This window comes from Rubrivivax sp. JA1055 (genome assembly GCF_020966565.1).
Taxonomy (GTDB): domain Bacteria; phylum Pseudomonadota; class Gammaproteobacteria; order Burkholderiales; family Burkholderiaceae_C; genus Rubrivivax; species Rubrivivax benzoatilyticus.
In genome coordinates this window covers 393620-505980 of the sequence record NZ_JAJKFP010000006.1, presented here as the reverse complement: position 1 = coordinate 505980, position 112361 = coordinate 393620, and the positions used below count along the sequence as shown (strand labels likewise).

96 protein-coding genes and 1 pseudogene (2 of these 97 running past the window's edge) are annotated in these 112361 nt (G+C 70.5%); 53 read left to right on the top strand and 44 right to left on the bottom strand.

Annotated elements, in window-relative coordinates:
• Together LOC65_RS11720 and LOC65_RS11715 are read right to left on the bottom strand one after the other, a co-directional pair.
• Nucleotides 1–511, bottom strand: the 5' portion of a protein-coding gene (locus LOC65_RS11720) for a hemerythrin domain-containing protein (RefSeq protein ID WP_029718366.1). 14 nt of this gene lie to the left of the window's left edge; only the first 511 of its 525 coding nucleotides appear in the window; it begins with the start codon at nucleotides 509–511; the stop codon falls past the left edge of the window.
• Between the two features lie 78 nt (nucleotides 512–589).
• Nucleotides 590–1546, bottom strand: a complete 957-nt coding sequence (locus tag LOC65_RS11715; protein WP_230247599.1) for an agmatinase — start codon at nucleotides 1544–1546, stop codon at nucleotides 590–592.
• A gap of 62 nt (nucleotides 1547–1608) precedes the next feature.
• On the opposite strand from LOC65_RS11715, the gene LOC65_RS11710 reads away from it, so the two are divergent.
• From LOC65_RS11710 to LOC65_RS11700, 3 genes are all read left to right on the top strand, one after another.
• Entirely contained in the window at nucleotides 1609–2328 is a 720-nt protein-coding gene (locus LOC65_RS11710) for a type 1 glutamine amidotransferase (protein ID WP_230247598.1), read from the top strand.
• Nucleotides 2329–2545: 217 nt separating this feature from the next.
• A complete protein-coding gene (gene aceA / locus LOC65_RS11705) occupies nucleotides 2546–3841 on the top strand; it encodes an isocitrate lyase (RefSeq protein WP_009856930.1) in 1296 nt (431 codons plus the stop codon).
• A 171-nt stretch (nucleotides 3842–4012) separates the two neighbouring features.
• Entirely contained in the window at nucleotides 4013–4924 is a 912-nt protein-coding gene (locus tag LOC65_RS11700; RefSeq protein WP_230247597.1) for a lactate/malate family dehydrogenase, read from the top strand.
• A 1-nt stretch (nucleotide 4925) separates the two neighbouring features.
• On the opposite strand, the gene LOC65_RS11695 is transcribed toward LOC65_RS11700, so the two are convergent.
• On the bottom strand, nucleotides 4926–6074 hold the full coding sequence (locus LOC65_RS11695; protein ID WP_230247596.1) for an iron-containing alcohol dehydrogenase: 1149 nt from the start codon (nucleotides 6072–6074) through the stop codon (nucleotides 4926–4928).
• A 51-nt stretch (nucleotides 6075–6125) separates the two neighbouring features.
• Between LOC65_RS11695 and LOC65_RS11690 the strand changes: the two genes are divergently transcribed.
• Together LOC65_RS11690 and LOC65_RS11685 are read left to right on the top strand one after the other, a co-directional pair.
• Nucleotides 6126–7037 (top strand): alpha/beta hydrolase, encoded by a 912-nt coding sequence (locus LOC65_RS11690; protein ID WP_230247595.1) that lies wholly within the window; start codon nucleotides 6126–6128, stop codon nucleotides 7035–7037.
• Nucleotides 7034–7492, top strand: a complete 459-nt coding sequence (locus LOC65_RS11685) for a GNAT family N-acetyltransferase (protein ID WP_230247594.1) — start codon at nucleotides 7034–7036, stop codon at nucleotides 7490–7492. Before LOC65_RS11690 ends, LOC65_RS11685 begins: the two co-directional genes overlap by 4 nt.
• Nucleotides 7493–7511: 19 nt before the next feature.
• Here LOC65_RS11685 and LOC65_RS11680 read toward each other — a convergent pair whose 3' ends face one another.
• Nucleotides 7512–7787 carry a DUF4936 family protein gene (locus tag LOC65_RS11680; RefSeq protein ID WP_230247593.1) on the bottom strand — a complete coding sequence of 92 codons (276 nt, stop codon included), beginning with the start codon at nucleotides 7785–7787 and terminating at the stop codon, nucleotides 7512–7514.
• Nucleotides 7787–8713 carry a folate-binding protein YgfZ gene (locus tag LOC65_RS11675; RefSeq protein WP_230247592.1) on the bottom strand — a complete coding sequence of 309 codons (927 nt, stop codon included), beginning with the start codon at nucleotides 8711–8713 and terminating at the stop codon, nucleotides 7787–7789. Before LOC65_RS11675 ends, LOC65_RS11680 begins: the two co-directional genes overlap by 1 nt.
• Before the next feature lie 44 nt (nucleotides 8714–8757).
• Here LOC65_RS11675 and mltG point away from each other — a divergent pair, with 44 nt between their 5' ends.
• The 7 genes from mltG to LOC65_RS11640 all read left to right on the top strand — a co-directional run bounded on the left by mltG (nucleotide 8758) and on the right by LOC65_RS11640 (nucleotide 13697).
• Nucleotides 8758–9774, top strand: coding sequence for an endolytic transglycosylase MltG (gene mltG / locus LOC65_RS11670; RefSeq protein ID WP_310731945.1), 1017 nt, complete (start codon nucleotides 8758–8760; stop codon nucleotides 9772–9774).
• Nucleotides 9771–10388 carry a dTMP kinase gene (gene tmk, locus LOC65_RS11665; RefSeq protein WP_230247591.1) on the top strand — a complete coding sequence of 206 codons (618 nt, stop codon included), beginning with the start codon at nucleotides 9771–9773 and terminating at the stop codon, nucleotides 10386–10388. Before mltG ends, tmk begins: the two co-directional genes overlap by 4 nt.
• Nucleotides 10385–11401 (top strand): DNA polymerase III subunit delta', encoded by a 1017-nt coding sequence (locus tag LOC65_RS11660; RefSeq protein ID WP_230247590.1) that lies wholly within the window; start codon nucleotides 10385–10387, stop codon nucleotides 11399–11401. Before tmk ends, LOC65_RS11660 begins: the two co-directional genes overlap by 4 nt.
• Nucleotides 11398–11802: a PilZ domain-containing protein gene (locus tag LOC65_RS11655; RefSeq protein WP_050801748.1), complete on the top strand. Its 405-nt coding sequence runs from the start codon at nucleotides 11398–11400 to the stop codon at nucleotides 11800–11802. Before LOC65_RS11660 ends, LOC65_RS11655 begins: the two co-directional genes overlap by 4 nt.
• Nucleotides 11803–11848: 46 nt before the next feature.
• On the top strand, nucleotides 11849–12643 hold the full coding sequence (locus LOC65_RS11650; RefSeq protein WP_009856919.1) for a TatD family hydrolase: 795 nt from the start codon (nucleotides 11849–11851) through the stop codon (nucleotides 12641–12643).
• A 73-nt stretch (nucleotides 12644–12716) separates the two neighbouring features.
• A complete protein-coding gene (locus LOC65_RS11645; RefSeq protein WP_230247589.1) occupies nucleotides 12717–13373 on the top strand; it encodes an ankyrin repeat domain-containing protein in 657 nt (218 codons plus the stop codon).
• Nucleotides 13374–13490: 117 nt separating this feature from the next.
• Nucleotides 13491–13697 carry a hypothetical protein gene (locus LOC65_RS11640; protein WP_081467607.1) on the top strand — a complete coding sequence of 69 codons (207 nt, stop codon included), beginning with the start codon at nucleotides 13491–13493 and terminating at the stop codon, nucleotides 13695–13697.
• Here LOC65_RS11640 and LOC65_RS11635 read toward each other — a convergent pair.
• The 7 genes from LOC65_RS11635 to LOC65_RS11605 all read right to left on the bottom strand — a co-directional run bounded on the left by LOC65_RS11635 (nucleotide 13636) and on the right by LOC65_RS11605 (nucleotide 26851).
• Nucleotides 13636–14121, bottom strand: a complete 486-nt coding sequence (locus LOC65_RS11635; protein WP_230247588.1) for a hypothetical protein — start codon at nucleotides 14119–14121, stop codon at nucleotides 13636–13638. The genes LOC65_RS11640 and LOC65_RS11635 overlap by 62 nt on opposite strands.
• A gap of 188 nt (nucleotides 14122–14309) precedes the next feature.
• Nucleotides 14310–14792 (bottom strand): hypothetical protein, encoded by a 483-nt coding sequence (locus tag LOC65_RS11630; RefSeq protein ID WP_230247587.1) that lies wholly within the window; start codon nucleotides 14790–14792, stop codon nucleotides 14310–14312.
• 1337 nt (nucleotides 14793–16129) lie between these two features.
• A protein-coding gene (locus LOC65_RS11625) for an IS3 family transposase (RefSeq protein WP_405048248.1) occupies nucleotides 16130–17265 on the bottom strand; the annotation gives its coding sequence in 2 pieces (ribosomal slippage) (nucleotides 16130–17004 and nucleotides 17004–17265; 1137 coding nt in all).
• 397 nt (nucleotides 17266–17662) lie between these two features.
• Nucleotides 17663–19675: a hypothetical protein gene (locus LOC65_RS11620; protein ID WP_230247585.1), complete on the bottom strand. Its 2013-nt coding sequence runs from the start codon at nucleotides 19673–19675 to the stop codon at nucleotides 17663–17665.
• 192 nt (nucleotides 19676–19867) lie between these two features.
• Nucleotides 19868–23998, bottom strand: a complete 4131-nt coding sequence (locus tag LOC65_RS11615; RefSeq protein ID WP_230247584.1) for a hypothetical protein — start codon at nucleotides 23996–23998, stop codon at nucleotides 19868–19870.
• Nucleotides 23998–25611, bottom strand: a complete 1614-nt coding sequence (locus LOC65_RS11610; RefSeq protein ID WP_230247583.1) for a glyoxalase superfamily protein — start codon at nucleotides 25609–25611, stop codon at nucleotides 23998–24000. The genes LOC65_RS11615 and LOC65_RS11610 overlap by 1 nt, the downstream gene beginning before the upstream one ends.
• A gap of 295 nt (nucleotides 25612–25906) precedes the next feature.
• Nucleotides 25907–26851: a hypothetical protein gene (locus tag LOC65_RS11605; RefSeq protein WP_230247582.1), complete on the bottom strand. Its 945-nt coding sequence runs from the start codon at nucleotides 26849–26851 to the stop codon at nucleotides 25907–25909.
• Nucleotides 26852–27057: 206 nt separating this feature from the next.
• Here LOC65_RS11605 and LOC65_RS11600 point away from each other — a divergent pair, with 206 nt between their 5' ends.
• The 4 genes from LOC65_RS11600 (at nucleotide 27058) to LOC65_RS11585 (ending at nucleotide 30229) form a co-directional block, all read left to right on the top strand.
• Complete coding sequence (locus tag LOC65_RS11600; protein ID WP_230247581.1) at nucleotides 27058–27597, top strand: hypothetical protein; 540 nt, start codon at nucleotides 27058–27060, stop codon at nucleotides 27595–27597.
• Complete coding sequence (locus LOC65_RS11595; RefSeq protein ID WP_230247580.1) at nucleotides 27594–27986, top strand: hypothetical protein; 393 nt, start codon at nucleotides 27594–27596, stop codon at nucleotides 27984–27986. The genes LOC65_RS11600 and LOC65_RS11595 overlap by 4 nt, the downstream gene beginning before the upstream one ends.
• Nucleotides 27983–28825: an ImmA/IrrE family metallo-endopeptidase gene (locus tag LOC65_RS11590; protein ID WP_230247579.1), complete on the top strand. Its 843-nt coding sequence runs from the start codon at nucleotides 27983–27985 to the stop codon at nucleotides 28823–28825. Before LOC65_RS11595 ends, LOC65_RS11590 begins: the two co-directional genes overlap by 4 nt.
• A 162-nt stretch (nucleotides 28826–28987) precedes the next feature.
• Nucleotides 28988–30229 carry a phospholipase D-like domain-containing protein gene (locus tag LOC65_RS11585; protein WP_230247578.1) on the top strand — a complete coding sequence of 414 codons (1242 nt, stop codon included), beginning with the start codon at nucleotides 28988–28990 and terminating at the stop codon, nucleotides 30227–30229.
• 64 nt (nucleotides 30230–30293) lie between these two features.
• Here the strand turns inward: LOC65_RS11585 and LOC65_RS11580 are convergent, their stop codons facing one another.
• The 3 genes from LOC65_RS11580 to LOC65_RS19555 form a co-directional block, all read right to left on the bottom strand.
• Nucleotides 30294–31313, bottom strand: a complete 1020-nt coding sequence (locus tag LOC65_RS11580) for a DUF3883 domain-containing protein (RefSeq protein WP_230247577.1) — start codon at nucleotides 31311–31313, stop codon at nucleotides 30294–30296.
• A 70-nt stretch (nucleotides 31314–31383) separates the two neighbouring features.
• Nucleotides 31384–31953 carry an HAD domain-containing protein gene (locus tag LOC65_RS11575; protein ID WP_310736922.1) on the bottom strand — a complete coding sequence of 190 codons (570 nt, stop codon included), beginning with the start codon at nucleotides 31951–31953 and terminating at the stop codon, nucleotides 31384–31386.
• Nucleotides 31954–31999: 46 nt separating this feature from the next.
• The gene (locus LOC65_RS19555) at nucleotides 32000–32212 is read right to left on the bottom strand and encodes a DUF433 domain-containing protein (RefSeq protein WP_405048253.1); all 213 of its coding nucleotides are present in this window, start codon (nucleotides 32210–32212) and stop codon (nucleotides 32000–32002) included.
• Between the two features lie 494 nt (nucleotides 32213–32706).
• Here LOC65_RS19555 and LOC65_RS11570 point away from each other — a divergent pair, with 494 nt between their 5' ends.
• Nucleotides 32707–32907, top strand: coding sequence for a hypothetical protein (locus LOC65_RS11570; RefSeq protein ID WP_230247576.1), 201 nt, complete (start codon nucleotides 32707–32709; stop codon nucleotides 32905–32907).
• A 57-nt stretch (nucleotides 32908–32964) separates the two neighbouring features.
• Here the strand turns inward: LOC65_RS11570 and LOC65_RS11565 are convergent, their stop codons facing one another.
• The 6 genes from LOC65_RS11565 to LOC65_RS11540 all read right to left on the bottom strand — a co-directional run bounded on the left by LOC65_RS11565 (nucleotide 32965) and on the right by LOC65_RS11540 (nucleotide 39482).
• A complete protein-coding gene (locus tag LOC65_RS11565) occupies nucleotides 32965–33753 on the bottom strand; it encodes a hypothetical protein (protein WP_230247575.1) in 789 nt (262 codons plus the stop codon).
• A gap of 1011 nt (nucleotides 33754–34764) precedes the next feature.
• Nucleotides 34765–34977 (bottom strand): hypothetical protein, encoded by a 213-nt coding sequence (locus LOC65_RS11560; RefSeq protein WP_230247574.1) that lies wholly within the window; start codon nucleotides 34975–34977, stop codon nucleotides 34765–34767.
• A 12-nt stretch (nucleotides 34978–34989) separates the two neighbouring features.
• Nucleotides 34990–35652 carry a hypothetical protein gene (locus LOC65_RS11555; protein ID WP_230247573.1) on the bottom strand — a complete coding sequence of 221 codons (663 nt, stop codon included), beginning with the start codon at nucleotides 35650–35652 and terminating at the stop codon, nucleotides 34990–34992.
• A 52-nt stretch (nucleotides 35653–35704) separates the two neighbouring features.
• Nucleotides 35705–36832, bottom strand: coding sequence for a GGDEF domain-containing protein (locus LOC65_RS11550; protein ID WP_029718371.1), 1128 nt, complete (start codon nucleotides 36830–36832; stop codon nucleotides 35705–35707).
• A 364-nt stretch (nucleotides 36833–37196) separates the two neighbouring features.
• Nucleotides 37197–37955 carry a hypothetical protein gene (locus tag LOC65_RS11545; RefSeq protein WP_230247572.1) on the bottom strand — a complete coding sequence of 253 codons (759 nt, stop codon included), beginning with the start codon at nucleotides 37953–37955 and terminating at the stop codon, nucleotides 37197–37199.
• Between the two features lie 102 nt (nucleotides 37956–38057).
• Nucleotides 38058–39482 (bottom strand): PLP-dependent aminotransferase family protein, encoded by a 1425-nt coding sequence (locus LOC65_RS11540; RefSeq protein WP_230247571.1) that lies wholly within the window; start codon nucleotides 39480–39482, stop codon nucleotides 38058–38060.
• A gap of 158 nt (nucleotides 39483–39640) precedes the next feature.
• Here LOC65_RS11540 and ccoG point away from each other — a divergent pair, with 158 nt between their 5' ends.
• Nucleotides 39641–41047 carry a cytochrome c oxidase accessory protein CcoG gene (ccoG, locus tag LOC65_RS11535; RefSeq protein ID WP_230247570.1) on the top strand — a complete coding sequence of 469 codons (1407 nt, stop codon included), beginning with the start codon at nucleotides 39641–39643 and terminating at the stop codon, nucleotides 41045–41047.
• Between the two features lie 4 nt (nucleotides 41048–41051).
• Here ccoG and LOC65_RS11530 read toward each other — a convergent pair whose 3' ends face one another.
• Together LOC65_RS11530 and LOC65_RS11525 are read right to left on the bottom strand one after the other, a co-directional pair.
• Nucleotides 41052–42704 carry an isovaleryl-CoA dehydrogenase gene (locus tag LOC65_RS11530; RefSeq protein WP_230247569.1) on the bottom strand — a complete coding sequence of 551 codons (1653 nt, stop codon included), beginning with the start codon at nucleotides 42702–42704 and terminating at the stop codon, nucleotides 41052–41054.
• Nucleotides 42701–43537 (bottom strand): PaaX family transcriptional regulator C-terminal domain-containing protein, encoded by an 837-nt coding sequence (locus LOC65_RS11525; RefSeq protein WP_230247568.1) that lies wholly within the window; start codon nucleotides 43535–43537, stop codon nucleotides 42701–42703. Before LOC65_RS11525 ends, LOC65_RS11530 begins: the two co-directional genes overlap by 4 nt.
• Nucleotides 43538–43648: 111 nt before the next feature.
• On the opposite strand from LOC65_RS11525, the gene LOC65_RS11520 reads away from it, so the two are divergent.
• Together LOC65_RS11520 and LOC65_RS11515 are read left to right on the top strand one after the other, a co-directional pair.
• Entirely contained in the window at nucleotides 43649–44419 is a 771-nt protein-coding gene (locus LOC65_RS11520; RefSeq protein ID WP_230247567.1) for a DeoR/GlpR family DNA-binding transcription regulator, read from the top strand.
• Nucleotides 44420–44438: 19 nt separating this feature from the next.
• Nucleotides 44439–44822: a VOC family protein gene (locus LOC65_RS11515; RefSeq protein ID WP_230247566.1), complete on the top strand. Its 384-nt coding sequence runs from the start codon at nucleotides 44439–44441 to the stop codon at nucleotides 44820–44822.
• 7 nt (nucleotides 44823–44829) lie between these two features.
• On the opposite strand, the gene LOC65_RS11510 is transcribed toward LOC65_RS11515, so the two are convergent.
• The 3 genes from LOC65_RS11510 to smc all read right to left on the bottom strand — a co-directional run bounded on the left by LOC65_RS11510 (nucleotide 44830) and on the right by smc (nucleotide 50529).
• Nucleotides 44830–45870, bottom strand: coding sequence for a lytic transglycosylase domain-containing protein (locus LOC65_RS11510; protein ID WP_164964214.1), 1041 nt, complete (start codon nucleotides 45868–45870; stop codon nucleotides 44830–44832).
• A gap of 97 nt (nucleotides 45871–45967) precedes the next feature.
• Nucleotides 45968–47017: a cell division protein FtsZ gene (locus tag LOC65_RS11505; protein WP_230247565.1), complete on the bottom strand. Its 1050-nt coding sequence runs from the start codon at nucleotides 47015–47017 to the stop codon at nucleotides 45968–45970.
• Nucleotides 47014–50529, bottom strand: coding sequence for a chromosome segregation protein SMC (gene smc / locus LOC65_RS11500; protein WP_230247564.1), 3516 nt, complete (start codon nucleotides 50527–50529; stop codon nucleotides 47014–47016). The genes LOC65_RS11505 and smc overlap by 4 nt, the downstream gene beginning before the upstream one ends.
• Nucleotides 50530–50667: 138 nt before the next feature.
• On the opposite strand from smc, the gene queF reads away from it, so the two are divergent.
• Together queF and LOC65_RS11490 are read left to right on the top strand one after the other, a co-directional pair.
• Nucleotides 50668–51111, top strand: a complete 444-nt coding sequence (gene queF / locus LOC65_RS11495) for a preQ(1) synthase (RefSeq protein WP_230247563.1) — start codon at nucleotides 50668–50670, stop codon at nucleotides 51109–51111.
• The gene (locus LOC65_RS11490; protein WP_009856901.1) at nucleotides 51108–51548 is read left to right on the top strand and encodes an SET domain-containing protein; all 441 of its coding nucleotides are present in this window, start codon (nucleotides 51108–51110) and stop codon (nucleotides 51546–51548) included. The genes queF and LOC65_RS11490 overlap by 4 nt, the downstream gene beginning before the upstream one ends.
• Nucleotides 51549–51756: 208 nt before the next feature.
• Here LOC65_RS11490 and LOC65_RS11485 read toward each other — a convergent pair whose 3' ends face one another.
• Nucleotides 51757–52944 (bottom strand): acetyl-CoA C-acyltransferase family protein, encoded by a 1188-nt coding sequence (locus LOC65_RS11485; RefSeq protein WP_230247562.1) that lies wholly within the window; start codon nucleotides 52942–52944, stop codon nucleotides 51757–51759.
• 112 nt (nucleotides 52945–53056) lie between these two features.
• On the opposite strand from LOC65_RS11485, the gene dapC reads away from it, so the two are divergent.
• The 8 genes from dapC to LOC65_RS11445 all read left to right on the top strand — a co-directional run bounded on the left by dapC (nucleotide 53057) and on the right by LOC65_RS11445 (nucleotide 61313).
• On the top strand, nucleotides 53057–54253 hold the full coding sequence (gene dapC / locus LOC65_RS11480; RefSeq protein ID WP_230247561.1) for a succinyldiaminopimelate transaminase: 1197 nt from the start codon (nucleotides 53057–53059) through the stop codon (nucleotides 54251–54253).
• Nucleotides 54250–55071 carry a 2,3,4,5-tetrahydropyridine-2,6-dicarboxylate N-succinyltransferase gene (gene dapD / locus LOC65_RS11475; RefSeq protein ID WP_164963876.1) on the top strand — a complete coding sequence of 274 codons (822 nt, stop codon included), beginning with the start codon at nucleotides 54250–54252 and terminating at the stop codon, nucleotides 55069–55071. The genes dapC and dapD overlap by 4 nt, the downstream gene beginning before the upstream one ends.
• Nucleotides 55072–55100: 29 nt before the next feature.
• Nucleotides 55101–56297: a PilT/PilU family type 4a pilus ATPase gene (locus LOC65_RS11470; RefSeq protein ID WP_230247560.1), complete on the top strand. Its 1197-nt coding sequence runs from the start codon at nucleotides 55101–55103 to the stop codon at nucleotides 56295–56297.
• Entirely contained in the window at nucleotides 56294–57439 is a 1146-nt protein-coding gene (gene dapE / locus LOC65_RS11465) for a succinyl-diaminopimelate desuccinylase (protein ID WP_230247559.1), read from the top strand. Before LOC65_RS11470 ends, dapE begins: the two co-directional genes overlap by 4 nt.
• The gene (gene prmB, locus LOC65_RS11460; RefSeq protein WP_230247558.1) at nucleotides 57436–58305 is read left to right on the top strand and encodes a 50S ribosomal protein L3 N(5)-glutamine methyltransferase; all 870 of its coding nucleotides are present in this window, start codon (nucleotides 57436–57438) and stop codon (nucleotides 58303–58305) included. The genes dapE and prmB overlap by 4 nt, the downstream gene beginning before the upstream one ends.
• On the top strand, nucleotides 58302–60284 hold the full coding sequence (locus tag LOC65_RS11455; RefSeq protein ID WP_230247557.1) for an ABC-F family ATP-binding cassette domain-containing protein: 1983 nt from the start codon (nucleotides 58302–58304) through the stop codon (nucleotides 60282–60284). Before prmB ends, LOC65_RS11455 begins: the two co-directional genes overlap by 4 nt.
• Before the next feature lie 95 nt (nucleotides 60285–60379).
• Entirely contained in the window at nucleotides 60380–60841 is a 462-nt protein-coding gene (locus tag LOC65_RS11450) for a MarR family winged helix-turn-helix transcriptional regulator (protein ID WP_230247556.1), read from the top strand.
• A gap of 37 nt (nucleotides 60842–60878) precedes the next feature.
• Entirely contained in the window at nucleotides 60879–61313 is a 435-nt protein-coding gene (locus LOC65_RS11445) for an Ohr family peroxiredoxin (protein WP_009856892.1), read from the top strand.
• A gap of 7 nt (nucleotides 61314–61320) precedes the next feature.
• Here LOC65_RS11445 and LOC65_RS11440 read toward each other — a convergent pair whose 3' ends face one another.
• The gene (locus LOC65_RS11440) at nucleotides 61321–62265 is read right to left on the bottom strand and encodes an asparaginase (RefSeq protein ID WP_230247555.1); all 945 of its coding nucleotides are present in this window, start codon (nucleotides 62263–62265) and stop codon (nucleotides 61321–61323) included.
• Between the two features lie 68 nt (nucleotides 62266–62333).
• Between LOC65_RS11440 and lexA the strand changes: the two genes are divergently transcribed.
• From lexA to LOC65_RS11405, 7 genes are all read left to right on the top strand, one after another.
• Nucleotides 62334–63029, top strand: a complete 696-nt coding sequence (gene lexA, locus LOC65_RS11435) for a transcriptional repressor LexA (protein WP_230247554.1) — start codon at nucleotides 62334–62336, stop codon at nucleotides 63027–63029.
• Nucleotides 63030–63034: 5 nt separating this feature from the next.
• Nucleotides 63035–63412 (top strand): helix-hairpin-helix domain-containing protein, encoded by a 378-nt coding sequence (locus LOC65_RS11430; protein WP_230247553.1) that lies wholly within the window; start codon nucleotides 63035–63037, stop codon nucleotides 63410–63412.
• 275 nt (nucleotides 63413–63687) lie between these two features.
• The gene (locus LOC65_RS11425; protein WP_230247552.1) at nucleotides 63688–64101 is read left to right on the top strand and encodes a hypothetical protein; all 414 of its coding nucleotides are present in this window, start codon (nucleotides 63688–63690) and stop codon (nucleotides 64099–64101) included.
• Nucleotides 64098–64466, top strand: coding sequence for a hypothetical protein (locus tag LOC65_RS11420; RefSeq protein WP_009856887.1), 369 nt, complete (start codon nucleotides 64098–64100; stop codon nucleotides 64464–64466). Before LOC65_RS11425 ends, LOC65_RS11420 begins: the two co-directional genes overlap by 4 nt.
• Before the next feature lie 57 nt (nucleotides 64467–64523).
• Nucleotides 64524–67787, top strand: coding sequence for an AAA family ATPase (locus tag LOC65_RS11415; RefSeq protein ID WP_230247551.1), 3264 nt, complete (start codon nucleotides 64524–64526; stop codon nucleotides 67785–67787).
• A 51-nt stretch (nucleotides 67788–67838) separates the two neighbouring features.
• Nucleotides 67839–68843 (top strand): hypothetical protein, encoded by a 1005-nt coding sequence (locus LOC65_RS11410; RefSeq protein ID WP_230247550.1) that lies wholly within the window; start codon nucleotides 67839–67841, stop codon nucleotides 68841–68843.
• A gap of 14 nt (nucleotides 68844–68857) precedes the next feature.
• Nucleotides 68858–69985 carry a hypothetical protein gene (locus LOC65_RS11405; RefSeq protein ID WP_230247549.1) on the top strand — a complete coding sequence of 376 codons (1128 nt, stop codon included), beginning with the start codon at nucleotides 68858–68860 and terminating at the stop codon, nucleotides 69983–69985.
• Between the two features lie 7 nt (nucleotides 69986–69992).
• Here the strand turns inward: LOC65_RS11405 and msrA are convergent, their stop codons facing one another.
• Nucleotides 69993–70523, bottom strand: coding sequence for a peptide-methionine (S)-S-oxide reductase MsrA (msrA, locus tag LOC65_RS11400; protein ID WP_230248286.1), 531 nt, complete (start codon nucleotides 70521–70523; stop codon nucleotides 69993–69995).
• 86 nt (nucleotides 70524–70609) lie between these two features.
• Here msrA and LOC65_RS11395 point away from each other — a divergent pair, with 86 nt between their 5' ends.
• Nucleotides 70610–71803, top strand: a complete 1194-nt coding sequence (locus LOC65_RS11395; protein ID WP_164963868.1) for an acyl-CoA dehydrogenase — start codon at nucleotides 70610–70612, stop codon at nucleotides 71801–71803.
• A gap of 16 nt (nucleotides 71804–71819) precedes the next feature.
• On the opposite strand, the gene LOC65_RS11390 is transcribed toward LOC65_RS11395, so the two are convergent.
• Nucleotides 71820–72608, bottom strand: coding sequence for an NAD(P)H-dependent oxidoreductase (locus LOC65_RS11390; protein WP_230247548.1), 789 nt, complete (start codon nucleotides 72606–72608; stop codon nucleotides 71820–71822).
• 86 nt (nucleotides 72609–72694) lie between these two features.
• On the opposite strand from LOC65_RS11390, the gene LOC65_RS11385 reads away from it, so the two are divergent.
• Nucleotides 72695–73600: a LysR family transcriptional regulator gene (locus tag LOC65_RS11385; protein ID WP_164963866.1), complete on the top strand. Its 906-nt coding sequence runs from the start codon at nucleotides 72695–72697 to the stop codon at nucleotides 73598–73600.
• Here LOC65_RS11385 and LOC65_RS11380 read toward each other — a convergent pair.
• The gene (locus LOC65_RS11380; protein WP_230247547.1) at nucleotides 73597–77181 is read right to left on the bottom strand and encodes a DUF748 domain-containing protein; all 3585 of its coding nucleotides are present in this window, start codon (nucleotides 77179–77181) and stop codon (nucleotides 73597–73599) included. The genes LOC65_RS11385 and LOC65_RS11380 overlap by 4 nt on opposite strands.
• Nucleotides 77182–77243: 62 nt before the next feature.
• On the opposite strand from LOC65_RS11380, the gene LOC65_RS11375 reads away from it, so the two are divergent.
• On the top strand, nucleotides 77244–78047 hold the full coding sequence (locus LOC65_RS11375; RefSeq protein WP_230247546.1) for a YdcF family protein: 804 nt from the start codon (nucleotides 77244–77246) through the stop codon (nucleotides 78045–78047).
• An 83-nt stretch (nucleotides 78048–78130) separates the two neighbouring features.
• On the opposite strand, the gene LOC65_RS11370 is transcribed toward LOC65_RS11375, so the two are convergent.
• A complete protein-coding gene (locus LOC65_RS11370; protein WP_009856877.1) occupies nucleotides 78131–78613 on the bottom strand; it encodes a DUF456 domain-containing protein in 483 nt (160 codons plus the stop codon).
• Between the two features lie 165 nt (nucleotides 78614–78778).
• On the opposite strand from LOC65_RS11370, the gene LOC65_RS11365 reads away from it, so the two are divergent.
• Complete coding sequence (locus LOC65_RS11365) at nucleotides 78779–79744, top strand: Tim44 domain-containing protein (protein ID WP_230247545.1); 966 nt, start codon at nucleotides 78779–78781, stop codon at nucleotides 79742–79744.
• 62 nt (nucleotides 79745–79806) lie between these two features.
• On the opposite strand, the pseudogene LOC65_RS19475 reads toward LOC65_RS11365, so the two are convergent.
• Both LOC65_RS19475 and purL read right to left on the bottom strand, forming a co-directional pair.
• A pseudogene (locus tag LOC65_RS19475) lies at nucleotides 79807–81414 on the bottom strand (ABC-F family ATP-binding cassette domain-containing protein).
• Nucleotides 81415–81589: 175 nt separating this feature from the next.
• A complete protein-coding gene (purL, locus tag LOC65_RS11350) occupies nucleotides 81590–85576 on the bottom strand; it encodes a phosphoribosylformylglycinamidine synthase (protein WP_230247543.1) in 3987 nt (1328 codons plus the stop codon).
• 39 nt (nucleotides 85577–85615) lie between these two features.
• Here purL and map point away from each other — a divergent pair, with 39 nt between their 5' ends.
• From map to LOC65_RS11325, 5 genes are all read left to right on the top strand, one after another.
• Nucleotides 85616–86452 (top strand): type I methionyl aminopeptidase, encoded by an 837-nt coding sequence (map, locus tag LOC65_RS11345; protein WP_009856873.1) that lies wholly within the window; start codon nucleotides 85616–85618, stop codon nucleotides 86450–86452.
• Between the two features lie 3 nt (nucleotides 86453–86455).
• The gene (locus LOC65_RS11340) at nucleotides 86456–89077 is read left to right on the top strand and encodes a [protein-PII] uridylyltransferase (RefSeq protein WP_009856872.1); all 2622 of its coding nucleotides are present in this window, start codon (nucleotides 86456–86458) and stop codon (nucleotides 89075–89077) included.
• Nucleotides 89078–89114: 37 nt separating this feature from the next.
• Nucleotides 89115–90209, top strand: coding sequence for a tRNA 2-selenouridine(34) synthase MnmH (gene mnmH, locus LOC65_RS11335; protein WP_230247542.1), 1095 nt, complete (start codon nucleotides 89115–89117; stop codon nucleotides 90207–90209).
• 184 nt (nucleotides 90210–90393) lie between these two features.
• Complete coding sequence (locus tag LOC65_RS11330; RefSeq protein WP_009856869.1) at nucleotides 90394–90612, top strand: DUF2788 domain-containing protein; 219 nt, start codon at nucleotides 90394–90396, stop codon at nucleotides 90610–90612.
• A complete protein-coding gene (locus tag LOC65_RS11325; RefSeq protein ID WP_230269302.1) occupies nucleotides 90609–91238 on the top strand; it encodes a YitT family protein in 630 nt (209 codons plus the stop codon). The genes LOC65_RS11330 and LOC65_RS11325 overlap by 4 nt, the downstream gene beginning before the upstream one ends.
• A 73-nt stretch (nucleotides 91239–91311) precedes the next feature.
• Here LOC65_RS11325 and phbB read toward each other — a convergent pair whose 3' ends face one another.
• The 3 genes from phbB to phaC form a co-directional block, all read right to left on the bottom strand.
• Nucleotides 91312–92049, bottom strand: a complete 738-nt coding sequence (gene phbB / locus LOC65_RS11320; protein WP_009856867.1) for an acetoacetyl-CoA reductase — start codon at nucleotides 92047–92049, stop codon at nucleotides 91312–91314.
• A 118-nt stretch (nucleotides 92050–92167) separates the two neighbouring features.
• Nucleotides 92168–93349, bottom strand: coding sequence for an acetyl-CoA C-acetyltransferase (locus LOC65_RS11315; RefSeq protein ID WP_230247540.1), 1182 nt, complete (start codon nucleotides 93347–93349; stop codon nucleotides 92168–92170).
• Nucleotides 93350–93372: 23 nt separating this feature from the next.
• A complete protein-coding gene (gene phaC / locus LOC65_RS11310) occupies nucleotides 93373–95064 on the bottom strand; it encodes a class I poly(R)-hydroxyalkanoic acid synthase (RefSeq protein ID WP_405048247.1) in 1692 nt (563 codons plus the stop codon).
• Between the two features lie 129 nt (nucleotides 95065–95193).
• On the opposite strand from phaC, the gene LOC65_RS11305 reads away from it, so the two are divergent.
• Entirely contained in the window at nucleotides 95194–95454 is a 261-nt protein-coding gene (locus LOC65_RS11305) for a hypothetical protein (RefSeq protein WP_029718375.1), read from the top strand.
• On the opposite strand, the gene pgeF is transcribed toward LOC65_RS11305, so the two are convergent.
• The 3 genes from pgeF to LOC65_RS11290 are packed head-to-tail and all read right to left on the bottom strand — an operon-like array spanning nucleotide 95383 to nucleotide 97503.
• Nucleotides 95383–96168: a peptidoglycan editing factor PgeF gene (gene pgeF, locus LOC65_RS11300; RefSeq protein WP_009856863.1), complete on the bottom strand. Its 786-nt coding sequence runs from the start codon at nucleotides 96166–96168 to the stop codon at nucleotides 95383–95385. The two genes, LOC65_RS11305 and pgeF, sit on opposite strands and share 72 nt — an antisense overlap.
• Before the next feature lie 4 nt (nucleotides 96169–96172).
• The gene (gene maiA, locus LOC65_RS11295) at nucleotides 96173–96808 is read right to left on the bottom strand and encodes a maleylacetoacetate isomerase (protein ID WP_009856862.1); all 636 of its coding nucleotides are present in this window, start codon (nucleotides 96806–96808) and stop codon (nucleotides 96173–96175) included.
• A 2-nt stretch (nucleotides 96809–96810) separates the two neighbouring features.
• Nucleotides 96811–97503: a fumarylacetoacetate hydrolase family protein gene (locus tag LOC65_RS11290; protein WP_009856861.1), complete on the bottom strand. Its 693-nt coding sequence runs from the start codon at nucleotides 97501–97503 to the stop codon at nucleotides 96811–96813.
• Nucleotides 97504–97566: 63 nt separating this feature from the next.
• Between LOC65_RS11290 and LOC65_RS11285 the strand changes: the two genes are divergently transcribed.
• The gene (locus tag LOC65_RS11285) at nucleotides 97567–98112 is read left to right on the top strand and encodes an NUDIX hydrolase (protein WP_009856860.1); all 546 of its coding nucleotides are present in this window, start codon (nucleotides 97567–97569) and stop codon (nucleotides 98110–98112) included.
• A 17-nt stretch (nucleotides 98113–98129) separates the two neighbouring features.
• Here LOC65_RS11285 and LOC65_RS11280 read toward each other — a convergent pair whose 3' ends face one another.
• Nucleotides 98130–99551, bottom strand: a complete 1422-nt coding sequence (locus LOC65_RS11280) for an EAL domain-containing protein (protein ID WP_230247539.1) — start codon at nucleotides 99549–99551, stop codon at nucleotides 98130–98132.
• Between the two features lie 260 nt (nucleotides 99552–99811).
• Between LOC65_RS11280 and LOC65_RS11275 the strand changes: the two genes are divergently transcribed.
• Nucleotides 99812–100114 carry a high-potential iron-sulfur protein gene (locus tag LOC65_RS11275; protein ID WP_009856858.1) on the top strand — a complete coding sequence of 101 codons (303 nt, stop codon included), beginning with the start codon at nucleotides 99812–99814 and terminating at the stop codon, nucleotides 100112–100114.
• 94 nt (nucleotides 100115–100208) lie between these two features.
• Here the strand turns inward: LOC65_RS11275 and lpdA are convergent, their stop codons facing one another.
• Genes lpdA through aceE form a run of 3 tightly spaced genes read right to left on the bottom strand, consistent with a single transcriptional unit; the run spans nucleotide 100209 to nucleotide 106365 of the window.
• Nucleotides 100209–101957 (bottom strand): dihydrolipoyl dehydrogenase, encoded by a 1749-nt coding sequence (gene lpdA / locus LOC65_RS11270; RefSeq protein WP_230247538.1) that lies wholly within the window; start codon nucleotides 101955–101957, stop codon nucleotides 100209–100211.
• Nucleotides 101958–101969: 12 nt separating this feature from the next.
• Nucleotides 101970–103634: a dihydrolipoyllysine-residue acetyltransferase gene (aceF, locus tag LOC65_RS11265; protein ID WP_230247537.1), complete on the bottom strand. Its 1665-nt coding sequence runs from the start codon at nucleotides 103632–103634 to the stop codon at nucleotides 101970–101972.
• A 28-nt stretch (nucleotides 103635–103662) separates the two neighbouring features.
• Entirely contained in the window at nucleotides 103663–106365 is a 2703-nt protein-coding gene (aceE, locus tag LOC65_RS11260) for a pyruvate dehydrogenase (acetyl-transferring), homodimeric type (RefSeq protein ID WP_230247536.1), read from the bottom strand.
• Between the two features lie 164 nt (nucleotides 106366–106529).
• On the opposite strand from aceE, the gene LOC65_RS11255 reads away from it, so the two are divergent.
• The 4 genes from LOC65_RS11255 to LOC65_RS11240 form a co-directional block, all read left to right on the top strand.
• Complete coding sequence (locus LOC65_RS11255) at nucleotides 106530–109118, top strand: PAS domain-containing sensor histidine kinase (protein WP_230247535.1); 2589 nt, start codon at nucleotides 106530–106532, stop codon at nucleotides 109116–109118.
• Entirely contained in the window at nucleotides 109115–109738 is a 624-nt protein-coding gene (locus LOC65_RS11250) for a response regulator transcription factor (protein WP_009856189.1), read from the top strand. The genes LOC65_RS11255 and LOC65_RS11250 overlap by 4 nt, the downstream gene beginning before the upstream one ends.
• A 73-nt stretch (nucleotides 109739–109811) precedes the next feature.
• A complete protein-coding gene (gene folD / locus LOC65_RS11245; protein ID WP_230247534.1) occupies nucleotides 109812–110663 on the top strand; it encodes a bifunctional methylenetetrahydrofolate dehydrogenase/methenyltetrahydrofolate cyclohydrolase FolD in 852 nt (283 codons plus the stop codon).
• A protein-coding gene (locus tag LOC65_RS11240; RefSeq protein WP_230247533.1) for a M3 family metallopeptidase crosses the window boundary here: on the top strand, nucleotides 110660–112361 show its 5' portion. The gene runs 341 nt beyond the window's last position; the window shows 1702 of its 2043 coding nt (coding positions 1–1702); it begins with the start codon at nucleotides 110660–110662; its stop codon lies off the right edge, out of view. Before folD ends, LOC65_RS11240 begins: the two co-directional genes overlap by 4 nt.

The following is a 112361-nucleotide window of genomic DNA, read 5'->3' as shown; positions in this document are numbered from 1 at the left end:
TCGCGCCTTCCTCCAGCGAAGCCTGGTGGCGCCGGGCCGCCGGGTAGACCAGCGACTCCTCCAGGCCGATGTGCTCGTAGTAGAGCGCGGTGAAGACCGGCAGCGCGTGGCGCAGCATCACCAGGTCGTACCAGTTGTAGCCCTCGGCGATGGCCTCGATCTGCGGCGCCAGCTCCAGCCAGTCTTCCTCGAGCCAGCCGTGGTCCTGCTGCAGACGCTTGATGCTCTGCACCAGTTCGGCATCGCCCTTGGCCAGCAGCTGCGGGAAGACGAAACGCTCTTCGTCGGCGTGGTGCTGGCGGGCGTGGCCGCTGAAGAACGCGTGGATCTCGGCGGCGCTGGCGCGCGCCACCTCGTCGGCACCGTTCTCGTCGATGTGCGCCAGCAGGCGGTCGAACTGGCCCAGCACCTCGATCACGCGGGCATGCGTGCGGTCGAGCGCCTCGAAAGGCGGAACCGGCGGCGCCGGGATGCGGGCGGGACGGGCCTTGGTTCCAGAGCTAGCAACCATCGCGACTCCTTCAGGGTTTTCCTGATTGTTCGAACGAGCAAAGTGTCGGACTTGCGCGGGATCAAGTTCGGTTCGCCGTCACCGGCGCACCGCTCCTGCTCCGGTCGGGGCCTGGGACAGCCGGCCGGACAGGTAGGTCCAGACGAAGGTCGCGGCGGCCGACGACGCGAGTTCCGCATGATCGTACGGCGGCGAGACCTCGACGCAATCCATGCCCACGAAAGCAAGGTCTGCCCACTCCTCGAGCAGCGTCAGCACCTGGTTGGTGCTCATGCCGCCCGGTTCCGGGGTGCCGGTGCCGGGCGCGAACGCCGGATCCAGGCAGTCGATGTCCAGCGACAGATAGACCGGCGGCATGCCGTGCGCGGCGAAACGCTCGCGCACCGCGGCCAGCACCGGAGCCAGTTGCGCCGGGCTTTCCAGGCCGCGCAGCTCGCGCGCGCCGAAGAACAGGCCGCCCCGGTCGGGCACGTAGTCGCGGGCCTCGCGCACCGCGGCCGAGCGGATGCCGACCTGGACGAAGCAGGCAGGATCGACCAGGCCTTCGACGAAGGCCTCGTGCACCCAGGTGCCGTGGCCCGAGGGCTCGCCGAAGTGGTCTTCCCAGGTGTCGCAATGGGCGTCGAAATGGATCACCGCCAGCGGCCGGCCGAGCCGGGCGCGGTACTCGCGCAGCAGCGGCAGCGTCATCGAGTGGTCGCCGCCCAGCCAGGCCATGTGGTGGGAGGCGATCAGTTCCGCCGCCGCGGGCTGCAGCGCACGCCGCATGCCCTCGATCGAGGTGTTGGGCAGCGGCAGGTCGCCGGCGTCGGCCAGCGCGCCGATCGGCGACGTGCCGAACAGCGGATGCGTGGCGTCGCACAGCATGTGGCTGGCGGCGCGGATCGCGCGTGGCCCGAAGCGTGCACCGGGCCGGTTGGTCACCGCGCCGTCCCAGGCGACGCCGGCGACGCAGAACGGCATCTCCGGCGCGGCCTCGCGCGTCGGCACCTTCAGGAACGAGGCGTGATCGGAAAGGAAGGCGAAGTGGCTCATCGGACGGGAGGGCAGCGGCGCGATCGCGCCGCCGTGGCAGCCATCATAAGGAAGCGCGGGCGATGAAGCCGGTGCTCGTGCTGCAGCACCAGTCGAGCGACGGGCCGGCCTTTCTGGCGACGTGGCTGCGCGCGCGTGGCGTCGCCTTCGAGGTCCGCAACGCCGAGGCCGGAGAGGCCTTCCCCGAATCGACCGAAGCCTATGCCGCGCTGGCCCTGCTGGGCGGCGAGATGAGCGCCAACGACCCGCTGTCGGCGCTGCGCGCCGGCGAGCGCCTGATCCTCGACGCGATGCAGCGCTCGCGGCCGGTGATCGGCCACTGCCTCGGCGGGCAGCTGATGGCGCGGGCACTCGGTGCGCGTGTCGTCGAGTCGCCGGCCCCCGAGATCGGCTGGTTGCCGATCGACGTCGCCGACTCGGACGTCGCGCGCGCCTGGTTCGGCGAGGCGCCGCAGCACACGGTCTTCCAGTGGCACTACGAGGCGTTCGAGCTGCCGCGTGACGCCGTGCGCCTGGCCGGCAGCGCAGCCTGTCCGAACCAGGCCTTCGCGATCGGCCCGCACCTGGCGCTGCAGTTCCATGTCGAGCAGGACGCCGAGAAGCTGGCGCGATGGTCGTGCGACGACGGCCCGCGCTATCGGCAGGCGCTCGGAGCGCATGCCAGCGTGCAGGACGGCGAGGCCATGCGTCGGCACGGCCTCGCCGCACTGGCCGCGCAGCAAGGCCTGGCCGATGGCTTTTACCGGCGCTGGCTGGCGGCGAGCGGCATCGATCTCACGTGATGGAAGGCTTCTTCCGCATCGCGGGATCGGGCGACGCTGCACCGCAGCAAAATGCGCCATATGAAAGAAAGCGATCTCGCATCGCGGGAATGTCTTGCTAAGTCGTTGATTTGTCGAGACTCAATCTTTTGTCTTATATAAGACAGAAGTCTTGGCATCGCGCGTCGCGAAGGGTACGCTTGCGTCATCGTTTCTCCCTTGGACCAGGAGTCTTCCGATGACGCAACCGACCCGCGAACAACAGGCCGCCGCACTCGAAAAAGAGTGGGCCGAGAACCCGCGCTGGAAAGGCATCAAGCGCGGCTACACCGCCGCCGACGTGGTGCGCCTGCGCGGCTCGCTCGCCATCGAGCACACGCTGGCCAAGCGTGGTGCCGAGAAGCTGTGGACGCTGATCAACAACGAGCCGTTCATCAACGCGCTCGGCGCGCTCACCGGCAACCAGGCGATGCAGCAGGTCAAGGCCGGCCTGAAGGCGATCTACCTGTCGGGCTGGCAGGTCGCCGGTGACGCCAACAGCAACGGCGAGATGTATCCCGACCAGTCGCTGTACTCGGTGGACTCGGTGCCCAAGGTCGTCAAGCGCATCAACGCGACCTTCCAGCGTGCCGACCAGATCCAGTGGAGCGAAGGCAAGAACGACATCGACTTCTTCGCGCCCATCGTCGCCGACGCCGAAGCCGGCTTCGGCGGCGTGCTCAACGCCTTCGAGCTGATGAAGGCCATGATCGACGCCGGTGCTGCCGGCGTGCACTTCGAGGACCAGCTCGCCGCCGTCAAGAAGTGCGGCCACATGGGTGGCAAGGTGCTGGTGCCGACGCGTGAAGCGATCAGCAAGCTCGTCGCCGCCCGCCTGGCCGCCGACGTGATGGGCACGCCGACCGTGCTGCTGGCGCGCACCGACGCCGAGGCCGCCGACCTGGTGACCAGCGACGTCGACGAGAACGACCAGCCCTTCCTGACCGGCGAGCGCACCGTCGAAGGCTTCTTCCGCACGAAGAACGGCCTCGAGCAGTCGATCAGCCGCGGCCTGGCCTACGCGCCGTACGCCGACCTGATCTGGTGCGAGACCGGCAAGCCCGACCTGGCGTTCGCCAAGGCCTTTGCCGACGCGATCCACGCAAAGTTCCCGGGCAAGCTGCTGGCCTACAACTGCTCGCCGTCGTTCAACTGGAAGAAGAACCTCGACGACGCGACGATCGCCAAGTTCCAGCGCGAGCTGGGCGCGATGGGCTACAAGTTCCAGTTCATCACGTTGGCCGGCTTCCACAGCCTGAACTACGGCATGTTCGACCTGGCCTACGGCTACGCCCGCGACAACATGACCGCCTTCGTCGAGCTGCAGCAGAAGGAGTTCGCCGCCGCCGAGCGTGGTTTCACCGCGGTGAAGCACCAGCGCGAGGTCGGCACCGGCTACTTCGACGCCGTGACGACGACGATCGAGAAGCAGGCCTCGACGGCCGCGCTGAAGGGTTCGACCGAGGACGAGCAGTTCCTCGACGGCGCGCACTGACGCGCCCCGCGCCGGGCCGCAGCGCCCGGCGCGCAACCGGTTCCGAGAGGAAGCCAGAGGAGGCAGGCGAACGGCACGGCCCGCGAGGGTCGTGCCGTTTTGCCATGCGAAGTCGGGATTTGCCCCGCGGGAAGCCCGGCGGCGTAGCATGGGTCGCCAGGAGGTGACTCGATGAAAGTCGGAATCATCGGCGGCGGTTATGTCGGCGCCAGCGTGGCGGTCTCGCTGCTGCACGGCGGCGTCACGCGTGAACTGCTGCTGCACGACCGCGACGCCGCGCGCGCCGAAGGCGAGGCGATGGACCTCGCGCAAGGCGCGCCGTACTACCCGCGCGCGACGGTGCGTGCCGTCGACCTCGACGAGGTCTCGCGTTGCGACGTCGTCGTCTTCGCCGCTGGCCGCAACGGCCGTCCTGGCGAATCGCGGCTGCAGCTGCTGGCCGACAACTTCCGCGTCGCCAGCGACATCGGCCGCGTCGTCGGCCGCCATGCGGGGATCATCGTCGCGATCTCCAACCCGGTCGATGTGCTGACGCGCGTGCTGCAGCAGTCCTCGGGGCTGCCGCCGGAACGAGTCTTCGGCACCGGCACGATGCTCGACACCGCGCGCCTGCGCCGGGCGCTGGCCGAACGGCTGGCGGTGGACTCGCGTTCGGTGCACGCCCAGGTGCTGGGCGAACACGGCGACTCGGAGATCGTGCAATGGTCCGGCGCCCAGGTCGGCGGCCGGCCGCTGCGCGACTGGCCGGGCTGGACGCGCGACGACGAACAGCGCCTGGGCCACGAGGTCAAGCGCGCGGCCTACGAGATCATCCAGCGCAAGGGGGTCACCAACCACGCGATTGGCCTGGTGACGGCCGACCTGGTGCGCGCCATCGTGCGTGACGAGCACCGCGTGCTGACCGTCACGCGCTGCCACGCGGGCGAGGGGCTGGACGGTGTCGCGCTGTCGCTGCCGGCGATCGTCGGCCGCGACGGCGCGACGAAGGTGATCCCGCCGTCGCTCGCCGACGACGAAGCCGAGGCCCTGGCGCATTCGGCGCAGGTGCTGCGCGACGCCTGGTCGCAGCTGACCCCGGGCTGAACTACATCGACGCTTCGAGCATTGCGAGGTAGTCCTCGGCGCTGGCCAGCCGCGGATTGGTCTTGTGGCAGTGGTCGGCCAGCGCGCCGGCCACGACCTTGTCGAACAGCTCGCGCGTGACGCCCATCTCGGCCAGCCGCGCCGGCAGGCCGAGGCGGGCATTGAGCGCGCGCACGGCCTCGGCGACTTCGGCGCCGTCGTCGCCGCAACCCGGCAGGCCCATCGCCTGCGCCAGGCGCTGCATGCGCTTGTCGCGACGCACCGACTCGGCCTTGGCGTTGAAACACAGCACCGCCGGCAGGAAGACCGCGTTCAGGCTGCCGTGGTGCAGCCGCGGGTCGGCACCGCCCAGCGCGTGGCTCAGCGAATGCACGCAGCCCAGGCCTTTCTGGAAGGCCAGCGCGCCCTGCATGCTGGCGCTCATCATGTTCCAGCGCGCCTCGCGGTCCTGGCCGTCGCGGGTCGCACGTTCGATGTGCGCCCAGCCGCGTGCCAGGCCATCGAGCGCGATGCCATCGGCCGGCGGGATCGGCGCCGGCGCGAGAAAGGTCTCGATGCAGTGCGCGATCGCGTCCATGCCGGTGGCCGCGGTCAGCTTCGGGGGCAGCGCCCGCGTCAGCTCGGGGTCGAGCAGCGCGGCCTTGGGCACCAGATGCCAGCTGTGGAAACCCAGCTTGCGGCCGTCGTCGACGATGACGATCGCGCCGCGTGCGACCTCGCTGCCGGTGCCGGCGGTCGTCGGCACCGCGATCAGCGGCGCGACACGCTCGCTGATGCGTGCGCTGCCGCCTTCGATCGTCGCGTAGTGCGCCAGCGGGCCGTCGTGCGTCGCGGCGATCGCGACGCCCTTGGCCAGGTCGATCGACGAGCCGCCACCGACGGCCACCAGCCCGTCGCAGCCGTGTTCGCGCCAGACGCGCACGGCCTCGCGCACCGCGGCTTCGGTCGGGTTGGACGGCGTGCCGTCGTAGACCGCGTGCGGCAGGTCGCCGAGCGCGTCCAGCGCCGGCTGCAGCACGCCGGCAGCACGCACGCCGGCGTCGGTGACGACGAGCGGGCGGCGCATGCCGGTGCGTTCGCACTCGGCGCGCAGCAGGCGCACCGCGCCGAAATCGAGGTCGATCTGGGTGACATAGAACATTCGGGCCATCGGGCCAGTATCCTCGCGGCCACCTTGGGAACGCATCTGCTGAAACCCGCAATGGCGGGCCTGCTCGAACGCATCCGCCGCGCCGAGCGCAGGCCCTTCCATGCGATGGAACCCGCGGCCGCCCGCGCCGCCTACGAAACCGCCGCCGAAGTGCTGGACCTGCCGCGTGCGCCGCTGGCCCGTGTCGAGGACTTCACGATCCCCGCCGCCGACGGCACGGCGCTGCGCGCGCGGCTCTACGCGCCGTCGCACGAACGCCTGCCGCTGCTGCTGTACCTGCATGGCGGCGGCTTCGTCGTCGGCAGCCTGGAGACCCACGACAGCCTGTGCCGCCAGCTCGCGCGGCGCAGCGGCGGCGCCGTCGTCGCGCTGGACTACCGCCTGGCGCCCGAACACCGTTTCCCGACCGCGGTCGACGACGCCTGGGCGGCGATGGCCTGGCTGGCGGCGAACGCCGGCACGCTGGGGTTGGACGGCTCCCGGCTGGCGGTCGGCGGCGACAGCGCCGGCGGCACGCTGGCCGCGGTCTGCGCGATCCACGCCCGCGACCTCGGCCTGCCGCTGGCGCTGCAACTGCTGGTGACGCCGGGCACGACGGCGCACGCCGACACCGCCAGCCACACGCTGTTCGCCAACGGCTTTCTGATCGACGCCGCGACGATCGCCTGGTTCTTCGACCACTACATCGACTTCCACCACCGCTGCGACTGGCGTTTCGCGCCGCTGGAGGCCGAGGACCTGGACGGCGTCTCGCCGGCCTGCCTGCTGCTGGCCGAGTGCGACCCGCTGGTCGACGAAGGCCTCGCCTACGCCGACCGGCTGCGCCTCGCCGGCGTGCCGGTGGCGCTGGAGATCGCGCGCGGTTTGACCCACGACTTCATCAAGATGGGCCGCGCGCTGCCCGAGGCCACGACGGCCCTCGAACAGGCTGCCGCGGCGCTGCAACACGCCTGGAACCCATGACGACGCACGACACCTTCCGATCGCCGACGACGCTGCGCGTCGGCACCTGGGCCGAACTCGGCACCGACGCGCAGGCCGTGCGCAGCGCGGTCTTTGTCGTCGAGCAGGGCATCCCGGCCGAACTGGAATGGGACGCGGCCGACGCCGGCGCGCTGCATGTCGTCGCCTACGTCGACGGCGTGCCGGTGGCCACGGGGCGCTGGCTGACCAGCGACGAGCCGGGCGTGGTGCGCGTGGGCCGCATGGCCGTGCTGGCGCCGCACCGAGGCGGTGGTCTCGGCCGCCGGGTGCTCGACGCCCTGATCGACGCCGCGCGTGCCGCGGGCCACGCCACGGTGATGCTGCACGCGCAAGAGAGCGCGATCGGCTTCTACGACCGGGCGGGGTTCGAGGCCGTCGGCCCGAGCTTCGTCGAGGCCGGCATCGTGCACCAGGAGATGCGCCGCCGGATCTGAGCCGGTGCGCGGCGCAAGTTCAGGCCAGCGGCACGAAGCGCTCGACGTGGCGCTCGCCGACGATCCACGGTGCCAGCGCCGCCGCCAGGTGCGCCTCGGCGGTGTCGGCCTCGCGTTCGTCAGCAGCGCCGTGCACTTCCATCAGCGTCGCCAGGCCGTCTCGGACCTCTGGCCGGCGCAACAGCTCGACGGCAAAGGGCAGCGCTGCGAAGGCGGCGCGCGCCGCCACCGCGCAAGCCTCGACGTCGCGTTCGGCGACGCGGTAGTAGACGTAACGCCGCGCCGGCGCGGCCATCAGGCCTCGGCCGCCGGGATGGCGTAGGGCAGGGCGGCCGGGCGCAGCGCCGGGCCGTCGGCGGCCCCCAGATGCAGCGCGACACCGTCGGCCAGCGCGGCGATCTTGGTTTCGGCCAGCACCGCCCAGGCGCCGGAGCCGTCGGGCGACGGCGCCGCGGCGACGACCATGCCGGCCGGCTGTGCCGGATCGTCGGCGGCATAGACGTCCTGGCCAGGGGCGGCCGGGGCGTCGGCGTCGAACAGGAAGGCGCGGCGCTTGAGCGTGCCGCGGTACTGGCTGCGCGCGACGATCTCCTGGCCGGGGTAGCAGCCCTTCTGGAAGTTGACGCCGCCGACGAGTTCCAGGTTCACCATCTGCGGCACGAACTGCTCGACGGTGGCGGCGACGATGCGCGGCACCGCGCTCTGCACCTCCAGCCAGGCCCAGGCTTCGGGCGCCAGCGCCGGCAGTGCCGGCGGCTCGGCGCCGGCGAACAGCCAGCGCGGCACGCCGTGCACGTCGTCCAGGCGCAGAACCTCGCTGGCCTCGTCGGGCGCGACGCGCCGCCAGGCCGCAGCCGGCGCCCCGGCACCGAGCGCGGCCGCCGCCGCGTCACCGGCCAGCCCCCACAGCGGCCATTCGGCGCTGGCGTCCTCGAGCTGGCACTGGGCGCGCAGCACGAACATCTTCAGGCGCTTGAGCACGGCCGGCAGCAGGTCGGCGCTGCAGGCCAGCAGGAACTCGGCCGGGCCGCGGCGCCAGACGACGAAACTGGCCAGCAGCCGGCCCTTGGCCGAGCAGTAACCGGCGAGGCGCACGGTGCCCGCATCCAGGCGCAGAACCTCCTGCGTCAACTGGCCTTGCAGAAAGGCGGCGGCATCGTTGCCGGAGGCCCGGACCACGCCCCAGTCGGTCAGACGAACGGCACCCTGGAGCTTTGACATGGCAGCGACGGTTGACTTCATGCGGCCCATTATCATCGCCGCCCATGTCTAGAAGGGGGTCCGGCTCGGGCCGGTGGCAGGCTGCGATCCTGTCCTTGTTGCTGCTGCCGCTGGTCGGCGTGGTCATCGCGCTGTGGTGGCTCGGCCGCCCGCTGGAGCTGGCCGCGCCGACGGTGGAAGTCTCGGTCGAAGCCGGCACGCCGCCGCGGCAGATCGCCGAGGCCTGGGTGCGCGCCGGTGTCGTCACGTCGCCGCGCCTGCTCTACGAGTGGTTCCGCTGGTCGGGCGAGGCGCGCCGCATCCGCGCCGGCAGTTATGCCGTCGAACCCGGCGCGACGCCGCGCACGCTGCTGGCCAAGATGGTCGAGGGTGACGAGCAGCTCGCCACCGTGCGCCTGATCGAAGGCTGGACCTGGCGCCAGTTCCGTGCCGAGCTCGCCAAGGCGCCGCGGCTGAAGCCGACCACCGCGCAGATGAGCGACGCCGAGCTGATGGCCGCGATCGGCGCGCCCGGCATCGCGCCCGAAGGCCGCTTCTTCCCCGACACCTACGCCTACAGCGTCGGCGTCAGCGACCTGCTGGTGTTGAAGCGCGCCTACGCCAAGATGCAGCAGGAACTGGACGCTGCCTGGGCCGAACGCGCCGCCGACCTGCCGCTGAAGACGCCCGAGCAGGCGCTGACGCTGGCCTCGATCGTCGAGAAGGAGACCGGCCGCGAGGCCGACCGTTCGCTGGTTGCCGGCGTGTTCACCAACCGGCTGCGTGTCGGCATGCCGCTGCAGACCGACCCGACCGTCATCTACGGCCTGGGCGAACGTTTCGACGGCAACCTGCGCCGCGTGCACCTGGAAACCGACGGCCCGTTCAACACCTACACCCGTCCCGGCCTGCCGCCGACGCCGATCGCGATGCCCGGGCGCGCCTCGCTGCGCGCCGCGGTGCAGCCGGCGGCGACCAAGGCGCTGTACTTCGTCGCCCGCGGCGACGGCAGCAGCCAGTTCAGCGAAACGCTGGACGCCCATAATCGCGCGGTGAACCAGTTCCAGCGCGGCCGCAAGTGACGGCGGGCCGCTTCCTCAGCTTCGAAGGCATCGACGGCGCCGGCAAGAGCTCGCACATCGAGTGGCTGGCCGGCTGGCTGCGCGAGCGTGGCCGCGAGGTGCTGGTGACGCGCGAGCCCGGCGGCACCGAACTCGCCGAACGCCTGCGCGAACTGGTGCTGCACCAGCCGATGGACGCGCTGACCGAGGCGCTGCTGGTCTTTGCCGCACGTCGCGACCACCTCGCCACGCGCATCGAGCCGGCGCTGGCTGCGGGTGCCGTCGTGCTTTGCGACCGTTTCACCGACGCGACCTTCGCCTACCAGGGCGCCGGCCGCGGCTTCGACCTCGGCGTGCTCGCCACGCTGGAAACCTGGGTCCAGCAGGGCCGCCAGCCCGACCTGACCGTGTGGTTCGACCTGCCGCCGGCGGTCGCTGCCGCGCGCCGCGCCGCGGTGCGTGCACCCGACCGCTTCGAGAGCCAGGACGAGGCCTTCTTCGAGCGTGTGCGCTCGGGTTACGCCCGCCGCGCCGCGGCCGACCCGGGCCGCTTCGTGATCCTCGACGCCGCAGCCACGCCCGACGCGGTGCGGGCGCAGCTCGAAGCCGCCTTGGAGTCTCGCGGCCCGTGGTGAACCTGGTCGTCGACGAACACGGCGCGCCGCCGCTGCCCTGGCTGGCCGCGCCGCTGGCCGACACGCTGGCACGCCAGCGCGGCCACGCGCTGCTGCTGCACGGCGCGGCCGGTGTCGGCACGCTGCATTTCGCCGTCGCGCTGGCGCAGAGCTGGCTGTGCGAGGGCCACGACGGCCATCCGCGCCCGGCCTGCGGCCGCTGCCCGAGCTGCCATCTCGTGCAGAGCAAGCTGCACCCGGACCTGCTGGTGCTGATGCCTGCGACGGCCCGCCAGAGCCATGCCTGGCCGGCCCCGGGGGACAAGACCGAGGACGAAGGCAAGAAGAAACCCAGCCGCCAGATCCGCATCGACGAGATCCGCCACGCGATCGACTGGGTGGCGCGCACCACCTCGCGCGGCCGCGGCAAGGTCGTCGTGCTGCATCCGGCCGAGGCGATCAACCTGCAGGCCGCCAACGCGCTGCTGAAGACGCTGGAGGAGCCGCCGCCCGGCACCCGGCTGCTGCTCGGCGCCGGCGACCCGCAGCACCTGCTGCCCACCGTGCGCAGCCGCTGCCACCGCGTCGCGCTGGCCGCCCCGCCGACGGCGCAGGCGCTGGACTGGCTGGCCGGGCAGGGCGTCGCCGAACCCGAGGTGCTGCTGGCCGCCGCCGCCGGCCGGCCGCTGGATGCCCAGGCGCTGGCTGCCGACGGTGTCAGCGCCGCGGCCTGGCGCGCGCTGCCGGCGGCGCTGGCGCGCGGCCAGGCGCAGGCCGTTTCGGGCTGGCCGGTGCCGCGCATCGTCGACGCGCTGCAGAAGCTCTGCCACGACGCGGCGGCGATCGGCGCGGGCGCCGCGCCGCGTTACTTCCCGGCCGGCAGCGTGCCGCGTGCGCGCAGCCCGCAGGCGCTGCACGACTGGCATCAGGCGCTGCAGCGCGTCGCCCGCCACGACGAGCACCCCTGGCACGAGCCGCTGCTGGTCGACGCGCTGGTCGCCCAGGCGAGCGCCGCGCTTACACTGCGCGCATGACAGATCGCGTGCCGTCGAGACTTGGCGGGCTGGGCCCGGCCACGGCGCCAGCCGGCCTGCAGAGCCGCCCCAGCGTGATCCAGCTGGTGTTCCGCGAGAAGGGCGCGCTGTACGCGGCCTACATCCCCTTTCTCAGCGAAGGCGGGCTGTTCGTGCCGACCACGCGTGACTACCGGCTGGGCGACGACATCTACCTGCTGCTGTCGCTGCCCGAGGACCCGCAGCGTTATCCGGTGGCCGGCAAGGTCGCCTGGATCACCCCGGCCAACGCCTCCGGCGGCCGCACCCAGGGCGTCGGCGTGCGTTTCCCGGCCGACGAGAAGACCCGCGCGTTGCGGCTGAAGATCGAGGAAGTGCTCGGCACGTCGATCTCCTCGTCCAAGCCGACGCAGACGATCTGACCCCGTCGTGACACCCGGCCGGCGCGAGCACGGCCCTGCATTGCCCATGTTCGTCGACTCGCACTGCCACCTGACGTTTCCTGAACTGCACGGCCGCGTCGACGCCGTGCTGGCCGACATGGCCGCCGCCGGCGTGCACGCCGCGCTGACGATCTGCACCACGCTCGAGGAGTTCGAGGCCGTGCATGCGCTGGCGCTGGCCCACCGCGAGCTGTGGTGCAGCGTCGGCGTGCATCCCGACACCGAAGGCCAGGCCGAGCCCGACCTGTCGACGCTGGTGGCGCTGGCCCGCCGCGACCGTGTCGTCGCCATCGGCGAGACCGGGCTGGACTACTACCGGCTCAACGGCCGCAGCCTGGCCGACATGGCGTGGCAGCGCGAGCGTTTCCGCGTGCACATCCGCGCCGCGCGCGAGACCGGCCTGCCGCTGGTCGTGCACACGCGGTCGTCGGCCGAGGACACGCTGGCGATCCTGAAAGAGGAGGGCGCGGAGGCGGTCGGCGGCGTCTTCCACTGCTTCACCGAGACGCGCGAGGTCGCGCGTGCGGCGCTGGACCTGGGGTTCCACATCTCGTTCTCCGGCATCCTGACCTTCCGCAACGCCGAGGAGTTGCGCGCGGTGGCGCTGGAGGTGCCGCTCGATCGCTGCCTGATCGAGACCGACAGTCCCTACCTGGCCCCGGTGCCGCACCGTGGCAGGACCAACGAGCCGGCCTACGTCGCCCACGTCGCGGCCAGGCTCGCCGAGCTCAAGGGGCTGGACCCGGCCGAGGTGGGCGCCGCGACGACACGCAACTTCGAGCGGCTGTTCAGGGTCTCGACGGCCTCTGCGCAGGCTTGAGAAGGCACTTCAGCTTCAGGCCGCAAGCTGCCGTCCTGAAATGAGTTTTCTCGGAAGATCGGGATCTGCCCAGATGTTCAAGCGTTGGTTGAAGGTCATCCTGCAGACGGTTGTCGCGCTGAGCATTTTTCCCGCCGCAGCCGATTCCTACGTCGATTTCTTCCGCGCGGTCCAGATCGACAACGACAGCGCCGTGAGCCGGCTGCTCGAGCGCGGCTTCGACCCGAACTCGGTCAGCGAGCAGGGTGAGCTCGCTCTGGCGCTGGCGATCAAGGAGCGCGCCGATCGTGTCGCGCAGCGTCTGCTGCAGGACCCGCGCATCGACATCGACCGCGCCAGTGCCCGTGGCGAGACGGCGCTGATGATGGCGGCGATCCACGGCCGGCTGGACTGGGTCGAGCGCCTCGTCGCGCGGGGGGCCGCGATCGACCGCGAGGGCTGGACGCCGCTGCATTACGCGGCCAGCGGGCCCGACATGCGCATCGTCACCCGGCTGGTCGCGCTGGGCGCCCGCATCGACGCCCGATCACCCAACGGCAGCACGCCGCTGATGATGGCCGCCGGTTACGGCGACCAGCGCAACGCCCTGGCGCTGCTCGGCCTGGGCGCCGACCCGGCACTGCGCAATGCCCGCGGCCTCAGTGCCGCCGACTTCGCCCGCCAGGCCGGCCACGACGCGCTGGCCGACCAACTCGATGCCGCCGCCAAGGCCGGCGCGGCGCGGCGCTGACAGCACGCTTGTCGGAAAGCCGCCGACATCCGCCATGGCATCGGCCCGACTCGGCAGGCCGAGCCGCCGCCCGTACATTGAGATCAGCCGGAATCGCCGGCCAACGGGAGGTCCGCCATGGCCCGCATCACGTCTCGCAGCAATCCGTTCACGCTGATGATGAATCCCGAGGTCGTGCTCGCCGCGATCGAGCGTTCCGAACGACTGGGTCAGCTGAACCGCCGGATCTGCCGCCCGCTGGACCGTCCGGTGCTCCGTGCCGTCATCGGCTCGGAGGTGACTGCGGACGACGATGACGAGTCGGGCGAACCGGATCTGCAGTGACACGCCGTCGCGCGCGCGCCGAACGCTGGCGCGCCGAGACGACGGTGCCGATGGCGGCCACCGCCAGGACGATCAGCCCGCCGACGAAGACCTGCAGGCGGTGCTCGCGCAGATAGGCGACGGCGCGTCGCACGGCAGACGGCTCGGCGCTGCGCACCGGGCTGGGCGCGGGCGCAGCTGACGGTTCGCCACCGGCGCCGGCCGGGCCTCCGGTCCACTGGGTCGACGGCTCGGCCGCGGCCTCGGTGTGGCCGCCGGCGACGTCGTGCTCCTGCGGCTCCTGCATCACGGCGGCCGTGCCGCTGCGAGCGCTGTCCTGCGGTCTGGTGCGCGCCGGGTTCGTGCCGTCGCTGCCGGTCGCGGCTTGCGGCTGGCCGTTCTGCAGTTCCAGCAGCAGGCGGATGGTCTGCGACGCGCCGGGCACGACGTCGATGCCGCCGGCTGTGGCCGTCGAAGCCGACGGACCCGGCGCCGCAGGCGGGGTGTCCGGAACACCCGTGGCCGGTGCCGCGAGGCAGCACGAGGCGCCGAAAGCCAGCGACACGACGGCCGCACGGGGCGACCCAGGCACACGAATCATGGGATGGGGGCTTGCAAGATGGACCGCACGCGCTAGCAAAAGCCGAGCCCTCGAAGAAACGGCGTGTCGGCACAGGCACTTAGCGAGGGTGACGATGTTCTCAGGGAGAAGATGTAACGAAATCCGACAGCAGCGATGGGGCCGAAACAACGACAATGTATATCAGGCGGAGCGAGTTTCTCGGCCGAGTTTCTCGGCGAGTTGTCCACATACTCGCTGGTCAGGCCCCAATACTCGGGGTTGCGGCGCATCCACTCCGTGCAGCCGCCGTCGAACCCCGGCACGCCTTTGGTGTGGCCCAGGTGTTCGAGCTGGTAGGTGAAAATTTCGCCGACACTGGCCGCCAGCTCGCGGTTGCCCATGTCGCCGTTCGCTGCGTCGTCTGCGGCGTCCTCTGGGTGCTTGGCGGCCCACTGGTCGTGATTGCGGCACGCCGCGTGATAGGCGGTGAGGGCCAGTCGCACGACCTCATCGGCGCTGAGCCAGTGGTACGGGGTGGGGCAGGTGTTTGGCATGGAGCCTCCTTGCGCATTGGCGGGGGTTGCGGAACCTGGCGCCATAGGCGCCGGGGTCTGGGGGCCATCGAGCCCCCAGGAAAGGGGCCGTCCAGGCCCCGAAGCCGAGACAGGCGCGAAGCGCCGTCGGGCCAGCTCAAGCCCGAGGTCGGTGGAGCTGGCGCCGCTGCTGGCCGCGTGAGCCGACGTGGCCGCGCCGCCCACGGCGCCCGCGCGCACTGGATCGCTGGCGGCTGCGAGAACCAAGGGACCGGCCGAGGCGCGCGGAGCGTCGCCCGGCCCGGGACCGGGCCGAAGCGGACGACGCGAGACAGGCTGCGCGGCCGCGCACGGCGAAGCCGGCGCGTCGGCGGATCGGTTGGCCGGGGGTTGGTGGGCTTGTCTCAGTACCAACAACGGCAAATTGGCGTCAGAATGGTGGCATCCTGCTACCTTGGGGCCACCGCATGGCGATGACACTTCGACTGCCTGACGCGCTGCGAAACGAGGCTCAGGCGTACGCCGACACGCTCGGGATTTCGGTGAGTGCGCTCCTGGCGGTGGCGCTTCGGGACTACCTGAACAGTCGGCGCCAGGTCGCGGGGGCTGACTCGGCGCCTCGGCCGGAGCTTGTGAAGCCGGCGCCGGCAGAGCGGGCCAGGCCAGCGCCACGTCGACCGGAGGCCACGCCAGAGGCTCTAGCGTTGCTGCGTCGCCCGCCCCCGGGTGGTCCTGAGGCGAAGTGCCTATGCGGGAGCGGGCGCCCGTGGCGCCACTGTCACGGAGCGCCGGCCGAGTCGATAGCTCCAGCCGAAGTGCCCTATTGAGGTCTTCGAGGTCGGCGACCTGCGCGCGTAGCTGCTGGCGTTCCTCGGCGAGAGCCCGGGCCAGTTGAACGGCGGTGATGGCGTCGTTCGTCGCCTGGGCGTCGATGGCGGAGCGGCCCCAGCGGGTCAGCCAGAACAGCGCCAGCACCGCCATGCGTGGCGCGTTGCCGCTGGCGTTCCAGCGGTAGACCGTGGACGTGCCGACGCCCAGCGCGCGCCCGACGCGCGCGGGCGGCGGCCGGCCGAGGTCGTCCAGCACGGTTTCCCAAAGTGGGAGCGCATGCGGGGCATGCTCGATGCTGAACAGTTGCAACGTCATGTCGCGTCAGGCTTTCTCATCCTGGGAACGGCGACAATGTATATTATGTCAACTATTGCATCACGTCCCGGCCAGGTCTCTTGTTCGACCACCCCTGCCAAGCAATAGCGTGGGTGGAGACATAGAGGTTTCGCCGCCAAGTCTTTGATTCTTCGTGGCTGACCTGCCCCCTTCCGCCATACCAGCGATTCGGAAGGAGTCCTGGTTGAAGGTTACGTGATCTCGGGTATGACCGGGCTGTGTTGAGCAGCAGCGCCGGCATGCCGGCGCTGCTGCTCGGCAAAGCGTGCCGGTGCGATGCGGCCGATGCTGCTGTGCGGACGCACCTCGTTGTAGTCGCGCCGCCACGCGGCGATGGTCTGCCGGGCCTGCGCCAGCGACTGGAACCAGTGCTCGTTGAGGCACTCGTCGCGGAACTTGCCGTTGAAGCTCTCGATGTAGCCGTTCTGCATGGGCCGGCCCGGCTCGATGAGCAGGTGGCGGATGTGGTGTCGTTGCGCCCAGGCGATGAACGCGCGGCTGGTGAACTCCGGGCCGTTGTCGGTTCTCACCGCAGCGGGATAGCCCCGAAACACCGCCGCCCGGTCCAGCAGCCGCGTGACGTACTCGCCTGAGATGCCGTAGTCCACGGCGATGTCCACACACTCGTGGCTGAAGTCGTCGGCCACGGTCAGGCACTTCAGGCGTCGCCCGTTGGCCAGGCTGTCGCTGACGAAATCCATGCTCCAGACCTCGTTGACGCTGCGTGCAGCCTGCAGCGGCACGCGCTCGGCCGGCGGGCGCCGCACTTTCTTGCGCTTGCGCACGGCCAGGTTCGCAGCGGCGTACAGCCGCCACACCCGTTTGTGGTTGACGCCAGGGAACTCCGGGCGCAGCAGGTCGTGAATGCGCCGGTAGCCGAAGCGCCGCCGCACGTGCGCGATCTCCACGATCCGCGCCGCCAACTCGCGTGTGGCGGCATCGGCCTCGGGTGGATGTCGGTAGCTGTCGCGGGAGAGCCCCACGAGACGACACGCTCGGCGCTCTGACAGCTGGTGCTCCTGCACCAGCCGGCTGATCGCCTCGCGCTTGGCCCGTGGGGCTAGCGCTTTACCCCGAGAACGCTCTTGAGCGCGTGCATGTCCAGGTGCGCCTCGGCCAGCAGCTTCTTGAGCTTGGCGTTCTCTTCCTCGAGCTCACGCAGCCGCTTGGCGTCCGACGCCTCCATGCCCCCGAACTTCGAGCGCCACTTGTAGAACGTCGCGTCGCTGAACCCGCCTCGACGGCAGATCTCCGCCACCGCCATCCCGGCCTCGGCCTGCTTGAGGAACCCGATGATCTGTTCCTCGCTGAACTTGCTCTTCCTCATGTCCGTCATTCTCCTGATGAGCGGACTTCACTTCCTTTTCCTTGGTACGGCTGGAGGGGAGCAGGTCACACAGACACCCGTCACTAGGGCTCGGGCTTGCCGAACGCCTCCGCAGGAAAGGTCACTGTAGCGGCCCTAGCCAGGTTTGCCGGTATCACCACCAAACTCCGAGCGTCTCGCAAGCCCAGCTCTACCTCGCATTCAAGCGCAGCAAGACGTGCGGAAGGCGGCGCCTGCCGCACACTCTCCGGGGCGGCAGTCGCACGCAGACCTGTCTGCTCTGCACAACGCATCTCGCGTCGCTGCAGTGCATCAACAGTCACGCTGGTTGTGAGGCCAAGCCGCATCGGTCAGATGATGATGTCGACTGCGCAAGTTTGTCTACAGGGCCACGCGCTCAGTTTTCGAGTGCCAGCCGAGCCAGCTTCTCCAAGACGCTCATCTTCGAGTTGTCGCCGCCGACCAGCACGCCATTGGTCATTGTGTGCAGGTAGAGCTGCACCAGTCGGCGGTCGAGCAGCCCAGACTGCACTGGCGCCCCATCGGCGGCATGCAGCACGACGTCGCGCATGCCCGACAAGGAGTCTCCCGAACCGTTGATGCCGCCTTCGGGTGGGACGAAGACGCGGACGAATGCGCCGCAGTCTTGTACCGGAATTCTGGTGCCAGTGCGCTCACCGCGCACGGCCTCTCCCGGGCGGTACATCGACATGTAATACGGCAGGAGGTTGAAATCTCGGCCCTTTGAGTAGTACCGCCCTCCACCTTCCGCGCGCTGAGCCGCGAGGAAGTCATCCTGCGCGGCCAGTGCGGCCTCAATTCCGGCGTACTGGTCGTTGAGGATGATGCGCGGTACGAAGGCGCCCGACCACACGGTCAATCTCTCCCCGTTGTGGCGGTCGACGACCCAGAATTGCCCGTCTCGTATCCACTCCTTGCCTTCCGGCTGCAGGAAGGGGAACTCGCTGACGAAGTCAATCGCCGCCAGGTCAGCAGACGACCACGGTGACCGGCAGACTCTGTCGACAGCGATGCCGTTTTCCCTCAGCGTGACGTCGACGGCGGAGACCAGCTGCTTGCGAGGTTGGCGGCCCGGCATACGGATTTGTCTCGTCGCAATCAGCGTCAGCGATGCAGGTTGCAGCTCTGCCGGCATCGCCGGAGTTGGAACCGGCTTGTGCCCAAGCAGGCTCTCCTTGAGCGAAAGCTCCACCAGGCACCGTTTCAGCGCCTCCTGCAGTTGTCGGTCGGCCGCGTTCGCCTTGCCGGGCAGCATGGAAGCCAATGACGCCGGCGAGAAGTCCAATCCCTGAATGCTGACGCGGACGGTGTCGCACGCCATGAGGTGCTTGAACTTGCACTCGGTGTACGGGTCGGCCACAGCATCTCCGCGCGCCAGGGCGGCGTATGCCTGGCTCGCCCGCGCCGGCTTCCAGTCATGCGTAGCGCCTGGCTTCGACATGCGAACCGTGCCGTTCTCCTCGTCGCCCTCCCCGTTCAAGAATAGGTAGTTCACTCGGTCCTGCAGCGCAGAAGGGACGCCCTCTGCGGCACGTACCACCGGCGCGACAAAGTGCGCCTTCTTGTTGCCGGCGACGTGATATCCGTCGGGGAAGAAGTCGGAGAACCGACTCAGCGGCTTCAGGGCCTCACCGTCCATGGGCTGTCCTGATGCGTTGACCACCTCGAGAGGGTGCATCAGGTTGGCGATGGGGTCGAGGGGGATGTAGCCCTCGTCGACGCAGTGCGACGCGACGAACGTGTCCCGGTCTACGGGCACGCCAGCCTTCTCGAACAGGCCCCAGGCAAACTCGGTCAGGACGTTCAAGTAGTAGAGGCGGCTCTGACGAATCTTGACCGTATCCAGACTGACGCCCTCCAGGGGGTAGCGGCGTGCGTCGACTTCGAAGAAATCGTCAGGTACCAACCGGGACACGTTGACCATGTACCCCTCGCCTGCGTCGAGAGCCAGGGTCGCCGCCGAAGCACTTTCCCCGGAAGCCTTCGTCTTACGGGCGAAGACCTTCGAGGTCACGTCGCACACCAGCAGGCCATGCTTCGGATTGACACTGAAATTCGCTTCGGCGAGGTGGAGCCGCCGCTTCACGGCCTGGCCGGCATTGCCCAGAAACACGCCAGGACCGAAGCCGCCCGTCACAAAGGTGTGGTCAGCCTCGAAGGCTGCAGCCTCGATGAGCTCTCGCTGAAGCATCAGCTCGATGAACTTGGCCGGAGCACCCGCAACCGCGGCCATCATCGTCGCGTAGTCGAGGTTAGGGCGCGGCCCGAGATACCAAGCGTCCTTCGAGCTCATCGTGAACGTGAGCTTCGCGGCTTTGCCCGCGTCAAGCCCGAGGGCCTCAGCGATGGCTGCTCTAACTTGCTTGGCACGGTCCTTGAAGAAGGCCACCCCAGAGGTGTCCTCGCCACCAGCAGCTGGCGGTGACTTGGGGAGTGGTATCGCGATGGGAACGACAAACCCGCCGGTGCGCGATTGCCATTCGGCGAGCCGCTGAGCGGCCTCGGCTGTGCTGCAGCGAAAGCGGATTGAACTCAGGCGGGCAACTGCCGCCTTCTCATCAAGGCATCGAATGGGCATCTGCTAGCGGGCGAGCAAGACGCCCGCGAGGTTCTCGTTGGCAATCCAGGACTCGACGCCGGAGGTGTTCGGCACGAACAACGACATGAAGCGAATGCTGCCCTTGGGAGGATGCCTGACGGTGTGCTTGTGCGCACCGTACAGGTTGACGTAGACCGCGTGCACGGTCTTGTCGGGCAACAGCGCGCGGAGGCGCTCGTGCTTGTCCGTGGCCTCCTGCTGCAACTCGACTTTCTTGAGCCGGTCGGTGCTTCTCGCCCAGTTCTTCATGTCCACGGCCACTACCGAATCGTCGCCGACCTGGAAGTAGAAGTCGTAGAGCTGGTACAGCTCGGCGTAGAGCGGATGGTTGGAGGGGTGCAGGTACTGCAGCTCCCCGCCGCCCAGGGCCAGCTGCTCGGACGAAAGCCCGAACTGGACCTGCACGTACTGCTCGAACTCGAGCTCGGCGATGTAGCCCTTCATGATTTCAGTGACGAACCAGGGCTGCGGGAACATCTTGGCCTTGCCGGCAGCCGTCTCGATGTCGAAGCCCTTCCACGCGCGCAGCAGCGCCCGAGTCTTCGGCGACATGTGGGCAACCAGTCCGTCCGGTGCCAAGCTGCCAATCCAGTCGTAGGTATCGGTGCCGTCGAACGCATCGGTGATGACGGTCTCGGTCATCCCGGCCATCGAGACCTCGCGAATGAACGGCTCGGCAGTCACCGGCACGGTCATGTAGCAGCCCTCGCGAAACGCATCCGGCACGCCCGCGGCCTCGAGCTTGGCCAGGTACTTGACCGGGTCCTCGAACATCAGCGAGTCGAAGAGCGTGGTCCAAGTCGAGCGCGCTGCCGGGTCCGAGCGGAACCGCTTCGGCATCTCGCTCGTGAACGCGCGGAAGGCTACGGCCCGCTTGAGACTGGCGGCGGCGTTCGCTTTGCGCTCCTCCTGCGTCTGGAAAACTGCCGTCTCGACGTTGTGTCGCTCGAGCTCGGCCAGCACTGCTCGTTGTGTGGGCGAAGCTCGGCGACGCAGTTCCTCGGCGTGCCGCAAGCCCAGGTGGACCGTTCGAGCCGCTTCGGAGCTGAACAGCACCAGCTGACGGGGCATCGCCTCGTGGGGCCGACGTTCCCCGCGTCCGAGGGCCTGGAACACCGTACGAGTGATGTCGATGACGTGTTCCTTGCGCAGGCGCTTCCAGCGGTTGCGGGAGTACTGGAACAGCAGGTCGCCGCGGGACATCACGGCCCAATCCTCGTTCTCGTCGCGGATGACCTGAGCAAAGCTCTGGAACATCTCCATCGAGAAGCCGCTGCTGGCCACGCGCGTGTGCCGGGTGTAGTACGGGTCGTTCAGCAAGCAGAACAGCTCGAAGTCTTGCTCCTTGCCGTCTCGCGTCGTCACGAAGTTGATGCCCCGCGAAGCCGACTTGTACGCGGTCCATAGCAAGACTTTCTTGCGGGAAATATCCAGCGCATCAATCAGGTCCTGACTGAACTGGCCCGCGTCATCGGCCTCCTGCACTGCCCCGGTCTTGCCGGCGTCGCGCTTTCGGAAGCGAGGGCCGTTGTAGAGGATGAGCGTGATGTCCTCGTTGCTGCCCGCCTTGCGGTAAGCCGGAAGCATCCGCGCCTTGATGACAAAGTGGTTGCCCGTGGTGTCCTTCTGCTGGACCCACCCACCCTCCATGTTCGCGAGCCGCACGAGGCACTTCTGGATGCGCGACACCGTCTGGCAGAGCACGAGTCCCGAGCGCATGTCGCTCGCCAACAGCCGGTCAAGGCTTGCCACCAGCCCCTCGATTTCGTTGTGCTTGTGCCGGTTGAGCAGCGTGTACCCCGGCTCGTCCTTCTTCGGAATGGCCTGCTTGAACTGGTCGACCAGGCCGCGGTAGCCCGACGAGACGCCGAACCTGGCGGCCGGGTCGCTGTCGTCGAGGATGGTGACGTGCCGCTCACGCTTTTCCAGGAGTCGGCGCGCTTCTTGGGAGACGATGTCCATCTCCTCGTCGGTCATTTCGCTGAATACGCCGTCCTTGGCCTGGAGAACCCGACGGAGCTGATTGACGTTGAACGCACCCGACGACGCCGTGGCGAGACCGCCGGTAGCGCTCATCAGGTACACGCCATTGCTGCGACCCAAGGCGTGGACGATGTCCTCTTCGGGGGTGGCGCGCAGGGTCGTGATGGTCAGCGTCAGGCTGACGTCGGCCGGAAGGTTGTACTCCTCTGCCTGTCGTCGGCTCTCCTCCAGCGTGACCACGCTCTTGGTGTTGCTGAAGAAGAAGGCATCGGTCAGCAGCTCGTCGCTGCTGGTCTCGTTCGCCAAGCCTTCGGTGGTCACCGGGTCCTTGAACAACCGGCGGACGTCGTTCCGGAACTTGTAGAGGTTGGGGTACCGGTCGATGTCGTCCTTCGCGAACTCGACAGCGCCCTCACCCTCCCGAACGGCCAGGACGCGAGCGACGAACAGCACCAACTCGAGGTAGTGCAGCAGCGTATAGGCGTCAGCCGGGACCTCGCCCTCGTGGTAATGCAGCCGGACGGTCTGGTGGGCCGTGTCCCGGCGAAGTTCGACCTGCTTCAGGAACTCGGTGTCCATGACGCTGGCCGATTCGTTGAAGAAGGTCTGGCCAGGCTGGTCCAGCACTTCACCGTAGGTCGACCGACTCATGGTGAAGTACTTCTTGTCGAAGACCAGGTCGCGCAGGTCGCGGAACGTCTCGTACTCGCCTCGCTTGGGCGGTCGAATCTTGCGAACGTAATCCCGGAGCTGCGCTAGGACGCGAGCCTTCTGCTTGAAGCGCTTGAACTGGTTCTGGACGTCGTTCTTGTCGTGCAGCTGCTGCAGAACCTGTAGGAGGTCCTTGTCGTCGTCGAACCGTGCTTCCGTCGATGCGTGCTTGGCCGCAAGCTGCTTGCGGAAGATTTCGACACGGCGAGCGTCAGAGATGAACTTGGCGCCCTTGGCCTCGCTCTCCAGCTTGAACTCTCGGTTCACCGCCTCTGCAATCTCTGCAAAGTGTTCGAGGTGGTCGTAGACCTTGCCGGCCAGCTTCAGGTCGGTGCCGCCTCGCCCTTCGAAGCCCAGCGGCCACTTCAGGTCGAAGTAGGTGAAGAACTCTGTGATGACGACGTTGAGGTCGTTGCGGCCCTCGGAGTTGACGACCGACTTCCGCTGGTCAAACAGGTACCAGTACGAGTCCTCCTCCTCGTCCACGAACGTGACGACGCGGGCGGAGTCCGGCCGACGAGACACCATCCGGCCCAGTTGACTGTCGTCCTCGTTCAGCTTCTCCAGGAAGAGCGGCAGGTTCTCGAACTTGTGCCAGATGTACTTGCCCTTGGCGTTGTCGAAGGCGTAGACCTCCTGGCCCACCTGCGCTTTCGACGCCGTGCTCACGATGACGCCTGGGTTGTCGAGGAATGCCTGAAGCGGATGCAGCCGCCTGACCATGTCCGCTACTGGGGCGGCTTGCATGTAGCGCTCGGCCGGGTTTTCAGCTCTGCGGGACGAGACGTCGAGCATGATGAGCTGACGTGTGAGGCTCTCCGCAAGCGCCCTCGCCCGGCGGGCAGCCTTCAGGTATGCGGCCTTGGTGTCCTCGTAAGTGTCGTCAGTCGGCGACATCGCCAGAAACTGCGACGCGTGGCAAACCGTGCACTTGCTGCGCAGTTCCGCTAGGCGCGCGGCCAAGCCTTTGTCGGTGTCGGCCTGCTTTTCCGACCGTTCGAGCCTGGCGGCGACAGCGGGATTGGCTTCGAGCCACTCGACCAGGTCGAGCGCCGCCTTGAAGAACGTTCGGTCGTTCAGGTGGTAGTCGACCGAGTACAGCCGGTGCAACGGCAGCGAGGCCCCGCGCGCCTTGATGGCGTCCTCAATGTGGTCGGCGTACTCCCGGCTCTCGTTGTGCTCCTTCAGTTCCTCGCCGAATCCGGCTACAAGCGACTGCAGCGGCGCGATGAAGACAGGGATGACGTCGCAGTTGACGTAGAGGTCGATGGCGAACAGCGCCGCTGTGTACGTCTTACCGAAGCCGGTGTACCAGTTCAGCAGCTTGATGAAGGGCTTGTCGCCCGCGCGCAGGTACGGCTCGAGGAAGCCTCGCTGAAATAGGTGGCTGGCGGTTCGGGGAGTTTTTTCGCGGCCCATCACACCACCTCCGCGAAGTCGATGTCGAGGAACAGTACACGCTCGACTTTCATCTTCGCAGTGTCGTCGTCGTGATTGGCGAAACCGCTAACCGGGGAGACCTTGTTGTACACGCCAGCGTATGCCACCAGCCCCAGCTCGTTGAGCCGCGCCAGCAACTCCTTGCCTTGGTTGGCGTAGACCATGTACGGCGAGGTCCGAGGGAACGCTTGACGCACCTCCCCGTCGGTGAAGACGACATCGTTCTTCAGCGCAGTGAGGAGCCCTGTCACGGCGTCATCCACTTTCTTGACCAGCTCGTCGGGCATTCGTCTTGGCACTTCGAAGGTGACATCTTGCACCCGAGATACCAACGCACGAAGGAGCTCATCGGTGCGCAGCAACTGAAGTTCGGAACGCTTGGGTTTGCGGGCCAACTCCGCCGGATTACGGATGCTGAGCATGTTGGCAAGCCGAACCACCCCTTCGACAGTGAGCCGCCCGCGTTTGGACAGTCGCTCGTACACCTCCTCGAGCTCCGGGCTCCCACGTCCGCCGCCAAACCCCTCTTCCCTGACCCTGCGCCAGTCGACGTCGATACCCTCGCGTTCAATGGACACCGAACTCAAGGCCTTTACTCTGTCCTCGCTCACCAGGTAGTACCCGTGCCGCAGCGCGAGTTGATGCCGACGGAAGAGCTTGGTACTTTCGGCGACAGTCAGCGGTCGTGACACGACACCCGGAACAACGCCGGCGTATCTCACGGTTGAAAGGTGCCACTGATACCGTGATTGCCCGACGGCCCAGACAGCGCCATCAAGGCCGTAGCTTGGAGTCGTGTCCTTGGGATGCAAGAACTCGAGCTCCGACCAGCACTTCACCTCGTCGCCGCGGGCAACTTCGTCCTCGAAGCCAGGGCCGGGCTTGGCGTCGACGACCACCAGTTCGGAATTGGCAGGGTCATCGGCTTGGGCGTCAGGTTGAGGGTTCTGGAGGCAGAACTGAGCTGCCGCCAATCCGTTAACGATGCCTTTGCCCGTCTCTTCGTAGCGGCGGCGAAGCGTTTCGACTCCGTTTATTGCCGCGGCCAACTGTTCGCCCTGGTCGCCTGTCCACCGCAGCTGTGCGTAGGGGACGACACGCCCATTGGAGTCGTGGCAGGTCGACAGCGGCGTGTCGAAGCTGACCGACGTGGGTGTGAACGCGATGTGGTAGACACGCAGGCCTCCGCCAATCCAGACACCCTCACAGCAGTCGCTGAGGACCTGGATGCCATCCTCCCAGTCACGAACGCTGCGGTTCAGGGCGCTGTAGGCACACACGAGTTCCAGGGGTGCTGGAACCGCTTTCCGCGCGGCTACATGCCAGTTCTGGTGGCCAAGTAGCCGGGCCGCCGCATCGAGCGCGTGCGTGTGCTTCAGGGCGACGCCGCGCGCTGACAGGAGGCTGCGAAGCCGCTTGGCGACGGCCTTGACGTCTTCACCGGCGCTGGGCGCCAGTTCTTGCACAACGCTCAGCGCGTCGGCAGACGTCAGTCGTGGGGTTCGAAGGTGGACGAAGGTCCAGAGGGCAGCCGCTTGGGCTTCAGGCAGATGGCTTGCGGCTTGGGCCGCGTCCGAGGCAGGCGCTGTCATGAGATGAGCTCCAAACGGAAAGCATCTAGGACGGCACGCGTTGTCCGGCTTTCCAGGAGTTCACCTAGCCGGGAATGTCTCGGGTACTGCACTCAACTGGCTTTGCCGGTCCTCGGGGTGTCCTCCCGAGCTAGCGTGCACTGACAGGCGCCAACTTGCCTACGGTTCGGCTATGAACTGCGGTGGAATCGTATGTACAAGTATCCATGCGTGTCAACCCTACCCTGTTCGTCGCGCAGAACTCAAGGCGGCGGCATTGCGTGCCGAGAGCTCGCCGACCTGCTCTGAATGCACATTAGGCCGCCTTGCGGCCGGCACTGAAAACCTCGTCCAAGGCATCGAACCAGGAGCGTGTGTGCACGATGCGGGCCTTGTGAGCATTGGCGTCCAAAATATGTGCCTTGGTCATCTGCGACACGGCTTCCCACGACTCCATAGGCAGCACATAGGTGGCGTTGTTCACCTGCGGGCACTCCAGCACGCACAGCCGTTGCTTGACGAAGCCAAACACCGTGTACCCCTCGAAGCCCCCGATGCCGACCGCGACGAAGTCCGGCTTCTTCTCGCCGACGGCGGTGAGGCGAGCGCGAAGCACGCCCTGGTTGCCGACGGGTGCGCGTTCGACCATCTTCTCCAGTGCCGGCTTGGCTGACTCCCAGGGGTTCTTGCCGGGAGGCAGCAGCTGCCAGTGCAAGCGACGCACCGGCGCGCTGACCCAGCTACTCAGGTCCTTGCCCAGTACCTCGAACGCGCCGAGCACCTCGCGCAGCGTGTTTGCAGTGTTCGTGGCAGCCGCGAGTTGTGCTTCGGAGTTGACGAACGGGCCGGCGACGACAAAGGCCTGGCCGTCGGCGCGCACCTTGATTTCCAGCTCGACGCTGTACGGCGCGACGTGGGTTCGCGGGTAGCGCGGGTACGGCACGTCCACTATCTTCGACATCTCCTCGGTGCCGTAGCGTCCGGCGAATTGAGTCCAGTGCCACTCGACTTGGCGGTAGGCCGTCTCCATCGGCTGGTCGCGGTGGACGATGTCGAACCCCTCGGCGTTCCGCCGGCTGGCCGGTCCCTTGCTCGCCGACGGCAGCAGGCGCTGGCCGGGAACGAGCGGGAGGTCAAACCCAAGCTCCTTCAGGCGCTCCAGGGTGTCGGTGTGGATGGCCAGCCCCAGCACGAAGAGCTCACCGGGTTGCAGGTGGTTGAGGTACTTGGCAATGTTGCGGGTTTTGCGGTTAATCTGCATGTAACGGGTTCCTTTCAGGTTGTTGGTTGGGGCGAAAAGCCCTGCCCTCACTTAAAAGGACTCCCGAGGACGGCATCGTGGACGCGGGCTGCACAAATAATTTCTTCAGGGGCCGCGTCCACCCACCGCCGCTGAGGAGTCTCAGGGAGAGAGACCCGTCTATGTCTGCTATCCCAGAACCAGAAGAACGCCTGAGCCGGGCCGAGGTGGAAGCCGCACTTGCGGCCTTCACAGCGGCCGAGTGGCGCCGCGCGGAGCTCATCGCTGCGGGCTTTTGCGGGGGCCTTACCGGCTGGAAGCCGGGAGACCTATTGCAGGAGACGTTGCTCAAGCTGCTCGATGGCACGCGAGTTTGGCGACCGGGCCTGCACCCGCTGGTCGTTCTCAAGACCGCCATGCACAGCATTTCGAGCAACGCCCGGAAGCACAACGAGGCGAGCCCCATTGACGAGAACGTGGTCGTGGACCCGTTCGAGGCCGACGATGACGACAAGACGCCGGTGGCGCACGGCAAGGTGACCGTGACGCCCGAAGACGAGACGTCGGGCAAGCAGCAGATGGCAGCCTTGTACGCGGCATTCGGCGGCGACGAGGACCTGGAAATGCTCGCCATGGCGTGGGCCGATGGGCTCCGAGGTGCAGAAGCGCGCGAGGCACTTGGTTGGGATGAGAAGAAATATGACGCGGCTCGAAATCGGCTGCTGCGCAGACTCGCAGCGCTAGACCCCGACCGGAGACCGAAATGACGACCAAGCCGACCAACGAATTCGAGAAGTTCATCGACGCCCTGGTGGACGAGCTGATTGCCACGCCTGATGACCAGGTGCTGGAGGGTGCTGACCCGGCCGCAGCGAAGGAGAACGGGCTACGTATGCTTCAAGCCGCCAAGGCCGAGGCTGGCCGCGCACGTCTTGCTGCGGCCAAGGCGGGCTTCGCGGCCCTGAATGAGCGACCTGCTGCGACACCGGCTGCGGTGTCCGCGGAGGAGGCTCGTCGGTTCATTGCGAAGGCTGCGAACGATGGCAGGTATACGCTGGCAGCACGAAGCTTGGGTGAGCTCTCGGACGATGAGGCACTCAAGCTGTACACCCAGCTCAAGGCGTTGGAGTCGGACGTTGACGGAGAAGGCAAGTGACGTCTGTTGGCCAGCGAGCTGAGGCGCTGGTTGCAGAGTTGGGCATCTCAAGTCCCAAGGAATTGGACGTCGAAGCGATTGCATTCGACTCGCAAGTCGAGGTGGTCTACGAAGCGATGACCGGCTGTGAGGCCTCCCTCGTTGGCTACCGTGACCGTGCGATTGCGACCGTCAATCCGTCAGGCGTACGCGGGCGTGAGCGGTTTTCGGTGGCGCACGAGCTTGGCCATTGGCATCTTCATCGCGGGCGTTCGTTCCAGTGCCGTGTCGAGGACCCCAGCGCAAATCTAGCCTCAGACCGCGCACTCGAAAAGGAAGCCGACACGTTCGCGGCCCACCTGCTGATGCCCGGGCCGCTGTTCAACCCAGTGATTGCACAGCTCGGTCAACCGAGCTTCCAGCAGCTCACGAAGGTAGCTGGAGACTTCGAGACCAGCATGATGGCGACGGCGCTGCGGCTCGCCGGCATCAATATGTTGCCAGTCATCGTTGCGTGCTACGGCAGGGATGGGAAACGTTGGGCCCTGCCTGCGGCGGACATTCCGAAGCGTTGGTTCCTCAAGAGCAAGCTCGACGAGGACACGTTCACCTACGACCTCGTCAATAGCGGAAAGGAGTGTCGCGGCCTCGGCAAGCAGCCCGCTGATGCTTGGTTCGAGAACGACGATGCAGGAAAGTACGAGGTGCTGGAGCAGTGCATTGGCAGCATCGACGGCACGGCGCTCGTCCTCCTGTACTTGCAGTCCGAGATGCTGTACGCCGGGTTCGACTGGAACGTTGGCAATCGCAAGTACACCGAGAGAGGTTCGTATGTGCCTCGTCGCGGCGCTACCAGGTAGTCTTGAGAGAGCATCGAAGCCGACATGGCTCAGGCAAGAGCCGACCATCGCACCAGTATCTGGGGCGTAATGGATGCGCCGCAAGTCGCTGAGGCCTTGGCCGAAGCCAAGCTGGTCTGAACGAACAACCTCTGGTTCCTGAGCCAAGTACGGGCACATACGGTGCCCAACTACGGGGAGGATGTGAATTTGCCCACAAGGATGCTGACTGAACGCCAAGCTGCGAAGGAGGTGTTGCGGCTTGTCGAGACCTCGAACGACATCAATCTCGCAGTTGCGTGGGCAACTGAAGGCGACGTCACAGAGGCCCTTCTCCAGTCCGGCAAGGTGTCGCAGGCTGTGGTTGGGACGCACATGTATGTCACGGCGCCGCCGACCCTCCGGAAGCTTGCAGACCTCCCGAGCGCACGCGTGGTCGCGCCTGACAAGCCGCGACTGTTTCACCCGAAGGTCTACCTCTTCAAGAGCGGCGCCAGCGCGGCCGCCATCGTGGGGAGCCACAACCTCACGTCGAGCGCGTTTAGCTCAAACGTCGAGGCTAGCGTTCTCATCGAAGGCGACAGCAGCGACAGCGTCCTACGGGAGGTGCAGCAGTTCATCGAGAAGAATTGGCAGGGCGCTGAGCCAATCGACGACGATTTCCTATTCGCCTACGAAAGGCAATACGAGGCGAAGCGTCAACATCACGCTGAGCTCAGGACCTTTCGTCGCGTGAAGCGGCCCGCCCAGGGCGCAAAGGTGGCATCTCCACTCGATATCAGTTGGCGCGAGTTTGTTCGTCGGGTCAAGACGGATGACCGGCATGACTTCGAGAAGCGCTTGGTGCTGTTGGAGCGTGCAAGGACGCTTTTCGCCAAGCGGTTGACGTTCGCTGCGATGAAGCCAGACGAGCGAAAGGCGATTGCGGGTACCTACGGCAAGGTCGAGCCAAGGCTCGACGACATTGAGTGGGCCTGGTTCGGAACAATGTTTCCGCAGGGAGACTTCAAGAGCCTCGTCAACAACGACCCGGCCGGTTTGTCTGTAGCCCTCGACCACATTCCGCTGGTAGGTGACATCACCCAGGCACAGTACGAGGCGTTCGTCGTCGAGTTTCGGACCACGTTCAAGGGAAAGGCACACCAAGGTGGCTACGCCGTTGCGTCGAGGCTGCTGGCCTTGAAACGCCCCGATGTCTTCGTGGCAGTCAACTCCCAGAATCGGCGCGGACTCTGCGAGGCTCTGGTCGTAGCCCACTCCACACTCAACCTGGACAACTTCTGGGAGCGCATCGTCGAGCCTATCCGTATGAGCCCTTGGTGGCTGGCGCCGCGGGCGAAGGGAGGGCTCGAAGCGAGGCTATGGGACTGCCGTGCCGCGATGCTCGACTCCCTCTACTACGAGGGCAAAGGCGGGCCAGGGTAAGCGCCCAACGCGGCTGTCCGCCGCCTACCCTCAGTCGAGGGCTCCACGCAGGGCCGAAGCAAACCTATTGGCGTGGCTTGGCCTCGCATCGCCATATCAACGGCTCGAAGCTGAACAGTTCCTCCATCTCTGCCGCGCTGTAGATGCGTTCGGACGGCATGGTCAGCGCATTGGTGACGATGGCCAGGCACCAGGCTGGTTCGCGCTCGGCGCAACGACGTTCGTTTCGTGAGATGAAGAAGCCCTCGATGGGCATCGACGTACCCTTGACCTCGACAAAATGCCGAGGGATTGCACCAGCGTCCTCGACCCGCAGGTCGTAGCCCAGGTTCTTGTCACTCACGTCGTGAACGACCAGGCCTTGCGCCTCGTAGAACGTGGTCATGTGCGCCATCGAGGCAGCTTCGACAGCGTCTCGATGCTCTTGGTCTGGAAACCACAATCGAGGTTCTGTCGGCGTCGGCGGCGGGCTCGGAGGCTCCGCTGGAGGCGGGTCTGCCGTCGCGCCGTTGTCCTGAACCTGAACGTTCAGCACGCCGTCCATCCGGCGTCGAGCCAAATGCTCGTCGACTTCCGCATCGGTCGGAGCCCAACCGGCGGCACCGCGAACAAGGATGGCTCTATTCCTGCTGGCGTCCCAGCGCGCGACATGCCATCGCTCCGGGTCCTTCACGCGGACACCGACTTCGGCGTTTTTGTTCTGTTCTAGTTCTGCTATCGGAACCCGGTTTATCTGAAGCACAGCGGCACAGTCTTGGCGGCTGCCGTGCATTTGCTGGAGCGCGGCCACACGAGCTTCCGCGCGTATCTGTTGGAGATGGCTGCGCGCTCCTCCGCCAAGGCGGGTCTTCGTGTCAAGCGTCTCAACGTAGAACCAGCGGCCATTTGCATGCACGTGGACAAACTCGGACCAGATGGTCAGCAGGTAGCCACCGCCCGGGAGCGACCACACGTAGTCAGCTCTGTGCTCGCTTGCGTCGCGCACACCCATGCGTTTGATGACCTCGGTGACGCTGTACTTGGGCGAGTTCGCGCGGAGGTCGTCAACGACTTTGAAAACAACAGGATTGACTTCGTTCTGCATGCGCCCCCTCTCGCTCGCACAACCACCACGAACAGGCCCCAGCCCGTCAATGTAGTGGCGCCACTGTTGCCTACGCAATGCGCCCACATGCAGGCCCGAAGTTGCCCAGGAGCAAGGTCAGCAGGCGGTCCTGCGCCTCCGCACTGGCCAGGCCCACACACTCGTCCGTCAGGACGAGCCTGTCGCGCCGAACATCCCGCGGCCAAAGAATGTCTTCGTCGTCGATGGCGACCCACGCAATGGGGCGGCGCCACGCCACGTGTGTCGTGACGATTTCGGCCTTGTTCATGCGCCGGTAGTCGTTGGTCGAGAAGCCAACCGTCCGAGCACCTCCTCTTCTCGTGGACACGGTGCGCTTGACCCGGTTGGTCAAGTCTTCTTGCGTGCACCCGACGACGCGTCTGGCGAGTGATGACCCCAGCTGTTGGAGAACCGTCTCAAGGCCCTGCACGCGCGGCAGCATTGACGTCAGGACGATTTCCACCGCTGGCCACCGGTCCAAGGCGGCTGCGAGCACCGGGGCGCTCTCGTACCTCGAGTGGCCGTCGTCCCATGGGGACTTCCCATGCAGCATGGTGTACAGCGACTCGGCCGGGTGAAGCACTCCCGATATCCCAAGGTACAAGGTGGGCGGAGACACGTGTTCTGCAGGAAGAACTGTTGGGGTCAATGGCTTCTCCCGCAGGTCATCCGGCGGCTGGCGAGCCCCGCTGTTGGGCTGCAGCCCAGCGCCGAGCTGCTTGGACGTGTGCAGCCGTCAGCCAGGGCCAGCTCGCGACGATTCGCTCCCAGCTGTCGCCCGCGTCCAAGCAGGCCAACAGGGTCGTGACCGGAAGGCGCGAGCCGACGAACACGGCCGTTCCACCGAGGACGTCCGGGTCCCGGTGAATGAGCAGCACGTCGGGTGTGGTCACGTTCGGTTCAACGGTGACGGCGGGTTTGGCTCAACAGGAGCCACTACCGCCCCGTTCACAGACACCTGCCCTTCCCTTACCTCGATGAGCATCGAGCCAAAACGGCTCTCCCAGACGTAGCGCAACACGCAGTCTGCTGCTAGGGGAAGGTCTGCTTGGGGGCTCGGTGCGAGCCGGGTGAGGACTTCGGGTAGTAGCGGTGCGTTCACGGGCGTGCTCGGTCCGCAGACCGAGCCGCCTGGCGAGGTCTACGGTGAAGGAGTGGTGAGGGCGGTCAGAGCCAAGTCCATAGCCGGCGTAGCCATGCCGGCGTCCGGTCGGGCTTGGGGTGGTAGAGCTGGCGGTAGGTGGGCTGCATAGATTGCCTCCTGGGAAGTGGTACTGTATGTATAACCAGCGCTGTATGCAAGAACAGATACATGACCTCTTCGAGCCCGGCGGCGTTGACTTCGCGTCACCTTCGGAGCTAGAAGCTCTCCATGCCCTCCAAGGTCCAACTTCCTCCGGACGACCTCGAGCGCCTCGTGGCAGAACTCGATGCCGGAGACCACGACGACCGGCTGCCGCTTCCACCTGCTGGCGTGACTGCAGACGTTCCACTCCAGCGGTTCGCCGACGTTCAGCCGTTCGATGTGAGGGCGTGGGCGGAGAGCAAGGGCATAAAGCTGCCTCAGCGCTAGACCAGCGCGACTGCCCGCCCGGGAGGAATGGCGTCAGTACGGGGCGGTGGTTTGGTGTTAGCTGAGCTCGCCCCCCTCCCGGAAGAAGTCCATGAAGGGAAACGGCGTCTCTGCCCAAGGCTGCAGGGCCCGGTCAAACGCCCAGACCTCAAGTCGACGCTGTATCTCCGTGACTCGAGCGCTACGCCACCCCAACTGACAGCAGCATTGCGGACCGAACGGCGCGAGCTGTGCCTCGACCGCCTGCACCCGGCCGCCGTACGCAACACCGCACCGGCCGCACGCGTGCTGCACGCAGAACCGGTTTGGCAATAGCGCTTTCAGCCGAGACCACGCGGTCTCTGGCTTTGTCATAGCGCTGGTCACCGACTCAAGAACCGCCCGAGCTCCGGGAACGTTGCGCTTGAGCCAGACCTCAAGTGCCGATGACTCCACAACGAGTGGTTCCTGCACGACCGAGACAAAGTAGCGGACCGGCTCTTGGGTCAAGTAAATTCGCCCGCGCTTCTTGTGCAGTAGCCGAAGGAGCCGGACGACGTGACGCTGGCCGAACGACGCGTCTCGAGCGGAGTGCAGCGCCAACAGATGCTGGCATGTCAGTGCAACAAGGTGCGCTGTGACCGGCAGCAGGCACCCTTCCCCACTTCCGGGTGGCTTCCACTTTCGGCTCTTGAAGTAGGCCCTGAGAATTTCATCCGGCATTGGGGCCAGCTGCGGGATGGACAGTCGAGGGGCAGATGCATGAGTTGGGTTCCAGGGCACATATCGGTTCTCGAAGCCCAGGCGCCACTTCCAGTGCAACTGCGAAATCCACTCCACAAAGTCCGGGTCATCGTCGTAGTTCACCCATCGGTCGCCGCAGCGAAGCATTAGCGGCCTGGCCCGGTTCCACGCGAGTTGCAGGTCGACCGCGTTTGAGTACGACGCCATCGTCGCGTTGGTGAGCCCGGCCTGGCATCGCCTCCGGCGCATACGGTGACCCATGCCGTATGCCGGTCGCCCCGTTAGTGGCTCACTGCCCAGAACGCGGCGGTACGCCTCCCACGCAATGGCCTCCGCGGCACCCTTCGGACCGCCACCGACCAGAGCGCTCGCATAGGTCGTGGCTGCGCCCCAGTACGCGCTGGCGTGCGGGGTCCTGTCGCTGGGCTCGCTGAAAGAGCTGTCCTCAGGACGCTCCGACATGGGTGGCTCCTGAAATCGAAGGTAGGAACCGACGATTGCAGCAGGAGCCGTCACGTCCAGCGAAGGGGTTACCTGGCCGAGCTCGCAGCCCGAGCGTCTATGCTGGGCCCTGGTGGAGGTATTGCGGCTATGACACGGTTCGGCTGCGCGCCCGGGCCCGGCCCGTAGGCGGGCTCGCCGCTATTGGTGCGTCGCGTGGCATTTGCCCCTTCTGAGGGCGGAACGGCAATATAGCGGCACTTTTGGACTCTGATGGGCTCCACTTGCCAGAAATTGCTCTCCGAAGGAATGTTCGGTGAGACGCGGACTTGGCGTACGTTCTTCTATCGCCCAGACTGCGTGGTCGAACATCTCTCCAGCGTTCGACTCTGCCCACGCGACGGCGGCACCCGCCAACTGGTTGCCGGACCCATACAACGACCCGGAATCGCGTGCTAATGCCGCGCCGGGCCCTGTGTCCCGTGGCCTCTGGCTACGGCGCGCCTCACGGTGCCCAGCCACGGGTCGCGCCTGATCTTGCGCTACCTGCCGAGAACCGCCGGCTGCCGGACGTTGCGCTAATGAGCTTTTGGCTGCACGGGTCGCGTCCTGGAGCCGTTCCCAGGGCCCGGAGACACCCGATTCAAGCGCCCCACCAAGGCTGTCATTCATTGACTCTGCGCCGATTGCGCATCACCTTGTCCTCGTTTTCAGAATCTGCTCCGCGTACTGCCTGCCTGAAGCCTCGGCTGCAGCCGCACGCTCGGGCGACAGCCCCTCTTTGATTTTAGAAATTTCAAAGGATCCGCCCCAGGCCTTTTTGCCGGTAGCCGACTCGTAAACAATCTGACGCGCGACTTCGAACGCTAGCGCACGCTCGAGATCCCTTTTGGCAATGACTCCCACGCCTGACTCGTATTACGCCACCAGACTTTGCAGCGCAAGATCGTCGCCGTTATCCGCGGCCAGATGTAGGTACTCGACAGACCGACGACGCCAGTCCTGCACCAGGGGATCATCCCAGCTGTCAACGAGTGCCTCCGACCGACCACTCGGTCCTTCTGCAACCATCATGACCGCCGCCGCAGGCACACCGGCCATTGCCGCTCGCTCGACGAGATCGAGGCGTCGCGACAAGTCCTCGCTCGTGAGATCGCCGCATGCCTTGGCCGCTTCGCGGCGGCGGTGATTGACATTTGAATCCGAACCGGAGACATCAGGGGTATCAAAGGCAGCGCGGCCATCTTCGCCATACTGCAAGACATTCACGCAGTACTTGATCAACTGATAGGCGCCAAAGATGTCCTTTGGGTTCCCGCTGCTTGCGAGACGGCGAACCTCACCCGAGAGACTGGCCTGCGTCTGCGGGGAAGATGCGCCTCGTCCTCCTGGTGCCGCACTTGCCGACTTTTCCAAATAACCCTGGGACAGCGAATTGACTGATGTCGGGCGGACTTTTGAAGCAACTGACTCCGGCGCCCCGTCCTCGCCCGCCTCGGTGATGTAGAAATACATCGCCGATACAGCCATCAACGCTGCGGTCGCCAGCCAAATTCGCTTGCGCTCGAACATGTGCAGCATCACGCGTTGCGGTCAAACGCAGCATTCCCTCATGTGGGGCTGAAGCCGCCGCTCAGCGCGTCTCGGGAGGCTGCGCGCGATGGATGCGTCCGCGGCCGGCCAGCTTGGCGCGGTACATCGCCCGGTCGGCACGTTCGATGGCGGGCTCCAGGTCGGCAGGCCCCAGGCAGCGCGCGACGCCGGCGGAAAATCCGATCCGCCAGTTCGTCGGCAGGCCGTCGACGATGATCTCGGCGCACACCGCCAGCACGCGCTCCAGGCAGGCACAGGCCTCGTCCTCGGAGGTGTCGGGCAGGATGAAGAGGAACTCCTCGCCTCCCCAGCGCGAGACGCAGTCCTCGGCGCGCAGTTCTCGCTGGGCGACGTCGGCGAAGGCTTGGAGCACGCGGTCGCCGGTCTGGTGGCCATGGCCGTCGTTGATCTGCTTGAAGCGGTCCAGGTCGACCAGCGCAACGACCAGCGGGCGTTCGTGTCGGGCCGCCTGCCCTGCCGCTCGCCGAAGCTCGTCCATCGCGGCGCGCCGGTTCAGCAGGCCGGTCAAGGTGTCGCGCGTGGCCAGCAGCCGGATGCGCTCCAGCGCCTGGCTCAGCTCGTTCTTCTGGCGCGTCAGCCGCGAGCGCAAGCGGCTCAGACGGTCGGACAGAACCTGCATCATCGTCATCGACGTGGCGAGGAAGGCCCAGCTCGCGGCCTCCACCAGTGCCGGATGCGACTGCGGCGACTCGGCCGCCAGGGCGGCCATCACGCCGCCCATCAGCACGATGCCGAAGTTGGCCAGCGCACGCGACGCACGCGACTCCAGCGCGAAGATGCCGAAACACAGGATCAGCGGCATCAGGCACAGCAGCGCTGACCGGTAGGGCCCGCACAAGGCGTAAGCGCTGGCGGTGCAGAGCATCGCGAACACCATCTGCGGCGCGCTCAGCGACGGCTCGACGCGGGCCCGCTCCCCCAGGCCGCTGCGCACCGCGGCGTAGAAGGCCACGCAGCCGACGAGCGTGACGGCGACGTACCACGCGACCGTCGCGCCCGGCAGCACACCCTGGCGCCACGCGAGCACGAGCAGCGCGTGGATCAGCAGCAGCGGTGGCATCGCCAGCAGCGACTGGGAGACGCGCGTGCGGCGGCCGTGGCTCGTGCCGAGCACGAGCGCACTCCAGGAGACTTGACGGCGCGCCATTCGCCTTGTTATCGGCTGTACGACCGATAGATGAAGCTGCGATGACGCAGCCGGGGCGACAGATGTCATGCAAGCCCGCGCCCCGGCGACGGGAGCCGCCGTGCGCGCAGCGTCTGCCACGCACGGCGAGCGGCTCAGAACAGAAGCCAGAAGCGCCGCAACCAGGCCGGAGCCGGCGGCGCGGGACGGTAGGTCTGGCGGTACTTCGCGGCGGTGTTCATGGCGGCGGCTCCGGTGAAGATACGCAACTGTATGGGCATACAGTATCGCTGCGCAAGCCCGGCGTGGCGGCTCCGCGTCGGACCCCGGGCGCCCTCGCCTGCCGCGACACCCGAGAAGCGGTGTCGCGTCGGGCCGGCCGGGCTCAGAGTTCGACCTTGCCGATGTTGTCCAGCAGGAAGGGCTGCACCCGCGCCGCGACCGCCGGCTGCACCGCGAGCAGGCGCTCGAACCCGATGTCGAAGTGCGCCTGCGCCGCGCGCAGCCTCGCGTGCTCCGACGCGAGCTTGAAGAACAGCACCTGGGTGATCTGGCGGCGCGCCTCGATCGCCAGGGCCGCCAGCCGCACGTTGACGGTCCCGGCCGCCTCGTCGGCGTCGACGGAGCCGAGCTGGAACTTGGCGCCGCCGACGTGCATGCTGCTGCGGTCGAAGATCGTGATCCACGGGCTGCCGGTGTCCATCTCCTTCAGGCCCTTGAGCACCGAGACGACGAGCGAGGTCGCGGCAACCGCGGCGCCGCCGAGCGCGGCGGTCAGCACCGGCAGGATCGCCTGGTGCACGCCGGCGTTGTCGTCGCCGACGGCGGTGTCGTGGAACTCCATCGACCGTGTCGTCCAGCCGACGTTCTGCAGCACCTCGACGTACTTCGTGTACCAGGCCATCACGTCGGGGTTGCCGTTGGAAGCCTTGTTGGCGGCCAGCTGCGCCAACAGCAGGCAGTCGGCCACCGCCGAGCGCTGCGCCGGCTTGACGACCGGCCGGAACTCGGCGAGCTGGGCGCCCACGGCCACCACCTCCTGGCCGCTGCCGAACTCCGGCACGCTGGCGCCGCTGCGCGTGACGCGGCGTTCGATCTCGGGCAGCGCGAGTGCGCGCACGTACTGGACGGGATCTCGTGACATGGGCCCTCCTCGGGGCCGGCACGCGGGTAGGCGCCGGCTCCGGCAGCCTACGCCGCGAACTCCGGCCTGCCCGCAGGCCAGCTAGGGATGCGGCGGCCGCCTTCAGGGCCCGCCGCCGAGCTGGGCCCGCGCCAGCTGCCCCAGCGTGCGCAGCGCCGGCTCGATGCGTGCATCGCCCGGGTGACCGTAGTTCAGCCGCAGGCAGCGCGCGAAACGCCGGTCGGCCGAGAACAGCGGCCCCGGCGCCAGGCCGATGTCGTGCGCCGCCGCCTGGCGCTGCAGCAGCAGCGCGTCGACGCCTTCGGGCAGCTCGACCCAGAGGAAGTAGCCGCCTTCGGGCCGCGTGACGCGTGTGCCGGCCGGGAAATGGCGCGCCAGCGCCGCCAGCATGCGCGCTTGGCTGTCGGCCAATGCCTGGCGCAGCTGGCGCAGGTGGCGGTCGTAGCCACCGTGCTGCAGGTAGGCGGCCAGCGCCTCCTGCGACGGCATCGCGGTGGTCAGCGTCGTCATCAGCTTCAGGCGCTGCACGGCCTGGGCGTGGCGCCCCGCCGCCGTCCAGCCGACGCGGTAACCGGGCGCCAGGCACTTGGAGAACGAGCTGCAGTGCATCACCAGCCCGTCGCGGTCGAAAGCCTTGGCCGGCGGCGGGCGGCGGGCGCCGAAGTGCAGCTCGCCGTAGACGTCGTCCTCGATCAGCGGCACGCCGTGGCGCGCCAGCAGCTCGACGAGAGCACGCTTGTTGGCCTCGGGCATCAGGCTGCCCAGCGGGTTCTGGAAGCTGGGCATGAACCAGCAGGCCTTGACCGGATGGCGCTGCAGCACCTCGGCCAGCGAATCGATCTCGACGCCGTGGCGCGGGTGCGTGGCGACCTCGACGGCGCGCAGCTGCAGCCGCTCCAGCGCCTGCAGCGCGGCGTAGAAGGTCGGCGACTCCACGGCGACCAGGTCGCCGGGCCGCGTGACCGCCTGCAGGCACAGGTTCAGCGCCTCCATCGCGCCGTCGGTGACGACCAGCTCGCGTGCATCGACCGCGGTGCCGGCGACGACGTAACGCAGGCCGATCTGACGGCGCAGCGCCTCGCTGCCGGTGGTCAGATCCTCGACGATGCGGCCGGCGTCCAGGCGGCGCATCGCCGGCGTCAGCGTGCGCGCCAGCGCGTCCAGCGGGAACAGCGCCGGGCTCGGGAAGGCCGAGCCCAGCGGCACGACGTCGGGCCGGCGTGTCGAGCCGAGCACGTCGAAGACCAGTTCGCTGATCTCGACTTCGGTCGTGCGCGGGCTCGGCGAGGCCGTCGCCGGCTCGGCGGCGCGTGCGGCCACCGGCTCGGCGACGTAGTAGCCCGAACGCGGCCGCGCCTGGATCAGGCCACGCGCCTCGAGCCGGTAATAGGCCTCGAAGACCGTCGCCGGGCTGATGCGCCGGCTGGCGCTGGCCTGGCGCACCGAAGGCAGGCGCTCGCCCGGCCGCAGCGTGCCGCAGCGGATCAGTTCGGCGATTTCCTCGGCATAACGTTCGTAGCGCTTCACTGATCCGGTCCCGGTTGGCAAGCCACTGTAGCGCCGCTGACAGCGGCCCGGTGCGATGCCCTCGGGCGGGTCATCTGATCCGGTTTTTTGTCTGGCTTCTGAGTCTTATCGGATCAGTTTCGACGCGGCACAGTGCGCTTGACTTCCCGCAAGACGCCATGAGCACACCCGCCCGCGTGATCCCCTTGAAGCCCGTGGCCGCCGACGGCCAAACGCCGCTGCTGACGCCGCGGCTGAAGATCCACCCGCGTTCGACGACCGGCCGCTACACACGCTGGCGCTGGGCGCTGGTCTGGCTGACGCAGGCGGTGTTCTACGGCCTGCCCTGGCTGCCGTGGAACGGCCGGCCGGCGGTGCTGTTCAGCCTGGAGACGCAGCGTTTCTACCTCTTCGACCTGGTGCTGGTGCCGCAGGACATGGTGTTCCTCAGCGGACTGCTGGTGTTCTGCGCGCTGCTGCTGTTCTTCGTCACCGCGCTGGCCGGGCGGCTGTGGTGCGGCTTCGCCTGCCCGCAGACGGTCTACACCGAGATGTTCATCTGGCTGGAGGCACACTTCGAAGGCGAACGTGCGGCGCGCCAGCGCCTGGACGCAGCGCCCTGGAGTGCCGCCAAGCTGGCGCGCCGCGGCGGCAAACATCTGGCCTGGACGGCGCTGTCGCTCTGGACCGGCATCAGCTTCGTCGCCTGGTTCACGCCGATGCGCGAGCTGCTGCCGGCGCTGCTGGCCGGCAGCGCCGGCTGGTACGCCTTCTGGGCCCTGGTCTACGGCGGCTTCACCTACCTGAACGCCGGGCTGCTGCGCGAGCAGGTCTGCCGCCACATGTGCCCGTACGCGCGTTTCCAGGGCTCCATGCTGGACCCCGACTCGCACGTCGTCGGCTACGACCGCCAGCGCGGCGAACCACGTGGCCACCGCGCCCGCGGCGAGAACGCCGCCGCACGCGGCCAGGGCGCCTGCGTCGACTGCACGCTGTGCGTGCAGGTCTGCCCGGCCGGCATCGACATCCGCGCCGGGCTGCAGAGCGAGTGCATCAGCTGCGGCGTCTGCGTCGACGCCTGCGACGCGGTGATGGACAAGCTGGGCGACGCCCGTGGGCTGATCCGCTTCGACAGCCAGCGCCGCTTCGACGGCCAGCCGGCGCCGGCGCGGCGCTGGCGCGTGCCGGTCTACGGCGCGCTGCTGCTGGGCGTCGGCAGCGCGCTGGCCGCCGGGCTGGTGATGCGCTCGCCGGTGCGCGTGGACCTGATGCGCGACCGCGGCGTGATGGCGCGCGAAGCCGAGCCGGGCTGGGTCGAGAACGTCTACCGCGTGCGCCTGACCAACGCCAGCGAACACGCCTGGCGGCTGCAGGCACGGGTGCAGGGCCTGGACGGTGCCGAGGTGCTGGGCGCCGGCGCGATCGAGCTGGCGCCGGCCGGCGAACACACGCTGCCGCTGAGCGTGCGTGCGCCGGTGCTGGCCGACGGCGAACGGGTGCGCACGATCCGCCTGGTCTTCGAGCCGGCCGAAGGCAGCGCGGGACCGCGGGTCGAGGAGGCCAGCACCTTTCTGATGCCGCGCTGAGCCGTCAGAGCGCCGGCATCGCCCGCGCCACGAGCGCCGCCACATCCACCCCGCGCGGCAGCGTGCCGTACTGGCGCGCGCCGCCGCCGTCCAGGCGCGAGGCGCAGAAGGCGTCGGCCACCGCCGCCGGGGCGTGGCGCACCAGCAGCGAGGCCTGCAGCGCCAGCGCCATGCGGTCGACGAGGCCGCGCGCGCGGAACTCCAGGTCGGAGAGCTCGGCGAACTCGTCCTGCAGCGCCGCGACCCAGCGGTCGAGCCGGCGGTTGGCGCCACGCGCCGGCGCCAGCTCGGCGAAGAAGGCGTGCAGCGCCGCCGGCGCCTTCTCGGCGGCGCGCAGCATGTCCAGGCACTGCACGTTGCCGCTGCCTTCCCAGATCGCGTTGACCGGCGCCTCGCGGTACAGGCGCGGGAACGGGCTGTCCTCCATGACCCCGCTGCCGCCGATGCACTCCATCGCTTCGGCGGCGTGAGCGGCCGTGCGCTTGCAGACCCAGTACTTGCCGATCGCCGTGCCCAGGCGCAGCAGCGCCTGCTCGTGGGCGTCGCCGGGCGTGTCCATCGCACGCGCCAGGCGCATCGTCAGCGCCAGCGAGGCTTCGCTCTCCAGCGCCAGGTCGGCGAGCACGTTTTGCATCAGCGGCTGCTCGGCGAGGCGGCGACCGAAGGCCGAACGCAGCGTGGCGTGATGCAGCGCCAGCGCCGCCGCGGCGCGCTGGCCGGCGCTGGAGCCGACCATGCAGTCGAAACGTGTGCAGGCGACCATCTCGATGATCGTGCGCACACCGCGGCCTTCGTCGCCGACGCGCCAGGCGAGCGCGCCGCGCAGCTCGGTCTCGCTGCTGGCGTTGGAGACGTTGCCCATCTTGCGTTTCAGCCGCAGCAGTTGCAGCGCGTTCTTCGTGCCGTCGGGCCGCCAGCGCGGCAGCAGGAAACAGCTCAGCCCGCCCGGCGCCTGGGCCAGCACCAGGAAGGCGTCGCACATCGGCGCCGAGACGAAGTACTTGTGGCCGACGAGTTCGTAGACGCCGCCGGCACCGGCCGGCCGCGCCTGCGTCGTGTTGGCGCGCACGTCCGAGCCGCCCTGCTTCTCGGTCATCGCCATGCCGATCGTGACGCCGGCCTTCTGCGCGTCGGGCACGTTGCGCGGGTCGTAGACGCGGGCGGTGATGCGCGGCAGCCAGGCCTCGGCCAGCGCCGGCGTCGTGCGCAGCGTCGGCACCGAGGCGAAGGTCATCGTCACCGGGCAGCCGTGGCCGGCCTCGACCTGGCTCTGCAGGTAGAACTTGGCGGCACGCGCGACGTGGGCGCCCGGGCGCGGCGCGGTGTGCGGCGCCGAATGCAGCCCGTGTTCGATCGCCGTGCGCATCAGCGTGTGGTACGCGGGGTGGAAACGCACGAGGTCGACGCGGCGGCCGAAACGGTCGTGCGTGTCGAGCTCGGGCGGGTGGCGGTTGGCTTCGGCGCCCAGTTCGCGGTAGGCGGCGGCGGCGGTCAGGCGGCCGAAGGCGCTGAGCTCGTCGTCGGCCCAGGCCGCGCCTTCGCGCACGACGGCTTCGACCAGCGCGGCGTCGGCGCGGTAGGCGTCGTGGTCGGGCAGTTCGGCGCCGACGTTGAAGACCTCGTGGGTCTCGGCCAGCACGCTGTCGTTCGGGTTCATCGGCGGATCTCCTCGGGTTCGGCGGCGCGCGCGGCGCGTGACCGGGCCAGAAAGCCGTGCCAGATCGCCTGGCCGGCGGCATCGAAACGTTCGACGGTGCGCAGGTAGCGTGCGCGGGCCTCGGCGTCGACCAGCGGCGCCGGCAGCAACGGGTCGAAGACCAGGCGGCGGATGGCCTCGCCACCGAGTTCGAAGGACTCGCGTGCCGCCTGCTCGGGCGCCAGGCCGGGCGCGGCGTCCAGCCAGGCGGCGAGCCGCGCCGTGCCTTCGCGGTAGCCGGCGTCCAGCGCCGCGCCGTCCCAGAGCGACGCAGCACGCGTGGCGTCGGCGGCCGACAGCCCGCCGAGCACGAACACCGTGCCGACGGCGGCACCGTCGGGCAGCAGCGCGGCCAGGCGCTCGCGCAGCGCCTCGACGCCGCCGGCCAGGTTGTCGGGCCGCAGGTGCAGGCCACGTTCGAACTCGGCCAGGCCGAGCAGGCCGAAAGCCCGCTCGCGAGCGCGCAGCGCCGGACGGTCGCTGCGGCCGGCGGCGCCGACGTGCACCGCCAGCCAGTCGCCGCGCCACGCGACCAGGCGTTCTGGCAGGCGTTTCCAGGCCAGCACCGCGTCGGCCAGCGGCCTTGCCGCGGGGCCGAGCGCGTAGCGCCCGCGTGCCGGCGCCACCAGCAGACCCGCGGCGGCGGCGCGGGTCAGCGCGACACGCACGGTGTTCTCCGGCAGACCGAACAGCGCCGCCGCGGCCAGCAGTTCGGGCACCGCCAGCGTCGTGTCGCCGCTGCGTTCGGCGCCGAGCAGCAGGCTGAGGATCAGCGATCGGGGGTCGGCGGCCATGTCAGGACATTACGTGCGTCGACATGAACTGCCTATCGCCGTAATCCCTGCCGACAATTCGCCAGAAGTTGCACGTTTGCATTCTTGTTTGTGCGCGTTTATTCTCGGTGCATGGAAACTCACGACGTCCCGCTCGCCCGCCGCGAACTGATCGCCGCCCGGCTCGCCGCCGGCCAAGGCGTTGCCGCCACGGCGCTGGCGGCCGAGTTCTCCGTCTCGGAAGACGCGATCCGCCGCGACCTGCGCGCGCTGGCCGCCGAAGGCCGCTGCCGCCGTGTCTACGGCGGCGCGCTGCCGCCGACGCCCGGCGCGCTGCCGATGGCCGTGCGCAGTGGCGTCGACCTCGTGCACAAACGTGCACTCGCCCGCGCGGCCGCCACCACCGTGCGCCGCGGCGAGTTGCTGTTCCTCGACAACGGCAGCACCAACCTCGCGCTCGCCGAACTGCTGCCCGAGGACCACGCGCTGACGGTGGCGACGAACTCGGTCGACATCGCCGCGGCGCTGCTGCGCCGCGCGGACCTGCGCCTGCTGCTGCTCGGCGGCGTCGTCGACCCGACGATCGGCGGCTGCGTCGACGCCGGCGCGCTGCTGGCGCTGCAGCGCCTGGACATCGACCGTGCCTTCGTCGGCGCCTGCGCGATCTCGGCCGAGACCGGCGCCAGCGCGCACGACGCGGCCGACGCCGAGTTCAAGCGTGCGCTGCTGGCCGCCAGCCGCGAGCGCGTGGTGATGGTGACGAACGACAAGCTCGGCACGCGTGCGCCGCACCGTTTCGCGGCGCTGCAGGCGCTGGGCACGGTGATCGTCGAACACGACGCCGACGCCGCCGCGCTGGCCGCCGCCGGCGCCACGCTGCTGCGCGCCGACGCGCCGGTCTGAGCTTCAACGGAGACCTGCCATGCCTCTCGCCCACGTCGCCCTCTGGACCCGCGACCTCGACGCCTCGGCCGCCTTCTGGCAACGCCTGTTCGGCGCCACGATCGCCCCGCCCTACCGCAGCGAACGCCGGCCGGGTTTCGTCTCGGTCTTCGCGACGCTGCCCGGCGATGCGCTGCGGCTGGAGCTGATGGCCGCCCCCTGGCTGGCCGACGCGCCGGCCGGCGACGCCGTCGGCTGGGATCACGTCGCGATCTCGCTCGGCGATGCGGCGGCCGTCGATGCGCTGGCGACGCTCAGTGCATCCGAAGGCTGTTTGCTCTCGGCGCCGCGCCGCACGGGTGACGGCTTCTACGAAGCGGTGATCGCGACGCCGGACGGCACGCGTGTCGAGGTGACGGCCTGAACCCGGCTCAGCGCAGCCGCGTCGGCGGCGACGCGGCCGCGGCCGACAGCGTCGACAACATCGGCGACGGCGCCGCCGCCTCGGGGTCGTACGGGTGCCAGCGCTGCCCGCCCAGCGCCGCCAGGATGCGGCGCACGTAGGCCCGCGTCTCGGCGTACGGCGGCACGCCGCGGTAGCGGTCGACCGCACCTTCGCCGGCGTTGTAGGCGGCCAGCGTGAACAGCACGTCGCCCTGGTAGTACGCCAGCAGCCAGCGCAGATAGGCCATGCCGCCGCGGATGTTCTGCACCGGGTCGGACAGCTTGCGCACCTTGAAACGTGCCGCGGTGTCGGGCATCAACTGCATCAGGCCCTGGGCGTTCTTCGGCGACAGCGCGCCGGGGTCGAAGCCGCTCTCGGTGGCCATCACCGCCAGCACGAGCTGCGGCGCGAGCTTGTACTCGGGCGCCACGAGGTCGACGAAACGCACGATGGGCTGCGGCGCGTTGGCCGGCGGCGGCAGCGCGGCGAACAGCGCCGACGGCGAACGCACGGCGCCGGCGCGGGGCTGCGGCCGGGCGGTGGCCGTCAGCGGGTCCTGCTCCGGCGGCCGCAGACACGGCGGCGGCGGCCCGAGCGGCGCGCCCAGGTGCGAGGCCATGTTCAGCGCCTGCGGCAGGCCTTGTTCGGCGGCGGCAGCGAACAGGTGCGCGGCCTGCGCCTCGTCGCGCTCGATGCCGCGGGCGTTGGTCAGCATCCAGGCCAGGTTGAACTGCGACTCGGCGTCGCCGTAGCGCGCGGCCCGGCAATACAGCTGCGCGGCCAGCAGCGCGTCGCGCGGCACGCCGTCGCCGTACTCGTGGGCCTTGGCCTCCAGCCGCCAGCGTTCGACCTGGGCCGGCACGACCGGCCCGCGTTCGGGCGGCGGGGTGTCGGGCCGCGGCAGCGCCGACAGGTCGGGCACCGCCTGCGCGTGCGCGGCCAGCACCAGCCAGCAGGCGGTGGCGGCGAGGACGGCGCGGCCGCTTCGGGCGGCGCGCACGACGGCGGCAGGGCGGCACGGCTTCATCGGCGCAGCGAGTCTAGGCCGCGCGGCAGCGCCCCGCTCTCCCCGAGCTCGGCGGGTCGTTGGGCGCCGGGCGTGACGGAATGCGCCGGTCGGCCGCTCAGCTGAACAGCCGCCGCGCCGCCGGCGAGCCGGCGGCCAGGTCCAGCTGCTCGAGCTGGGCATAGAGCTGCTGCAGCTCGCGGCCGATGGCGTCGAAGGCGTGCAGCGTGACCGGCTGGCCCTGGTCGTCGACGATGGTCGCGTCCATCTCGTCGGCCAGCGTCGTCGTCACGCGGTGCCAGGTCGGGAACGGTTCGTGGCGGGCCTCGGTCTGCGGCACGTCCAGCGTCAGCGTGCAGTCGCGCACGGCCGCCATCTGGGCGTCGTCGGCGAGCGCGGCCTGCGAGTCGTAGCTCAGCACCAGCACCGGCGGCGCCCCGGCCTCGGGCCCCGGCAGCACCAGCCGGCCCGGCAGCGCCCCGGGCAGGAAACCCAGGCGCTGGGCCACCTGCTGCAGGTAGCCCACCGACCAGGCGACGTGGTTGGAGCGCAGCGTGACGGTCAGCTGGGCGTCCAGCGGGCTGGCCAGGCCGTCGAGCTCGCGGGCGCGGGCCACGACTTCCAGCATGTCGGGGAAGTCGGGCATCGCGCCGATGGCTTCGCAGAAGGCCTGCACCTTCTGCACGAACTCGGAGTACTCGATCTCGTTGAGCGCGCCGCTGCGGCTGGCGAGCTGCACGCCGGCCTGCAGTTCGCCGTAGCGGTGGCCCGCCCGCGGCTGTTCCCAGTCGCCGGTCTCGGTGTCCAGGCCCTCGACGTAGAACGGTTTGGTGCCGGCGCGGCGCGACGGCGGCAGGTGCGAGAGCACGAAATCGCCGGTCACCGGCGACTCCAGCGTCATCGGCACGAGGGCGTCGATCAGCGCGTCCAGGCGCGCCGGGCGGCGTGTGCCCGGGGGCGGCGGCGCCGGGGCGGCGTCCAGCGCCGGTTCGTCGGCCGGATCGCCGGTGGCAGGCGCGCTGCCCAGGCCGGGTTCGACACGCTCGGGCGCGTCGGGTTGGACGTCCGGCCGGCGCGGGCCGGCGCGGCGGGTGGAGAGCCAGCCCTGGACGATCAGGGCGAGGAGAACGAGGCCGCCGACGAGGGCGAGTGCCGTGGTGAGGGTCATGCCGCTTCGGCGAAACCGATGGCCGCTTCCATGTCGACGGCGACGATGCGCGAGACGCCCTGCTCCTGCATCGTCACGCCGATCAGCTGTTCGGCCATCTCCATCGCGATCTTGTTGTGGCTGATGAAGAGGAACTGGGTGCCCGCGCTCATCTCGGTGACGAGGTTGCGGTAACGCTCGGTGTTGGCGTCGTCCAGCGGTGCGTCGACCTCGTCGAGCAGGCAGAACGGCGCCGGGTTGAGCTGGAAGATCGCGAACACCAGCGCGATCGCGGTCAGCGCCTTCTCGCCGCCGGACAGCAGATGGATGGTGCTGTTCTTCTTGCCCGGCGGCTGCGCCATCACCTGCACGCCGGCGTCGAGGATCTCGTCGCCGGTCATCACGAGCCTGGCCTGGCCGCCGCCGAACAGCGACGGGAACATGCGCCCGAAATGCTCGTTGACCTGGTTGAAGGTGCTGCCCAGCAGGTCGCGCGTCTCCAGGTCGATCTTGCGGATCGCGTCTTCCAGCGTCGTGATGGCGTCGGTCAGGTCGGCGAGCTGGGCGTCGAGGAAGGTCTTGCGCTCGCGCGAGGCGCTCAGCTCGTCCAGCGCGGCGAGGTTGACGGCGCCCAGCGCCGCGATCTCGCGGTTGATGCGGTCGATCTCGGTCTGCAGGCCCCAGAGCTTGACGCCGCCCTGCTCGATGCCGGTGGCCAGCGCCTCCAGGTCGACCTCGGCGGCCTGCAGCTGCTCCAGGTACTGCGCGCCGCCGAGTTGCGCCGCCTGCTGCTCCAGCTGCAGCTTGGTGATCTGCTCGCGCAGCGGCGCCATGCCGTGCTCCAGCCCCAGGCGCTGCTCGTCGGCGCGGCGCATCTGCGCCGACAGGTCGTCGTAGCGGCTGCGCGCGGCGCCGAGTTCACGTTCGCGCTCCAAGCGCAGCGCCAGCGCTTCCTGCAGCCCGGCTTCGGCCGCGGCGTCGTCGAAACCGGCGAGTTCGGTGCGGATCTGCTCGGCGGCCTGCTCGTTGGCGGCGATCTGCGCCGCCGCGGTTTCCAGCGAACGCTGCAGCTCGTCGCGTCGAGCGGCCAGCGAACGGGCCTGGAAACGCGCTTCCTGCGCCTGGCGCTCCAGCGCACGCTGCTGCTCGCGTGCGTCGGCCAGGCGGCGGTCGGCGGCGATGACCTCGTCTTCCAGGTCGGCGTGGCGCTGCTGGGCGTCACCGAGTTCGACGTCGAGTTCCTCGAAACGCGCTTCGCCGACGGCGCGGCGTTCCTCGATGGCCTCCATCTGGGCGTCGATCTCGGCGAGCTCGTCGCCGAGCTGCTCGCGGCGCTGCAGCGCGGCCTCGGCCTGCTGGCTCAGGCGCAGCAGCTCGACGTGCAGCGCGTGGGCGCGGTTCTGCGCCTCGGCGGCTTCGCGGCGTGCGGCGGACAGGCGGCCGCTGGCTTCGGTGTAGGCGGCTTCCAGGCGCACGGACTGGGTGCGAGCCTCCTCGGCGATCAGCGTCTGGGCGCGCTGCTGGCGGTCGAGGTTCTCGATCTCCTGGGCGCGCGCCAGCAGGCCGGCCTGTTCGGAGTCGGGCGCGTAGAAGGCGACGGCGTACTGGCTGACGGCGTGGCCCTCGCGCGTCATCACGATCTCGCCGTGTGTCAGCTGGCCGCGTGCGGCCAGCGCCGCGTCCAGCGAGTCGGCGGTGTAGACGCCTTCGAGCCAGTCGCCGAGCAGCGCCTTCAGGCCGGCGTCGCCCAGGCGCAGCAGGTCCGCCAGCCGCGGCAGCGTGGCGTGCGTGCTGGCGATGGCGCCCGAGGGCAGCGCGTAGAAGGCCAGCTTGGCCGGCGGCGCGTCGGCGGCGAAGGCGCGCACGGTGTCCAGGCGGCCGACGGCCAGCGCGTTCAGGCGTTCGCGCAGCGCGGCTTCCAGCGCCGTCTCCCAGCCCGGTTCGATGTGCACCTGGCGCCACAGGCCCTGCATGCCGGTGAGGCCGTGGCGCTCCAGCCAGGGCTTGAGCTTGCCTTCGGTCTGCACCTTCTCCTGCAGCGTACGCAGCGCTTCCAGGCGCGCGGCGATGTCGGCCTGCCTGGCGTTCTCGCGGTTGACGGCGGCCTGCGCGGCGCGGCGCTGCTCGTCCAGCGCCGGAACCTGCTCGGACAGCTCGTGCAGCCGGCCTTCGGCTTCTTCGTGACGCGCGGCGGCGACGGCTTCGTCTTCGCGCAGCGCGTCCAGGCGCGCGGTGTCGGGCGCCTGCAGCTGCTGGCGCTCGCCGGCCAGGCGCTCGCGGCGTGTGCGCAGCTGGCGCGCCTGCTCGTCGAGGTTGCGGCTGTCGGCGGCCAGCACCTGGATCTGCTGCTGCACCTGGGTGACGGCGTTGCGCTGGCGGTTGGCGTCGGCCTGGGCGGCACGCAGGCCGTCTTCCAGCGCCGGCAGCTCCAGCCCCTGGTCCTCGGCCTGGGCGACGAGCACGTCGGCCTCTTCGTCGGCCGCGACGATCTGGCCGGCGATGTCTTCCAGCTCGGCCTCGGCAGCGGTCTGGCGTTCGCGCCAGCCTTCGTTCTGCGCGTCGAGTGCGGCCAGGCGCTGCTCGGCACGCTGGCGGCCGTCGACGACGTAGCGGATGCGTTCCTCGAGCCGGCTCACTTCCAGTGCCGCTTCGGACAGCGAACCCTGGCGCGCGTGCAGCTCGTCGCTGGCTTCGTAGTGCGCCTGGCGCAGCTGCTCGAGTTCGGCCTCGACGTGGCGCAGCTCGGCCAAACGTTGCTCGAGCACGTTGGTCGCGGCCAGCACCGCGGTCTTGACACGCTCTTCCTCGCCGGCGGCGTCGCGCGCCTTCAGGAACCACAGCTGATGCAGCTTGGTCGTGCCGTCGTCCTGCCGCCGGCGGTAGGCGGCGGCGACCTCGGCCTGCTTCTCCAGCTTTTCCAGGTTGAGGTTCAGCTCGCGCAGGATGTCCTCGACGCGCGTCAGGTTCTCGCGCGTGTCCTTCAGCCGGTTCTCGGTCTCGCGGCGCCGTTCCTTGTACTTAGAGACGCCGGCGGCCTCTTCGAGGAACAGGCGCAGCTCCTCGGGGCGGCTCTCGATGATGCGGCTGATCGTGCCCTGGCCGATGATGGCGTAGGCGCGCGGGCCCAGGCCGGTGCCGAGGAACACGTCCTGCACGTCGCGCCGGCGCACTGGCTGGTTGTTGATGAAGTAGCTGGACGTGCCGTCGCGCGTCAGCACGCGCTTGACGGCGATCTCGGAGAACGCGTTCCACTGGCCGCCGGCGCGCGCCGAAGCGTTGTCGAAGACGAGTTCGACGCTGGCCCGGCTGGCGGGCTTGCGCTGGCCCGAGCCGTTGAAGATCACGTCCTGCATCGACTCGCCACGCAGTTCGCTGGCCTTGCTCTCGCCGAGCACCCAGCGCACCGCGTCCATGATGTTGCTCTTGCCGCAGCCGTTCGGGCCGACGACGCCGACACGCTGCCCGGGCAGCTGGAAGGTGGTCGGTTCGGCGAAGGACTTGAAGCCGGCGAGCTTGATCTGGTTCAGTCGCATCGAGGCGGCCGCTGACGGTGGGTCAAAACACGCAAGTGCTTGATCTACATGGCAAAACGCGCTCTATGGGGGAGCGCGCTGGTGGCCGGATGATAGCATCGCGCCCCCTTCCCCCCGGCCCGCCCGCCCCCGACACCGATGGCCCGCACCCCCGCCCGCCAGCGCACCGCCCCCGCGGTGCCGCCCACCCAGCCCAGCAAGGAACTGCAGGTCTTCCCGAACCCGGCGCCCGAACGCGACTACGTGATCCGCTTCGACGTGCCCGAGTTCACCTGCCTGTGCCCGCTGACCGGCCAGCCCGACTTCGCGCATTTCACGATCGAGATCGTGCCGGACCAGCTGTGTGTCGAGCTGAAGAGCCTGAAGCTCTACTTCTGGAGCTATCGCAACGAAGGCGCGTTCCACGAGAAGGTGACCAACACCATCCTCGAGGACCTGGTGAAGGCCATCCAGCCGCGTTTCCTGCGCATCCACGGCAACTGGTTCGTGCGTGGCGGCATCGGCACCCACGTCACCGTCGAACACCGCGCCAAGGGCTGGAAGCCGGCCGCGCCGGTGCTGCTGCCGGCGCCGCAGGCGTGAACGTGCCGCAGGCGCCGCGCGTCGAACGACGGCCCTATCAGAAGTACGCGGTCGACGTCGCTGTCAGCGCCATCGACGGCCACGGTGTCTTCGCCGCCGAGGCCATCCCGGCGCGCGTGAAGATCGGCGAGATCCGCGGCGAGGCGCTGAGCGTCGAGCAGGCGCGCATCCGGGCGACGCGGCACGAACGCATCATGATCGTCGAGCTGTCGCCCAAGCGCGCGATCGACTTCACGCTGTCGACCGACCCGATGCGCTACACCAACCACAGCTGCCAGGCCAACGCCCGGCTGGTGCTGGACAACGGCCGCGTCGAGTTCTTCTCGCTGCGCGCCATCGCCCCGGGCGAGGAGATCACCGTCGACTACGGCGAGACGCACCACGGCGGCACGCTGCCGTGCCGCTGCGGCGCGCCCGGCTGTCGCGGGGCGCTGTAACTGACAGGCCTGCGGCGCCGCGGCAGTCGGGAATGCAGGGGTCAGGTCTCAAGAGACCTGACCCCACCGCTGCGTGACCCCACCTCTGCGGCCGCCGGAAAGCCGAAATGCCGGGGTCAGGTCTCGAGAGACCTGACCCCACCGCAGCGTGACCCCACCGCAGCGTGACCGCAACTCAGCGTGACCGCGCCTCAGCGGCCTCCGGCCGTCAGACGCGCTCGAACGCGGCGGCGATGCCCTGGCCGCCGCCGATGCACATCGTCACCAGCGCGTAGCGGCCGCCGATGCGGTGCAGCTCGTGGATCGCCTTGGTGGTGATGATCGCGCCGGTGGCGCCGATCGGGTGGCCCAGCGAGATGCCCGAACCGTTGGGGTTGACCTTGGCCGGGTCGAGGTCGAGCTCCTTGGACACCGCGCAGGCCTGGGCGGCAAAGGCTTCGTTGGCTTCGATGACGTCGAAGTCGCCGACCTTGAGCCCGGTGCGCGCCAGCAGCGCACGTGTCGCCGGCACCGGGCCGATGCCCATGATCGCCGGCTCGACGCCGGCGTGCGCGTAACCCACCAGCCGCGCGAGCGGCACGAGGCCGTGCGCCTTGACGGCCTCGGCGCTGGCCAGCACGACGGCCGCGGCGCCGTCGTTGATGCCCGAGGCGTTGCCGGCGGTCACCGTGCCGTCCTTCTTGAACGCCGGCTTCATCTTCGCCAGGCCTTCCAGCGTCGTCGCCGGCTTGACGTGTTCGTCGGTGTCGAAGACGACCTCGCCCTTCCTCGTCTGCTGCACCACCGGGACGATCTGCTCGCGGAAATAGCCGGCTTCCAGCGCCGCGGCGGCGCGGCGGTGGCTCTCGACCGCCAACGCGTCCATCTGCTCGCGCGTGATGCCGAAACGTTCGGCGACGTTCTCGGCGGTGATGCCCATGTGCACCTTGTGGAACGGGTCGTTCAGCGCGCCGACGACGAAGTCCAGGATCTGCGCGTCGCCCATGCGCGCGCCCCAGCGGGCGCCCGGCATCAGGTAGGCGCCGCGCGACATGTTCTCGGCGCCCGCACCGATGGCCAGCTCGCAGTCGCCGAGCGTGATCGCCTGCGCTGCCGAGACGATGGCCTGCAACCCCGAGCCGCAGAGCCGGTTGACGTTGAAGGCCGGCGTCTCCTGCGGCAGCCCGGCGCCGATCGTGGCGACGCGGCTGAGGTAGGCGTCACGCGGCTCGGTCGGCACGACGGTGCCCATCGCCAGGTGGCCGATGGCGGCTGCCGGCGCGCCGGAGCGATCGAGCGCGGCCTTGACGGCCAGCGTCGCCAGCTCGGACAGCGGCACGTCCTTGAGGGCGCCGCCGAAGGTGCCGATCGCGGTGCGGGCGGCGGCGACGACGAAGATCTCGCGCGGAAGGCTCATGGGCTTCTCCAGTCAGGTTGGACGGGGGACATCGTGCCGGAACCGGCAGGGCAACGGTGGCGACCGATTGTGTCCGCCGGCCGCCGCATCCCCCTCCGGGATAATCCGCGCCATGAACCCGCTGCTCGCCCGCCTGAACCCCTACCCCTTCGAGCGCTGGCGCGAGCTGACGCGCGGTCTGGTGCCCAATCCGGCGCTGCGGCCGGTCAACCTGGGCATCGGCGAGCCCAAGCACCCGGCGCCGGCATTGCTCGAGGAAGCGCTGGTGGCCAACCTGAAGTCGCTGGCCGCCTACCCGGCGACCGCCGGCGAGCCGGCGCTGCGCGAAGCCTGCGCGGCGTGGCTGGTGCGGCGTTACGGCATCACGGTCGACGCGGCGAGCCAGGTGCTGCCGGTGCTGGGCTCGCGCGAGGCGCTGTTCTCGTTCGCGCAGACGGTGATCGACCCGACGCGTGAGAACGCCGCCGTCGTCTGCCCCAACCCGTTCTATCAGATCTACGAAGGCGCGGCGCTGCTGGCCGGCGCCCGCACCGCGTTCGCGCCCAGTGACCCGGCGCGCAACTTCGCCGCCGACTGGTCGGCGATCGACGACGCGACCTGGGCCACGACGCAACTGCTCTACGTCTGCTCGCCCGGCAACCCGACCGGCGCGGTGATGCCGCTGGACGAATGGGCGCGGCTGTTCGAGCTGTCCGACCGCCACGGCTTCGTCATCGCCAGCGACGAGTGTTATTCGGAGATCTATTTCCGCGACGAGGCGCCGCTGGGCGGGCTGGAAGCGGCGGCCCGACTCGGCCGCAGCGACTTCCGCAACCTGGTCGCCTTCACCAGCCTGTCCAAACGCAGCAACGTGCCGGGGCTGCGTTCGGGCTTCGTCGCCGGCGACGCCGCGCTGCTGAAAGCCTTCCTGCTCTACCGCACCTACCACGGCAGCGCGATGAGCCCGCTGGTGCAGCGCGCCAGCGTCGCCGCCTGGAACGACGAGACGCACGTCGTCGCCAACCGCGAGGCCTACCGGCAGAAGTTCGCCGCCGTCACGCCGCGCCTGGCCGGCGTGCTCGACGTCGCGCTGCCCGACGCCGGCTTCTACCTCTGGGCGGCCGTCCCCGGCGGTGACGACGTCGCCTACGCCCAGGGCCTGCTCGCTCAATACAATGTGACGGTCCTGCCCGGCAGCCTGCTGGCGCGCAGCGTGCAGGGCCGCAACCCCGGCGCCGGCCGCGTCCGCATGGCGCTCGTCGCACCGATCGAGGAATGCCTCGAAGCCGCCGAGCGCATCGTTTCCTACACCGAAAGCCTCACCCGATGACGACCCAGCTCCAAGCCACCATCGACCTCGCCTGGGAACGGCGTGCCGAGATCAACGCCGTCAACGCCCCCGAGGTGCGAGACGCCGTCGAGCACGTGATCGACGAACTCGACGCCGGCCGCCTGCGCGTGGCCGAACGCCAGGCCGTCGGCCAGTGGACCGTCAACCAGTGGGTCAAGAAGGCGGTGCTGCTGTCCTTCCGCCTCAACGACAACCGCCTGATGCAGGCCGGTGACCTGAGCTTCTTCGACAAGGTCGAGACCAAGTACGGCGGCGCCGACGCCGAGGCCCTGCGTGCCACCGGCGTGCGCGTCGTGCCGCCGGCCGTCGCGCGCCGCGGCAGCTTCCAGGCGAAGAACGTCGTGCTGATGCCCAGCTACGTGAACATCGGCGCCTACGTCGACGAAGGCACGATGGTCGACACCTGGGCGACGGTGGGCTCCTGCGCGCAGATCGGCAAGAACGTGCACCTGTCGGGCGGCGTCGGCATCGGCGGCGTGCTCGAGCCGCTGCAGGCCAACCCGACGATCATCGAGGACAACTGCTTCATCGGCGCCCGCTCCGAAGTCGTCGAAGGCGTGATCGTCGAGGAGAACTCGGTGATCTCGATGGGCGTCTACATCAGCCAGAGCACCAAGATCTACAACCGCATGACCGGCGAAGTGAGCTACGGCCGCATCCCGGCCGGCTCGGTGGTCGTCAGCGGCTCGCTGCCGGCGGCCGACGGCAGCCACAGCCTGTATTGCGCGGTGATCGTCAAGCAGGTCACGGCGGCCACGCGCGCCAAGACCAGCATCAACGACCTTCTCCGGGCCTGAGCCCCGGCAGGATCGACGAAAGGATCGGCATGTCGGGCAACATGGAACGGGTCCTCCGCCTGATGGCGGAGAAGAACGCCTCCGACGTCTACCTGTCGGCGAACACGCCGATCCTCATCAAGATCCACGGCCAGATCCTGCAGCTGTCGGACCAGCTGCTGAGCCCGACGCAGACGCGCCAGCTGCTGGCCGAGCTGCTGACGCCGCACCAGCTCGAGGAGCTCGACGACACCGGCGAGCTCAACGTCGGCATCGGCATCCCGCGTGTCGGCAGCTTCCGGCTGTCGGCGTTCAAACAGCGCGGCACCGTCGCCGCGGTCTTCCGCTGCATCCCGCACCAGATCCCGGCGCTGGACACGCTGGGGCTGCCGACGATCCTGTCGCAGCTGGTCACCGAGAAACGCGGCCTGATCCTGATGGTCGGCGCCACCGGCACCGGCAAGAGCACGACGCTGGCGTCGATGCTGGAGTGGCGCAACCAGCAGGTCACCGGCCACGTGCTGACGATCGAGGACCCGATCGAGTTCCTGTTCTCGAACAAGAAGTCCATCGTCAACCAGCGCGAGGTCGGCCGTGACACGCAGAGCCTGCAGATCGCGCTGAAGAACGCGCTGCGCCAGGCGCCCGACTGCATCATGATCGGCGAGATCCGCGACCGCGAGACGATGACTGCGGCGACCTCGTACGCGCTGTCGGGCCACCTGGTGCTGGCCACGCTGCACGCCAACAACAGCTACCACGCTCTCGGCCGCATCCTGTCGTTCTACACGCCGGAAGCGCGGCCGACGCTGCTGTCGGACCTGGCCTCCGGGCTGCGTGCGGTGATCTCGCAGCGCCTGCTGCGTGCCACCACCGGCGGGCGCGTGCCGGCCGTCGAGGTGCTGCTCAACACCAAGCTCGTCTCCGAGCTGATCGAGAAGGGCGACCTCGCCGGCGTCAAGGAAGCGGTCGAGAAGTCGCTGGCCGAAGGCTCGCAGACCTTCGAGCAGGACCTGGCGCGGCTGATCAACGAAGGCGTCATCACGCGCGAGGAAGGCCTGGCCTACGCCGACTCGCCGACCAACCCGCTGTGGCGGCTGCAGAACGAGCCCGCCGGCGGCGCCACCGCCAAGGCCGCGCCGCCCAAGCCGGCCGACGACCTGGAGCCGGCGACCTTCACCGAGATCACGATCGACGTGCGCCCCGACGACGGCCGCAGCGGCGCCGCCCCCTGGACGGTGCGATGAACAACGCCCTTCGCCTGGCCGAGCAGCTGATCGCGCGCCGCTCGGTCACCCCCGAAGACGCCGGCTGCCAGGCCTTGATCGCCTCGCGCCTGGCGGCGCTGGGTTTCGAGTGCGAGACGATCGTCTGCGGCCCGGACGACTTCCGCGTCACCAACCTGCTGGCGCGCCGCGCCGGCGGCCTGCCGGGCCCGGTGCTGGCCTTCGCCGGCCACACCGACGTCGTGCCGACCGGCCCGCTGGACCGCTGGACCAGCGACCCCTTCGTGCCCAGCCACCGCGACGGCCGGCTCTACGGCCGCGGCGCGGCCGACATGAAGAGCTCGCTGGCGGCGATGGTCGTCGCCGTCGAGGAGTTCATTGCCGCGCAGCCGCGCCACGCCGGCGCCATCACCTTCCTGCTGACCAGCGACGAAGAAGGCCCGTCGGTCGACGGCACGGTGCGCCTGGTCGAGCTGCTGCAGCAGCGTGGTGAACGCCTGGACGCCTGCATCGTCGGCGAGCCGACCTCGGTCTCGCGCCTGGGCGACATGCTCAAGAACGGCCGCCGCGGCTCGCTGTCGGGCCGGCTGACGGTCATCGGCAAGCAGGGACACATCGCCTACCCGCAGCTGGCGAAGAACCCGATCCACGTCTTCGCGCCGGCGCTGGCCGAACTGGCGGCGATGCGCTGGGACGAAGGCAACGCCTTCTTCCCGCCGACGAGCTGGCAGGTCAGCAACCTGCACGGCGGCACCGGGGCGAGCAACGTCATCCCGGGCGAACTGGTCGTCGACTTCAACTTCCGCTTCAGCACCGAGTCCACGCCCGAGTCGCTGCAGGCGCGGGTCGCCGAGGTGCTGGCGCGCCACGGCGTCGAACACCGGCTGGAGTGGACGCTCTCCGGCCGCCCGTTCCTGACGACGCCCGGCCCGCTGATCGCCGCCTTGAGCGCGGCCATCGTCACCGAATGCGGCGTCGAGCCCGAGCTCAGCACCACCGGCGGCACCTCCGACGGGCGTTTCATCGCCGCGATCTGCCCGCAGGTCGTCGAGTTCGGGCCGCTCAACGCCACCATCCACCAGATCGACGAACACGTCGACGCGGCCTCGGTCGAGACGCTGAAGAACGTCTACCGCCGCACGCTGGAACACTATCTCCGATGACCCTGATCGAGCTGATCGAGACCTCCAGCGCCCGCCTCGCCGAGGCGGGCGTTTCGTTTGGGCACGGCACCACCAACGCCTTCGACGAAGCCGCCTGGCTCGTGCTGTGGAAGCTGGGCCTGCCGCTGGATGCGCTGGACGAACACGCCGCGCGCGACCTGTCGGCGGCCGACGTCGCCGCCTGCGAGACGCTGCTGGCCGAACGCATCGCCACGCGCAAGCCCGCCGCCTACCTGACCGGCGAAGCCTGGCTGCAGGGCGTGCCCTTCAGCGTCGACGAACGGGTCATCGTGCCGCGTTCGCTGATCGCCGAGCCGCTGGCCGACGGTGCGATCGACGCCTGGCTCTCGGACCAGACGCGGCGCGTGCTGGACCTGTGCACCGGCAACGGCAGCCTGGCCGTGCTGGCGGCGATGGCCTGGCCGGACGTGGAAGTCGACGCCAGCGACCTCAGCGCCGACGCGCTGGCCGTCGCCGCGATCAACGTCGCGCGCCACGGCCTGCAGTCGCGCATCCGATTGCGCCAGGGCGACGGCCTGGCGGCCGCCGACGGCGTCTACGACCTCGTGCTCTGCAACCCGCCCTACGTCAACGCCGAGGCGATGGCCGCGCTGCCGGCCGAGTACCGCGCCGAGCCCGAGTTGGCGCTGGCCGGCGGTGCCGACGGCATGGACTTCGTGCGCCTGCTGGTGGCCGAGCTGCCGCGCCACCTGTCGCCGCACGGCGTGCTGGTGCTGGAGATCGGCCACGAGCGCGCGCATTTCGAGGCCGCGTTCCCGCGGCTGGAAGCTGTCTGGCTGGAGACCAGCGCCGGCGAGGACCAGGTGCTGCTGCTGACCGCGCAGGCGCTGGAGGCCGGCCTGTGATCACGCTGCGCAACATCACGCTGCGCCGCGGCGTCAAGGTCGTGCTGCAGAACGCCAACCTGGTGCTGCAGCCGGGCGAGAAGGTCGGCCTGATCGGCCGCAACGGCGCCGGCAAGTCCAGCCTGTTCTCGCTGCTGACCAACCGGCTGCAGGCCGACAGCGGCGACGTCGAGATCCCGCCGCGCTGGCGCCTCGGCGAAGTGGCGCAGAACATGCCCGAGACCGACGACGGCGCGACCGACTTCGTGCTCCAGGGCGACATCCCGCTCGTCGAGGCCCAGGCCGCGCTGGCCGCGGCCGAAGCCTCGGGCGACGGCCACGCGATCGCCGAAGCCCACATGCGGCTCGACGAAGCCGGCGCCTTCGACGCGCGTTCGCGTGCCCAGGCGCTGCTGCTGGGCCTGGGCTTCCGCAGCGACCAGCTCGACGCGCCGGTGAACAGCTTCTCCGGCGGCTGGCGCATGCGGCTGCAGCTGGCGCGCGCGCTGATGTGCCCGGCCGACCTGCTGCTGCTCGACGAACCGACCAACCACCTGGACCTGGACGCACTCGTCTGGCTGGAAGCCTGGCTGAAACGTTTCGACGGCCTGATGGTCGTCATCAGCCACGACCGCGAGTTCCTCGACGCGATCACCCGTGTCACCGTCCACCTCGACGACTGCACGCTGACGCGCTACGGCGGCAACTACAGCACCTTCGAGGAGATGCGTGCCGAACGCATGAGCCAGCAGCAGGCGGCGTTCGCCAAGCAGCAGGAGAAGATCGCGCACCTGCAGCGTTTCATCGACCGCTTCAAGGCCAAGGCGACCAAGGCCAAGCAGGCGCAGAGCCGGGTCAAGGCGCTGGCGCGCATGGAAAAGCTGGCGCCGGTGCTGACCGCCAGCGACTTCGAGTTCGAGTTCCGCGAACCGGTGAGCCTGCCCAACCCGATGCTGTCCCTCGACGGGCTGGTCTGCGGCTACGGCAGCACGCCCATCGTCCGCAACGTCAGCCGCTCGGTGCTGGCCGGCCAGCGCATCGGCATCCTGGGCGCCAACGGCCAGGGCAAGTCGACGCTGGTGAAGACCATCGCCCGCGCGCTGCCGCCGCTGGGCGGCACGATGACCGAGGGCAAGGGCCTGGTCATCGGCTACTTCGCGCAGCAGGAGCTGGACGTGCTGTCGCTGGGCGACGGCCCGCTGATGCACATGGTGCGCCTGGCGCGCGACGTCGGCCCGGCGGCGCGCGAGCAGGAGCTGCGCGACTTCCTCGGCCGTTTCCGCTTCACCGGCGACATGGTCACGCAGGCCGTGGGCTCGTTGTCCGGCGGCGAGAAGGCGCGCCTGGTGCTGGCGATGCTGGTCTGGCAGCGCCCCAACCTGCTGCTGCTCGACGAACCGACCAACCACCTGGACCTGACGACCCGCGAGGCGCTGTCGATCGCGCTCAACGAGTTCGAGGGCACGGTGATGCTGGTCAGCCACGACCGCGCGCTGCTGCGCGAGACCTGCGACGAGTTCTGGCTCGTCAGCCGCGGCGGCGTCGAACCCTTCGACGGCGACCTCGACGACTACCAGCGCTGGCTGCTGGAGGTCTCGCGCGCCACGGCGCGCGGCCAGGAACCGCCTCCGCCGCCGCGGCCGGCGGCTTTCGTGCCGGCGACGCCGATCGAGAGCAAGGCGGCACCGGCCGCACGCCCGGCGCCGCAGCCCAGCGGCGACCGCCGCGAAGACCGCAAGCAGGCCGCGCAGGCGCGCCAGGCGCTGGCCAACCGCACGCGCCCGCTGCGCAACGAACTGGCGCAGATCGACACCCGGCTGGAGAAGCTGGCCGCCGAGCGCGCCGAGCTGGAGGCCCAGCTCGCGTCCGGCACGATGTCCGGCGCCGAGATCGCCGAGGCCGGCCGGCGTCTGAACCACGCCGCCGCCGAGACCGGCATGCTCGAGGAACGCTGGCTCGAGCTGCAGACCGAGATCGAGGCGCTGCAAGCCGAAAACTGAGGTCGATGCCGGCGCCGCCGGCTTCGACCCTTCGCGCCGTCGGCGTATCAAGTTGTGCGCAACCGAGTTGCGCGCAACTGTCTACAGTGCGGCCCATGGCCTCGACCGACGCCCCCGCCCTGCTGCCGCTGGAACGCCAGCTCTGCTTCGCGCTGTACGCGGGCTCGCTGGCGATGACGCGGCTGTACCGGCCGCTGCTCGACCCGCTGGGCCTGACCTACCCGCAGTACCTCGTCATGCTGGTGCTGTGGCACGAAGGCCGGCAGACGGTCTCGGGCATCGGCGAGCGGCTGGACCTGGAGTCCGGCACGCTGACGCCGCTGCTGCGGCGGCTCGAACGCGCCGGTCTGGTGCGCCGCGAGCGCGACGAGGCCGACCAGCGCCGCGTCTACGTCGAGCCGACCGAAGCCGGCGTCGCGCTGCAAGACCGGGCCGTCGAGCTTCAAGGCCGGCTGCTGGCCGGCGTCGACTGCGACGCCGCCGAACTGGCCGCACTCGTCGAGCGTGTTCAGGCGCTGCGCCGGCGCATCAACGAATCCCTTCCCCGCGCGGCCTGAGGCCGCCCTTCACGACGCCACTGCAAGGAGACTTCCCATGGCCATCGAAAAAGCGCTCTACACCGCCCGCGGCACCGCCACCGGCGGCCGCACCGGCACCGCCAAGTCCGACGACGGCCGTCTGGACATCCAGCTGTCGACGCCCAAGGCGCTGGGCGGCGACGACGGCGCCGGCACCAACCCCGAGCAGCTCTTCGCCGCCGGTTACGCCGCCTGCTTCATCGGCGCGCTGAAGGCCGTCGGCGCCCGCCACAAGAAGGCGATCCCCGCCGACGTGGCCATCCACGCCGAAGTCTCGATCGGCCCGCACGCCGGCAAGCCGGGTGCGTTCGGCATCGCCGTCGCGCTGACGGTGTCGCTGCCGGGCTTCGAGCGTGCCGAAGCCGAGGCGCTGGTCGCCGAGGCGCACGAGGTCTGCCCGTACTCCAACGCGACGCGCGGCAACGTCGACGTCGCGCTGTCGGTCGCCTGACGGCGGCTCAGGCGCGGCGCGCCAGCAGGTCCAGCATCAGCTCAATGCGCGCCTGCGCCGGCGTCGCCGCGCCGTAGTGCGGCAAGGCGCCATCGGTCGTGCCGACGACGCCGCCCGCCAGGCAGCGCGAGGCGCGCACCACGGCCACCCCGGCCGCCAATGCCCGCGCCGCCGCCTCGCGCAGCGCCTTGTGCACCGTGCCGTTGCCGGTGCCGGCGATCACCAGACCGTCCACCCCGTCGGCCACCAGCGCATCGACGATGCGGCCGCTGGCGCCAGCATGGCTGGTGACGATCTCGACCCGCGGCCATTGGCCCGGCGGCACCTCGCCGACCGGCGCGGGATGCAACTCAGGCGCCGGCCAGTCGCGCAGCCGGCGGAAGGCACCGTCTTCAACGAGCGCCAAGGCCCCGGCGTCACCCGCCGAGAAGGCGTCCAGCTGCCAGCCGTGCAGCTTGCGCAGCTCACCGCCCGCCCAGACCTTGCCGCCGAAGGCGACCAGCACGCCGCGTGCGCCGGGTACACGCGCCAGCCGCACGGCGTCGAGCAGGTTCTGCGGGCCGTCGGGCGACGGCGCGCTGGCCGGGCGCATCGCCGCGGTCAGCACCACCGGCTTGGGCGCGGCCAGCGTGCGGTGCAGGAACCAGGCGGTCTCCTCCAGCGTGTCGGTGCCGTGCGTGACGACGACGCCGGCAACCTCCGGCCGCGCCAGCCGCGACTGCAGTTCGCGGCGCAGCAGCGCCCAGGTCGCGTGGTCCATGTCGCAGCTGTCCAGCCGCGCCAGCGTCCAGGTCTCCAGCGCCTCGCCGGCCAGCGCCGGCACCGCCGCGGTCAGCTGTTCGGCCGACAGCGCGCCGGCGTCGTAGCCGACGAGATCGTCGCCGCGGGCAGCCGTGCCGGCGATCGTGCCGCCGGTGGCGACGAGCGCGACGACACGCGATTCGCTTTGCATTCCGTGGTCCTCTGGATGAAAATACAGTGATCTGGATGAATCTCCAGTCTCAAAGACCGGATCACGCGATGGACGACAGCCCCAAGCTCACGCCGCGACAGCAGCAGATCCTCGACCTCGTGCAAAGCGCGATCGAGCGCACCGGCGCCCCGCCGACCCGGGCCGAGATCGCCGCCGAGCTGGGCTTCCGTTCGGCCAACGCGGCCGAGGAGCACCTGCAGGCGCTCGCCCGCAAAGGTGTCATCGAACTCGTCGGCAACACCTCGCGTGGCATCCGGCTGAAGTCTGACACACTGCGCGCGCTGGCCGAGGCGCGCCTGTCGCAGCACGGCAAGCAGTTCAGCCTGCCGCTGCCCAGCCTGGCGCAGCTGACGCTGCCGCTCGTGGGCCGCGTCGCCGCCGGCAGCCCGATCCTGGCGCAGGAACACATCGACCAGAGCTTCGTCGTCGAGGCCTCGCTGTTCCAGCGCAAGCCCGACTACCTGCTGAAGGTGCGCGGCATGAGCATGCGCGACGCCGGCATCATGGACGGCGACCTGCTCGCGGTGCAGAAGGCGCACGAGGCCAAGAACGGCCAGATCGTCGTCGCGCGCCTGGGCGACGACGTCACCGTCAAGCGTTTCCGCCGCACCAAGGCGGCGATCGAGCTGATCCCCGAGAACCCCGACTTCCAGACCATCGTCGTGCCGCTGGAAGGCAGCGACCAGGGTTTCGAGCTCGAAGGCATCGCGGTCGGCCTGATCCGCAACACGATGCTGATGTGAGCGTGATGGCCGCGCCCTACGCCCGTCGCACGCTGCCTTCGGCGCCGCCGCTGCCGGGGCCGGCCCGCCCGCCGCGCGCCCCCAAGGCGCCGCGGCCGCTGAAGGCGCGCACGGCCGACGAGTGCGAGCTGCTCGAACAACTGCCCAACATCGGCCCGTCGATTGCCGGTGACCTGCGCCTGCTCGGCATCCAGCACCCGCGCGAGCTGGCCGAACGCGACGCGCTGGCGCTGTACCGCGCGCTCTGCGACGCCACCGGCAAGCGCCAGGACCCCTGCGTGCTCGACACCTTCATGGCCGCCGTCGACTTCATGCGTGGCGCCGAGCCGCGCCCGTGGTGGAGCTACACCGCTGAACGCAAGGCCCGGCACGGCGTCGTCTGAAACCGTCGGCAGGTTTTGCTGATCGCGGCGAGTCCTGCCATACCGGGTCCGACTGCCGCGCCTGATCGCCGCGCCTGACCGCCGCGTCCGATCCCCCGCCTGCCGGGGCTGCGTGGCCGGCATCGCGCCGCGTCGGCGTGCAGCCGGCGCCGCGGCCACGTGCGCGTGGCTCACGCAGAACTGACCGGCATCGGCCACGCTGTTCGGCGCTTAAACCTGGGTCGAGCCGCACACAATGGACTCAAGCAGCGCCATTCGTGGCCGATATCACGCTCATGACCAGTTCGAGCATGTCGCCCTGGAACACCTCGCATCAAGCGGACAACGCAGGTTTCGGTCGCACCCCGGTGCCGCCGCCGTCGTTGCGCACCGCGCCGACGGCCGCCTGGGACCGCTTCGTCTTCTGGTTGACGGCCCCCGCGGCCAAGGACGCGGCGCCGCCGCTGAGCCAGTTGCCGCAGGCGCGCCAGCAGTTCCTGGACAGCCTGCACGATCTCGCCGGGGCTGACGTCGGCCGGCTCGCCGAGCGCATCGGCCAGGCCCGCACGCTGCGTGAACTGTGGCACCTGCGGGCCGACGTCTACCGTGTCGTCGCGCTGCACCGCAGCCAGTCGGAGGCCGAGCGCCGCGTCACCCGCCTGAACGCCCACTTCCCCAAGCGCGGCCGCAACCGGCTGAAGGCGCCATGAACACGCTCACCCTGCGCTCCGTCGCCCGTGCGCCGATCGCGGTCCACCCGGTGGTCGGGGCTGTCGCGCTCGCCGGCCCGCGCCTGGCGCGGCTGGCCGAGCGCCGGGCCTTCGTGACGACCAAACACGACTTCCTCACCGCCGTCGAAGGCCTGGAGGGCTCACACGCCGAATGGGTGCGCCGCCAGATCCGGGCCGCCGAGCAGCCGTCGGACCTGTGGCTGCTGCGCGGCACCGTGTTCGAGGCGCTGGCCGACGCCGGCCAGTCGGCGCTCGAGCCGCTGCTGCGTGCCAGCCTGGACACGCTGTTTCGCTGCGGCGCACCGGCCACCGACTTCCTGTCCAGCCGCGTCCTGACGCGCTGAACCCACCGCCGGATCGCGCGGTAGGCGCAGCGCGCGGCGCTGGCCAGAATCGGCGCCATGACGACGCCGGACGGCCCTGCGGCGACGCCGCCTCCGCCCTCGCCCGCGCCTGTGCTGCGGCTCGAACTGCTGCGCCGGCACCGGCTGCATGCCGGCGCCGTGGTGCACGAGCTCAGCCGCAAGGACGCCGCGCTGCTGGCCATCCTGGCGCTCGACGGCAGCGCCTCGCGCGAGCAGCTGGCGCGCTGGCTCTGGCCCGGGGCCGACCCCGCGCGTGCGCTCGCCAGCCTGCGCCAGCGGCGCTTTCGCCTGGCCCGCAGCGCCGGGCAGCCCGTCATCGACGGCGACGAGCGCCTGCGCCCGGCTGCCGCACTCCGACACCCGGCACTCGACCCCGACGGCGCGCTGGCCGCCGACGCCTCGGCGCTGGACGGCGACTGGCTGGAAGGGCTCGCCTTCGACGACTGCCCCGAGGTCGAACGCTGGCTGACGCAGGCGCGTGAACGCTGGCGCCTGCTGCGCGCCCAGGCGCTGGCGCGCGTGGCCAGCACGCTCGAGGCCGAACAGCGTCTGGCCGCTGCGCTGCTGCTGGCGCAGCGCCTGGCCGAATACGAGCCGCTGTCGGACCACGCCGCGCGCCGGCTGATGCGGCTGCACCATCTTCGCGGTGACCTCGGCGCGGCGATCGAGGTCTACCGCCGCTTCGCCGAACGCCTGGACGCCGAGCTGGGCGAACTGCCGGACGACGAAACCGCCGCACTGGCCGCCAGCCTGCGCCAGGGTGAGGCGCCACGCCGCGCCCCGAGGCCGTTGCCGCCGGTGCTGCGGCGGCCGCCGCGCCTGGTCGGCCGCGAATCTGCCTGGCAGCTGCTGGACGCCGCCTGGCGCGACGCGGCGACGCTGCTCGTCGAAGGCGCCGCCGGGCTCGGCAAGACCCGCCTGCTCGCCGACTTCCTGCAGCCGCACGACGGCGTGCTGCGGCTGGCGGCGCGGCCGGGCGACGCCGAACGGCCTTACGCGCTGCTCGCGCGGCTGCTGGCGCGGCTCTGGTTCGACAGCGACGCGCTCTGGCCCGACGGTCCGCAGGCCCTGCCCGGCTGGGCGCGGCGTGAACTCTCGGCACTGCTGCCCGAACTCGGCGCCGAGGCCCCGCCCCGGCTCGATGCGCTGCGCCTGCAGCGTGCGCTGGCCCAGGCGCTGCGGCCGCCGCCGGGGCGCACGCCGCTGCGCCTGCTGGCCTTCGACGACGTGCACCAGGCCGACGCCGCGACGCTGGAGCTGCTGCCGGCGCTGGCCGGCGACGGTCTGCCGTGCTGGCTCGCGGTGCGCAGCGGCGAGCAGCCGCCGGCGCTGGTGCGCTGGATGGCCGCGTCCGACCCGCCGCGCCACCTCCCGCTGCAGCCGCTGGACGCCGCGCAGCTGCAGCAGTTGCTGGCCGACGTCGCCGACGGCACGGCCGCCGATGCCGACGCCCTGCTGCGCTACACCGGCGGCATCCCGCTGTTCGTGCTGGAGACGCTGCGCGCGCTGCACGAGCAGCCCGGCACGGCCTTCGACCCCGGCAGCGCCCCGGCCGGCGCCGCTGCCGTCGTCCAGGCCCGGCTGCAGGCCCTGCCCGAGGCGGCGCGCCAGCTCGCCGGCGTCGCGGCGGTGCTCGAGAGGCCGCTGACGCTGGGCGACGCGGCGGCGATGCTGGGCGGCATGCCGCTGGACTGGTCACCGGCGGTGCGCACGCTGCAGGCCAGTCAGTGGCTGGACGCGCAGGGCCAGCTGCACGACCTGGTGCGTGCCGCCGTGCGCGACGCGCTGCCCGCGCCGCTGCGCGCCTGGCTTCACGGCCGTGCCGCCGCCTGGCTGGCGCAGCAACCGGTGCCGGCGCGTCGGCTGGCCCACCACTGGCAGCAGGCCGGCCGCCCAGAGCTGGCCGCGGCGCAATGGCGCGCGGCGGCGCTCGAGGCGCGCCGGCGTGCCCGGCCGCTGGAGGAAACCACGCTCTGGGACCACGCGATCGCCGCCTGGGAGGCCTGCGGCCGTGCCGACGCGGCGCTCGCCGACCGGCTGGACAGCGTCGAGGCCCGGCTCTTCACCACCGGTCCCGAAGCCGTGAGCCGGCAGACGGCCGCCCTGCTCGAGAAAGCGCAGGACGAAGGCCAGCGTCTGGCGGTGCTGGTCGTGCACCTCGGCGTGCTGCAGGTCGCCGGCGACTACGAGGCGGCACTGCCGCTGGCCGAGCAGGCGCTGGCGCTGGCGCGGCGCCGTGGCGACGCCGCGGCCGAGCTGCGTGCCGCGCAACACCTGGCGACGACGCAGGTGCAGTTCGGCCGCATGGCGCAGGCGCTGCACGGTCTGGAGCAGGCCGCGCCGCTGCTGGCGGCGGCGCCGGCCCAGCGTTTCGCCTATCTGTCCACACGCAGCTGGGTGCTGCACCGCGCCGGCCGGCTGGCCGAATGCACGCGTGTGCTGGCGCGCTGCATCGTGCTCGCCCGCCGCGCCGGCGACCTGATGGAGGCCTGCACCTGCAGCAGCAACATGGCCAGCCTGCTGGTCAGCCTGGGCCGCTACGGCGACGCGCTCGCCGCGGCCGAGGCGGCGCTCGAGCTGCGCGCCCAGCTCGGGCCGGCCGACGGCGTGCACGGCGCCAACGTCGACCTGAACCACGGCTACGTGCTGCTGGGGCTGGGCCGCATCGCCGAGGCGCTGGCCGCGATCGCACGCGCTCGGGACGCCTTCGAGCGCTGCGGCGGCGCCTCGCTGTGGCCGGTCATCGCCGCCAACGCGATGGCCGGCGGCGAGCTGATGCGCGGCGAAACCGACGCCGCCGCGGCCTGCCTGGTGGCGCCGACGGCGCAGACCCCGCCGTTCATCGCCGCGCGACACCACGTGCTGGCGGCGCGCATCGCACGCGCACGCGGCCAGGACCCGGCACCGGCGCTGGCCGCCGGCGAGGCCGTGCTGGGTGCCACCGGCGACCCGGTGCAGAGCCTCGCGCTGCAGGCCGAACGCCTGCTGGCCGGCCCGGCACCGTTGGCCGCTGCCGGGCTGGCCGGGCTGCAGGCACAGGCGCACGCGGTCGAGCAGCACGCCAACGCCGCGCGTTACGGCTGGCTGCGCATCGGCTGCCTGCTCGACACCGGCGATGCCGGCGACGCCGAGACCGCGGCCGCCGAGGCGCGCGCCTTGCTGGCCCGGACGGCGCCGCGGCCCATCGACCTGGCGCCGCGCACGATGTGGACGCTGGCCGCCCGCGCCCTGGTGGCGTCGCCACGCGTCGCGGCGCGGGCGCGGCGCGAGGCCGCACGCGCGGCACTGCTGGAGCGGTAACGGCCGGGTAACGCCGGCTTTCGACAGTGGGGGCGCCTTCAGGAGCGCCCGATGCCACGTCCGAACACCGCTGTCTCGCTGATGCCGATCACGCTGGCCGCCGCGCTGGCCCTCGCCGCCTGCAGCGAACGCTCGCCACCCGATCCGATGCCGGCCGCCCAGGCGCGCCAGGGCGCGAAAGCTGCCGACGCCAGCGCCGAAGAGGTGGCGCGCGAGAGGCGCGGCAACCTGCGCTGCCCGGCACCGGCGCCGGCCTCGCCGCCGCCCGGCGAGCCGGTCGACGACGTGCTCGGCGTGCGCCCGGGCCAGCCCTGGGACGAGGCCGTGCGGCGCGTGCTGTGCAGCGAACCGCTGCTGGTCATGGCGCCCGACCTGGCGAACCGCTTCCGGCTGCCGCCGTCGGAGCCTGCGGTGCGCCAGGGTTTCCACGCCCGCCCGGCCGAAGCGCGGGTGCACAAGAGTGGCCAGCAGATCCTGCGCGAGATGCAGGCCGACGCGACGGCACGCGGCAACAACGCCGTGCGCGCCGGGCTCGCGCCGGGGCTCTCGCGCTGGTACGTCGGCACGATGGGCCTGCCGGGCGAGGAGCGTGTGACGCACCTGGTGCGCGAGCAGGCGTTCGCCGCCGACGCGCTGCCGGCCACCGATGGCGTGATCCAGGCCCTGCTCGGCAAGTACGGCGAACCGAGCTGGACGCAGGACCTGCGCCGCCGCGCCGACCACAGCCTCGGCAGCGTCGAGCTGCGCTGGGTGCACGACCCGGCCGGGCGGCGCGTGGCCGCCGGCGAACGCCTGGCCACCGAATGCAGCATCGTGCCGACGGTCGACGCCGGCGTCGGGCTGTCCGAGGCCTGCGGGCTGGTCGTCGTGGCGACGATCCGCCCCTCGCGCGAGAACCCCGGGCTGGCCCAGGCGATGGGTGTCGGCATCGTCGACCAGGCCCGCGGCTACGCCCGGGTGGCCGCCACCGAACAGGCGCTGCAGCAGCGCGACGCCGAACGCCGCCAGCGCGAGGTCCAGGACGCCGCCCGCAAGGGCCAGGCGCCCAAGCTGTGAACGAGGAGGCCGACATGAGAGCCATTGCCCTGCCCGGCCGTCGCGCCGCCGCCTCCTGGCTGGCCTGCATCGTCTTCGCCGGCCTGCCGGCGCTGCCAGCCGCCGCCCAGGACTGCCGCGGCAGCGAACCCTGCATCGAGAACCCGCGTTTCAGCGCCACGCTGAGCGACTTCCGCGTGCTGCAGACCGGCAACAAGAACCGCCCGCTGGCGGCGACGCTGCGGCTGCGCAACAAGACCGGCGCGCCGCTGACGCTGGTCTACGTCTCCGGCTCGGCTGCCGCGCTCGACGACCAGGGCACGCGCTACACGATGCCGAACACACGCACCGGGCTGCGCGGCCTCGGCGCGGCGACGCGCCAGAGCTTCGACCCGCGTTTCACGCTCGCGCCGGGCGAGGCGGGCGACGCCCGCATCGAGGTCACGGCCTTCGTCAAGGGCATCCACGGCACGCGGTTCGACCTGGAACTGGCGCTGCGCGAAGTCGAGCCGCTGCCCGGCGGCCAGCAGCGCCTGGGCCGCGAGACGCTGCTGCGCTACACCGGCCTGCGCGACGGCGTCGCGGCGGCAGCGCCCGCGGCCGCCGCAGCAAACGTGGGTGCCGCGCCCGGCGACGCCTGCCAGGGCCGGCCGGGCTGCGTCGTCAACGGCGCGCTCTCCGCGCACGTCGAACGCCTGGCGCCCGAGGCGGTCAAGGGCAACAACCAGGGCATCGTCGTCGGTGTCGTGTTCCACAACCGGTCGGCTGAGCCGATGATCCTGAACTACAAGCAGGACACCGGCGTCATGCTCGACGAACTCGGGCAGCGCTACACGGTCGACTCGCGCCGCCGCAGCGACGTGCAGGGCATCCCGGTGTCGACACGCGAACGCGCGAGTTCGCAGTTCACGCTGGCCCCGGGCGAGTCGCGCCGGGCGCAGTTCCGCTACACACGTTTTGTCGGCAAGACGCGTGTCGGCACGCGTTTCACGCCGTCGCTGGCCGTCGAGCAGTACGAGCTGCTGCCGTCCAACCAGCTGCGGCTGCAGCGGGAGTACGCGCTGGACTTCGGCACGCTGGGCGCGGGGGGCGGCGGCGTGGCCGCCGGCACGGCCGAGGTGCAGCAGTTGCTGGACACGCTCGGCGGCCTGCTCAAACGCTGACGCGGGCTCAGCCGCGCACGCGTTGGCGGAAGGTCTTGCGGAACTTCTCGACCTTCGGTGCGATGACGTAGGCGCAGTAGCCCTGCTGCGGGTGCTGCACGAAGTAATGCTGGTGGTAGGCCTCGGCCGGCCAGTAGTTGTCTTCGCGTGCGAGTTCGGTGACGACCCGCCCGCCCAGCGCCCGGTCGGCCTCGGCGTGCACCTCGCGCACCACCGCTTCCTGCTCCGGCGTGTGCCAGTAGATCGCCGAGCGGTACTGCGGGCCGACGTCGTTGCCCTGGCGGTCGCGTGTCGTCGGGTCGTGCACGGTGAAGAAGATCTCCAGGATCTCGCGCAGCGAGATGCGCTCGTCGTCGAAGCGCACGCGCACGACCTCGGCGTGGCCGGTGCGGCCTTCGCAGACCTGCTCGTAGCTCGGCTGGCGCACCTGGCCGTTGCTGTAACCCGACTCGACGCCGAGCACGCCGTCGACCAGTTCGTACACCGCCTCGACGCACCAGAAGCAGCCGCCGCCCAGCGTGATCGTCTGCACCGCCATCTCTGCAAGCTCCTTGTCGCAGCGGTGACGGGCCGCCACGGCCCGGTCCTTACACTGCGCGCTGGATTATCCGGAGACGAGGACACATGCAGCGCTTCCAGTGGGATGACCCTTTTCTGCTCGAACAGCAGCTCGCCGAGGACGAACGTGCGGTGCGCGACGCGGCGCGCGACTACTGCCAGGACAAGCTCCAGCCGCGCGTGCTGAGCGCGGCACGCGAGGAGCGTTTCGACCGCGAGATCATGTCCGAGATGGGTGCGCTGGGCCTGCTCGGCTGCACGATCGAAGGCTACGGCTGCGCCGGCCTGAACCACGTCAGCTACGGCCTGGTGGCGCGCGAGGTCGAGCGTGTCGACTCGGGCTACCGCAGCGCGATGAGCGTGCAGAGCTCGCTGGTCATGCACCCGATCCACGCCTACGGCAGCGAGGAACAGCGCCAGAAGTACCTGCCTCGGCTGGCGACCGGCGAGTGGATCGGCTGCTTCGGCCTGACCGAACCCGACCACGGCAGCGACCCGGCGAGCATGGCCACACGCGCCCGCCCGGTCGACGGCGGTTACGTGCTGAGCGGCTCGAAGATGTGGATCACCAACAGCCCGATCGCCGACGTCTTCGTCGTCTGGGCCAAGGAGACCGATGCCCAGGGCGCTGCCGGCGGCCAGGAAGCGATCCGCGGCTACATCCTCGAGCGGGGCATGAAGGGCCTCACGGCTCCGAAGATCGAAGGCAAGATGAGCCTGCGCGCCTCGATCACCGGCGAGATCGTGATGGACCAGGTCTTCGTGCCGGCCGAGAACAAGCTGCCCGGCGTCGCCGGCCTCAAGGGCCCGTTCGGCTGCCTGAACAAGGCGCGCTACGGCATCGCCTGGGGCGCGCTGGGCGCCGCCGAGTTCTGCTGGCACGCCGCGCGCCGCTACACGCTGGAGCGCAAGCAGTTCGGCCGGCCGCTGGCGCAGAACCAGCTGATCCAGAAGAAGCTCGCCGACATGCAGACCGAGATCACGCTCGGCCTGCAGGGCTGCCTGCGGGTCGGCCGCCTGATCGACGAAGGCCAGGCGGCGCCGGAGATGATCAGCCTGATCAAGCGCAACAGCTGCGGCAAGGCGCTGGACATCGCGCGGATGGCGCGCGACATGCACGGCGGCAACGGCATCCACGACGAGTTCCACGTCATCCGCCACATGATCAACCTCGAGACGGTGAACACCTACGAGGGCACGCACGACGTGCATGCGCTGATCCTGGGGCGCGCGCAGACGGGGCTGCAGGCCTTCTTCTAGAGGCGAGCCCGGCCGCTCAGCGGCCGGCGCGCTCGACGTGGATCGAAAAGCCCGACTCGCCCGGCGCGAGTTCGGGCCGCAGTTCCAGCTCCGGGATCCGGTAGTCGCCGAAGTTCTGGCGGCGGAAGGCGATCGGCTCCGTCGTCCACAGCGCATCCAGGCGCTCGCCCAGCGCCGCGCTGGCCTGCGCGAAACCGGCGTCGTCGATGCGGCCGCTGCGGTAGACGACGTGCGGCGGCAGCACCTCGAAGCCCGGGTAGAACAGGATGCCGTGCTGGATCGGGAACAGGATGTCGTCGATCGGCCCGTTGATGCCACGCGGCGCGTAGTGCGAGGCCCAGCCGCCGGTGGTCACGACCAGCATCGCGCGTTTGCCGGCGAGCAGGCCTTCGCCGTAGCGGTCGCCCCAGTGCGTGTCCGAGTGCTCGCCGACACCGTAGGCAAAACCGCAGGCGTAGACCCGGTCGACCCAGCCCTTGAGGATCGCCGGCATCGAGAACCACCACAGCGGGAACTGCAGGATCAGCGTGTCGGCCCAGCGCAGCTTGGCCTGCTCGGCTTCGATGTCGGTGCTCTGGGTGCCGTTCTCGAAGGCATGTTTGGAGTTCGCCGAGGCGTCGAAACGTGCGCCGGGCGGGTGGGCGCGGTCATCGTCGGCGTCGAGCGCCGCTTTCCAGTGCATCGTGTACAGGTCGGAGACCTGCACCTCGTGGCCGGCGCGCTGCAGGCGCGCGACGGCGAAGTCCTTCAGCGCGCCGTTCAGCGAGCGCGGTTCGGGGTGGGCGTGGACGATCAGGACTTTCATGCGTCGTGTTCCAACAGGAGATGCGACGCACGATAGGCAGGCCAGCTGTATATTGGAAATGAATTGCAGTGACGCCTGGTATAGCCATGCAAGATAGCCTGAGGCGACTGGACCTCAACCTGCTGGTCACGCTCGACGCCCTGCTCGCCGAGCAGAACGTGACCCGTGCCGCCGCGCGCCTGCATCTGTCGCAGCCGGCGGTCAGCGTGCAGCTCGCCAAGCTGCGCGAGGCTTTCGCCGACCCGCTGCTGCTGCCCGGCCCACGCGGCATGCGGCCCACCGCGCGTGCGCTGGAGCTGCGCGCGCCGCTGCACGAGGCGCTGGCCGCACTCGGCCAGGCGATCGCGCCGTCGGCGGCGTTCGACCCGGCGCACGCGACCCACACCTGGCGCGTCGCGGCCACCGACTACGGCGCGTCGACGATCGTGCTGCCGGCGCTGGCCCGGCTGCGTGCCGCGGCGCCGGGCACGCGGCTCGCGGTGCTGGAACTGAAGCCGCCGACGCTCGCCCGCCAGCTGGAGCAAGGCGAACTCGATCTCGCCTTCCATGCCACCGAGCTGGCGCCGCCCGACCTGCGCCGCCGTCCGCTGTTCCAGGAGCGCTACGTGCTCGTCGCGCGCGCCGGCCATCCGGCGCTGCAGCGGCGGCCGACGCTGGCCGAGTTCTGCGCGCTGGAGCACGCGATCGTCTCGCCCGACGGCGGCGGTTTCGTCGGCGCGACCGACCCGGTGCTGGCGGCACGAGGGCTGGCGCGGCGCGTCGTGCTGTCGGTGCCGCACTTCCTGTTCCTGGAAGCGGCGCTGGCCGCCAGCGACCTGGTGGCGATGCTGCCGGCGCGCCAGCTGCGTGCGGGCGGCGCGCTGCAGGTCGTGGAGCCGCCGGTCGAGCTGCCCGGCTTCGAGATGCTGATGCTCTGGCACGAACGCCTGCACCGCGACCCGGCGCACCAGTGGCTGCGCGAGCAGGTCGCGGCGGCGGTGGCGGCGGCCTAAGGCATCTCCAGCGACAGCTCGACCTTCGGCGTCCAGCCGGCCTGGCCTTCGGCCGCGTCGAGCCTGGGTGCGGCGAGGAACAGGCGCTCGGCCGGCAGGCCGCGGGCGACCAGCGCCTCGCGCACCGCGACGCCGCGGCGCAGCGCCAGATCGCGCGCGACATCGGCGTTGACCGGTATCGCGGCCTTCAGCAGCCGCTCCATCTCCGCTGCGGGGATGTCCTTGGCCAGGCCGATCAGGTAACGCGGCTTGTCCGGCAGCCGGGTGTCGGCATAGACGCGGCGCAGCGTGCGTTCGCGCTCCTCGGCGGCTGGCGCGGCAGCGCCCGGGGCGACGCTGCGTGCACGCGCCCGCTCGCGTGCCTGCTCGGTGCGCAGGCGCTCTTCCAGCGCCGCGGCCTGGATCGCGTCGTGTTCGGCGCGGGCATCGGCGGCACCGGCCACCGTGGTCTGCAGCGCCGGGCGGTCCTTCAGCGCCTGCGCGATGCGGTCCAGCGCCGCCTCGGCCGACGGCGCCAGCGTGGCGGTGCCGGGCAGGAACTCGACCGCGCCGGTCTCGTCGCCGCCGCCACCGGTCAGCAGCGCGAACGGCGCCGTCACCGCCTTGACGATCAGGTTGCCGATGACCTTCAGCACCAGGCCGAAGACGCTGAACTCGGGGTCGTTGATCGAGCCGCTGATCGGCAGGTCGACGTCGACGACACCGTTGCGGTCGGACAGCAGCGCCAGCGCCAGCCGCACCGGCAGCTTGGTCGCCTCGGGGCTGTCGACCGGGTCGCCGAAGGTCAGCTGGTTGAGCACGATGCGGTTGCGGGCCTCGAGCCGGCCGTCGGCGTCGACGCGGTAGGCAACGTCCATGCTGAGCTTGCCGCGTTCGATCGCGTAGCCGGCGTACTTGCCGGCGTACGGCGACAGCGGCGCCAGCTCCAGCCCGCTGGCCTTGGCGGCGATGTCCAGCGCCAGCGGGTCGGCGGTGGGGTTCAGCGCACCGCGCACCTCCAGCGTCGCGGTGTCGGCGGCACGGCCGGTGATCTCCAGCGTCGCCATCTCGCGAGTGCCCGAGCGCAGCCGGCCCAGCTTGCCGTTGAGCTCGCTCAGCGAGGCCGAGTAGTTGGGCTGGATGAAACGGTCGCGGAAGTCGACACGGCCGTCGACGAACTCGACGCCGGCGATGTCGAGCACCGGCGACATGGCGGCCGCGGCCGGCGCGCTGGCCGCCGCGACGGCGGGCGGCGGCACGGCCACGGCGGCGCCGTCGGCGACGTTCGCCTCCTGCAGGTTCAGGCGGCCCTGCGGCGTGACGACCAGGCGCGAGAAGAAGCGCGACAGGCGCACCGGGCCGGTCGTCAGCTGCAGCGGCCGGCCCGGCGCCATCGACGCCGCGAGCGCCTCGACCCGCAGCGACTGCCAGGCCAGCAGCTCGTCGCCGGCCTCGCCGCTGTCGTCGTCGCCGCGGGCCTGCACACGCAGGTCGGCCAGCATGGCGTTGCCGCGCAGCGAGAAGGCCGGCCCGCCCGGTGTCAGGCGCAGCTCGGTGTCGCCGCGCCAGCCGAGTTCGGCGCGCCGCACCTGCACCGGCAGTTGCGCGCGCCAGTACGGTTCGGCCACCTGCAGCGGCAGCCGTGACAGCGACAGCCGGCCCCGCCAGGACAGCGGCTCCAGCGCCAGCGTGCCCTGGGCCTGCAGCCGGCCCGGCACCGGAGCCGGCGCGCCGGACACGCGGTCGGGCGCGAGCTGCAGCGACAGTTCGAGCGGCGACGGCTGGGCCGTGGCCGGCCAGCGCAGCTCGCCGGCCGTCAGCGCCAGCGCCTGCACGCCGAAGCCGACCGGCGCCGCCGCGGCCGCATCGGACAGGTGCAGCCGGCCGCCATCGATCTTCAGCCGGCGCAGCACGGCCTGCCACGCCGGACCGGCAGAGGCCGTGGCCGGCGCCGCGCCGGCGGCCGGCGGGCGCAGCATGGCGAGCACGTTCCAGCGGCCCTGCGCGTCGCGTTCCAGGTCGAGCGCCGGGCGGTCCAGGCGCAGGGCCTCGGCCTCGAGCCGCCGCGCCCGCAGATCGGCGCCGAGTCCGGTCAGTTCCAGCGTGGCCAGCGCCTGGCGGCCCCAGCGCAGGCCGTCGACACGGGCCTGCGGCAGGCGCAGCATCAGGCGGCCGTCGTGGCCTGCAGCCCAGTCCAGCTCGACGCGGCCGTCCACCCGCCCGGTCGGCGTCTGCAGCAGCTGTTGGCGCAGATAGGGTGCCGCGGCGGCGAGCTGGAGCGCCTCGATGTCGACGCCGACGGCGGCCGCCACGGTCGACGCCGTGCCGTCGACGGCGAAACGGCCCGCGTCCTGGCCGTCGGCGACCAGCCGCACGGCGCCGGCGACGGTGGCCGGCGCCGGCGGTTGCGGTTCGCCCAGACGGCCCACGCGCAGCGACAGGTCGCGCAGCTCCAGCGGCACCGCCGGCCGCAGCGCGGCGTCTTCCCAGTGCACGCTGGACGCCAGCACCTCGCTGGAGCCCACGGCCCAGCGCCAGGCGGGCGTGTTGGCCGCCGGTGCCGTGGCGCCGGAGCCGGCCAGGCGCACGAGCTCCAGCGCACCCGAGGCCTCGCGGCGCAAGTGCAGCACCGCGGTGTCCAGCCGGACGGTCTTCAGCGCCACGCGGCGCTCCAGCGGGCGCAGGTCCTCGAGTTCGATCTCGAGCGCCTTCCAGGCGGCCAGCGGCGCGCCATCGGGCCGCGCCAGCGCGATGCTCGACAGCGTCAGCGGGCCGTGCAGCGCGAGTTCGGGCGGCTTGCCGGCCGGCTGCGCGAAACGGATGTCCAGCCGCCCCGACAGCACGCCGCCCTGCCCGCGCAGCGGCAGCGAATGCGGCAGGTAGGGCCACAGCGGGTCGAGCGCCAGCGACGGCAGCTCCAGCGTCAGCAGGCTCTCCCGATCCGCGGCGAACGGCCGCGAGCGGCCCTGCAGCGTCAGCGCGCTGCCGTCCAGGCGCAGCGACAGCCGGGGCTCGACGTCGACGTCGACCTGCTCGGGCGCGTTGGACACGAAGGGCAAGGCGAGCTCGACGGCGTCGACCACGTGCTGGCGGCCTGCGGGGCGGTCGTCGAAGTCGAGCCGGCCCCCCTGCACGCGCAGGTTGTAGAGCGCGAACCTCGCCGGCGTGGCGTCCGGCGGCGACGGTGCCGTCAGGCGGGCGATCAGGTCGTCGACGTCATAGCGGCCGGCCGCGGTGCGCGCCAGGCGCAGCGACGGCGCGTCGACCTGCAGCGCCTCGACGATCGGGAGGCCTGCCAGCAGGCTGCGCGCGGAGAGATTCAGCGCCAGCCGCTCGATGCGCGCCTGCGGGCCGGCCCCGGCATCGCCGGCCGCGGCGTCGAGCTGCAGGCCACGCAGCTCGAGCGTCAGCGTCAACGGCGAGAACGAGACCTCGGCCACGTGCAGCCCGCGGCCGAGCAGCGCGCTGCCGCGCTGCTCCAGCTGGGTCTTCACGACACGGGGGACCAGGAGCGCCGCCGCCACGGCCAGCGCGGCGACGATGGCGAGCAGTGCGGCCGCGATGCGCAGCCGACGGCTCGTCTTGTCAGAACTCGCGAGCATGCGGCGATGATGCCTCAGCCGCCCGCGGTGACAATGTCGCCCATCCCCCCGATCCGTCCCGCATGAACGACCTGTTGGTGCGGCTGGGCATCGAGTCGTGGAAGCCGGCACTCGCGATGCTGCTGCTGCCGCCGGTGCCGATGCTGCTGCTGATCCTGCTCGGCGCCTGGATGCTGCGGCGCCGGGCGTTGGGCTGGCTGCCGCTGGCCGCCGGCGTCCTGGCCCTCTGGGCGGTGTGCACGCCGGCGGGCAGCCACTGGCTGGTGGCCCGGCTGACGCAGCCGCCGGCGGCACTCGGCGCCGACGAGGTCCGGGCGCTGCGCGACGCCCCCGGCACGGCGATCGTCGTGCTCGGCGCCGGCATCTACCCCGAGGCCCCGGAGTACGGCGCCGCGGTGCTCAAGCCGCTGTCGGCGCAGCGGCTGCGCTACGGCGTCTGGCTCGCCCGCCGTACCGGGCTGCCGCTGGCCTTCAGCGGCGGTCGCGGCCACCACGCGCGCAGCGGGCCCTCGGAAGCCGAGGTGGCGGCGGCCACGCTGGCCGAGGACCACGGCATGGTGCTGCGCTGGGCCGAGACGCGCTCGCGCGACACCCACGAGAACGCGGTCCACAGCGTCGCGCTGCTGCACGAGGCCGGCATCACGCGCATCGTGCTGGTCACGAACGGCTTTCACATGCGGCGCGCGCTGGCCGCCTTCGAACGTGCCGCGGCGCACCAGGGCGTGCCGATGCAACTCGTCGCGGCGCCCACCGGCACGCGGCCGGAGCGCCCGCTGGAAGGCGGCGACCTGCTGCCCGACCCCGAGGCCTATCGCCTGAGCTGGATCGCGATGCACGAGTGGCTCGGCCGGCTGGCCGGCGCCTGAGCCGGCGCAGCGTCGCGCGTCAACGGCTCAGCGGTCTGCCCGGTCGCCGGCGAGCCTGGCTTCGCGGCCTCGGGTGGGCGCCGTCAGACCAGCCACGCGACGATGAACACGCCGACCATCGCGAAGGCGATCGCGACCTTGGCGACCATGCCCAGCAGCAGCCCCAGGCCGGTGGCCAGCCCGACCTGCATCGCGCGCTGCTCGTCGCGGCGCGCCAGGTACTCCCCGGCCGCCGCGCCGATGAACGGCATGAAGAGCACGCCGACGAAGCCCGCCAGCAGCCCGGCGACGGTGCCGATCGCCGCGCCGACCAGCGCCTGCGGGCTGGCACCGACACGTTTGGCACCCATCAGCGCGGCGACGTAGTCCAGCGCCCAGGCCAGCGCAGCCATCACGCCGAGCACGACGACGGTGTAGACGCCGACCCGCTCGTAGCCGTCGATCCAGGCCCCCAGCCAGGCCCCGGCGAACACGAGCGCCGTGCCCGGCAGCACCGGCAGCACGGTGCCCGCCAGGCCGACCAGCATCAGCAGCACGGTCAGCATCCAGAGCAGGGTGATCGACATCGCGTTCTTTCTCGACGTGAAAAGTCTGATCGCACTTGGGGCGCAGGCGCCGGCATTCAAGCCCTGTCCGACGGCCGATGGGGGATTGGCGGGCGGCGTTTGGTGCCGGGCGGGTCCTCGCGCACACTCGGCACCTCGATCATTCTCACAAGAGGAAACACTCCGATGAAATCCGGCTGGCTCGTCGCGCTCGCCGCTTCGCTCGCGCTCACGCTCGCGCCCGATCTGAGCGAAGCCAAACGCATGGGTGGCGGCAAGTCCTCCGGCATGCAGCGCAGCATGCCCGACCGCACCGCACCGGCACCGACGCCGGCCAAGCCTGCCCAGCCCACCCAGGCAGCCCCGAACCAGGCCGCCCCGACGCAGGCCGGCGCGGCCGCTGGCGCCGCCGCGGCGGCCGGCAAGCGTTCCTGGCTCGGCCCGATCGCCGGCATCGCGGCCGGCCTGGGCCTTGCGGCGCTGATGAGCCATCTGGGTCTGGGGGCGGAGTTCGCCAACTTCCTGACGATCGCGCTGCTGGCCGTCGTCGCGTTCTTCGTCATCCGTTTCCTGCTGCGCCGCTTCGGGCCCCGTCCGGCTGCCGCGCCGGCCGCCGCCGGTGTCGGGGCGCTGCGCACCGGCCCGGCCGACTGGACGCCGCCACCGGCGCCGGTGTCGCCCACCCCGGTGACGCCGGTGCCGTCCGCGGCGCCGGTCGCCGCGGACGCGCCGGTCGCGGCCGAACGCACGCTGGCCCCGGCCTTCGTGCCGGCAGCCTTCGACAGCGAGAGCTTCGAGCGTGTCGCGAAGACGATCTTCGTGCGCCTGCAGGCGGCCAACGACAGCGCCGACCTCGACGACCTGCGCCGCTTCACGACGCCGGAGATGTTCGCCGAGCTGAAGATGGACCTGCAGGACCGGGGCAGCAGCACCCAGACCACCGACGTGGTCGAGGTCGAGGCCAAGGTCGTCGACGTGACCGAGGAAGACGGCCGCCAGATCGTCAGCGTGCGCTACGTCGGCCGCGTGCGCGAGGAAGCCGGTGCCGAGCCGGTGTCCTTCGACGAGGTCTGGCACCTGGTCAAGCCGGTCGGCGACGACAGCCGTGGCTGGGCCATCGCCGGCATCGAGCAGATGGCGGCCAAGACCTGAGGCCTTTGTCGCCTCGACGATGAAACCGGCCCCGCGGGGCCGGTTTTCTTTTTGTCCGGCGCTCAGAACGGGCGGCGTTGCCAGCCGTCCGGCGTGGCCTCCAGACGTTCATCGAGCGCCAGCGCCGCGAGAAAGGCCTCGTCGTGCGAGACGACGACGAGCGCGCCGCGCCAGCTGCGCAGCATCGCTTCCAGCGCCTCGAGCGCGGCGAGGTCCAGGTGGTTGCCGGGTTCGTCGAGTAGCAGCAGCCGTGCCGGCTCGTCGGCCAGCAGCGCCCGGGCCAACGCGAGCTTCAGGCGTTCGCCGCCGCTCAGCGCCCCGCACGGCGTGTCCAGCGCCGTGGCGCCCAGGCCCAGCTGCGCCAGGCGTGTGCGCAGCTCGGCTTCGGGCCGTTGGCGGCAGGCCGGGCGCAACAGCTCCAGCGCGTTGCCCGGGCCGTCGAACCCGGCGAGCCGCTGGTCCAGCCAGGCGTGCCGCACCCGGCATTCGACCTGACCCGCCCGCGGCGCCAGCCGCCCGGCCAGCACCTGCAGCAGCGTCGACTTGCCGCAGCCGTTGGCGCCGCAGACCGCCAGCCGGGCCGCGCCGTGCAGCCTGAGCTGCACACGCGCTAGCGGCGCGGCGACGAAGGGCAGTTCGCCGTCGAAGGCCAGCACCTCGTGCGGCAGCACCGCCGGCGGCAACGGCGGCACGACGATCGCCACCTCGGCCGCGACCCGGCCCGCCGCCTCGTGCACCGCACCGGCCAGTTCGGCACGCACCGCGTCGTGACGCTGGCGCAATCGGCCGGCGCTGGCTTCGCTGCGTTCCTGGCGAAAGTCGAGCACGAACTTCGGCTGGCTGCCGTCGCCACGCGCCTGGCGCGCGTGCGACTAGCGGCGCTGCTGGCGCTCGAACTCGCGCTGCAGCCGCGCAGCGGTCTGGCGGCGTTCGAGCTTGCGGCGCTCCAGGTCGGCTTCGGCCTGGGCGCGCATCGCGTCGCGGCGTTCGACGTAGAAGCTCCAGCGGCCGCCGTGGCGCCGCAGACCCAGCGGCGACAGCTCGACGATGCTTTCCATCGTCTCCAGCAGTTCGCGGTCGTGGCTGATGACGAGCAGACCGCCGCGCCAGCGCCGCAGCTGCGCCTGCAGCGCCTCGCGGCCGTCGCGGTCGAGGTGGTTGCTGGGCTCGTCGAGGATCAGGAAGTCGGCGTCGGCCAGCCAGGCACCGGCGAGCGCGGCGCGCATCGCCTGGCCGCCGCTGAGCTGGGCGGCCGGCGTCTCGGGCGGCAGCGGTGGCAACCCGGCGCGCGCCAGCTCGGCCTGCAGGCGCTGGCGCAGGTCCCAGCGCTCGGCCAGCAGCACGAGGTCGGCTTCGTCGCCGTCACCGGCTTCCAGCCGCTGCAGCGCGGCCAGCGCCTCGTGCACGCCGGCCAGATGCGCCAGCGTCGCGCCGGGCGCCGGCTCGGCCTGCTGCGCGAGGCGGAAGACGCGCCCCTGGCGGCGCACACGGCCGCTGGAAGGTGGCAGCTCGCCGGCCAGCACGCGGCCGAGCACGCTCTTGCCGACGCCGTTGCGGCCGACGAGGCCGGTGCGGCGGCGGTCGAAGGTTTCGTTCAGGTCGGCGAACAGCGGCCGGCCGTCGGCGAGCAGAAAGCCGACGCCGTCCAGCGTCAGCAGAGGGTCCGTCATCCCGGGCTCCGATCGATGCATTCGGTCCTCCGGCGCTGCCGGAGGGGCGAAAGCCGTCATGCAGACGGCGGCATCAATGGCGCATGGGTGCGGACTCCTGGTTCAGGCCGGCCAAGCCGGCGGCACGCATTCTGCGCGGGAGACCCGGCACGGCGGCAGAGCCTCCCGCATGACTTCAGCCCAGCGAACGACGGGCGTTGCGGAACATGCGCATCCAGGGGCTGAACGCGCTCTTGTCGCCCGAGGTCCAGCTCATCTGGACGTTGCGGAAGACACGCTCCGGGTGCGGCATCAGCGCGGTGAAGCGGCCGTCGGCGGTGGTCACCGAGGTCAGGCCGTCGGGGCTGCCGTTCGGATTCGCCGGATAGGCCTCGGTGGCGCGGCCGTGGTGGTCGACGAAACGCATCGCACGCAGCACCCGGGCGGCGTCGCCACGCTGCGAGAAGTCGGCGAAACCTTCGCCGTGCGCGACGGCGATCGGGATGCGGCTGCCGGCCATGCCGTCGAAGAAGACGCTGGGGCTTTGCAGCACCTCGACCAGCGCCAGCCGGGCCTCGAACTGCTCGCTCTTGTTGCGCGTGAACTTCGGCCAGTGCTCGGCGCCCGGGATCATCGGCGACAGCGCGGCCAGCATCTGGCAGCCGTTGCAGACGCCCAGCGCGATCGTGTCCGGCCGGGCGAAGAACGCGGCGAAAGCGTCGTTCAGCGCCGGGTTGAAGAGGATCGAGCGCGCCCAGCCCTCGCCGGCACCGAGCGTGTCGCCGTAGCTGAAGCCGCCGCAGGCGACGAAGGCCTGGAACTGCGCGAGGTCCGCGCGGCCGGCCTGCAGGTCGCTCATGTGCACGTCGTAGGTGTCGAAGCCCGCCTGGTGCATCGCGTAGCTCATCTCGACGTGCGAGTTGACGCCCTGCTCGCGCAGGATCGCGATCTTCGGCCGCGCGGCGTGGACGAACGGCGCGCAGATGTCCTCGGCCGGGTCGAACGTGAGCTGCACGCGCAGCCCCGGATCGTCGGCCGCCGCCACGCGGGCGTGTTCGCTGTCGGCGCTCTCGGGGTTGTCGCGCTCGCGCGCGATGCGCCAGCTGACCTCGTCCCACTGCTTCAGCAGATCGGCCAGCGGGGCCGAGAACTGCAGCTGGGTGTCGCGCCAGACCTCGACCGCGCCGCGTTCGTTGGTCTTGCCGATGACGTGCGTGTCCCGGGACAGGCCGTGGGCGCGCAGCACCGCGATCGCGGCGTCGCGCTGCTCACGCGGCACCTGCAGCACGACGCCGAGCTCCTCGTTGAACAAGGCCTTGAGCGTCAGCTCGTTGCGGCGCTCGGCGACCTGGGTGGCCCAGTTCTTCGAGTCGCCGACGTCGGCGCGGCTGTCGGCGATGCCGTCGCCTTCGGTGACCAGGATGTCGACGTTCAGGCTGACGCCGACGTGGCCGGCGAAGGCCATCTCGCAGACCGCGGCCCAGAGGCCGCCGTCGCTGCGGTCGTGATACGCCAGCAGCGTGCCGGCGGCGCGCAGCTCGTTGACGGCGGCGACCAGCGCCTTCAGGCGCGCCGGGTCGTCGAGATCGGGCACGGCGTCGCCGAAGCCACCCAGCACCTGGGCCAGCATCGAGCCGCCCAGGCGGTTCTTGCCGCCGCCCAGGTCGACGAGCAGCAGCGCCGTGTCGCCGCGCTGCAGCTGCGGCGTCAGCGTGCCGCGCACGTCGTCCAGCGTGCAGAAGGCGCTGGCGATCAGCGACACCGGCGCGGTGACCTGGCGCGTCTGGCCGCTGGCCGGATCGGCCCAGCGCGTCTTCATCGACAGCGAATCCTTGCCGACCGGGATGCCGACGCCCAGCGCCGGGCACAGCTCCAGGCCGACGGCCTTGACGGTGTCGTACAGCGCCGCGTCCTCGCCGGGCTCGCCGCAGGCGGCCATCCAGTTGGCGCTGAGCTTCACGCGCGACAGCTCGATCGGCGCGGCCAGCAGGTTCAGCACGGCCTCGGCCACGGCCATGCGGCCCGAGGCCGGCGCGTCCAGCGCGGCCAGCGGCGTGCGCTCGCCCATAGCCATCGCCTCGCCGCGGAAACCGGCGTAGTCGGCCAGCGTCACCGCGCAGTCGGCCACCGGCAGCTGCCACGGGCCGACCATCTGGTCGCGGTGGCTCAGGCCGCCGACGGTGCGGTCGCCGATCGTGATCAGGAAACGTTTGCTGGCGACCGTCGGGTGGCGCAGCACGTCCAATGCCACCTGCTCCAGCTTCACGCCGGTCAGGTCCAGCGGCGCTTCGGTGCGTTCGACGCGTGTCACGTCGCGGTGCATCTTGGGCGGCTTGCCCAGCAGCACGTCCATCGGCATGTCGATGACGGCCTCGGAGCCGTCCTCGACCACGAGTTCACGTTCGGCGGTGGCGACGCCGACGACGGCGAACGGACAGCGCTCGCGCGCACACATCGCCTCGAAGGCCTCGATCTTGTCGGGGGCGATCGCCAGGACGTAGCGCTCCTGGCTCTCGTTGCACCAGATCTCCTTGGGCGCCAGGCCGGTCTCTTCCAGCGGCACCTTGCGCAGATCGAAACGTGCGCCCTGCCCGGCGCCGTCGACCAGCTCGGGGAAGGCGTTGCTGATGCCGCCGGCGCCGACGTCGTGGATCGCGAGGATCGGGTTGGCTTCACCCAGCGCCCAGCAGTGGTTGATGACCTCCTGCGCGCGGCGCTGGATCTCGGGGTTGCCGCGCTGCACCGAGTCGAAGTCGAGCGCCGCGGCGTTGGTGCCGGCGGCCATCGAGCTGGCGGCGCCGCCGCCCATGCCGATGCGCATGCCCGGGCCGCCGAGCTGCACCAGCAGCGTGCCGGCGCCGAAGGGCAGCTTGTGCGTCTGGTCGTCCGAGATCGCGCCGATGCCGCCGGCGATCATGATCGGCTTGTGGTAGCCGCGCTGCACGCCGGCCACGGTCTGCTCGTAGACGCGGAAGTAGCCGCCCAGGTTGGGCCGGCCGAACTCGTTGTTGAACGCGGCGCCGCCCAGCGGGCCCTCGGTCATGATCTGCAAGGCGCTGGCGATGTGGCCGGGGCGGCCGATGTCCTCGCGCTCCCAGGGCTCGTTCGTGCCCGGCAGGCGCAGGTTGCCGACCGAGAAGCCGGTCAGGCCGGCCTTGGGCTTGGCGCCACGGCCGGTCGCGCCTTCGTCGCGGATCTCGCCGCCGGCGCCGGTGGCCGCCCCCGGGAACGGCGAGATCGCCGTCGGGTGGTTGTGCGTCTCGACCTTCATCAGCACGTGCGAGGTCTCGGCACGCGCGCCGTAGACCGGGGCGCCGGTCCAGCCCTGCGGCAGCCAGCGCTCGACCGGGCCGCCTTCCATCACCGCGGCGTTGTCGCTGTAGGCGACGATGCTGTGCTGCGGCGACACCTTCTCGGTGTTGCGGATCATGCCGAACATCGACAGCGGCTGCTTCTGGCCGTCGATCGTGAACTCGGCGTTGAAGATCTTGTGCCGGCAGTGCTCGCTGTTGGCCTGCGCGAACATCATCAGCTCGACGTCGCTCGGGTTGCGGCCGAGCTTGCCGAAGGCCTCGACGAGGTAGTCGATCTCGTCGGCCGACAGCGCCAGGCCGAACTCGACGTTGGCCTGCACCAGCGCCTCGCGGCCGTGGCCGAGCACGTCGACGTGGGCCAGCGGCTCGGCGGCCTGGGCGGCGAACAGCTGCGCTGCCGAGCCGCGTTCGAAAGCCACGCTCTCGGTCATGCGGTCGTGCAGCACTGCCGCGACCGCGGCACGCTCCTCGTCGGCCAGCGGCTTGGCGCCGCCGAAGAAGCCGCCCTTGACCGTCAGCCGGTACTCGGTGACACGCTCGACGCGGTGCACGGCGAGGCCGCAGTTGTGCGCGATGTCGGTCGCCTTGCTCGCCCACGGGCTCACGGTGCCCAGGCGCGGCATCACGACGACGAGCTCGCCCTCAGAGGGGCCGTCGTAGGGGTCGCCGACGGCCAGCAGCGCCGCGAGCCGTTCACGCGTCGCCGCGTCGGGCTCGGCGTCGAACGCGGCCCAGTGGACGTGGCGAGCGGCAACGGCGCTGATGCGCGGACAGGCCGACTGCAGCCGCGTGAGCAGCGAGCGGGACCGGAACGGGGAGAGCGCGTTGCCGCCCTCGTAGTGCAGAAGTTGCGGGGCGGAAGAAGCCATGGTCCGGGATTTTACGGGGGCCGATGGGATAATCCGGCGATGACGATCGTGATCAAGAACGCCGAAGAGATCGAGGCGATGCGCCGGGCCTGCCGGCTGGCGTCGGAGGTGCTGGACATGCTGACGCCGCACGTGCGCGCCGGCGTTACGACCAAGGAGATCGACCGTCTGGCGCATGACTACATGGTCAACGTGCAGGGCGGCGTGCCGGCGACGCTGAACTACCAGCCGCCGGGCTATCCGCCCTACCCGGCCTCGCTGTGCACCTCGCTGAACGACGTCGTCTGCCACGGCATCCCCGACGAGCGGCCGCTGAAGAACGGCGACATCCTCAACATCGACGTCACGATCATCAAGGACGGTTTCCACGGCGACAACAGCCGCATGTTCGTCATCGGCGAAGGCTCGATCGCCGCCCGGCGCCTGGTGCAGATCACCTACGAGGCGATGTGGAAGGGCATCGTCAAGGTGCGCCCCGGTGCGCGCCTGGGCGACATCGGCCACGCGATCCAGACCTACGCCGAGAACGCCGGCTTCTCCATCGTGCGCGAGTACTGCGGCCACGGCGTCGGCCGCCGCTTCCACGAGGAACCGCAGGTGCTGCACTACGGCCGCCCGGGCACGCTGGAGGAGCTGCAGCCGGGCATGATCTTCACGATCGAGCCGATGATCAACGCCGGCCGGCGCGACATCAAGGAAGACCGCAAGGGCAACCGCCCCTACGACGGCTGGACGATCGTCACGCGCGACCGGTCGCTGTCGGCCCAGTGGGAGCACACCGTGCTCGTCACCGACAGCGGCTACGAGGTGCTGACGCTGTCGGCCGGCAGTCCGCCGCCGCCGGACTTCGTCACGCCGGCCCTGGCCGCCAGCTGAGAGATGTCCGCGCAGATCGATGCGCCTCCCCGGGCGCCGGGCAGCGTCGCCGCGCTGCGTGCGCGCTTTCGTGACGGCAAGGCCGCGCTCGTCGGCCACTTCCGCACGGCGCGCCCGACGACCACCGCCGCGCGCCAGCTGCTGAAGGCGCTGGCGCGCCACGTCGACGCGACGCTGGCCGACCTCTGGGCCCACGCCGGTATGCCGCCCGGCGCGGCACTGGTCGCCGTCGGCGGTTACGGCCGCGGCGAGCTCTTCCCCTACTCCGACGTCGACGTGCTGGTGCTGCTGCCGGCCGATGCCGCCGGCGGCGACGCGCTGCGGGCCTCGGTCGAAGGCTTCATCACCGCCTGCTGGGACATCGGCCTGGAGATCGGCTCGTCGGTGCGCACGCTCGACGAGTGCCTGGAGGAGGCGCAGCGCGACGTCACGGTGCAGACCGCGCTGCTCGAGGCGCGCCTGATCTGCGGCGCGCGCAAGCTCTTCAACGGCCTGCGCGACGCGACAATGCAGGCCGTCGACGCCCCGGCCTTCCTGCGCGCCAAGACGCTGGAGATGCAGCAGCGCCACGTGAAGTACGAGGTCACGCCGTACTCGCTGGAGCCCAACTGCAAGGAGAGCCCCGGCGGGCTGCGCGACCTGCAGGTCGTGATCTGGGTCGCCCGTGCCGCCGGCCTGGGCCGCACCTGGGGCGAACTCGCCGCCAAGGGCCTGGTGACGCCGTTCGAGGCCTCGCAGCTGGCGCGCCACGAAGGCACGCTGAAGCTGATCCGCGCCCGGCTGCACGTCGTCGCCGGGCGCCGCGAGGACCGCCTGGTCTTCGACCTGCAGACCGCCGTGGCCGAGAGCTTCGGCTACCACCCGACCAAGGGCCAGCGCAGCTCCGAGGTGCTGATGCACCGCTACTACTGGGCGGCCAAGGCCGTGGCGCAGCTCAACCAGATCCTGATGCTGAACATCGAGGAGCGCATCAACGGCTCGGAGGCCGCGCCGGGCCGCCCGATCAGCGAGCGTTTCCTCGACCGCGCCGGCATGCTCGAGGTCGCCAGCGACGACCTGTACCAGCAGCACCCCGACGCGATCCTCGAGACCTTTCTCGTCTTCGCGCAGGAGCCGGGCATCCAGGGTCTGTCCTCGCGCACGCTGCGTGCGCTGTACAACTCGCGCGGCGTGATGGACGGCCGCTTCCGCCGCGACCCGAAGAACCGCGCGCTGTTCATGCAGATCCTGCGCCAGCCGACGGGGCTGACGCACGCCTTCCGGCTGCTGAACTCGACCTCGGTGCTGGGGCGCTACCTCTGGGTGTTCCGGCGCATCGTCGGGCGCATGCAGCACGACCTGTTCCACGTCTACACCGTGGACCAGCACATCCTGATGGTGCTGCGCAACGTGCGCCGCTTCTTCATCCCGGAGCACGCGCACGAGTACCCGTTCTGCAGCCGGCTGGCAGCGCACTGGGACCACCCCGAGCTGCTCTACATCGCGGCGCTGTTCCACGACGTCGCCAAGGGCCGCGGCGGCGACCACTCCGAACTCGGTGCGCTCGAGGTGCGGCGCTTCTGCCGCGACCACGGCCTGTCGCGCCCCGACACGCAGCTCGTCGAGTTCCTCGTGCGCCACCACCTGACGATGAGCCGCATCGCGCAGAAGGAGGACCTGTCGGACAGCGAGGTCATCGCGTCGTTCGCGCGGCTGGTCGGCAACGAGCGCCAGCTGATCGGCCTGTACCTGCTGACGGTGGCCGACATCCGCGGCACCGGCCCGCGCGTCTGGAACGCCTGGAAGGGCAAGCTGCTGGAGGACCTGTTCCGCCTGACGCTGCGTGCGCTCGGCGGCTCGCACCCCAACATCGACGCCGAGATCGAGGCCCGCATGCACGAGGCGCGGCAGATCCTGGCGCTGCACACCGCGCTGCCCGGCACCGAGGAGCCGCTGTGGCGCACACTGGAGGTCAGCTACTTCGCGCGCCACGAGGCGGCGGACATCGCCTGGCACGCGCGCTCGCTGTGGCGCCACATCGAGACGCGCGAGCCGGTGGTGCGCGCGCGGCCCTCGTCGGTCGGCGACGGGCTGCAGGTGCTGGTCTACTCGCCCGACCGGCCCGACCTGTTCGCGCGCATCTGCGGCTACTTCGACGGCGCCGGCTTCAGCATCCTGGACGCGAAGATCCACACCACGCGCGCCGGCTTCGCGCTCGACACCTTCCAGGTCGTCAGCACGCGGCTGGCCGACACCAGCCCGGCGGCCTACCGCGACCTGATCGCGCTGGTCGAGAACCAGGCCGCGGCGGCGCTGGCCTCCGACGGCCCGCTGCCGCAGCCGAGCCAGGGCCGCGTCTCGCGCCGCGTGCGCTCGTTCCCGGTCGTGCCGCGCGTGACGCTGGCGCCCGACGAACGCGCCCAGCGCTGGCTGCTGACGGTCTCCGCCAGCGACCGCTCGGGCCTGCTGTACGCCATCGCCCGCGTGCTGGCACGGCACCACATCAACCTGCAGCTCGCCAAGATCACGACGCTGGGCGAACGCGTGGAAGACACCTTCCTCGTCGACGGCCCGGCGCTGCAGCAGCCGCGCACGCAGCTGCGCATCGAGAGCGAGCTGCTCGACGCGGTCGCGGCCCCGGCATGACGTCCCGCCACGCCGCCGCCGGCCGCGCCGGCCCGCCATGAGCCTGCGCCGCATCAGCGCCGCCGAGGCCATCGCCCGGCTGGGCGAGTTCAGCGCCGTCGTCGACGCGCGCAGCGAGTCCGAGTACGCCGAGGACCGTCTGCCCGGCGCCGTCAACTGGCCGTCGCTGAACGACGCCGAACGCGCCAGCATCGGCACCGAATACAAGCAGGTGTCGCCGTTCGCGGCACGCAGGCGCGGCGCGATCCTGGTCGCCCGCAACGTCGCCGGCCACGTCGAGCGCGAACTGCTCGACAAGGACCGCGAGTGGCGGCCGCTGGTCTACTGCTGGCGCGGCGGCCACCGCTCGGGCGCGCTGGCGCTGGTGCTCGACCAGATCGGCTTCTCGGTCAACGTGATCGAAGGCGGCTACCGCGAGTTCCGCCGGGCCGTCGTCGCCGACCTCGAGACCCTGCCCGCTCGGTTCACGCTGCAGGTCGTCGCCGGCCCGACCGGTTCGGGCAAGAGCCGGCTGCTCGGCGCGCTGGCCGCGGCCGGCGCCCAGGTGCTGGACCTGGAGGCGCTGGCCGCGCACCGCGGCTCGGTGCTGGGCCCGCTGCCCGACCAGGCGCAGCCCTCGCAGAAGGCCTTCGAGACCCGGATCTGGCAGCAGCTGCGCGCCTTCGACCCGGCGCGCCCGGTCTTCGTCGAGGCCGAAAGCCGCACGATCGGCCGGCTGCGGGTGCCCGAGAGCCTGCTCGAGCGCCTGCGCGGCGCACCCTGCCTGGCGGTCGAGATGCCGCTGGAGGCCCGCGTGCGCCTGCTGATCGAGGACTACGCCCACCTCGTCGCCGACGCCGAGGCGCTGTGTGCGCTGCTGAGCCGTCTGCGCGAGCTGCGTGGCACGGCCACCGTCGAACGCTGGCAGGCGCTGGCACGCGCCGGAGACTTCCCGACGCTGGTACGCGAGCTGCTCGCCGAGCACTACGACCCGATCTACGCGCGCTCGACGGCACGCAACTTCAGCCGCTTCGGCCAGGCCGAGGCCGTGCCGCTGGACGACGGCGAGGCTCCGACGCTCGCGCGTGCGGCGCAGGCGCTGGCGCAACGGACGGTCTGGATGCCGCCCGGGCCGGAAGGCGTCTTGCCGTGAGCGTGACGCCGGCCCTCCTCCGACGGTCGCCGACGCCCTGCGCGCCGCGGTCCGTCGTCACGGCGGCGATCGCCGCGGCCCCGTTGCCGCCCGGTCCCGTCATCACCGTGCCCTGGCTCGCGCAGGCCAGCCGGCACGCCCATCTTCACCTGGTGGACACCACCGGGATGTCGGAGCCTGCCTGATGTTCGGTTACACCGAGGACCAGATCGCGCAGTTCGGGCTGACCTTCGGGGTCGGCGCGTTCATGCTGTACATGGTGTTCATCATCTTCCAGCTCGCGCGCGAATCGAAAGCCGGCAAGTTCGGCGCCTTCGTGCTCTTCCTGGCCCTGGGCTTCGGCCTGGTCGGCTTTGCCGCCAAGGGCCTGATCAAGTATTTCCTCCACGGTGTCGGCGAATGACCGCGACCACGACCACGATGAACGCCCTGCCGATCCAGCGCCACACCTTGTTCGAGGACGTGCAGGGTGTCGTCACCGGTGCGCTGTTCGTCGCGCTGGCGCTGGTGATGTTCCGCCATGCCGGCATGCTGACCGGCGGCACGGCCGGCATGGCCTTCGTGCTGCACTACGCGACGCACGTGCCGTTCGGCGTAGCCTTCTTCGCGCTGAACCTGCCGTTCTACTGGCTGGCCTGGAAGCGCATGGGCGCGCGCTTCACGATCAAGACCTTCTGCGCGGTGGCGCTGCTGTCGGTGCTGGCGGAGGTGCTGCCGCACTGGGTGGTGCTGCAGTCGGTCGAGCCGCTGTTCGCGGCGATCGGCGGCGGCCTGCTGATGGGCACCGGGCTGCTGATCCTGTTCCGCCACAAGGCCAGCCTGGGCGGCATCAACGTGCTGGTGCTGTGGCTGCAGGAAAAACGCGGCTGGCGCGCTGGCAAGATCCAGATGGTGCTGGACGTGAGCATCCTGCTGACCGCGATCCCCTGGGTGGGGGCGTGGCAGCTCGTGCTGTCGGTGATCGGTGCCGTCGCGCTGAACTTCTCGCTGGCCGTCAACCACCGCCCCGGCCGCTACGCCGCGGTCTGACGCGAGAATCTGAATGGAGCCCCCTCCCGGAGGGGGCCCCGGGAGTCCACGCCTCCCGCAGGTCGAGCGACGCTCAACCCATGTGCAAGCCGCCGTTGCAGGAGAAGTCCGCTCCGGTCGTGAAGCCCGAATCCGGCCCCGCCAGCCAGGCGACGACCGAGCCGATCTCCTCGGGCGTGCCCAGGCGCTTGACGGGGATCGTCGCGACGATCTTCTCCAGGATCTCGGGCTTGATCGCGCGGACCATCTCGGTGCCGATGTAGCCCGGGCTGACGGTGTTGACCGTCACGCCCTTGGCCGCCAGCTCCTGCGCCAGGGCCATCGTGAAGCCGTGCATGCCGGCCTTGGCCGCCGAGTAGTTGGTCTGGCCGGCCTGGCCCTTCTCGCCGTTGACCGAGCTGATCTGGATGATCCGGCCCCAGCCGCGCTCGACCATGTCGGGCACCACCTGCTTGGTGACGTTGAACATGCTGTTCAGGTTGGTGTCGATGACGGCGTGCCAGTCTTCGGGCGACATCTTCAGGAACATGCGGTCGCGCGTGATGCCGGCGTTGTTGACCAGCACGTCGATCGGCCCGTGTTCGGCCTTGGCCTTGCCGAAGGCCTCGACCGTCGACTCCCAGTCGGCGACGTTGCCCACCGAGGCGTGGAACTCGTAACCCAGCGCGGTCTGCTCGTCGAGCCAGCGGCGGAAGTCGCGATTCGGGCCGCAGCCGGCGATGACCTTGAAGCCTTCGCGGGCCAGCCGCTGGCAGATCGCCGTGCCGATGCCCCCCATCCCACCCGTGACGTACGCAACCTTCTGTGCCATGAACTGTCTCCTTTGAACCGTTCCGAACTGTTCCGTCGAATCCTGGCGGCGCGGGCAGGCCCGCGCCATCGGCAACGACACTAGCGCCTCCCCTGCGTGGGGGGCACGATGTGCCGCCTCAGCGCTCCACCGTCAGCGCCACGCCCATGCCGCCGCCGATGCACAGCGAGGCGATGCCGCGGCGGGCGCCGCGCCGGCGCATCTCGTGCAGCAGCGTGACGAGGATGCGGCAGCCCGAGGCGCCGATCGGGTGGCCGATGGCGATCGCGCCGCCGTTGACGTTGACCTTCTCGGTGTCCCAGCCCATCTGCTGGTGCACCGCGCAGGCCTGGGCCGCGAAGGCCTCGTTGATCTCGAGCAGGTCGAGGTCGGCGGCCTTCCAGCCGGCGCGCTCCAGCGCCTTGCGCGAGGCCGGCACCGGACCCATGCCCATCGTCGCCGGGTCCAGGCCGGCGCTGGCGTAGCTGGCGATGCGCGCCAGCGGCTGCAGCCCCAGGCGCTCGGCGCGGGCGGCGGTCATCAGCATCACCGCCGCGGCGCCGTCGTTGAGGCCCGAGGCGTTGCCGGCGGTCACCGAGCCGGCCTTGTCGAAGGCCGGACGCAGGCCGGCCAGCGCCTCGGCGCTGGTCTTGCGGTTGATGTACTCGTCGGCGTCGAAGACGATCGGGTCGCCCTTCTTCTGCGGCAGCACGATCGGCACGATCTCGTCCTTGAAGCGCCCGGCGTCCTGCGCCGCGGCGGCCTTGCGCTGCGAGGCCAGCGCCAACGCGTCCTGGGCCTCGCGCGTGATGCCGTAGTGGCGCGCGACGTTCTCCGCCGTGATGCCCATGTGGTATTGGTTGTACACGTCCCACAGGCCGTCGACGATCATCGTGTCGACCATCTTCCAGTCGCCCATGCGCTGGCCGTCGCGCGAGCCCGGCAGCACGTGCGGCGAGGCGCTCATGTTCTCCTGGCCGCCGGCGATGACGACCTCGGTGTCGCCGTCGCGCAGCGCCTGCACGCCCAGCATCACCGCCTTCAGCCCCGAGCCGCAGACCTTGTTGATCGTGTAGGCCGGCACGGCGTTCGGCAGGCCGGCCTTGATGACCGCCTGGCGCGCCGGGTTCTGGCCGCAGCCGGCCTGCAGCACCTGGCCGAGGATGACCTCGCCGATCTGGCCGCCTTCCACCCCGCTGCGCACCAGCAGCGCGCGGATCACGGCCGCGCCCAGCTCGGATGCCGGCGTGCGGGCCAGCGAACCGCCGAACTTGCCGACGGCGGTGCGGGCGGCGGCGACGATGACGATGTCGGTGCTCATGGGTCTCCTCTGGTTGGGGGAAATCAGGCCTTGGCCTTGACGTAGCGGCCCGGCGCCGGCTCGATGGCCTTGTGGCGCCGGCTGCCCGGAGTCTTGGGTGCCGCCACCTGACGCCCGGCGTGGCCGGCCAGCCAGCGGCTCCAGACCGGCCACCAACTGCCCGGGTGTTCGGTGGCGCCGGCGAACCACTCGTCGGCGGTCGCCGCATTGGCGCCGTTCAGCCAGTGGCTGCGTTTGCCCTTGGCCGGCGGGTTGATGACGCCGGCGATGTGGCCCGAGGCACCGAGCACGAACGTGCTGTCGCCGCCGAGCAGCGGCACCGATGCGTAGGCCGCCTTCCACGGCACGATGTGGTCCTCGCGCGAGCCGTAGACGAAAGTCGGCACGTCGATCGCGCCCAGGTCGACCGCCTCGCCGCAGACCGTCAGCGCGCCGGGCCGCTTCAGCTCGTTCTGCAGGTACATGTGGCGCATGTACCAGCAGTACATCGGCCCGGGCAGGTTGGTCGAGTCGCTGTTCCAGTACAGCAGGTCGAAGGGCGGCGGCGTCTCGCCCTTCAGGTAGTTGCCGACGACGTAGTTCCAGACCAGGTCGTTCGGGCGCAGGAAGCTGAAGGTCGTGGCCAGCTCCTGGCCCTTCAGCAACCCGGGGCCGCCGGGCGCGTCGGCGCCGATCGTCATCTCGCGCCACTGCACGCCGGCCTCGTCGACGAAGAGGTCCAGCACGCCGGTGTCGCTGAAGTCCAGCAGCGTCGTCAGCAGCGTCATCGACTGCGCCGGGCGCTCGCCGCGGGCCGCCAGCACCGCCAGCGCGGTGGCGAGGATGGTGCCGCCGACACAGAAGCCCAGCGTGTTGATCGTCTCCGAGCGCGTGATCTCGCGCACGACGCGGATCGCCTCGATCGGCCCGCGCTCGATGTAGTCGTCCCAGCCGAGGTGGCGCGCCGAGGCGTCGGGGTTGCGCCAGCTCATCACGAAGGTGCGGTGGCCCTGCTCGACGGTGTAGCGGATCACCGAGTTCTCGGGCTGCAGGTCGAGGATGTAGTACTTGTTGATGCACGGCGGCACGAACAGCATCGGCCGCTGGTGCACGGTGGCCGTCAGCGGCCGGTATTCGATCAGCTGGAAGAGATCGTTCTCGAAGACCACCGCGCCTTCGGTCGTCGCGACGTTGCGGCCGACCTCGAACAGCGTCTCGTCGGTCTGCGAGACGTGGCCCTTGGCGAGGTCCTCGACGAGCTGGCGCACGCCGGTGGCGATGCTCTGGCCCTGGCTCTCCAGCGCCTTGCGCAGCGCCTCGGGGTTGAAGGCCAGATAGTTGCTCGGGCTGGCCGCCTCGACCCACTGCTGCACCGCGAAGCGCACACGCTCGCGTGCCTTGGCATCGCCCTGCACCGCGTCGGCCATGCGCTGCAGCGTGCGCGCGTTCAGCAGGTACATCTCGGCGACGTAGGCCGCGCCGGGGTTCTGCGTCCAGTCGGCGGCGGCGAAGCGGCGGTCACCCGTGGCCGGTGGCGGCGCGGTCTCGCGGCCGGCACGCTGCAGCGACGCGGTCCAGAGTTCGGTCGCGGCCTTCAGGTAGTCCGCCTGGATCGCCGCCAGCGTCTCCTGCGGAACCCGCAGTCCCGACATCGACTTCAGCATCTCACCCACGGCGGCGCCGAATGCCGCGGCCTGCGTGCCGTCGGCGGCCGGCAAGCTGCGCTTGCTCGTCATCGTCTGTCTCCTCGCTGGCGGTGCGGCCGGGGTCGGCGTGACCCGTGACGCGCAACGGTTGTAGGCCGGCCGGCTTACCTCGGCTTGACGCGCACCGCGATACTCACGTCCCGCAACACACTCACTCCGATGTACATCGTCGCCATCGCCTGGATCTACGTCGTGCTGATGATGGCACTGGCCGAAGCGCTGTCGGTGCACGGCAGCGTGCTCGGCGCCATCGTCACCTTCACGATGTACGGCGTGCTGCCGCTCGCCATCGTGCTCTACATCATGGGCACGCCAGCTCGGCGCCGCGCACGCCGCGCCGCCGAGGCCTCAGCCGCGACGCCAGACGGCGGCGGCCATGCGGCCGGTGATCCGGTCGCGACGGAACGAAAAGAACCGTGAACCGTCCTCGACGGTGCACCAGGCGCCGCCGCTGACACGCTCGACACCGATCGCTGACAGCCGCCGGCGCGCCAGCCCGGGCAGGTCGGCCAGCCAGCGGCGCTCGCCGTCGGCACGACGCCGTGGACGGAACAGCGCCGGGGCATCGGCCGGCGGCTCGGCGGCCGGGTCGCCGCCGAAGGCCTCGACGACGTCCTGCCCGACCTCGAACTGGCGCGGCCCGATGCAGGGCCCGAGCCAGGCGAGCAGATCCCGCGGCGCGGCGCCGGTGGCGTCGCACAGCGCCGCGGCGGTGGCCTCGACGACGCCGCCGGCCAGGCCGCGCCAGCCCGCATGCGCCGCTCCGACGCCTCGCCCGTCGGCCGTGCACAGCAGCACCGGCAGGCAGTCGGCCACGAGCACCGTGCAGGCGACGCCGACGGCCGTCGTCACGCTGGCGTCGGCCTTGGCGAGCAGATCCGAGGGCTCGTCGCCACGCAGCCGCACGACCGCCGCGCCGTGCACCTGGTCGAGGTAGACCGGGCGCGCACCGAGCGCTGCCGCGAAGCGGCGCTGGTTCTCCTGCACCGACCCGGGCGCGTCGACGGCGTCGCCGCGCAGGGCCGGCGGGCGCAGGTTCAGGCTGTCGAAGGGTGCGGCGCTGATGCCGCCCTGGCGCGTGCTGAACGCGGCGCCGACGCCCTCGGGCGCCGGCCACTCGGGATGCAGCAGCATCGCCTCAGGCCTCGGCGTCGGGGCAGCGCGACGCCTGCGTGTCGGCGAAGGCCGGCAGCGCCATGCAGGTGTCGAAAACCCGGCGCACGTTCGGCACGTGCTCGAGGCGGCAGCCGAAGCGCTGCGCGTTCACCACCTGCGGCACCAGCAGGCAGTCGGCCAGCGTCGGTGCATCGCCGTGGCAGAAGGTCGAAGGCTGCGCCGCGAGCTGGCGCTCGACGGTCTCCAGCCCGGTCTCGACCCAGTGCCGATACCAGCGGTTCTTGTCGTCCTCGGAGACCTTCAGGTCGCGCACCAGGAAACGCAGCACGCGCAGGTTGTTCAGCGGGTGAACCTCGCAGGCGATGTCGTAGGCCAGCGAGCGCACGCGGGCCCGGCCCACGGGGTCGGCCGGCAGCAGCGGTGGTGCGGGATGCGTCTCGTCGAGGTACTCGATGATCGCCAGCGACTGCGTGATCACCGCGTCGCCGTCGCGCAGCAGCGGCACCAGCCGAGCCGCCGAGACGGCGGCATACGACTCCTGGAACTGCTCGTCGCGGCGCAGGTGCACCGGCTTGTAGTCGTACTCCAGCCCCTTCAGCGCGAGCGCGATGCGCACCCGCCACGAGGCCGACGAACGGAAGTAGTTGTAGAGCTCCATGCTCACCTCACGGCCACGCGCAGGGTGCCGAGGCCCTCGATGGCCCCGTCCATCACGTCGCCCGGCACCACGGCCCCCACGCCTGCCGGCGTGCCGGTGAAGATCAGGTCGCCGGCTTGCAGTTGCCATGCGCGGCTGAGCTGTTCGATCGTCTCGGCAATGCTCCAGATCAGGTCGGACAGATCGCCCTTCTGCCGCGGCTGGCCGTTGACGGCGAGCGTGATCGCGCCGCGTTCGAGCGTCCCGCAGCGTGTGCGCGGCACCAGCGGGCCGATCGGCGCCGACTGCTCGAAGGCCTTGCCGATCTCCCAGGGCCGGCCCTGCTTCTTCATCTCGTTCTGCAGGTCGCGGCGCGTCATGTCCAGACCGACGGCATAGCCCCAGATGCAGTCGGCGGCCTCGGCCGCCGGGATGTCGCGACCGCCGCGGCCGAGCGCGACGACGAGCTCGATCTCGTGGTGCAGATTCTTCGTCAGCGACGGATAGTCCATCGTGCCGGTCTCGCCGTCGGCCACCGGCAGCAGCGCATCGGCCGGCTTCATGAAGAAGAACGGCGCTTCGCGGCCGCTGTGGCCCATCTCCTGCGCGTGTTCGGCGTAGTTGCGGCCGACGCAGAAGATGCGCCGCACCGGGAACGCGCCGCCGCCGGCCACCGGCAGCAGGACGGGAGCGGGAGCAGGCAGGACGAGTTGCATATCCAGGATCAAGACGGTGGGCGATGAAACGATGATGCCACGCGCCGCCGCTACACTGCCGCCATGTTCGAGCCCCGCCGCATCCGCCATTGCCGGGCCTGCGGCCAGCCCGCCCGCTACGAGGTGCCGGCCGAGGACACGCGCGAGCGCGCGATCTGCACCGCCTGCGGCGAGATCCACTACGAGAACCCGATCAACGTCGTCGGCACCGTGCCCGTCTGGAGTGACCAGGTGCTGCTGTGCCGGCGCAACATCGAGCCGCGCCGCGGCCTCTGGACGCTGCCGGCCGGATTCCTCGAGCTCGGCGAGAGCACGGCCGAGGGCGCGATGCGCGAGACCGACGAGGAAGCCGGCGCGCGCATCGAGCTCGGTGCGCTGTTCACGGTGCTGAACGTCGTCAGCGCCGGCCAGGTGCATTTCTTCTACCTCGCGCGGCTGCACGACACGCGCTTCGCGCCCGGCCCTGAGACGATCGAGGCGCGGCTGTTCCGCGAGCACGAACTGCCCTGGGACGAACTCGCGTTCCGCACCGTGCGCGAGACCTTGCGCCTGTATTTCGCCGACCGCGCCCGCGGCCGCTTCGAGGTGCACGCCGGCGACATCCGCTGAGACGCGCCGGACGGCGCTCAGCCCGCTGCTCGGCCCGCTGTCCGCACCGCCGGACCGGTGGCCGCGTCGAAGCCCAGGTCGAACAGCGTGCGCAGGTCAGCCGCGTCGTCGACGCCTTCGGCCACCAGCGACAGCCCCATCGCATGGGCCAGCGCCGCCAGCCCGGCGGCGAACTCGCGCACCGCCGCATCGGTGGCGCTGCCGCGCACGAAGCAGGCCTCGATGCGCACATGGTCCAGCCCGAGGTCGGCCCAGCGCACGAAGGCCTGCGTCGAGGCCCCCGCGTGCTCGACGCCGACACGCACCCCGGCGGCCCGCCAGGCACGCGCGGCTTCGCCCAGCCTCGACAGCGCACGTTCGAGCCAGACCCCGTCGCCGACGTCGATCAGCAGCCGGCGCGCAGCCTCCGGTTCGGCCAGCAGGCGCTGCTCGACTTCGGCGATGAAGCCGGGCGTGCCCAGCGACGCGGCGCCGACGTGCACGCAGCGCGCGCGCTCGTCGCGCGAGCAGGCCAGCAGCGCAAGCTCGATCGCCGACAGGTCCACACGCGGCAGCAGGCGCGAGCGCGAGGCCATCGCCAGCCAGCGCTGCGCCTCGCGGAACGGGCCGCCGGCCTCGAGCTGCAGGCGCAGCGGGCACTCCAGGTGCAGCACCTGGCCGTGGCGGTCGCAGACCGGGAACTCGGCCAGCCGCGCGCGGCCGTCGTGCAGCGCCTCGGCGATCCGGTCGCGCCAGACCTGCTCGCCCTGCACACCGTCACCGGCGGCGTGGATCTCGATGCTGAACGGCCCGGCGGCCTCGGCCTGGGCCAGCGCCAGGCCGGCGGCGGCCATCGCGTCGCCGGACTCGCCACTGCGCAGGCCGTCGGCAGCACCGATGACGATCTCGATGCCGCCCGGGCCGGCGGCCGGGGTGGCACGCAAGGCCTGCAGCAGCGTTCGGGCGGTTTCGTCGGCGACGCCGGCCGCCGGCAGGCACAGCGCGAAGTCGGTTTCGTTCAAGCGCCCGGCAAACGCCCCGTGCACGCGCCTCGGGTAGGCGTCCAGCGCCTCGGCGACGAGCGCCAGGCGCCGCTCCAGCGGGTCGTCGCCGAGGCGCAGCCCCAGCGGCCCGAGATTCAGCGCCCGCAGCAGCAGCAGCGAACACTCCGGCGCCGCGCCCTGCCCCAGCACACCGGCCAGGCGGCCGAGGAAATGGCGGCGGTTGGGCAGCCCCGTGACGGGATCGGTGTGGGCACGCAGCCGCAAGGCCTCGACCTGCGCCGCCGCCGGCCGAGCATCGGCGTGAGCAGGCGGTTTCGGCAGGTCGGCCACGGCGTCACGCCGCGCCGCGTACCAGGACGCCAGGCGACGGCGCAGCAGGTCGGTCATCGAGTCGGGAAGCTGCGACACGATCGGGCACTCCGCTTCGGCGCCGGACATGCGGCGCACGCCCAGCATGCCAGCAGCTTCGTCAGCGCAGGCGCAGGACTTGAGGCATGCACCGCAAAAGCGTGGCAAAACACTTCAATTCGCAGATGCGAATCATTTGCATTCGCTGCATTTGCCTGCCAATGACGTCCATTCACGACGTAAAGCCGACCGACATGCGATCTATGTCAGCCGAATAAGCTCATGATGCGTTAACGTCCAGGGTGTCCACTCAACCGCGCGCCGACGCGATGGGTGACCTGAATCGACTTTCCTTTCGGAGACCGCGAATGACCTCTCGTCGTGAATTCATCCAGATCGTCCCGCTCGCCGGCGCCGCGCTGCTGACTGGCCGCAGCGCCATGGCCGCCCCGGTGGACGAGAAGGACCCGCAAGCCGTTGCCCTGGGCTACGTCTCGGACGCCGCCAAGGCCGACAAGGCCAAGTACAAGCAGTTCGTCGCCGGTTCGCACTGCGGCAACTGCGCGCTGTTCCAAGGCAAGGCGACCGACCCCGTCGGCGGCTGCCCGCTGTTCGCCGGCAAGCAAGTCGCGAACAAGGGCTGGTGCTCGGCCTGGGCCAAGAAGGCCTGAGGAAACCCGATCGCCCGCGCCACCGACGCGGGCCGGTGTTTCACCCCTGAAGAGGGCTCCCGCGGGAGCCCTCTTTCTTTTGCGTGACGCGCCGTCAGCGGCGCGCCGGCGGCAGGTCGGTGCAGCTGCCGTGTGCCGCCTCGGCGGCTAGGCCCAGCGACTCGCCCAGCGTCGGGTGCGGGTGGATCGTGCGGCCGATGTCGACCTCGTCGGCGCCCATCTCGATGGCCAACGCGACCTCGCCGATCATGTCGCCGGCATGCGTGCCGACGATGCCGCCGCCCAGGATGCGGTGCGTCTGGGCGTCGAACAGCAGCTTGGTGAAGCCTTCGTCGCGGCCGTTGGCAATCGCCCGGCCGGAAGCCGACCACGGGAACAGGCCCTTCTTGACGGCCACCCCGCGCGCCTTGGCGTCGTCCTCGGTCAGGCCGACCCAGGCGACCTCGGGGTCGGTGTAGGCCACACCCGGGATGACGCGGGCGTCGAAACGCGCCTTGTCGTCGCCGGCGGCGACTTCGGCCGCGACGTGGCCTTCGTGCACCGCCTTGTGCGCCAGCATCGGCTGGCCGACCAGGTCGCCGATCGCGAAGATGTGCGGCACGCTGGTGCGCATCTGCACGTCCACCGGCACGAAGCCGCGTTCGTCGACCTTGACGCCGGCACGCTCGGCGCCGATCGAACGCCCGTTCGGGCGCCGGCCCACGGCCTGCAGCACGAGGTCGTAGAGACCGTCGCTGCGCGTGCCGTCAGCGGCCTCGAACTGCACGCGGATGCCGTCGGCGGTGGCTTCGGCGCCGACCGTCTTCGTCTTCAGCATCAGCCGGTCGAAGCGGTGGGCGTTCATCTTCTGCCAGACCTTGACAAGGTCGCGGTCTGCACCGGCCATCAGACCGTCGAGCATCTCGACGACGTCCAGGCGCGCGCCCAGCGTCGAATAGACGGTGCCCATCTCCAGACCGATGATGCCGCCGCCGATGACGAGCATCTTCTTCGGCCTCTGGCGCAACTGCAGCGCACCGGTGGAGGTGACGATGCGCTCGTCGTCGGGCAGGAAGGGCAGCTTCACCGCCTCGGAGCCGGCGGCGATGATCGCCTGGGCGAAGCGGATCGTCTGCGTACCACCGGCCGAGAGCTCCAAGGCCAGCTCGTGCGGCCCGGCAAAGGCGCCGACGCCCTGCACCACCGTCACCTTGCGCATCTTGGCCATCGCGGCCAGCCCGCCGGTGAGCTTGGAGACGACCTTCTGCTTGTGCGCACGCAGCTGATCGAGGTCGATCTGCGGCGCGCCGAAGCTGACGCCGGCGGCTGCCAGGTGCGCCGCTTCGTCGACGACCGCGGCGACGTGCAGCAGCGCCTTGCTCGGGATGCAGCCGACGTTCAGGCAGACGCCGCCCAGCGTCGGGTAACGCTCGACGAGCACGACCTTCATCCCCAGGTCGGCGCCGCGGAAGGCGGCCGAATAACCGCCCGGGCCGCCGCCCAGCACCAGCAGGTCGCAGTCGTCGGCGCCGCCGGACGCGGCGGCCGCCGGGGCCGGCACGGGCGCTGCAGGCTGCGGGGCGGGCGCGGCAGGAGCCAGGGTCGCCGGAGCGGGCGCCGCCGCCCCGGCGGTCTCGATGCTCGCCAGCACCGAACCCTGGCGGACCTTGTCGCCGACCTTCACGGCCAGGCTCTGCAGCACGCCGGCGTGCGGTGACGGGATCTCCATCGACGCCTTGTCGCTCTCGACGGTGACCAGGCTCTGCTCGGCCTTGATCGTGTCGCCGGGCGCGACCAGCACTTCGATGACGGCGACCTCGTTGAAGTCGCCGATGTCGGGAACACGGATCTCGATGACGGCCATCGTCGTGCCCCCTTACAGCATCACGCGGCGGAAATCCGCCAGCACCGACGCCAGGAAGGCGTTGAAACGCGCCGCCGCGGCGCCGTCGATGACGCGGTGGTCCCAGCTCAGCGACAGCGGCAGCATCAGGCGCGGCACGAACTCGCGGCCGTTCCACTGCGGCTTCATCGTGCTGCGGCAGACGCCGAGGATCGCGACCTCGGGCGCGTGGATGATCGGCGTGAAGTAGGTGCCGCCGATGCCGCCCAGCGAGCTGATCGAGAAGCAGCCGCCGGACATCTCGGCCGGCGTCAGCTTGCCGTCGCGGGCCTTTTTCGCCAGCTCGGCCATCTCGCGGCTGATCTGCAGGATGCCCTTGGAGTCGACGTCGCGAATCACCGGCACGACCAGCCCGTTGGGCGTGTCGGCGGCGAAGCCGATGTGCACGTACTTCTTCAGCACCAGCTCGTCGCCGTCGAGCGACGCGTTGAACTCGGGGAACTGCTTCAGTGCCGCGGCGCAGGCCTTGATCAGGAAGGCCAGCATCGTGACCTTGACGCCCGACTTCTCGTTCTCCTTGTTCAGCTGGACACGCAGCGCCTCCAGCTCGGTGATGTCCGCGTCCTCGTGGTTGGTGACGTGCGGGATCAGCACCCAGTTGCGGTGCAGATTCGCGCCGCTGATCTTCTTGATGCGCGACAGCGGCTGGCGCTCGACGGTGCCGAACTTCGTGAAGTCGACCTGCGGCCAGGGCAGCAAACCCGGCAGCGTGCCGCCGGCCGCGGCTGCCGGAGCGGCCGGCGCCTTGGCCTTCTGAGCGCTGGTCTGGGCCTCGCCGGCCATCACGCCCTTGACGAAGGCCTGCACGTCTTCCTGGGTGATGCGGCCCTTGGGGCCGCTGCCCTTGATCTCTTCCAGCGGCACGCCGAGCTCACGCGCATAACGCCGGATCGACGGCGAGGCATGCGGCAGCGCGGCCGAGACCGGCGCCGTCGGGTCGTGCGCCGGCACCGGGGCGGCGGCGGGCGCGGCGACCGGGGCGGCGGCGGCTGCCGGAGCCGGGGCAGCCGGAGCGCTTGCGGGGGCCGGTGCCGCGGCCGGTGCCATCGGCGCGCTGGCCGCCGCGACCTCGAGCACCGCGATCACCGAACCGCGGCTGACCTTGTCGCCGAGCTTGACCTTCAGCTCGCGCAGCACGCCGCCGTGCGAGGACGGGATCTCCATCGAGGCCTTGTCGCTCTCGACGGTGATCAGGCTCTGCTCGGCCTTGATCGTGTCGCCGGGATTGACGAAGACCTCGATGACCGTGACTTCGGCGAAGTCGCCGATGTCGGGCACCAGGACCTCGACGCGGCCGATCGCCGCAGCGGCCGCCGGCGCTGCCGCGAGCGCTGCAGGCGCAGGCGCCGCGGGTGCGGCCACGGGTGCCGCGGCCGGCGCCGCCGGTGCTGCGGCGTCGTCGCCCACCTCGAGCAGCGCGATCAGGCTGCCCTGGCTGACCTTGTCGCCGAGCTGGATCTTCAGCTCGCGCACCGTGCCGGCGCGCTCGGCCGGGATCTCCATCGAGGCCTTGTCCGACTCGACCGTCGCCAGCGACTGGTCCAGCGCGATCGTGTCGCCCGGCTTGACCAGCAGCTCGATGACCTCGACCTCCTTGAAGTCGCCGATGTCGGGGACCTTCAGTTCCACCACCGCCATGGGTTATCTCCGTTCGTCTTTTCGATTCTCAGGCGTACAGCGGGTTCGGCTTGGCCGGGTCCAGACCGTACTTGGCGATCGCCTCGGCGACCTTGGCCGGCGGCACCGTGCCCTCCTCGGCCAGCGCCTTCAGCGCGGCGACGACGATGTGGTGGCGGTCGACTTCGAAGTGCGAACGCAGCCGGCTGCGGAAGTCGCTGCGGCCGAAGCCGTCGGTGCCCAGCACCTTGTAGACGCGGCCCTTGGGCATGAACGGGCGGATCTGCTCGGCGTAGTTCTTCATGTAGTCGGTCGACGCGACGACCGGCCCGGCATGCGCGCCCAGTTGCTGCGCGACGTAGGGCACACGCGGCTCGGCCGTCGGGTTCAGCAGGTTCCAGCGTTCGCAGTCCTGGCCGTCGCGTGTCAGCTCGTTGAAGCTCGGCGCGCTCCAGACGTTGGCCGACACGCCCCAGTCGGCGGCCAGCAGGTCGCGTGCGGCCTGGGCTTCGCGCAGGATCGTGCCGCTGCCCAGCAGGTTCACCTTGGGCGGGTGCTCGGCGCCGGGCTCCAGCAGGTACAGGCCCTTGATGATCTGCTCCTCGGTGCCGGGTTTCAGGCCGGGCATCGGGTAGTTCTCGTTGAGCAGCGTGACGTAGAAGAAGACGTTCTCCTGCTGCTCGACCATGCGCTTGAGGCCGTGGTGCAGGATGACGCCGACCTCGTGCGCGAAGCTCGGGTCGTAGCTGACGCAGTTCGGGATCGTGCCGGCCAGGATGTGGCTGTGGCCGTCCTCGTGCTGCAGGCCCTCGCCGTTGAGCGTCGTGCGCCCCGAGGTGCCGCCCAGCAGGAAGCCGCGCGCCTGCATGTCGCCGGCGGCCCAGGCCAGGTCGCCGATGCGCTGGAAGCCGAACATCGAGTAGTAGACGAAGAACGGGATCATGATCCGGTTGTTCGTCGAGTACGAGGTCGCCGCGGCGATCCAGCTGGCCATGCCGCCGGCCTCGTTGATGCCTTCCTGCAGGATCTGGCCGGCCTTGTCCTCGCGGTAGTACATGACCTGGTCGCGATCGACCGGCGTGTACTTCTGGCCCTCGGGGTTGTAGATGCCGATCTGGCGGAACAGGCCTTCCATGCCGAAGGTGCGCGCCTCGTCGACGAGGATCGGCACGACACGCGGGCCCAGCGCCGGGTCACGCAGCAGCTGCGTCAGGCAACGCACGTAGGCCTGGGTGGTGCTGATCTCGCGGCCTTCGGCGGTGGGCTCGAGCACGGCCTTGAAGGTCTCCAGCGGCGGCACGACGAAGCTCTCCTCGGCCTTGCGCCGGCGCGCCGGCAGGTAGCCGCCCAGCGCCTTGCGGCGCTCGTGCAGGTAGCGCATTTCCGGCGTGTCGTCGGCCGGCTTGTAGAACGGGATCTTCGGCAGCTCGCTGTCCGGGATCGGCACGTTGAAACGGTCGCGGAAGTAGCGGATGTCGTCGTCGCTGAGCTTCTTGGCCTGGTGCGCGGTGTTCTTGCCTTCGCCAGCCTTGCCCATGCCGTAGCCCTTGACGGTCTTCACGAGCACGACGGTCGGCTGGCCGGTGTGGGCGTTGGCGCGGTGGAAGGCGGCGTAGACCTTGTTGGCGTCGTGGCCGCCGCGGCGCAGCTGCCAGATGTCGCTGTCGCTCATCTTGGACACCATCTCCAGCGTGCGCGGGTCGCGGCCGAAGAAGTGCTTGCGCACGAAGGCGCCGTCGTTGGCCTTGAAGGCCTGGTAGTCGCCGTCCAGCGTGTCCATCATGATGCGGCGCAGCGCCCCATCCTTGTCGCGCGCCAGCAGCGGGTCCCAGTTGCTGCCCCAGATCAGCTTGATGACGTTCCAGCCGGCACCGCGGAACTCGCCTTCGAGCTCCTGGATGATCTTGCCGTTGCCGCGCACCGGGCCGTCCAGGCGCTGCAGGTTGCAGTTGACGACGAAGATCAGGTTGTCGAGCTTCTCGCGCGCCGCCAGGCCGATGGCGCCGGTGCTCTCCGGCTCGTCCATCTCGCCGTCGCCCAGGAACACCCAGACCTTGCGCTTGGAGGTGTCGGCGATGCCGCGCGCGTGCAGGTACTTGAGGAAACGCGCCTGGTAGATCGCCATCAGCGGGCCCAGGCCCATGCTGACGGTCGGGAACTGCCAGAAGTCGGGCATCAGCTTCGGATGCGGGTAGCTCGACAGCCCCTTGCCGCCGACTTCCTGGCGGAAGTTCAGCAGCTGCTCCTCGGTCAGGCGTCCTTCCAGGAAGGCGCGGGCGTAGATGCCGGGCGCGCTGTGGCCCTGGATGTAGAGCAGGTCGCCGCCATGACCTTCGCTGTCGCCGTGCCAGAAATGGTTGAAGCCGGCGGCGAACATGTGCGCCACCGAGGCGAACGAGCTGATGTGGCCGCCCAGGTCACCACCGTCCTCCGGGTGCAGGCGGTTGGCCTTGACGACCATCGCCATCGCGTTCCAGCGCATCGCCGCACGCAGCCGGCCCTCGAGCTCGAGATTGCCGGGGCTGCGCTCCTCCTCGTGGGGCGGGATCGTGTTGACGTAGGCGGTGTTGGCCGAGAACGGCATGCCGACACCGGAACGGCGCGCCTCGTCGATCAGCTGATCGAGCAGGTAGTGCGCCCGCTCGGGGCCTTCGTTGGCGATGACCGCCGACAGCGCCTCCAGCCATTCGCGCGTCTCCTGCGCGTCGTGGTCCCGGGGGTCGCCCGGCAGGGCCTCCGGCATTGCGGACATGCTTGTCTCCTTTGTGGTCGATCTCGGACGGCGGGGAGTTTGTCACGTGCCACGCATTCCGAATAGTGCAGGGCTTTATCGCATTGCGAGATATGAGACCCGGAGCACGCCGACTCGGCGTTGCCCCCGGGCGGATTTCGCCGGCACGCTCGGGATAATGGGTCATGGCTCCGAAATCCGCTTCCCCGTCCGGCCGCGCGGCGCCGGCCACCCGCCGCCGCCGCCCGTTCGCCGGCTGGTGGCGCGGACTCTCGCCGGCGCGCCAGGACCGGCTGGCGACGCTCGGGCCGCTGATGTCGGTGCTGCTGTTCCTCGCGGCGATCACCGCGGCCTTCTGGTATCTGCGCAACGAGGAGATCGTGCGCGAGACCGAGTCGATCAAGCGCGACGCCGAGCTGACCCAGCAGCAGATCGGCCTGCGCCTGATCCAGAACCAGGAACTGCTGACGCCGGTTGCGCGCGAGATGGTCGCGCCGGGCCTGTCGCCGGAGCGTTTCATCGAGCAGGCGACGGCGTTCTCCAAGGACCGGCCCGAGGTCATCCAGGTGAGCTGGGTCGGGGCCGACCGCGTTCCGATCGCGATCCACCTCGCCACGCTGTACGCGCCCGACGCGAGCGTGCGCGAAGGCCGCCCCGGCGCGCAGGCGCCGCTGGCCCCGCTGACGGCCCGCAACGGCGCCGCGGCGCAGGCCTTCGACAGCGCCCGCACGACCCGGCTGCCGACCTACTCCGGCTCCTTCGTCGACGACATCGGCAACCCGTACTTCCAGCTGCAGATGCCGCTGATCGAGCGCGGCCGCTTCAGCGGCGTGCTGGTCGTCGAGTACTCGGTGGACACGCTGCTGCGCAACTTCGTGCCCGAGGACGTGGCGCGGCGGCACATGGTCTCGGTCGTCGACCAGTACGGCAGCGTGCTGGCCAGCACCGTGACGCGCCTGCCCGACGCCGCCGGCGGCCGCGAGCCGCTGGTCAGCGACGCGCCGCTGACGCCCGCGCTGAACGGCCTGATGCTGCGTGGCCAGGGCTACCCGACGTCCAAGGGCCTGGTCAGCAACACGCTGTTCTGGATGGTCGTCGCGCTGGCCGGGCTGACGGTCTGGATGCTGCTCGGCACCTGGCGCCACATGCGCCACCGCGTGCGCATCCAGGAGGCGCTGACCCAGGAGACCAACTTCCGCCGCGCGATGGAGAACTCCATGCCCACCGGCATGCGCGCGATGGACCTGGACGGCCGCATGACCTACGTGAACGCGGCCTTCTGCCAGATGACGGGCTTCGCCGAGCACGAGCTGATCGGCCGCCTGCCGCCCTTCCCGTACTGGCCGCCCGACCGTGTCGAGGAGAACGGCCGCTTCCTGCAGCTCGAGCTGCAGGGCCGCAGCCCGTCGGGCGGCATCGAGGTCAAGGTGATGCGCAAGGACGGCCTGGTCTTCGACGCGCGCATGTACGTCTCGCCGCTGATCGACCCCAAGGGGCAGCAGACCGGCTGGATGACCTCGATGACCAACATCACCGAGGCCAAGCGCATCCGCGACCAGCTCTCGGCCTCGCACGAACGTTTCACGACCGTGCTGGAGGGCCTGGACGCCTCGGTCTCGGTGCTCTCGGTGCAGCAGGGCGAGCTGCTGTTCACCAACCGCTCGTACCGGCTGTGGTTCGGCGGCGACGCACGCGGCCACGCGCTGCTGACCGGCGGCGCCACGCCGGCCGAGTTCATGCCCGGCGCCGAGGACGACGTCGACCAGCTCTCCGGTCTGCCGACGCACGAGCTGACCGAGGTCGGCACCAGCCCGCGCGAGGTCTTCGTCGAGTCGCTGCAGAAGTGGTTCGACGTGCGCTCGCGCTACCTGCAGTGGACCGACGGCCGGCTGGCGCAGATGCTGATCGCCACCGACATCACCGCCCGCCGCCGCGCCGAGGAGCAGACCGCGATGCAGGCCGAGAAGGCGCAGGTGACGAGCCGGCTGGTGACGATGGGCGAGATGGCCTCGTCGGTCGCGCACGAGCTGAACCAGCCGCTGACGGCGATCACCAACTACTGCAACGGCATGGTCTCGCGCGTGAAGGCCGGCAGCATCTCGCAGGACGACCTGGTGGCCGCGCTGCAGAAGACCGCGCGCCAGGCCGAACGCGCCGGCCAGATCATCCACCGCATCCGCTCGTTCGTGAAACGCAGCGAGCCGCAGCGCCAGCCGGCGCAGGCCCAGCAGATCGTCGAGGACGCCGTCGACCTGGCCGGCATCGAGCTGCGCCGGCGCCAGGTGGCGATCCACACCTACGTCGCGCAGCGCCTGCCGACGCTGATGTGCGACCCGATCCTCGTCGAGCAGGTGCTGCTGAACCTGCTGAAGAACGCCGCCGAGGCGATCGACAGCGCCGCGCTGCCGCCGGCACGGCGCCACATCGAGCTGTCGGTGGTGCCACGTTACGCCCAGGAGGAAGGCGACGTCATCGAGTTCAGCGTCACCGACATGGGCCCGGGCATCAAGGAGGAAGTGCTGGGCCGGCTGTACGAAGCCTTCTTCTCGACCAAGGCCGAAGGGCTGGGCATCGGGCTGTCCCTCTGTCGCTCGATCATCGAGTCTCACCGAGGGCGGATGAGGGCCCAGAACCTCTACAATGGCCACCACATCGTCGGCTGCCGTTTCGCCTTCACCCTGCCCGTCGACATCGCGGCGCGCCACGAGGCGGCAGGCACGGGAGACGAGGCGGGCAAGGCGGTTTCATCCACCACCACCGTCACCTCCACATGAGCCTGATCCCCAAGAAGGGCACCGTCTACGTCGTCGACGACGACGAGGCCGTACGCGATTCGCTGCAGTGGTTGCTGGAAGGCAAGGACTACCGCGTCAAGTGCTTCGACTCGGCCGAGTCCTTCCTCGCGCGCTTCGACCCGCGCGAAGTGGCGTGCCTCATCGCCGACATCCGCATGGACGGCATGAGCGGCCTGGAACTGCAGGACCGCCTGCTCGAACGCAAGAGCCCGCTGCCGATCGTCTTCATCACCGGCCACGGCGACGTGCCGATGGCCGTCACGACGATGAAGAAGGGCGCGATGGACTTCATCGAGAAGCCCTTCAAGGAAGAGGAACTCGTGTCGCTGGTCGAACGCATGCTCGACCAGGCGCGCCAGGCCTTCAGCCAGCACCAGGAGCAGGCCAGCCGCGACGCGCTGCTGGCGCGCCTGACGACGCGCGAGTCGCAGGTGCTCGAGCGCATCGTCGCCGGCCGCCTGAACAAGCAGATCGCCGACGACCTGGGCATCAGCATCAAGACAGTGGAGGCGCACCGCGCCAACATCATGGAAAAGCTCAACGCCAACACCGTCGCCGACCTGCTGAAGATCGCGCTCGGCGCGCACGGCAAGGCCTGAGCCGCCCCCGAAACACCCGTCCCCCGAGGCCGCTGCCCCAGCGGCCTTTCTCGTTTGTGGAGCCGATAGAAGAATGACCGCCCAGCTGATCGACGGCGTCGCGCTGTCCCGAACCCTCCGTGCCGGCGTCGCCGAACGTGCCGCCGCCCTGCCCCGTCGCCCGGGTCTGGCCGTCATCCTCGTCGGCGAAGACCCGGCCAGCGCGGTCTACGTGCGCAACAAGATCAAGGCCTGCGGCGAGAGCGGCCTGCACTCGGTGTTCGAGAAGTACGACGCCGACCTCGCCGAGGACACGCTGCTGGCGCGCATCGCCGCGCTCAACGCCGACCCGGCGATCGACGGCATCCTGGTGCAGATGCCGCTGCCCCGGCACATCGACCCGCAGAAGGTCATCGCCGCGATCGCGCCCGAGAAGGACGTCGACGGCTTCTCGGTGCTGTCGGCCGGCGAGCTGGCCAGCGGCCTGCCCGGCCTGCGCCCGTGCACGCCGTTCGGCTGCATGAAGCTGATCGAGAGCACCGGCCAGAGCCTGAAGGGCAAGCACGCGGTCGTCATCGGCCGCAGCAACACCGTCGGCAAGCCGATGGCGCTGCTGCTGCTGCAGGCCAACGCCACCGTCACCGTCTGCCACAGCGGCACCGCCGACCTCGCCCACCACGTGCGCCAGGCCGACGTCGTCGTCGCCGCGGTCGGCCGGCGCAACACGGTCACCGCCGACATGGTCAAGCCCGGCGCGATCGTCATTGACGTCGGCATGAACCGCAACGACGAAGGCAAGCTCTGCGGCGACGTCGATTTCGCCGCCGTGCGTGAAGTCGCCGGCTGGATCACGCCGGTGCCGGGTGGCGTCGGCCCGATGACGATCACGATGCTGCTCGTCAACACGCTGCAGGCGGCCGAGACGGCCCAGGGCGTCGCGCGTTGAACCCGCTGCTCGACTTCACCGGCCTGCCGCGTTTCGCCGAGATCCGCGCCGAGCACGTCGTGCCGGCGGTCGACGCGGTGCTGGCCGAGGCCGACGCGGCGCTGGAAGCCGCCGTCTCCGACGCCGTGCCGGCCGAGTACGAGGCGTTGTCGCTCGCGCTGGACGTGCCGGTCGAGCGCCTGCGCCGAGCCTGGAGCGCGGTCGGCCATCTGCAGGCCGTCGCCGACACGCCCGAGCTGCGCGCCGCCTATGGCGAGGCGCTGCCGCGGGTCACCGACTTCCTGACCCGCCTGGGCGCCGACGAACGCCTGTACGCCAAGTACAAGGCGGTCGCGGCGCGGCCCGAGGCCGCGGCGCTCGCCCCGGCGCGCCGCAAGGCGCTGGCCGATGCGCTGCGCGACTTCGTGCTCGGCGGCGCCGAGCTGCGGGGCGCGGCGCGCGAACGTTTCGCCGCCATCCAGTCGCGCCTGGCCGAGCTGTGCCAGAGCTTCGGCGAACACGTGCTCGACGCCACCGACGGCTTCGCGCTCTACGTCGAGACGGCGGCGCTGGCCGGGGTTCCGGCCGACGTCGTCGAGGCCACACGCGCCGCGGCCGCCGCCGAAGGCCGCGACGGCCACAAGCTGACGCTGCACGAGCCGGGGCTGCGCCCGGTGCTGCAGTACGCGCACGACCGCGCCCTGCGCGAGCAGCTGTTCCGCGCCGACGCCACGCGTGCCAGCGAGTTCGGCGCCGCCGAGCTCGACAACGGCCCGCTGATCGCCGAGATCGTCGCGCTGCGCCAGGAGGAAGCCGCGCTGCTCGGCCTGGCCAGCCATGCCGAGGTCTCGCTGGTGCCGAAGATGGCCGAGACGCCGGCGCAGGTGATGGACTTCATCCGCGACCTCGCGCAGCGCGCACGGCCTTTCGCGCAGGCCGACAAGCAGGAACTCGAAGACTTCGCCGCACGCGAGCTCGGCCTGTCGCCGCTGCAGCCCTGGGACCGGCGCTACGCCAGCGAACGCCTGAAGCAGTCGCGCTACGCCTTCTCCAACGCCGAGGTCCGCCAGTACTTCACCGAGCCGCGGGTGCTCGATGGCCTGTTCGATCTGGTGCGCACGCTGTTCGAGGTCGAGATCGTGCCCGCCGAGGCGCCGGTCTGGCACCCCGACGTGCGTTTCTGCGAGCTGCGCCGCGACCGCCGCACGATCGCCGGCGTCTACCTGGACCTCCACGCCCGGCCCGGCAAGCAGTCCGGCGCCTGGATGGACGACGCGCGCGGCCGCTGGCAGCGGCCCGACGGCGGCGGCCTGCAGTGGCCGCTGGCGCACCTGGTCTGCAACTTCGCGCCGCCGGTCGGCGACAAGCCGGCGCTGCTGTCGCACGACGACGTCGTCACGCTGTTCCACGAGTTTGGCCACGGTCTGCACCACATGCTGACCCAGGTCGACGAGCTGGCGGTGGCCGGCATCAGCGGCGTCGAGTGGGACGCCGTCGAACTGCCCAGCCAGTTCATGGAGAACTTCGCCTGGGAGTGGGAGGTGCTGTCACGGCTGTCGGCGCACGTCGACACCGGCGAGGCGCTGCCGCGCGAGCTCTTCGAGCGCATGGTCGCGGCGAAGAACTTCCAGAGCGGGCTGATGATGCTGCGCCACGCGGAGTTCGGCCTGTTCGACATGCGGCTGCACGCCGAGCCGGGCGCCGAAGCGCGCGTGATGG

Bases quoted from the DNA above. Each gene is read 5' to 3' on its own strand.
- pgeF (WP_009856863.1), bottom strand. From the start codon at position 96,168: ATGCTGCTGCATCCCGAGTGGCCGGCGCCCGAGGGCGTCGGCGCCGCG.
- LOC65_RS11405 (WP_230247549.1), top strand. From the start codon at position 68,858: ATGAGAGCCATTGCCCTGCCCGGCCGTCGCGCCGCCGCCTCCTGGCTG.
- LOC65_RS11595 (WP_230247580.1), top strand. From the start codon at position 27,594: ATGACGACCAAGCCGACCAACGAATTCGAGAAGTTCATCGACGCCCTG.
- LOC65_RS11485 (WP_230247562.1), bottom strand. From the start codon at position 52,944: ATGAGCCTTCCGCGCGAGATCTTCGTCGTCGCCGCCGCCCGCACCGCG.
- LOC65_RS11515 (WP_230247566.1), top strand. From the start codon at position 44,439: ATGCCTCTCGCCCACGTCGCCCTCTGGACCCGCGACCTCGACGCCTCG.
- LOC65_RS11525 (WP_230247568.1), bottom strand. From the start codon at position 43,537: ATGGCCGCCGACCCCCGATCGCTGATCCTCAGCCTGCTGCTCGGCGCC.
- LOC65_RS11445 (WP_009856892.1), top strand. From the start codon at position 60,879: ATGGCCATCGAAAAAGCGCTCTACACCGCCCGCGGCACCGCCACCGGC.
- prmB (WP_230247558.1), top strand. From the start codon at position 57,436: ATGACCCTGATCGAGCTGATCGAGACCTCCAGCGCCCGCCTCGCCGAG.
- LOC65_RS11285 (WP_009856860.1), top strand. From the start codon at position 97,567: ATGTTCGAGCCCCGCCGCATCCGCCATTGCCGGGCCTGCGGCCAGCCC.
- lexA (WP_230247554.1), top strand. From the start codon at position 62,334: ATGGACGACAGCCCCAAGCTCACGCCGCGACAGCAGCAGATCCTCGAC.
- smc (WP_230247564.1), bottom strand. From the start codon at position 50,529: ATGCGACTGAACCAGATCAAGCTCGCCGGCTTCAAGTCCTTCGCCGAA.
- LOC65_RS11640 (WP_081467607.1), top strand. From the start codon at position 13,491: ATGGCCCGCATCACGTCTCGCAGCAATCCGTTCACGCTGATGATGAAT.
- purL (WP_230247543.1), bottom strand. From the start codon at position 85,576: ATGGCTTCTTCCGCCCCGCAACTTCTGCACTACGAGGGCGGCAACGCG.
- LOC65_RS11370 (WP_009856877.1), bottom strand. From the start codon at position 78,613: ATGTCGATCACCCTGCTCTGGATGCTGACCGTGCTGCTGATGCTGGTC.
- LOC65_RS11655 (WP_050801748.1), top strand. From the start codon at position 11,398: ATGACAGATCGCGTGCCGTCGAGACTTGGCGGGCTGGGCCCGGCCACG.
- LOC65_RS11470 (WP_230247560.1), top strand. From the start codon at position 55,101: ATGTCGGGCAACATGGAACGGGTCCTCCGCCTGATGGCGGAGAAGAAC.
- LOC65_RS11695 (WP_230247596.1), bottom strand. From the start codon at position 6,074: ATGGCCCGAATGTTCTATGTCACCCAGATCGACCTCGATTTCGGCGCG.
- LOC65_RS11255 (WP_230247535.1), top strand. From the start codon at position 106,530: ATGGCTCCGAAATCCGCTTCCCCGTCCGGCCGCGCGGCGCCGGCCACC.
- LOC65_RS11290 (WP_009856861.1), bottom strand. From the start codon at position 97,503: ATGCAACTCGTCCTGCCTGCTCCCGCTCCCGTCCTGCTGCCGGTGGCC.
- LOC65_RS11510 (WP_164964214.1), bottom strand. From the start codon at position 45,870: ATGAAGCCGTGCCGCCCTGCCGCCGTCGTGCGCGCCGCCCGAAGCGGC.
- mnmH (WP_230247542.1), top strand. From the start codon at position 89,115: ATGAGCCTGCGCCGCATCAGCGCCGCCGAGGCCATCGCCCGGCTGGGC.
- lpdA (WP_230247538.1), bottom strand. From the start codon at position 101,957: ATGGCCGTCATCGAGATCCGTGTTCCCGACATCGGCGACTTCAACGAG.
- LOC65_RS11325 (WP_230269302.1), top strand. From the start codon at position 90,609: ATGACCGCGACCACGACCACGATGAACGCCCTGCCGATCCAGCGCCAC.
- LOC65_RS11395 (WP_164963868.1), top strand. From the start codon at position 70,610: ATGCAGCGCTTCCAGTGGGATGACCCTTTTCTGCTCGAACAGCAGCTC.
- LOC65_RS11415 (WP_230247551.1), top strand. From the start codon at position 64,524: ATGACGACGCCGGACGGCCCTGCGGCGACGCCGCCTCCGCCCTCGCCC.
- phbB (WP_009856867.1), bottom strand. From the start codon at position 92,049: ATGGCACAGAAGGTTGCGTACGTCACGGGTGGGATGGGGGGCATCGGC.
- LOC65_RS11530 (WP_230247569.1), bottom strand. From the start codon at position 42,704: ATGAACCCGAACGACAGCGTGCTGGCCGAGACCCACGAGGTCTTCAAC.
- LOC65_RS11690 (WP_230247595.1), top strand. From the start codon at position 6,126: ATGGCGGGCCTGCTCGAACGCATCCGCCGCGCCGAGCGCAGGCCCTTC.
- dapE (WP_230247559.1), top strand. From the start codon at position 56,294: ATGAACAACGCCCTTCGCCTGGCCGAGCAGCTGATCGCGCGCCGCTCG.
- LOC65_RS11250 (WP_009856189.1), top strand. From the start codon at position 109,115: ATGAGCCTGATCCCCAAGAAGGGCACCGTCTACGTCGTCGACGACGAC.
- LOC65_RS11425 (WP_230247552.1), top strand. From the start codon at position 63,688: ATGACCAGTTCGAGCATGTCGCCCTGGAACACCTCGCATCAAGCGGAC.
- LOC65_RS11580 (WP_230247577.1), bottom strand. From the start codon at position 31,313: ATGCAGAACGAAGTCAATCCTGTTGTTTTCAAAGTCGTTGACGACCTC.
- LOC65_RS11375 (WP_230247546.1), top strand. From the start codon at position 77,244: ATGAACGACCTGTTGGTGCGGCTGGGCATCGAGTCGTGGAAGCCGGCA.
- LOC65_RS11385 (WP_164963866.1), top strand. From the start codon at position 72,695: ATGCAAGATAGCCTGAGGCGACTGGACCTCAACCTGCTGGTCACGCTC.
- LOC65_RS11545 (WP_230247572.1), bottom strand. From the start codon at position 37,955: ATGTCACGAGATCCCGTCCAGTACGTGCGCGCACTCGCGCTGCCCGAG.
- maiA (WP_009856862.1), bottom strand. From the start codon at position 96,808: ATGGAGCTCTACAACTACTTCCGTTCGTCGGCCTCGTGGCGGGTGCGC.
- LOC65_RS11715 (WP_230247599.1), bottom strand. From the start codon at position 1,546: ATGAGCCACTTCGCCTTCCTTTCCGATCACGCCTCGTTCCTGAAGGTG.
- LOC65_RS11450 (WP_230247556.1), top strand. From the start codon at position 60,380: ATGGCCTCGACCGACGCCCCCGCCCTGCTGCCGCTGGAACGCCAGCTC.
- LOC65_RS11520 (WP_230247567.1), top strand. From the start codon at position 43,649: ATGGAAACTCACGACGTCCCGCTCGCCCGCCGCGAACTGATCGCCGCC.
- LOC65_RS11570 (WP_230247576.1), top strand. From the start codon at position 32,707: ATGCCCTCCAAGGTCCAACTTCCTCCGGACGACCTCGAGCGCCTCGTG.
- folD (WP_230247534.1), top strand. From the start codon at position 109,812: ATGACCGCCCAGCTGATCGACGGCGTCGCGCTGTCCCGAACCCTCCGT.
- LOC65_RS11650 (WP_009856919.1), top strand. From the start codon at position 11,849: ATGTTCGTCGACTCGCACTGCCACCTGACGTTTCCTGAACTGCACGGC.
- dapD (WP_164963876.1), top strand. From the start codon at position 54,250: ATGACGACCCAGCTCCAAGCCACCATCGACCTCGCCTGGGAACGGCGT.
- LOC65_RS11685 (WP_230247594.1), top strand. From the start codon at position 7,034: ATGACGACGCACGACACCTTCCGATCGCCGACGACGCTGCGCGTCGGC.
- LOC65_RS11440 (WP_230247555.1), bottom strand. From the start codon at position 62,265: ATGCAAAGCGAATCGCGTGTCGTCGCGCTCGTCGCCACCGGCGGCACG.
- LOC65_RS11680 (WP_230247593.1), bottom strand. From the start codon at position 7,787: ATGGCCGCGCCGGCGCGGCGTTACGTCTACTACCGCGTCGCCGAACGC.
- LOC65_RS11605 (WP_230247582.1), bottom strand. From the start codon at position 26,851: ATGCAGATTAACCGCAAAACCCGCAACATTGCCAAGTACCTCAACCAC.
- map (WP_009856873.1), top strand. From the start codon at position 85,616: ATGACGATCGTGATCAAGAACGCCGAAGAGATCGAGGCGATGCGCCGG.
- phaC (WP_405048247.1), bottom strand. From the start codon at position 95,064: ATGACGAGCAAGCGCAGCTTGCCGGCCGCCGACGGCACGCAGGCCGCG.
- LOC65_RS11505 (WP_230247565.1), bottom strand. From the start codon at position 47,017: ATGACCCTCACCACGGCACTCGCCCTCGTCGGCGGCCTCGTTCTCCTC.
- LOC65_RS11315 (WP_230247540.1), bottom strand. From the start codon at position 93,349: ATGAGCACCGACATCGTCATCGTCGCCGCCGCCCGCACCGCCGTCGGC.
- LOC65_RS11430 (WP_230247553.1), top strand. From the start codon at position 63,035: ATGGCCGCGCCCTACGCCCGTCGCACGCTGCCTTCGGCGCCGCCGCTG.
- LOC65_RS11645 (WP_230247589.1), top strand. From the start codon at position 12,717: ATGTTCAAGCGTTGGTTGAAGGTCATCCTGCAGACGGTTGTCGCGCTG.
- LOC65_RS11555 (WP_230247573.1), bottom strand. From the start codon at position 35,652: ATGCTGCACATGTTCGAGCGCAAGCGAATTTGGCTGGCGACCGCAGCG.
- LOC65_RS11340 (WP_009856872.1), top strand. From the start codon at position 86,456: ATGTCCGCGCAGATCGATGCGCCTCCCCGGGCGCCGGGCAGCGTCGCC.
- LOC65_RS11380 (WP_230247547.1), bottom strand. From the start codon at position 77,181: ATGCTCGCGAGTTCTGACAAGACGAGCCGTCGGCTGCGCATCGCGGCC.
- LOC65_RS11630 (WP_230247587.1), bottom strand. From the start codon at position 14,792: ATGCCAAACACCTGCCCCACCCCGTACCACTGGCTCAGCGCCGATGAG.
- mltG (WP_310731945.1), top strand. From the start codon at position 8,758: ATGTCTAGAAGGGGGTCCGGCTCGGGCCGGTGGCAGGCTGCGATCCTG.
- LOC65_RS11420 (WP_009856887.1), top strand. From the start codon at position 64,098: ATGAACACGCTCACCCTGCGCTCCGTCGCCCGTGCGCCGATCGCGGTC.
- LOC65_RS11675 (WP_230247592.1), bottom strand. From the start codon at position 8,713: ATGTCAAAGCTCCAGGGTGCCGTTCGTCTGACCGACTGGGGCGTGGTC.
- LOC65_RS11710 (WP_230247598.1), top strand. From the start codon at position 1,609: ATGAAGCCGGTGCTCGTGCTGCAGCACCAGTCGAGCGACGGGCCGGCC.
- aceE (WP_230247536.1), bottom strand. From the start codon at position 106,365: ATGTCCGCAATGCCGGAGGCCCTGCCGGGCGACCCCCGGGACCACGAC.
- LOC65_RS11330 (WP_009856869.1), top strand. From the start codon at position 90,394: ATGTTCGGTTACACCGAGGACCAGATCGCGCAGTTCGGGCTGACCTTC.
- LOC65_RS11615 (WP_230247584.1), bottom strand. From the start codon at position 23,998: ATGGGCCGCGAAAAAACTCCCCGAACCGCCAGCCACCTATTTCAGCGA.
- LOC65_RS11550 (WP_029718371.1), bottom strand. From the start codon at position 36,832: ATGGCGCGCCGTCAAGTCTCCTGGAGTGCGCTCGTGCTCGGCACGAGC.
- dapC (WP_230247561.1), top strand. From the start codon at position 53,057: ATGAACCCGCTGCTCGCCCGCCTGAACCCCTACCCCTTCGAGCGCTGG.
- queF (WP_230247563.1), top strand. From the start codon at position 50,668: ATGGCCCGCACCCCCGCCCGCCAGCGCACCGCCCCCGCGGTGCCGCCC.
- ccoG (WP_230247570.1), top strand. From the start codon at position 39,641: ATGAGCACACCCGCCCGCGTGATCCCCTTGAAGCCCGTGGCCGCCGAC.
- LOC65_RS11700 (WP_230247597.1), top strand. From the start codon at position 4,013: ATGAAAGTCGGAATCATCGGCGGCGGTTATGTCGGCGCCAGCGTGGCG.
- aceF (WP_230247537.1), bottom strand. From the start codon at position 103,634: ATGGCGGTGGTGGAACTGAAGGTCCCCGACATCGGCGACTTCAAGGAG.
- LOC65_RS11305 (WP_029718375.1), top strand. From the start codon at position 95,194: ATGTACATCGTCGCCATCGCCTGGATCTACGTCGTGCTGATGATGGCA.
- LOC65_RS11610 (WP_230247583.1), bottom strand. From the start codon at position 25,611: ATGACAGCGCCTGCCTCGGACGCGGCCCAAGCCGCAAGCCATCTGCCT.
- LOC65_RS11410 (WP_230247550.1), top strand. From the start codon at position 67,839: ATGCCACGTCCGAACACCGCTGTCTCGCTGATGCCGATCACGCTGGCC.
- aceA (WP_009856930.1), top strand. From the start codon at position 2,546: ATGACGCAACCGACCCGCGAACAACAGGCCGCCGCACTCGAAAAAGAG.
- LOC65_RS11365 (WP_230247545.1), top strand. From the start codon at position 78,779: ATGAAATCCGGCTGGCTCGTCGCGCTCGCCGCTTCGCTCGCGCTCACG.
- LOC65_RS11280 (WP_230247539.1), bottom strand. From the start codon at position 99,551: ATGCTGGGCGTGCGCCGCATGTCCGGCGCCGAAGCGGAGTGCCCGATC.
- LOC65_RS11390 (WP_230247548.1), bottom strand. From the start codon at position 72,608: ATGAAAGTCCTGATCGTCCACGCCCACCCCGAACCGCGCTCGCTGAAC.
- LOC65_RS11275 (WP_009856858.1), top strand. From the start codon at position 99,812: ATGACCTCTCGTCGTGAATTCATCCAGATCGTCCCGCTCGCCGGCGCC.
- msrA (WP_230248286.1), bottom strand. From the start codon at position 70,523: ATGGCGGTGCAGACGATCACGCTGGGCGGCGGCTGCTTCTGGTGCGTC.